Here is a 111,801-nt window from a genome sequence, read left to right on the forward strand (position 1 = left end):
GGGGGGGGGGGGGGGGCGGGGGGGGGGGGGGGGGGGGGGGGGGGGGGGGGGGGGGCGGGGGGGGGGGGGCCCGGGGGGGGGGGGGGGGGGGGGGGGGGGGGGGGGGGCCGGGGGGGGGGGGGGGGGGGGGGGGGGGGGCCCCCCCCCCCCCCCCGCCACCGTCGGCGGGAACAGCCGGTTCCCGCACGGCCCGGGGAGGCCTCCCGCTCACCCCTCGGCCGGCGCGACCGCCCCCGGCCGCCGTCCACCGGCCCGGAAGGTCCGCCGGTACGCGGTCGGCGTCACCCCCAGCGCCGCCTGGAGGTGCTGCCGCATCGACTGGGCCGTGCCGAAACCGGCGTCGCGGGCCACCTGGTCCACGGACAGGTCGGTGGACTCCAGCAGCTGCCGGGCCCGCTCCACCCGCTGCCGGGTCAGCCACTGCCCCGGACTGACCCCGGACTCCTCCCGGAAGCGGCGCGTGAAGGTGCGGACCGACATCGCCTCCCGCGCGGCCATGTCGCGCAACTGGATCGGCTCGTGCAGCCGGCCCAGCGCCCACGCGCGGGCACCGCTCGTGGAGGACTGCCGCGGATCGGGCACCGGCCGCTCGATGTACTGCGCCTGCCCGCCGTCCCGGTGCGGCGGTACGACCGTACGGCGGGCCACCTCGTTGGCCACGGCGGCGCCGTGGTCGCGCCGCACCATGTGCAGGCACAGGTCGATCCCGGCCGCGACGCCCGCCGAGGTCAGGACGGAGCCGTCGTCGACGAACAGCACGTCCGGGTCGACGTCGATCCGCGGGAACAGCCGCTGGAAGCGCTCGGCGTCGGCCCAGTGGGTGGTGGCGGGCCGTCCGTCCAGGTACCCGGCGGCGGCGAGGACGTACACGCCGGTGCAGATGGAGGCGAGCCGGGTGCCGGGGCGGATGCGGGCGAGGGCGGCGGCCAGCTCGTCGGTCAGCTCGCCCCGCTCGAACACCGGGCCGAGCTCATAGGACGCCGGGACGATCACCGTGTCGGCGGTGGCGAGGGCCTCGGGGCCGTGGGCGACGTGGACGGCGAAGTCGGCGTCGGTCTCCACCGGCCCGGGCGGCCGCACCGAGCAGGTGACCACCTCGTACAAGTGGCGGCCCTGCCCGTCCTTCGGGCGGCCGAAGATGCGGTGCGGGATGCCCAGCTCGAAGGGGAGCAGCCCGTCGAGGGCGAGGACGACGACGCGGTGCGGCCGGAAGCCGGCGGACGCGTGCGGGGGCTCGACCGGATCCATGGCCCGATCCTAGCGAAGGCTGTCCTCCGGGCCACTCGCTGCGGCGGAACCGAACACGGAAGCTCTATGGCGTGACCTGGACAAGCGAGACAGCCGCCGTCGTGGAGCCGCCCGCGAGCGGCCCGAAGCCGACCCGCGCCCGTGTGCACCGCGCGTGGTTCGTCGCCGCCGTCACCTTCGTGACGATCATCGGTGCCGCCGCCTTCCGCTCCGTACCGGGCCTGTTCATCGACCCGCTGCACGACGAGTTCGGCTGGTCGCGCGGCACCATCGGCGCGGCGGTCTCCGTGAACCTCGCGCTGTACGGCCTCACCGCGCCGTTCGCGGCGGCGCTGATGGACCGCTACGGCATCCGCAAGGTGGTCGCGGCCGCCCTCGGCGTGATCGCGCTCGGCTCGGGCCTGACGGTGTGGATGACGGCACCCTGGCAACTGCTGCTGTGCTGGGGCCTGCTGGTGGGGCTCGGCTCCGGTTCCATGGCGCTGGCCTTCGCCGCGACCGTCACCAACCGCTGGTTCACCGAGCGCCGGGGCCTGGTCAGCGGCATCCTCACCGCCGCGTCCGCCTCCGGGCAGCTGATCTTCCTGCCCCTGCTGTCCTGGATCGTCACCCGGCACGAATGGCGCCCGGCGGCCGTCACCGTGGCGCTCGCCGCGCTCGCGGTGGTCCCGTTCGTCTGGCTGCTGCTGCACGACCATCCGGCCGACGTGGGCCAGAGGCCGTACGGCGCCAAGGAGTTCGTCCCCAAGCCGGCACCCGTTCCCGGCGCCGCCCGGCGTGCGCTGACCGTGCTCTCCTCGGCGGTGCGGACGGGGCCGTTCTGGCTGCTCGCCGGATCCTTCGCGATCTGCGGCGCCTCGACCAACGGACTGATCCAGACCCACTTCGTGCCCGCCTCCCACGACCACGGCATGCCGGTCACGACCGCGGCGTCCCTGCTGGCCGTCATCGGCGTCTTCGACGTCGTCGGGACGGTGGCCTCCGGATGGTTCACGGACCGCTTCGACGCGCGGCGGCTGCTCGCGGTGTACTACGCGCTGCGGGGGATCTCGCTGCTGTTCCTTCCGATCCTGCTGGCACCGGACGTGCACCCGCCGATGCTGTTCTTCATCGTCTTCTACGGGCTGGACTGGGTGGCCACCGTGCCGCCGACGCTCGCCCTGTGCCGGGAGCACTACGGCGAGGACAGCCCGATCGTGTTCGGCTGGGTGCTCGCCTCGCACCAGGTGGGCGCGGCGGTCGTCGCCTTCCTCGGGGGTGCCGCGCGGGACAGGTTCGGGTCGTACGACGTGGTCTGGATCGCGTCGGGGGCGCTGTGCGCGGCGGCGGCGCTGATGGCGCTGGTGATCCGGCGGCGGGCGGGGGCTCCTCCTGCGACGGCGGCCGCCTGAGGGGTCGGGGTCGAGGCCGGGCGGGGGTGGTCGCGCGGCCCGGCGTCGGAGGGGTGCCTCCCCCTTCTCCGTTTCTCCCCCGTGAGGGAGACCCCCGTCGCCATCGAGGCACTGGGGAGGCACGGCCGCCCGCGGCTATGAGGGGAGCCGGGAAACCCCTCCCGCGCGGGAGACGGCCTTCGCTATGCGCTGCGCGTCCAGCGCCAGTTCGCGGAGGTTGCCGCTGATCGGATTGGTGAACCCCGTGAAGTAGAGGCCGGGCGCGCCGGACGGGGTGCGGGCGCCGTGGACGACCGGTCTGCCGCGGTCGTCGAGAACGCCGAGCCCGCCGACCAGACCCTCCAGGCCGCGCACGTATCCGGTGGCCGCCACGACCGCGTCCGGGCCGATGCGGCCGCCGTCCGCCAGGACGACCTCGCCCCCCTCGAACCCCTCCACCGCGGCCACGACCTCCACCGCCCCCGTGCGCACGGCGTCGACGAGGCCGGCGTCCTGCACGGGGATGGCCCCCTCCAGCACCCTGCTGTACAGACCGGAGCCGGGACGCGGGAGTCCCCGGGCCGACAGGTCCGGCAGCGCCACCCTCGCCTGGACCCGGCACAGCCGGTCGACGAGGCCGACCGGCAGCCGGCGCACCAGGACGCCCGAGTACTGCGCGGGCCAGCCCGCGGTCGAGCGGCGCACGATGTGCGGAGGGGTGCGCACGGCCAGCCGCACCCGGGAGGCGCCCCCCTCCACCAGGTCCACGGCGATCTCGGCCCCCGTGTTGCCGACGCCCACGACGAGCACGTCCCGGCCGGCGAAGGGCTTCGCGTCCCGGTACTCGCAGGCGTGCAGGAACTCGCCGGTGTACGTGTCCCGGCCGGGCCAGTCGGGGACGCGGGGCGTGTGGTTGAAGCCCGTGGCGACGACGACCGCCGCGCCGGTCAGCTCGCGGCCCCCGGTGGCGTGCAGCAGCCAGCCGGTGCCGTCGGGGGTGCGCTCGACCCGGGAGACCTCGACCCCGGTGACGATCTCCAGCCGGTGGTGCTCGGCGTACTTCTCCAGGTACCGGACCACGTCGTCCCGGGCCGGCCACCGCCCGAACCGGCGCGGCATCGGCAGCCCGGGCAGCGCGGAGAGGCGGCGGGTGGTGTGCAGGCGCAGCCGGTCGTAGTGGCGCCGCCAGGAGTCCCCCACGCGGCCGGACCGCTCCAGGACGACGGCCCGTATCCCCCGGGTGCGCAGGGCGTACGCGACGGCGAGTCCGCCCGGGCCGCCGCCGATGACGTAGACGGGGCGGTCCCCCCGGTTCGGCGCGGTGGGCCGCGCGGAGATGGAGGGGCGGGAGTCGGGGGAGTCGGCCATGAGCGCGAGCGTAATCACACCCCTGGTTGATGGGTATCGGTCAAGACCGGAATTGGTTGCGGATTGATCACGTCTGCGGGGATCGCGGGCTTGAATGTCCCCATGCCTTCCTCATCCGGTCCCATCCAGCCCCTTCCCGAGCTTCACGGCCACGGCCTGTGCCTCCGTCCCTGGGACCCCGAGTCCCCGGCGGACGTGGACGCCTGGTTACGCGGCCTCACGGACCCGGAGTTCCAGCGCTGGAACACCCCGCTCCGGCCGGTCACGGACGCGGACGGCGCCCGGGAGTCACTGCGCCGGGGCGCGCTGCGCGACGCGGACGGCACGGGGGCGTCCTTCCGGATCACCGACGCCCGCAGCGGTACGGTCCTGGGGCACATCGGCGTCAACGAGATCCACCCCGTCATGCGGCGCGGCCTGGTCGGCTACTGGGTGCTCCCCGAGGCGCGCGGCCGGGGCGTCGCCACCCGGGCGCTGCTGCTCGCCTCGCGCTGGGCGTTCACCGGACTCGGCCTGCACCGGCTGGAGCTGGACCACGCCGTCGGGCACGAGGCGTCCTGCCGGGTCGCCGGGCGCTGCGGGTTCCGCCACGAGGGCACCATGCGCGGCGCGCTCTTCGAAGCCGGCCGCCACGACGCGTTCCGCGACGCCCACCTGCACGCCCGCCTCGCCACGGACCCGGAGCCCGTCCTCACGGCCGCGGTGGTTCCGTGATCCGGCTGTGGGTTCGTCGTCGGTGCGGGAGTGGTGGTACGTGCCGTTGTCGGGGCCGGGGGGCGTGGTGCGTTCCGTGACGTTCCTCCGCGCACGCCCGCCTCGCCACGGACCCGGAGCCCGTCCTCACGGCCACAGGGACTCCCTGACCCAGCCCTTCGTCCCGCGCCGGTAGCGGAGCCGTACGTGCCGTCGTCGGGCCTCGCCCTGGAAGAACTCCACCTCGTCCGCCCGCAGCCGGTACAGGGTCCAGGACGGGACCGGGGTGTCCGGTGCGTGCCGTGCCTGCTCCCACGCCGCCTCCGAGGCCCGTGCCAGGTCCTCCGGCGACCCGAGGGCCTCGCTCTGCCTGCCGGTCAGCGCGGCGGCCAGCGCCCCGGTGGAGCGGGCGCGCAGGTCTGCCCGCGCCTCCTCGGCCGGGGCCGCCGCGACGGGCCCGCGCACCCGCACCTGGCGGCCCAGCACCGGCCAGTAGAAGGCCAGCGCGGCGTACGGGCGCGCGGCGAGGTGGCCGCCCTTGCGGCTGTGCGCGTGGGTGGCGAAGGACCAGCCGTCGTCGTCCGCGCCGTGCAGCATCACGATCCGTACGTCCGGCAGTCCGTGCGCGTCCGCCGTGGCCAGGGACATGGTGTGCGGCTCGGCCTGACCGGCCGCCACAACCTCGGCGAACCACCGCGTGAACAGCGGCAGCGGCTCGGCGGGCGCGGCGGCCGGGTCGAAGGCCGGCAGGTCGGTGACCTGCGGATCCCACACCCGCAGTGACCTCAGCAGCTCGTGGAGATCGGGTTCCATGGGCCGATTGTCGGGTGTCCGGCGGGCTCACACCGATCCGAGGTCCGACGACACCCACCGCTCGGGCCGCATCCGCACGACGACCTGCTCGCCGTGGTTCTTCCAGGCGAAGTCGACGTACCCCTCGACCTTGTCGGCCGGCAGGTAGCGTGCGGAGAGCTCCCGCAGCTGCTCGACCGTGGCCGGGGTGGTGTCGAGCACCGGCCCCTCGACCGAGACGTAACGGATGGTGGGTTCGACGCGGTCGACCATGAGCGAGAACCGTCCCGCCGCGCCGATCAGCCGGTTCTTGCGCGAGTCCGGGCCGGTCATGATCCACACGTCGCCGCCGGGCGCGTACTGGTACCAGATCGGCACGGTGAGCGGGGCGCGGCCGCCTCCCGCGTCGACCGCCAGCGCCGCGATGTGCGGCTCGGCCAGGAACTGTTCGCGCTCTTCACGGGTCAGGGCCATCGCGGGTTCCTCCTGCGGCGTGCGCGTCGGACGTCCACTCGGTCACTCGGGGTCGTTCGGGGTCGCTCGGGCCTGCGGTCGGCTCACCGGTGCACAACACCGGGCGGAGGGAGCCTTGTTCCCTGTTGTCCCTCCCCCGTTCCTCCGTACCGCGCGAAAAGCGACGGCGGCGGTCCACCGGAGTGAACCGCCGCCCGTCTGACAGGACTTGGGGGGCCGTGCACCGGTGCGGACCGCCGGGTGCCTGCTTCGCCTACTTCGCCGGCTTCTTGCCGGTGACCCCCAGGTGCACCAGCAGGGCGAGGTTCGGTTTGAGTTCCGCCTGCTTCACCCCCCAGGAGGAGAAACCTTTCTGGTGGGAGGCGACGGCCGCGAGCATGGCCACCAGGGAGCCGGCGACCGCCGCGGGGTTCACGTCCTTGTCGATCCGCCCCTTGGCCTGCAGCTCGGCGACGGAGTCCGCCAGCGAGGCGTTCACGGAGTTCAGGATCTTCATGCGGATTTTGTAGAAACGTTTATCCCCCTCGGCCGCGCCGAGGTCCACGACCCGCAGGATCGCCTCGTTCTCCCGCCAGAACTCCAGGAAACCGTCGACGAGTTCCTGCGCCGTCCGCCAGCCGGCCTTCCCCGTCCAGGAGCGCCCCTCCAGCAGCTCGCCCAGCCCGGCGCTCTCGGCGGCCATGCGCTCGGCGATCTCCAGGACGGCGCCCTCGACGTCAGGGAAGTACTGGTAGAAGGTCGCGGGCGAGGTGCCCGCCTTCCGTGCGACATCGATGACCTTGACGTCCCGGTAGGGGGAGGAGCTGAGCATCTCGCTGAGGCAGTCGAGCAGTTTCTGCCGGGTCGCCTGCCCGCGCCGGCCGGCCACGCGGCCGTCGACGGTACGCACTTGTCCTGTCATGCCGTCAGCTTACCGACGGGTGATCCGAGCGCGATTCGGCCGACTGCAAATGGGGTGTGCGGGTCCGTGAGGGCTGGTGCGCCTGGTCTGCGGCCTGCGGGCGACGCGGTTACTTTGGCGGCATGGCCGAAAACAGGGCGTCGCGGTACGCGCGGTACACGGAGGGCACCCCCTGCTGGGCGGACGCGCAGCTGCCCGACGTGGAGGCGGGCAAACGGTTCTACGGCGAGCTCTTCGGGTGGACCTTCGAGGACCAGCCGCAGGGAACCGTACGGGCGTTGAAGGACGGCGACCCCGTCGCCTCCCTCGCGCACAAGGCGGACGGCCGGCTGCCCACCGTGTGGACGGTCTCCTTCGCCACCCCGGACGCCGGGGCGCTGTGCCGGCGGATCCACGCGGCCGGCGGGCGGGTCGTCTCCCCGCCGGGGCCCTTCGGCGGCCTGGGCGTCACCGCGCTCGTCACCGACCCCGAGGGGGCGGTCTTCTCCCTCTGGCAGGGCGCGGAGACCCCCGGCTTCGGGCGTCGGTACGAGCCGGGCACCTTCGCCTGGGTGCAGCTGTACACGCGGGACACACGGGCGGCCGACGCCTTCTACGGCGGCCTCTTCCACGACGCCCTGTTCGGCCCGGACGCCGACCCCGGATTCGGCCGCGCGCCGGTCTCCGACGTCTTCCCCGCCGAGATGCCGCCGCACTTCCTCGTCCACTTCGCCGTCGAGGACCCCGGGGCCGCCCTGCAGGAGGTGGTCCGGCTCGGCGGCCGGGTCCAGGTTCCGCCCTTCGGGACGTCCTACGGCACGGTGGCCGTGGTCACCGACGACCAGGGGGCGTCCTTCGCGCTGCTGCGCCGCTGAGTCGTTTCCACCACCTGTGTCGTATGAAAACCTGGACACCCTATTTGTCGGCCGGTTCGCAACCGGGCGCGCGGACAGGAAGAATCGGGGGGCGTGCCGCCACGGCGGTGCGGTGGTGAGACGCTGCACTACGGTCGCGGGCACAGGTGGTGGCGCGACTCGTACGGGGAGGTGGCAGGCAAGTGGTGGATCAGCTGACGCAGCACGATCCGCGGCGTATCGGGCCGTTCGAGGTGCTGGGACGGCTGGGAGCCGGCGGCATGGGGCTGGTCTATCTCGCGCGCTCGGCGTCCGGCCGGCGGGTGGCGATCAAGACGGTCCGGACCGAACTGGCCGAGGACCAGCTGTTCCGGGTCCGCTTCACGCGCGAGGTCGAGGCGGCCCGCGCGGTCTCCGGTTTCTACACGGCGGCCGTCGTGGACGCCGATCCGCGCGCCGCCGTGCCCTGGCTGGCCACCGCGTACGTGCCCGCGCCCTCCCTCGAGGAGATAGTGAACGAGTGCGGGCCGCTCCCGGCCCAGGCGGTGCGCTGGCTCGCGGCGGGCGTCGCGGAGGCGCTCCAGTCGATCCACGGCGCCGGGCTGGTCCACCGCGACCTGAAGCCCTCCAACGTCCTCGTCGTCGAGGACGGACCCCGGGTGATCGACTTCGGCATCGCCTCCGGCGTCTCGAACACCCGCCTGACGATGACGAACGTCGCCGTCGGCACGCCCGCCTACATGTCCCCGGAGCAGGCCAAGGACTCCCGCAGCGTCACCGGCGCGAGCGACGTGTTCTCGCTGGGCTCGATGCTGGTCTTCGCCGCCACGGGACATCCTCCGTTCCACGGCGCCAACCCCGTCGAGACCGTCTTCATGCTGCTGCGCGAGGGCCCGGACCTCGAAGGGCTCCCGGACGAGCTGCGCCCGCTCATCGAGGCCTGCATGCAGATGGACGCGACGGCCCGGCCCAACCCGGCCGACCTCCAGGCCCAGCTCGCCCCGCACCTGTTCGGCTCCGGCTCCGACGACAGCGGTACGGCGTCGGCGTGGCTGCCCGAGCGGGCGGTCAGCCTGATCGAGACGCGGCGGGGCGGCCGGACGGTGGTCCGGCCCGCGCACGGAACCGGCCGCAGCGGCGGCGGGGCCCGCCCCCACGTCCCTCCGCCGCCCCCGCACGACCCGGTCGTCCCGCCGCCGCCCCCCTCCGTGCCCGCGCCGGTGGGCGCCCCCGCGGGCGCCCCCGACACCGGCCCCGTACGGCTGGTGGGCGCGGCGGTGCCCATCGGGCCCGGCCCGCGCGTCGCCGACACGCGCGCGGCCGCCGCCAAGGTGCCCCCGCCGGCCGCCGCCCTGGCCGCCACCTGGTCCAAGCCCCGCCCCGGCGTCAACGGCGCCGACCCGGCCGTACCGGCGCCCGCGGCGCCCGCCGCGCCGCCGGAGCACCCCGGCGGCTGGCGCCCGTGGCGCTTCCGCATGTCCAACGACGTCTGGGGCACCCCGGCCGTCGACGGCGACCTCGTCTACGTCACCTCCTTCGAGGTGCACGCCCTCGACGTCGCCACCGGCCGGCGCCGCTTCAAGACCCGCGACGTGGCCTGGTCGATGACGGTCGCCGACGGCCGTATCCACGCCTCCGACGGGCCCACCCTCTACGCCCTGGAGGCCCGCGAGGGCGGCGACCTGTGGCGGCTGTCCACCGACGCCTGGGTGTACTCCCTCAAGGCCGACCGCGGCACCGTCGTCACCGGCACGCGCGGCGGCGGCGTCCAGGCGTGGGAGGCGTCCACCGGCCAGAAGCTGTGGGAGGTCACCGGCTGCCAGACCGACTTCGAGTCCCCCGAGGCCGGCCCCGCCCTCCACGAGGGCACGGTCTATGTCTGGCAGGACGCCCGCCTGCGCGCCCTCGACGCCCGCACCGGCGACGAGCGCTGGTCGTACCCCATCGGCGACGCGGCCTCCTGCGGCGGCGTGCCGGTCCGTGTGACGCACGCCCCCGACGGCTACGTCTACGTCTGCGCCGGCACCCGCGTCCTCGCCCTGGAGATCACCACCGGCCACGTCCGCTGGCACTTCGAGGCCCCGGCGGTCTTCCTCGCCCCGCCCGCCTTCGTCCCCGGCCCGGCGGTCACCGGCGGCGGCCTCTACCTCGCCGACTACCTCGGCACGGTCTACGCCCTCGACGCCACCGACGGCCGCGACCGCTGGCGCATCGCCACCGAGTCCCGCGCCTCCGTCGAACCGGTCCTGGTCGCCGCCGGCCACGTCCACGTGGGCAGCGGCAAGGGCCTGTACACCCTGGACGCGGTCACCGGCACGCCCAAGTGGCGCTTCCAGTCCGGCGGCGAGATCGTGGGCGCCCCCGCGGTCGCCGAGGGCCGGATCCACTTCGGCTCCAGCGACCACCTGCTCTACACCCTGAAGGCCGACGACGGCCGCCTGAGGTGGAAGCTGGCGACCGGCGGCGAGATCACCGGCTCCCCGGTGGTCCGGGACGGCGTGGTGTACGCGTGCAGCAAGGACCGCTGCGTGTACGCGCTGGACGCGGAGAAGGGGACGGGCACGGCGCGGACGGCGTAGGCCGCGGGCGCCCGCCCGGGGGTGGCGTGCCGCGGACGGCCGTCGTACCGGGTCGTACGGAAGGGGTGTCGGACGGCGGCCGTCGCTGCGGGGAGCGGCTGCCGTCGCTCCCACCGCAGACGCTACGCCGGGTACGCGACGGTCGCCAGACGGTGACATGCCCGTGACATGGGAGTCGATAGCCTGACGGCCATGAATTCCCGGGGGAACACACTCAGGCTCACAGCGGTCTCGGCGCTCGTCGTCCTCGCCCTCACCGGTTTCTCGACCGGCCGGGGCCACGGCGGAAGCAGCGGCGACGGGGACGGCGGCGGATGCAGTAGCTCCGACCAGAACCACGACTCGTCGTCGAGCTCGGGGGGCGGCTCGCACCGCGATCACTACGACGACGATGACGACGACTACGACACCTCGGGCGGCGGAAGCGCGGACGCGTCCGCGTCCGTGCGGGACGCCACGGTGGAACTGGTGACCTGCGCCTCGGAGACGTCCCCGTACGCCACGGTCGAGGTCACCAACCCGAACGCCACGGACGGCGTCTTCACCGTCACCGTGGTCTTCGAGGACACGACCGGCACGGAGGTCACCACCCGCTCCCAGGACGTCACCGTGCCGGCCGGCGAGACGGTGTCGGCCAAGGTGGACGTGGGCACCGACGCGGACGTGGCCCAGGTCGCCGAGTGCGCACCGGAGACGTACGCCCCGGCGGCCGCCTGACCTGGCGGGGCGCATCGGTGGCCGTCGGGCCACTCGCCCCTTCGGCGGTGTCGTGCTTCCGCGGCCGATCGGGGAACCGTGCGGACACACGTCGGCCGCGGCGGCTCCCCCTCCGCGCCGCCGCGGCCGATCCCCCGTGTGCGAATGACGGCTACTTGCCGTCGAGGTCCAGGGCCGGCGGGGCCGGCATGTGGCTGTCGAGCGTGGTGATCGGCTCGTCCTTCGGGGGAGACGGCATGTGGCTGTCCTGAGTCGTGGCCGTGCCGTCCTTCGGCGGGGCCGGCATGTGGCTGTCGAGCGTCGTGATCGCGTCGTTCTGCACTTCTTCGTTGCTGTCGGCGGTGTTGCTCATAGCGATTGACCCCCATGAGATCGGCGGAGCGGCGGACGGAGACGCCTGTTCGGCGGCTCCCCCGCGGGCCGCCGAACAGGCGTGTGGGGTGGCTCACCCTGGAGGTGGAGTCCCCGGCGACCCGTCTGCCCCCCGACGCGACGGATCGATGCATTGAGAATCGCAGTCACTCATAAACGTTCGATGAACGCCGCCGGCTCAGGCCGCTTCGACAGGCCGGAGGAGGCTTCGCAGTTCGGTCGCCTCGGGCGCCTCGGACTTCTCGTAGATGGTCAGGGCGTCCTGCCAGCAGGCTCGCGCGCGATCGATCTGATCGAGGGCGCTCAGCGAGCGTCCGAGCAGCGTCAGGATATTGGCGCGCATCCAGTCCCCGCCCATGCTCCCCGTCTTCAAGGCCTGTTCGGCGTGCTGCGCCGCCTGAGCCGGACGGTGGGCCGAGAGATGGACCTGGGCGATGCGGAAGTGCGTCGCCCCTTCCCACAGGCGCTGGCGGTTCTCCACGAAGGTCTCGAGCGCCGTGGAGAGCTCGCTCAGCGCCTCGGCCTCACGGGCCGCGTGGCTCAGTGCGATGCCGAGCGCGTAGCGGGCGTTGGCCAGCCGGAAGGTCAGGCCCAGCTCGTCGTAGATCGTGATTCCCTGGCGGACCAGGTCGATCCCCGAGGCGGTGCGCCCCACGGACACGAGGACACGCGAGAGGTTGCAGAGCGCGCTCGCCTCGCCGGGCCGGTTCCCGTCGGACCGGAACGCCCTGATGGCCTCGAGGAGGTGGGCCTCACTGACGGCGCGCTCGTTGCGGCAATTGGCGATGATGCCCTGCTCGTTGTGGGCGTTGCCTCGCGTCCAGGGGTCTCCGGTCCGGTTTCCGAGTTCGATGGCGCACGCGGCCTCCACCCCCGCTTCGTCGAAGCGCCCGGCCCGGCTGAGGACTTGGGCCAGTGTCGTGCGCGCGCGCCCTTCCGCATGAGCGTCACCCGCTCCCGCCGTGGCGTCCCGCGCGGCGAACGCGGCCGCCTCGTAGCTCAGTGAACTCGCCCCCGACTCCGCCAGGTCCTTCGCGGCCAGCAGGAGGTCGACCGCACGGCGCAAGGTGTTCGGCCTCAGGGACTGCCGGACGCACGCCAGGATGCAGGCGGACTCGGAGTGGAGCCAGTCCAGCGCGTTCATGTCGTTGCTGAACTCCATCCCCGGGAACCGGGTGGGTTCAAGGTGATCCACCGTCCGGTCCCCCGGCCGCTCGATCGCGTACACCCCCGCCGCCGTGGCCAGGTAGAAGTCCAGCAGGCGGGACATCGCCGCCTCCCGCTCGCTCGGCGGCTGCTCGTCCCTCTCCGCGCAGGCACGCGCGTAGAGTCGTACCAGATCGTGGAACCGGTACCGTCCGGGCGCCGCCGATTCCAGCAGGGACGTGTCCACCAGGGACTCCAGCAGGTCCTCCGTGTCCTCCGCCGACAGGTCCAGGACCGCCGCCGCCGCCGCGAGGGAGATGTCGGGGCCGTCCGCCAGGCCCAGCAGGCGGAACGCGCGGGCCTGGGCGGGCTCCAGTTGCCCGTAGCCCAGCTCGAACGTCGCCTTCACCGCCAGGTCGCCCGCCTGGAGTTCGTCGAGGCGGCGGCGTTCGTCGGCGAGCTTCGCCGCCAGGGCCGAGACCGTCCACGTCCTCCTCGCCGCCAGCCGCGACGCCGCGATGCGGATCGCCAGCGGCAGGAAGCCGCACGCCGCCACCACGTCCAGGGCTGCCTCGCGCTCCGAGGCGACCCGCTCCTCGCCCACGATCCTCGTGAAGAGCGCCAGTGCCTCCTCCGGGGACATCACGTCCAGGTCGATCAGGTGCGCCCCGGCCAGGTCCACCATCCGCACCCGCGACGTCACCAGCGCCGCACAGCCCGCCGTCCCCGGCAGCAGGGGTCTGACCTGTGCCGCGTCCCGCGCGTTGTCCAGCAGGACCAGCACCTTGCGGCCGTCCAGGACGGAGCGGTACAGCGCCGCCCTCTCCTCCAGCGAGTCCGGGATCGCCGAGTCCGCCGTGCCGAGGGCACGCAGGAAGGCGCCGAGGACCGTCTCCGGTTCCGCGGACCGGGAGCCCGCGCCCTGGAGGTCGACGTACAGCTGCCCGTCCGGGAAGGAGGCACGCGCGGCGTGGGCGACGTGGACCGCCAGTGTCGTCTTGCCGACGCCCCCGATGCCGGCCAGCGCCGACACCGCCATCACCCGGGCCTCGTCGCCGGACGCCGACGCCAGTACGTCGCTCAGCTCCCGTACGAAGGACGCGCGGCCCGTGAAGTCCGGGACCGTCGCCGGGAGCTGGGCTGGGCGGACGGAGACCGCGACCGGTTCCGCCATGGGGGCGGAGGGTTCCGCGAGGCCCGGGTCGGCCCGGAGGATGCGCTGCTGGAGGCCCTGGAGGCCGGGGCGCGGGTCGACGCCCAGCTCGTCGGCGAGGAGGCGGCGGGTGTCCGCGTACACCGCGAGGGCCTCGGCCTGGCGGCCGCTGCGGTAGAGCGCCAGCATCAGCAGTTCGCGCAGCCGCTCCCGCAGGGGGTGGGCCGCCGTGAGGGCCGTCAGTTCCGAGACGGCCTCCGCGTGGCAGCCCTGCTCCAGGTCCATGTCCAGGCGGGATTCCAGGAGCTGGAGCCGCCATTCCTCCAGGCGGACCCGCTGGGCCTCGGCGTAGGGGCCCGGCACTCCGGCCAGGGTCTCGCCGTCCCACAGGGACAGGGCCCGGTTCAGCACGTCCCGCGCGTGGCACAGGTCCCCGGTGTTGCGGGCCTTCTCCGCCTCCGCCGCCAGTTCCTGGGCCGCCGCGAGGTCCAGCGCGCCCTCGCCGAGTCCGCGCACCGCGTAGCCGCCGGACTCGCTGACCAGCACCCCGGGGTCGAGCACCTTCCGCAGCCGGGAGGCGTAGGTGCGCACCGCGGCCAGCGCCTGGGACGGGGGTTCCTCGCCCCACAGGGCGTCGATGAGTTCGGCCGCCGTGGCCGTACGGCCCTCGCGCAGCAACAGGGCGGCGAGCAGGGCTCGTTGCTGCGGGCTGCCGGTGGTGACGGGCTCGTCGTCGCGCCAGGCGCGCACCGGGCCGAGCACGCCGAAGCGCAGCGCCGCGGGCTCCGTCGAGGAGCCGGAACGCCGCTGCTCCGGTCCCCGCGGCACACCGTCCATACAGTCCCCCTCTGCATCCTGAGCAACTACGCCAGTTTGCCTTGTTCATGGCGGATGCGGCAGCCGTGGGAGACGGCGATCACACGGGGAACGGCGGGCCGTCACGGTGCCCACACAGTTCGTCCTCAACCGGCCGGATCCACCCGCACCGTCAGCGGCCCCGCACCGAAGGCCCGTACGGCGGCGCCGCCGAGGCGGGGCGGTGAACTGCTGAGCGGAGGGGAGGGAGTCACAAGGGGGTTCCGACTGGTCGGTATGGACAGACGGGGCGTGCACGGGTATGGATGGGGGCGTCGTCCGCGTACGAAAGGCCGCTCATGCGCATCGCCGTCACGATCTTCCTCACCGACGAGACGATCACCCCGGTCCGGCTCGCCCGTGAGCTGGAGCAGCGCGGGTTCGCCGGGCTGTACCTGCCGGAGCACACGCACATCCCCGTCGAGCGGACCAGCCCGTACCCGGCGGGCGGGGAACTGCCCCGCGAGTACGGCCGCACCCTCGACCCCTTCGTCGCGCTCGGGCAGGCCGCCGCCGTCACCGGGCGGCTGGGGCTCGGCACCGGCATCACGCTCGCCGCGCAGCACGACCCGATCGACCTGGCGAAACAGGTCGCGACCCTGGACCACCTCTCCGGCGGCCGGTTCACGCTGGGGCTCGGCTTCGGCTGGAACGTCGAGGAGGCCGCCGACCACGGGGTGCGGTGGCGGACCCGGCGCGAGCTGGTGCGGGACCGGATGGGGTTGATGCGGGCCCTGTGGGCGGAGGAACCGACGGCGTACGAGGGGGAGTTCGGGAGCGTACGGGCGAGCCTCGCGTACCCCAAGCCGGTGCGGAAGCCGCGCGGGCCGGTGATCGGGCCGCGCACCCTGGTCGGCGGGGCGGCGGGACCGAAGCTGTTCGCGCACATCTGCGAGTACGCCGACGGCTGGCTGCCGATCGGCGGGCGGGGCCTGACGGAGTCGCTGCCCGCACTGCGCACCGCCTGGGCCGCCGCGGGCCGCGACCCCGGCGCCCTCCAGGTCGTGCCGTACGCCGTGCGCCCCAGCGAGGGCAAGCTGGCCCACTTCGCGGAGCTGGGCATCGGGGAGGTCGTGGTGCAGCTGCCCCCGGCGGGGGAGGCGGAGGTGCTGCGGGCGCTGGACGCGTTCCAGCCGTTCGTGGACGGGGAGAGGTGAGCGGCCCGGTGAGGACGGACAGGGGACCTGAACAGTCCGAACGTATGCTCAGAGAATGACGACTTCCGCGACCACCGGAACCGGCGGCCCCACCGAGAACTCCCTGCGGCGCGCCCTCAGACGCGCCCGGGACGGTGTCTCCCTGGACGTCTCCGAGGCGGCGGTCCTGCTCCAGGCGCGCGGAGAGCACCTTCAGGACCTGTCCGCGTCGGCCGCCCGGGTGCGGGACGCGGGGCTCCGGGCGGCGGGGCGGCCCGGTGTCATCACGTACTCGAAGAGCGTCTTCGTTCCGCTGACCCGGCTGTGCCGGGACAAGTGCCACTACTGCACGTTCGTCACCGTGCCCGGCAAGCTGCGCCGGGCCGGGCACGGGATGTTCATGTCACCGGACGAGGTGCTGGACATCGCCCGCAAGGGCGCCGCGCTCGGCTGTAAGGAAGCCCTCATCACCCTCGGCGACAAGCCCGAGGACCGCTGGCCCGAGGCGCGCGAGTGGCTCGACGCGCACGGCTACGACGACACGATCGCGTACGTCCGAGCGATCTCCATCCGGATCCTGGAGGAGACGGGACTCCTCCCGCACCTCAACCCGGGCGTCATGACCTGGACGGACTTCCAGCGCCTCAAGCCGGTCGCGCCGTCGATGGGCATGATGCTGGAGACGACGGCGACCCGCCTGTGGTCCGAGCCCGGCGGCCCCCACCACGGCTCCCCGGACAAGGAGCCGGCCGTGCGGCTGCGGGTCCTCGAGGACGCGGGCCGCTCCTCGGTCCCCTTCACCTCCGGCATCCTCATCGGCATCGGCGAGACCCACGAGGAGCGCGCCGAGTCCCTCTTCGCCCTCCGGAAGATCTCCCGCGCCCACCACGGCATCCAGGAACTGATCATCCAGAACTTCCGCGCCAAGCCGGACACCGCGATGCGCGGCATGCCGGACGCGGAACTCGACGAGCTGGTCGCCACGGTCGCCGTCGCCCGGCTGCTCCTCGGCCCGTCCGCCTGCCTCCAGGCCCCGCCGAACCTGGTCGACGCCGAGTACGGGCGGCTGATCGCGGCCGGGATCGACGACTGGGGCGGGGTCTCCCCGCTCACCATCGACCACGTCAACCCCGAGCGCCCCTGGCCGAAGATCGAGGAACTGGCCGAGCACTCCCGGGCGGCCGGTTTCGAGCTGCGCGAACGGCTCTGCGTCTACCCGGAGTTCGTGCGGCGCGGCGAGCCCTGGCTGGACCCGCGGCTGCGCCCGCACGTGGCCGCGCTCGCCGACCCGGAGACGGGACTCGCCCGCCCGGACGCGCTCCCCGAGGGGCTGCCCTGGCAGGAACCGGACGAGGCGTTCACCGCGACCGGCCGCACCGACCTGCACCGCACCATCGACACCGAGGGCCGTACGGGCGACCGCCGCGAGGACTTCGACGAGGTCTACGGAGACTGGGACGCCCTGCGCGAGGCCGCCGCCCCCGGCATGGTCCCCGAGCGCATCGACACCGACGTGCGCGAGGCCCTGCGCACGGCGGCCGACGACCCGACGCGGCTCACGGACGCGGAGGCGCTGGCGCTGCTGCACGCGGACGGTCCGGCGCTGGACGCGCTGTGCCGGGTGGCGGACGACGTCCGCAAGTCGGCGGTCGGCGACGAGGTGACGTACATCGTCACCCGCAACATCAACTTCACCAACGTCTGCTACACCGGCTGCCGCTTCTGCGCCTTCGCGCAGCGCCGCACCGACGCGGACGCCTACACGCTCTCGCTGGAGCAGGTCGCCGACCGCGCCCAGCAGGCGTGGGACGTGGGCGCGGTGGAGGTCTGCATGCAGGGCGGCATCCACCCGGACCTGCCGGGCACGGCCTACTTCGACATCGCGCGGGCCGTGAAGGAGCGCGTCCCCGGCATGCACGTGCACGCCTTCTCCCCGATGGAGGTCGTCAACGGCGCGACCCGCACCGGCCTGTCGATCCGGGAGTGGCTCACGGCGGCGAAGGAGGCCGGTCTGGACACCATCCCCGGCACGGCGGCGGAGATCCTCGACGACGAGGTCCGCTGGATCCTGACCAAGGGCAAACTGCCGGCGGCCACCTGGACCGAGGTGGTGACGACCGCCCACGAGCTGGGCATCCGCTCCTCCTCGACGATGATGTACGGCCACGTCGACCAGCCCCGCCACTGGCTGGGCCACCTGCGGACCCTGGCGGACATCCAGCGGCGGACCGGCGGCTTCACGGAGTTCGTGACGCTTCCCTTCGTGCACACCAACGCCCCCGTCTACCTGGCGGGCATCGCCCGCCCGGGGCCGACGGTCCGGGACAACCGCGCGGTCACGGCGATGGCCCGCCTCCTCCTCCACCCGCACATCCCGAACATCCAGACGAGCTGGGTGAAACTGGGCGCGGAGGGCGCGGCGGAGATGCTCCGCTCCGGCGCGAACGACCTGGGCGGCACGCTGATGGAGGAGACGATCTCGCGGATGGCGGGCTCGTCGTACGGCTCCTACAAGTCGGTCAAGGACCTGATCGCGGTCGCGGAGGCGGCGGGCCGCCCGGCGAAGCCCCGCACCACCCTGTACGGCGAGGTGCCGGAGGAGCGCCGTCGTGCGGCGGAGGCGTCGGACGGTCACCTGCCGGAGCTGCTGCCGGTGCTGGACTGAGGGCGCCGGGACAGCGCCGGCGCTGGCAGTAGGATGATCCGAACCGCGTTCGACCGGGTGCCGTGGTCTTCGATCGGGACCCGTAGCTGAGGAGATGCGTACCGGTGCCTGCCCGTCTTCCTTCGTGGGCCTGGGTGACCGGGCTGACCACGGGGGCCATTGCCGCGGTGGTGGTCCTGGCCGTCCAGGCCGACCAGGGGACGAAGCCCGTCGCCGCCACGACCCGGCCGAGCGCGTCGGCGACGGCGGACGCGAAACCGTCCGCCGAGCCGGAGAAGGAGAAGGAGAAGCCGGCGGCGGTACCGGACGATTCGGGCACCGGCCGCCGGATCGTCTACTCCCTCGACCAGAAGCGGGTCTGGCTGGTCGACGCCAGCGACACCCCCCGCCGCTCCTTCGCGGTCTGGCCGGGCACGGTCACCCCGGACCCCGGCACGTACACGATCGGCAAGCGCACCGAGGCCACCACCGGCAGCGACGGCGTCCCGGTCGAGCACATCATGTACTTCGCCCAGAAGTCCGGTGTCTTCGTCGCCTTCTCCAACGCGGTCGACGGCTCCTCGCCTCCGCCCGCGGACCCGGGCGCGCAGACGGGCGGCATCCGCGTCGGCAAGTCCGACGGCAGGGCCCTGTGGACCTTCGGCGCGGCGGGCACGACGGTCCGGGTCGTCGAGTAGCCGGGCGGACTCAGACCTTCTCGGCCACCACGCGCGGATGCGCGGCGGTGAGCAGGCCGATGTCCTCCACGTCGGACGTCAGGACGGTCACCCTGCCCGGGTGGTGCAGGGCGGTCGCGCAGAGCATGGCGTCGACGGCGTACTTGTGGCCGTGCAGTCCGGCGGCACGCAGCAGGGCGGCGGCGGACTGCGCGAGTGCCTGGGTGACCGGCTCCACGCGCAGCCGCGAGAGCGTCCGGCGCAGCGCGGCATGGTCGATCCTCGGATGGATCACCTCGACCAGGACCGCCGCGGAGGTGATCACCGGCAGATCCGCCTCCCGGGCGGCCGTCAGCCACTCGTGCACCTCACGGTCCCGCTGCACGGCCTTGGCCAGCCCTTCACTGTCCAGGACGAGCGCACCGCTCACGCGGCGGCCCCCGCCCCGGAACCCTCCCCGGTGAGCCGGGCGCGCTTGGCCGCCACGGCGCCCGGGTCCGCGGGCCCGTGGACCTCCTCGAAGGAGGCGATCAACTCGTCCAGCCGATCCCGCTCGATCTGCCGTTGGGCCGCCCGCTCCAGGTACGCCGAGACACCCCGCTTGCCGACCCGTTCACGGATCGCCTGCAGGGTGCCGGCGGTGAGGGTGATGGAGACGCCGTTGCTGGGGCCGTCGCCGGGAGGGAACGCGGTGTCGTCGTCAGCCATGACCCCATTATGGCATCGTGAATGCCATAAGCGGGGTGGCCGGTCATTCCCCGAGCTCGGCGAGGACGCGTGCGGTCGCGCGCCACTCGACGACGGTCCGATGGACATCGGCGTGGGGATCCCGGCCGGGCGCATCGTCCATGGCCCCGAGGAGTTCGGCCGCGAACTCCTCCCGCTCGGCTGCCGAGAGATGCCGGACCCACGGGAAGACCGAGGGGATCACGCGCAGGAGGGCCGCGCGAGCCGCCTCCACGGAGGAGGCGCTCATGGGAAGGGACATGGGGTGAAGGTACTGCGGCCCCTCAGTGGGCGTCGCGCTTTTCGGTGGGGGCCACCGGCAGGTGGTCGACCAGCAGGACCACCCCGCTGAGGACGAACACCCGCAGCGCCGCGTCCAGGCCGTTCCAGTCCTCCGACTGCCACATCGCGAACCACTCGCCGCCGATCGCCATGAAACCGGCGCCGAACAGGAGCATCACCATCAGCAGGCCGTAGGTGGAGACACGGCGGGCGCGCGGGTGGTCGTGGCGGGCCCAGAGCCAGGTGCCGTACACCAGGACCAGCGCGGCGGCCGTCTCCCAGACGATGATCGCGACGTACGCGGCGTCCTGCACGCCCTCGTTCGTGATCGCGCGCCACATCAGGTCCTCGTCCTCGAACGTGGTGTCCATCGCGAGGACGTGCCGGACGAACTCCTGGTTCGTCCCGAAGTCCGTGATGTTGCCGAAGGCGACCAGCGCCATGTAGAGGGCGACGGAGGCGGTGAGGAGCGTGGCGGCGAGGGGCGGCGCGCCGCGTGGGGTCGTGGTGGGCATGTCCTCTTCCTTCCCCGCAACCACCGTTGTCTCCCCTGCCGGTTGAGCGAGAATGGGGTGCGTCGGGTTCCGGGGTGAGGAGACGTTCGCGTGGCGCAGGCACGGTCGTCGATGCAGCAGATCGTCCAGCGGCGCAGACGCGCCGGACTCGTGGCACGCGACGCCGAACGCGAGCTGTTCCGGGCGAACTTCGACACCTCGCCCGAGGAGGAACGGCACCGCTTCCTGTTCCACGTGCACGGCGACTCCGGAGTGGGGAAAACCTTCCTGCTCCGGGAGTTCGAGCAGATCGCCCGGGAACGGGGGGCGCTGACCGCGTACGTCGACGAGAGCGCGGGCAGCGTGCCCGAGGTGCTGGCCGCGGTGTGCCGTCAGGCCGGCGACCAGGGGCACCGTTTCAAGGAGTTGGACAGGCTCCTGACCGCCCACCGCGAACGGCGCCACGAGGCGGAACTCGCCGCCCTCGCCGCACTGGACCCGCGGCCGGACGCCGGCGGCCCGTCGGCGGGCAGCATGGCGCTGGCCCGGGCGGGACTGGCCGGGCTCGGACTGATCCCGGGCGTCGGCGCCTTCGCCGGCGCCGTCGATCCGGGGCAACTCGCCCAGGGCGCCGACCGGTTGCGCTCCGGGCTCGGCGCGCGCTTCCGCAGCCACGAGGACGTGCGGCTGGTCCTCTCCCCGGAGAGCGTCCTCACCCCGGTGCTGACGAGGGAACTCGCCGACGCCGCCGCCTCGGTGCCGTGGATCGTGCTGTTCTTCGACACCTACGAGCGGACCGGCCCCTTCCTCGACGGCTGGCTGCACGACCTGATGACGACCGACCGCCACGGCGTCCTGCCCGCCACCGTGATCGTCGTGACCGCCGGCCAGCACCCCCTCGACACCGCCCGCTGGGGCGGCTTCGCGGATTTCATGACCGCGGTGCCGCTCCAGCCGTTCACCGAGGCGGAGACGCGTGACCTGCTCGCCGGCCGGGGCGTCACGGCGGAACCGGTCGTCGCCGAGGTCCTGCGGCTCACCGGCGGCCTCCCGGTCCTGGTCTCCACCCTCGCCGGGACCCGGCCCGCCGGACCCGACGACGTGCACGACCCGAGCGCGCCGGCGGTCGAACGGTTCCTGAAGTGGGAGCGGGAACCCGCGCGCAGGGCCGCCGCGGTCTGGGGCGCGCTGCCGCGCTGGCTGGACGCGGACGTCTTCCGGGTGGCGGCCGCCTGCCCGGAGGAGCGGTGCGACGAGCTCTACGACTGGCTGGGCGGACTGGCGTTCACCGACGAGCGCGCCGCGCGGCTCCGCTACCACGACGTCGTACGCGCCCCGATGCTGCGGTGGCAGCGCACCCGCTCCCCGCGCGGGTGGGCGGAACGCCACCGGCACCTGGCCGGCACGTTCCGCCGGTGGCGTGAGGAGGGCGAGGTCGGGCGGGACGCCGGTGCGCTCTGGGCGGACGAGGAGTGGCGGGAACTGCGGCTGGCGGAGTCGTACCACCTGCTGTGCGCCCGGGACCCGAGCGCGCCGCGGCTGGTGGTCCGGGACCTGGTCGAGGCCTGCGAGCAGGGTGAGGCCGTGGCCGAGCGGTGGGTGCGGCTGCTGGGCGACGCGGGCCGGGACGCGGACCTGGCGCTGGTGACCGTCTGGTGGCGGGAACTGTCCGAGGCGCTCGGGGAGGGCGGCCCGGGGGCCGTACTGGACCGGATGCTGAGCCATGTGCCCGTACCGCCCGCCGAGGATCCGGTGGGCGGTGCCTCCAGGTTCCGGCAGCGGACGTTGGACGACGCCGACCTGCTGGGCGGCCCGTGGCCGGCCCCCGGGGCCGCCCTGCCCGGGGGGCCGGCCGGAGCCGTCCCGCCCGGAGGGCCGGCCGGGGCCGCGGACGAGGAGGTCCGCGCGGACGACGCCGCGTACGTACGCATCTACGGAGGCGTCAACAACGTAGGCATCTCGCGCGCCGAGCCGCCCGTGCCGGGGACGGGCGAGGTGGACCTCGGTGCCGCGCTCTCCTCCTCCCTGGCGGCCCGGCTGCACCGGGGCAGGGCCGTTTTGGCCGCCGCCCGCGGCAGCTACCCGGCCGCCGTCTCCCACCTGGCGCACGCGGTCCGTCTGGCGCCCCGGGACGCCGGCCTCCTCGCCCTGAGGGGCGAGTACCACCGCGTCCTGCGCCACCACTCGGCGGCGGTGCGGGACCTGCGCGCGGCCCTCGTCCTGGACCCGGGGCACGCCTACGCCTGGGCCTCCCTCGGCGCCACCCGTCTCGCCCTCGGCGCCCCGGCCGCCGCGCTCATCGCACTGGACCGGGCCCTGGAACTCGACCGCGACTACCCCTGGGCGCTGATCCGCCGGGCCCGCGTGTGGCGGGAACTCGGCGAACCCGGACGCCGGCTCGCCGACCTCGACCGGGCCGTCGCCCTGCGGCCCGACTCCCCGTGGGCCCACTGCGAACGCGGCGACGCGCTCCGCGCCGCCGGCCGCGACGAGGAGGCCCTCACCGCCTACGACCACGCGCTCGCCCTCGACCCCGCGTACGCGTCGGCGTACGCGAGCCGGGGCGTGAGCCGCTTCAACCTCGGCCGCCACGCGGAGGCCCTGGCCGACCTGGACCGCGCCCTGGAACTCGACCCCTCCTACGCCTGGGCGCGCACCCAGCGGGAGGTGGTCGTCCGCCACCGCGAGGGCTGAATTCCCCTGTCCGCCCCCTTCCGATCACTCGCTTCACAGGCCTCACACTCCGCATCCCGATTCACCCCCTGAACCGACCGTCCCCGTTCGATTACAGTGCTGGGCGTCGTACGAACGGACGGTGCCTGGGAGGTCGTGGTGGCCGGTACTGCCGGGCCCGTGTGGGGGCGCCGGGAGCAACAGGACTTCCGCAGCCGGGTGCGCGGGACGCTGCTCGGGGTCGCCCTCGGGGACGCGCTGGGCGCGCCCGTGGACGGGGTGACGGCCGAGGGGATACGGCAGGCGCACGGCGCGGAGGGCCTCGCCGACCTCGCCCCCGCCCACGGCCGCCGCGGTGCCGTCACCCACCACACCCAGCTCACCCTCTTCTCCGTGGACGGACTGATCCGCGCCCAGGTGCGGCGCGACACCGGCGCCTGGCACCCGCCGACCGATCTGCACCGGGCGTATCTGCGCTGGGCCACCACCCAGCGGGACTGGGGCCCGGACGAGCGGCGCGAGGAGGACGGGTGGCTGGCGCGCGAGGAGTGGCTGTACGCCCGCCGGGGCCCCGCCCGCGCGCTGCTGCTGGGGCTCGGGGACGAGGTGATGGGGACGCTCGAGGCGCCCAAGAACCCCGCTGCGGCGGGTTCCGAGGCCGCCGCCCGGTCCGCGCCGTTCGGGCTGCTCGTCGGCTGGGAGCCGCAGCTCGTCGCCCAGCTCGCCGTGGAGTGCGCGGCGCAGACCCACGGCCACCCGGTCGCCCGCCTCGCGGCGGGCGCGTACGCCGTGATCGTGCACGCGCTGGTCCGGGGCGAGAGCCTGGACACGGCGGTGCGGCGGGCGCTCGCGCTGCTGGCCGCCCTGCCCGGCCACCAGCCGGTGTCGGAAGCGCTCCAGCACGCGCTGGGTGCCGTACGGCAGGGAATCCCCACCGCGCGGCGGGTCACGGAGCTGGTCGGGAACGCCACCGCCGAGGGGGTGCTCGCCGCCGCCGTGTACTGCGCGCTGGTGGGGGAGGACGTACGGCAGGGGCTGTGCCTGGCCGTGAACCACGACGGTCCCAGCGCCGCCGCCGGGGCGCTGGCCGGCGGGCTGCTCGGGGCGCTGCACGGCGAGACGGCCCTCCCGCCGGCCTGGCTGGCCGAACTGGAGGGCCGTCCCACGATCCTGGAACTCGCCGACGACTTCGCGATGGAGATGACCCAGGGGCCCGCGCTGCACGGGCCCGCGGGGTCTTCACCGGCGTGGCTGGCGCGGTATCCGCGGGGGGCTTGAGCCCGAGCTTTTCCGCCCCCGCCGCCCCTTCCCGTCCCGAACCCGGGGCTCCGCCCCAGACCCCGCTCCTCAAACGCCGGAGGGGCTAAGTTTCAGCCCCTCCGGCGCTTGAGGAGCGGGGGTCCGGGGGCAGCGCCCCCGGGATGGGACGGGTAAGGGCGGCGGGGGCGGAAAACTACGCCTGATCCCGCACCGGCGCAGGAGACGGCACCGCTGCCGCGGCAGCCGAGTCGCCGTCGTCGTCCGTGTTGACGCGCTCGATGATCGCCATCCGCTCCGGAGTGTCCTCCGGCTTCACGTAGCCGATCAGGACGTACAGGACCAGCGAGACCGCCAGCGGGATCGACACCTGGTACTCCAGCGGCACCCCGCCGTCGATCGCCCAGTGGATCGGGTAGTTCACCAGCCAGAACGCCAGCAGGCCCAGCGCCCAGCTGGTGAGCGCAGCCGTCGGGCCGGAGCGGCGGAACGGCCGCAGCAGACCGAGCATCATCGGGATGGCGATCGGGCCCATCAGCCCGGCCACCCACTTGATGACGACCGTGATGATGTCCTTGAAGGTCGGCGAGTTGACCTGCGTCGCCACCGCCATGGACAGGCCGAGGAAGACCACCGTCGTCACGCGGGCCGCGATCAGCCCCGACCGCTCGCCCCACAGCCGCGCCTTCTCCGACAGCACCGGCGCCACGTCACGGGTGAAGACGGCCGCGATGGCGTTGGCGTCGGAGGAGCACATGGCCATCGTGTGGGAGAAGAAGCCGACGATGACCAGGCCCAGCAGGCCGTGCGGCAGCAGCTGTTCGGTCATCAGGGCGTAGGAGTCGGAGCCGTCGGGCTTCTGGGACTCCACCAGCAGCGGTGACATCCACATCGGGAAGAACAGGATCACCGGCCAGACCAGCCACAGCACCGCCGACAGCCGCGCCGAGCGCTCCGCCTCGCGGGCGTTGGGGGTGGCCATGTAGCGCTGGGCCTGGTTGAGCATGCCGCCGTTGTACTCGAACAGCTTGATGAAGAGGAACGCCAGCAGGAAGATCGTGCCGTACGGTCCGACCAGCGGCTCCCCGTGGCCTTGGAGCTCGGGCTCGTCCCACGCCCCGAAGAAGCCGCCGTGATCTCCGAGTTCGATCACCACGGCGACGAACATGGCGATACCGGCCAGGAGTTGGATGATGAACTGGCCGAGTTCGGTCAGCGCGTCCGCCCACAGGCCGCCGATGGTGCAGTAGATCGCCGTGACGACACCGGTGATGAGGATGCCCTGGTTGAGCGAGACGCCGGTGAACACCGACAACAGGGTGGCGATGGCCGCCCACTTCGCGCCCACGTCCACGATCTTCAGCAGCATGCCGGACCAGGCCAGCGCCTGCTGCGTCTTCAGGTCGTAGCGGTTCTTCAGGTACTCCAGCGGGGACGCCACGTGGAGCCGGGAGCGCAGCCGGTTGATCCGCGGGGCGAACAGCTTCGACCCGATGGCGATGCCGAAGGCGATGGGGAACGACCAGGTGACGAAGGACGTGACGCCGTAGGTGTAGGCGATGCCGGCGTAGCCGGTGAACATCACCGCGCTGTACCCCGACATGTGGTGGGAGATGCCGGAGAGCCACCACGGCATCTTGCCGCCGGCCGTGAAGAAGTCGCTGACGTTGTCCACCCGCTTGTGCGACCAGACACCGATGGCGACCATCACGGCGAAGTAGCCGATGAGAACCGCCCAGTCGAGACCGTTCATGTCCCCCCTTCCAGGGTCTTCCTTGTGAACGCCACCCAGCTGGTTGGCACTTCGCCTGGGTGGGGTAGGGACGAGGAAGGCCGCGAAGTGCCCGCTCATCGTGGGCGCGATGGCGCGATCATGACAAGAAAGCGTAAGGTCAAGAGCAGGTAAAAATGTTCGGCTAGCTGACTTGCGTTCATCATCATGAACGAATGGGGAGGGGGCGGAGCCGCCCCCGGGTCAGCGCAGCTCGTCCGGGCAGGGAGTGCCCCGCTCCCCCCACTGGTACGGAGCCGCCAGGCGGTACGTCCCCGGCCGGGGCGCGAGCAGCGTCGTCCACGTGTCACCGTTCGCGTCCTCCTCCGTCTCCCTCAGGCAGCCGTGGACGTTCTCGTACGTCTTCGGCTCGCCCTCCGGACGGTTCTCGGACTCCTCCGTCTCCCGCGGGGGCTCCAGCGCCTCGCCCTCGGCGTCGACGAGGCCCAGCCACGGCGAGTACGGGACCCGGATCAGGATCCGGCCCGCCTTCTCCACCCGCAGCGTCCACTCGCCCTGCTCGGCCCGCTCCACCACCGTGTTCGGCTCCGCCAGCGGGGTCGGCGCCTCCACCGCGAACAGCTGCCAGTTGGCGTCGCCCCAGATCTGCTCCAGATACGGCAGCCCGCGCTGCACCAGCTCCCGCTCCCGCTGGCCGCCGTCACCGTCCGGCTCGTCCTTCGGCAGCACCACGAAGTGCACGCCCCAGCGCTTCAACCACTCGTGGTAGTTCGCCGAGTTGAGGGTGTCGTCGTAGAAGAGCGGGTTGCGCTCCATGTCGGCCTGCCGGTTCCAGCCCCGGGCCAGGTTGACGTACGGGGCGAGGGCGGACGCCTCGCGGTGCGAGCGGGCCGGCACGACCTCCACGCGGCCCCGTCCGGCACCGACCTCCTGGAGTTCGTTCACCAGCGGCGCCAGCTCGCGCGCCCAGGACGCGCGCGGCGTGGTGTGCACGACGTCGTCGACCGTCTTGAAGCCGATCCAGCCGTGGAAGCCGACGCAGGCGACGACGACCGCGTACCAGGTGAGGGACTTCGGCACCGCGAACGGCAGCGCCGCCACCAGCACCACCCCGGCGAACAGCATCGACAGCCGGGTCATGTTCGACCCGATCTGCGAACTGATCAGCCACACCAGCACGATCCCCAGCCCGTACACCGCGGCCGTGATCCGCACGGTCCTCCACTCCGCGGGGACCAGGACGTACACCAGGACCGAGTACACCAGCGGCAGGATCACCGAGCCGATGCCCATCGGCTGGGTCCCCGAGAACGGGAACAGCCACGCCGACACCGCCACCACCGCGCTCGGCGCGAGACCCAGCGCCCACGCCCCCGGCCGGCGCTTCTGCAGGAACAGCGCCACCGCCACCAGACCCACGAACAGGCCCGCGACCGGCGAGGCCATGGTGGCCAGCGCCGCCAGCGGGGCCGCGCACAGGGCCTTCGCCCACCGCTTGTAGCGCCAGCGGTACGGCCAGCAGAAGACGACGGCGACCGCGCCGAGCGCGAACATCGTGCCGAGCCCGTACGTCACCCGCCCCGAGGCCGCGTTGCACAGCAGCGCGAACACGCCCGCGAGCGCGGCCCACAGGGGATTGCGCACGACCCGGCTGCGCATCAGCACCAGCGTCAGCAGCCCCGCCGACACCGTGCCCGCGACCATCATCGTGGTCCGCACACCGAGGACCGACATCAGGTACGGCGACACCACGCTGTACGACACCGGGTGCATGCCGCCGTACCAGGCGAGGTTGTACGCCGAGTCCGGGTGCCGGCCGACGAACTCGGCCCACGCGTCCTGCGCGGCGAGGTCCCCGCCACTGTTGGCGAACGTGAAGAACCAGACGATGTGCAGCAGGCCGGCGAGAGCGGTGACGGACAGCACCGGGTGCCGCAGCATGCGGGCGCGCACGGCGAGGACGGCGGCCACGAGGGCGCCGGGCGGTTGTCCGGGCGGCTGCTCAGGAGACCGCTGCCGCTGATCCCCGGGTACGGGTATTCGCGGGCCGGATCCCGGATCCGGATCGGCGTCGTCGGCGCGTGTCGGCTCCGCTGTGGCCACCTGAAGGCACTCCCCGTATCCCGTCTGCTTGCCCGTTTCGTGACGCTAGCACGCAGTCCGGCGGCCGTCGCCCGGGTGGGCGGCGGCCGCCGGCTCCGTATGGTCCCGGATCAGCCGAGACGCGTCAGCTTGTCCGTGAAGCCGGGCTCCACGAGGTCTTCCTGCAGGGCGACCGGCACCTTGACGGCACCGTTCGTGCCGTCGCCCACGGTGAGCGTGCCCACCTTCGTGCCGGCCCCGGCCGTGTGCGGCAGCTCCTCCGCGGCGAACGTCAGCTTCACCTCGAGGCCCGCCCAGCCGACCGCCTTGACGTCCTCGGTGACGGCGACGGGCGTACGGCCGCCGAGACCGTCGTCCACGTACCCGACGACGGTGCCCTTCTTCAGGATCTCCGTCGAGGTCAGCGCATCCTGGGCGGCGCGCAGCGCGGGCTTGCTGACGTCGTTGACCGTGTCCAGGATCGACGGGCCCTTGTGCTGGCCGAGGATCGCGCCGACGACGGTGATCTCCCGGCCGCCCACCTTCTTGCGGGCGGCGAAGAGCAGGTTGCCGCCGGCCTTGGTGGTGGAGCCGGTCTTGATGCCGATCGCGCCCATCGTGTACGGCAGCTCGTTGTAGTTGCTCCAGTACTGCCCACTCGGGTCCGTCCAGCTGGCCGCGCTGGTGATGGCCACCATGGCGGGGTTCCTCATGGCCGCGATGCCGAGCTTCGTCTGGTCCTCGGCGGTGGAGACGGTGGTCTCCTTCAGCCCCGAGGGGTCGGTGTACGTCGTGTCGGTCATCCCGAGTTCCTTGGCGGTGTCGTTCATCTTCTTGACGAACGCCTCCTCGGAGCCCGCGTCCCAACGCGCCAGCAGACGCGCGATGTTGTTCGCGGAGGGGATCATGACGGCCGACAGCGCCTGCTTCTCGGTGAGGGAGTCACCGGCCTTGACGGTGTTGAGCGTGGACTCGCCGGCCTTGTCGTAGCCGCCCTCCTTCTCCGCCTTCGCGTCGACCTCGATCTTCGGGCCTTCCTCGCCGGGCTTCAGCGGGTGCTCGCGCAGGATGATGTACGCCGTCATGGTCTTGGCGACCGAGCCGATGGCGACCGGCTCCTGCTCACCGAAGTGGTCCATCGTGCCGATGCCGTCGCCGCTCATCCACCCCTGGCCCTCGCCCGGCCAGGGCAGCTTCACCTGGTCGCCGTCGAAGGTGTGGGTGTCCTCCGCGGTGAGCACCAGGGTGGGAGTCGGCAGCGGGCGTACGGCCTGCACGATCGCAAAGACGATCACGAGGAGCACGACCAGCGGCGCCCAGATCTTGACCCGCCGCACGGCCGTCCGCAGCGGGGTCTGCGGCGGCGGCGGGGTGTTGGTCAGCTCGGCCAGCAGGTCCAGCGGCGGCCTGGGCGGCAGCGGCTGCTGGGTGGTCCGCTCGGGGCCGACCTGCGGGAGCGCGGCGGTGGGCGCGGCGGGGGCGGCGGAAGGCTTGCGGCCGCCGAGGTCCTCGTCCCGCTTGAGCGCGACGAACTTGCTGGTCCGCTCGGACTCGGCCTCGGCCTCGGCCGCGGCCCCGCGGCCCGCGCCGCCCAGCTTCAGCATGGTGGTGGGCTGGTCCACGGCCGGCGCGGAGGGCCGCCCGGTGCGGAACACGGCGGTGGGCTGGTCGACGGGGCCCTCGGCCTTCGGCCCGCCGCCCGCGGTGTCGGCCTCGGGGGCGTCATCCGCCGCCGGTCCGTCCCCGGGCTCGTCCTCGTCATCGTCCTCGTCGGTGGAGGCGTCGTCGGCCGGCTTCCCGCCGTCGCCTTCGGACGAGCCCGTCCCGCGGCCCTCCCCGCCCGGGGCGACGTCCTTCGCCGCACCGGCGGCCGGCACGCCCTGCGCGGCGTCCTTGTCGCGGGGCGCGTCTCCCGCGGAGGCGTCGGCCGTGGGTGCGTCCGTGTCCGTCCCGGCGCTCTCGGGCCCCTCCTCGGGGCGGTGCGTGTCGCTGCCCGTGGAGGCGCCGGCCTTGGGCGTGTTCGTGTCCGCCCCGGCGTCAGCGGCGTCCTCAGCCCCGTCCTTGGCGCGGGGCGTGTCGCCTGCGGAGGCGTCGGTCGTGGGTGCGTCCGTGTCCGTTCCGGCCTTCTCGGGCTCCTCCTCGTCGCGGGGCGCCTCGGCCGTGACGGCGGGCGTCCCGCTCCCGGCGCCCTCGGGGCCGCCCTGGCCGTGGGAGGCGTCCGTCGCGTCCTCGGGAGCCTCCGCGGCCTCGTCCTCCGGCTCCGCGGCGGCAGTCGTCCGCCCGGCGATGTCCTCGTCCGAGGCGTCCGCCCGGCCGGGCTCCGGTTCCGTCCCGGACCCGTCCCGGGCACCGGAGCCGCCCGACTCCGGCTCGTTCGTGCCCGACTCCGGCACATCCACGCCCGTACTGACCCCGGAAGTGCCCGTACCGGTCCCGGAGGTGCCCGTACCGGCTCCGGAGGTGCTACCGGCCTCAGAGGCGCCCGTACCGGACCCAGAGGCGTCCTCCGGCCCGCCGGTGGCGTCCTCCGCCCCGTCCTCGTCCGGGTCCGCCGGGCGGACCCATGTGGCCACCGCCTCGCGCAGGCGGCCGGACTCGCCGTCCCCGTCGGCGGGTGCGCCGTCGCGGGTGGACAGCACACGGGTGGCCGTGTCGACGGCCCCGCTGCCCTCGGCGGGCTCGGCCCCGCGGCTCACCGCCAACCGGGGGTCCCGCTTCCCGGGAACCGGGCCCCCGCTCCCCGACGTCGTACCTTCCGACGACTCGCGCTGCTTCGACCTGTCGGGGGACTCGCCCGCCACCGATGCCTCCTCCATGTGCCGCACGCCCCGCGTGCGCCAACCGAACCGTGAACCGCCCGCCCGCGACAGTGCTCCACGACCCTGTCCGAACCGTGTACCAGTGTCCTGTGTGCGGGCTTCCCCCCACGCGGTAGACGAGAACGACATACCTACTGGTTCCACTACGAACCGGTCACGCACCCTCGACAGACCAATGTGAGAGGGGTCACCCTGTCATTCATCCACGCGGGGAGGCATGGATGGGCAGGAGCCGCAGAACACTTCCGGAGGAGCTTCTGTTGCTGGCACTGGACCCGGCCACGGGTACCACTGCACAGCCGCAGTCGCTCGACCTGGGTCTGGCCGGAGCACAGCTAGTGGAGCTGGCGCTGGCCGGACGGATAGCCCCAGACGGGGATCGTATCGCCGTGGTGGTGCCACGGCCGACTGGAGACCCAACACTGGACTGCGCGTTGGAGTTGCTGCGAAGGCGCGGCGCTCCGGTACGGGCGGTCCACTGGATCGGCGGGCCGCGTCTCGGGCTGCGCCAGACCTACCTCTCGCATCTGGAACGGTGCGGCATGGTGCACGCCGTGGCCGGACAGATGTGCGGGGTGCTGCCGACGACTCGCTACCAGGCGACGGACACCGAGATCAGCCGGGAGATCAGAACCCGGCTGGACTCCGCGATCCGCACCGGCGTCCCGCCGGACCCGCGGACCGCGGCGCTCGCCGCGCTGGCGCACGCGGTCGGCCTCGGCAAGCACCTGTACCCGGGGAACGAGGGACGCTCCTCGCGTTCCCGGTTGCGGGACCTGATCCGGCACGACCCGATGGGCGGACTCGTCGCGCACGCCGTGATGGACGTCCAGAACGGCGTGGCGGCCCAGCCGCGCCGCAGCCCCGCTCCGGCAGGCCGGCAGGCCCCCGCCGGCGGCCGGGGCGCACCGGAACCCGCCCGAGGCGTTCCGGCGCAACCGCACCGCGGATCCATGGCACGCGCCGCGGCCCACTGAGCCGTAGGTCCCCCAGGGCCGACGACACGCGACGGCCCGTGGATCCGCGGCCGACGGACCCGGTCACGGGAGCCGCGATCCGAGCGGGGTGGAGAGAACGCACGGGTTCTCCCCACCCCGCTCGGCGCACCCGCGTCCGGTGCCGTCGCGCACCGGCACCCGCCATCGCACCGTGCGGTGGCGGGCACCCGCCGTATATCCACCGTTTCCCAGCGGTGGGAAGCACCTTGGTGGCAGTCTGCTCCCCAGCAGACACGCAAAGTGGCAAGTAATGAGGCACGCAGCCGGAGGTGCACGTCCCGTGGCGTCCAATGTCAATCCCACCGTCAGGCGGCGCCGGCTGGGCCAGGAGCTGCGCCGGCTCCGCGAGGTCAAGGGCATGACCGCCGAGGAGGTGGCGGAACGGCTGCTGGTGTCGCAGTCGAAGATCAGCCGCCTGGAGAACGGCAGGCGCAGCATCAGCCAGCGTGACGTCCGCGATCTGTGCGGGGTCTACGAGGTGGAGGACCAGCGGATCGTCGAGTCGCTGATGCAGATGGCCAAGGACTCGCGCCAGCAGGGCTGGTGGCACGCCTTCGGCGACATCCCGTACAGCGTCTACATCGGCCTGGAGACGGACGCGGAGTCGCTCCGCGTCTACGAACCCCAGATCGTCACCGGTCTGCTGCAGACCCGTGCGTACGCCGAGGCGATCGTCCAGGGCGGTTCGCCGGAGTCGTCCGAGCAGGACAACGACAAGCGGGTCGAGGTCCGGCTGCGCAGGCAGGGCCGGATCACCGCCGAGAAGGACCCGCTGCGGCTGTGGGTGGTGCTGGACGAGGCGGCGCTGCACCGGGTCGTCGGGAGCCGGCAGGTGATGCGGGAACAGCTCGAGCACGTCATGGAGCTGTCCCAGCTGCCGCACATCACCGTGCAGGTGCTGCCGTTCGAGGTCGGCGCGCACGCCGGCATCAACGGCCAGTACTCGATCCTGGAGTTCGCCGACACGGCCGACTCCAGCGTCGTCTACATCGAGGGCGTCACCAGCGACCTGTACCTGGAGAAGCCGCACGACGTGCAGAAGTACACGGTGATGTACGAGCACCTGCGGGCACAGTCGCTGAACGTGGACCAGTCCCGGCAGCTCGTCGAGCGCCTCGCGAAGGACTACGCGCGCTGAACACCGGCCGGGAGGCGGCGGGATGGTACACCGCTGGCATACCAGGTTGGAAGTCTCGGCTGGTATATGCCACCCGGTCGAGTGAACGAATGCTCCGAGGGAAGATGCAGGCGAGTAGCGTCGATCACGCCAACCACCCGTGAGGGTTGGCAAAATCCGTTCTGCGGGTCCACGCCGGAACGCGCAGGCCGGTGACAGCAACTCAGCATCTGGCTACGGAGCGAACATGGCAATTCGTCTGGGCGCCACGGAAACGTGGACGACGTCCTCCTACACCAACAACAACGGCGCGTGCGTGATGGTCCGGTCGACCACCGGGGTGGCGCTGGAACTCGGGGACACCAAGGTTCCCGAGGGTCCGAAGCTGGCCTTCCCCGCGGACGCGTGGAGCGCCTTCGTGGCCTCGGTCAAGGGCTGACCGGTCCGGCGACCGCCCACCGGGCGACGCCGGACCGGTACGAGCACCACCGACAGGGCCCTCTCGACAGCTCGCCGTCCTGGCCGAGAGGGCTCGGCCCACACCCTCTCGGTCAGGCGGCAGCGGCCCGTCGACGTCAGCCCCTCGGCCTTCGGCTCCGCCCGTCGTTCTCCGCGGAGCGGTCAGCCGATCGCCTTCTCCACCGCCGCCACGACCTCCTCCGACTCCGGCTCGGTCTGCGGCGAGAACCGGGCGACGACCTCGCCGTCCCGCCCGATCAGGAACTTCTCGAAGTTCCAGCGGATGTCCCCGCTGTGCCCCTCCGCGTCGGCGAACCCGGTCAGCCGCTCGTACAGGGCGTGCCGCCCCTCCCCGTTGACCTCGACCTTCTCGGTCATCGGGAAGGTCACGCCGTACGTCGCCGAGCAGAACTCGGCGATCTCCTCCGCGCTGCCCGGCTCCTGACCGAGGAACTGGTTGCAGGGCACGCCGAGCACGGTGAAGCCCCGCTCCGCGTACCGCTCGTGCAGCCGCTCCAGACCGGCGTACTGCGGGGTCAGCCCACACTTGGAGGCCACGTTCACCACGAGCACGGCCCGCCCCGCGTACTGGGCGAGCGAGGCGGAGCCGCCGTTCAGCGCGCCGATCTCGACGTCGAGGGGAGAGGTGCCGTTGTTCTCTGCAGTCGTCATGAGCGCGAGCCTAGCCCCACGGCGTGCGGCGCACCGGCCGTCGCGCCGGCCGGCGGTCAGGGCTTGCGGCCCACGGCGCCGTAGGCGTCCACGGGTGCCGCGCCGTCGCCGTCGCCGTCCCCGTCCGGCCGCCACTGGGGCACCCGTACGACACCCGGCTCCACCAGCTCCAGCCCGTCGAAGAACCCGGCGACCTCCTCGACGCTCCGCACGTGGTACGGCACGGCACCGCTGGAGTTGTACGCCTCGGACGCGGCGATCATGCCCTCGCTGGTGGCCGTACTGTCGCTGATCACCAGGTGACTGCCCGGGGGGAGCCCCGCCATGAGCCGGCGCACCAGGTCACGGGCCTGCTCGTAGTCGGCCACGTGGCCGAGCGTGTTGAGGATCACCAGGGCGACCGGCCGGGACAGGTCGAGCGTGTCGGAGGCGGCCCGCAGCACGGCCTCGGGATCGTACAGATCGGCGTCGAGGTACGCGGTCCTCCCCTCGGGCGCGCTGGTGAGCAGGGCGTTCGCGTGGGCGAGGACGATCGGGTCGTTGTCGACGTATACGATCCGGGAGTCCGGGGCGACGCGCTGGGCCACCTCGTGCGTGTTGTCGGCGGTCGGCAGCCCCGTGCCCACGTCCAGGAACTGCCGTACGCCCTGCTCACCGGCGAGGTACCGGACGGCACGCCCCAGAAACCGCCGGCTGGTGTGCGCCACGTCGACCAGCCCGGGGAAGATCCCCTTGATCTGGTCCCCTATCTCCCGGTCGACCTTGTAGTGGTCCTTCCCGCCGACGAAGTAGTTCCAGAACCGCGCCGAGTGCGGCGTGGTCGTGTCGATCCGGGCACGTGCCGCGAAACCGGAACTGTCCTGGGCGATGTCCTCGGACACGGGCGATCCTCCTGGGAACGGTCGATGGCCAGTCGCCCTCAACCTAGGCCAACCGGCCATCACACGCCGGGAGTTGAGGAACCCGACGGCACCGCGCCGCCACGGCCTCCCGTTCCTCCTCCAGGGTGGCCCAGGACGGCCCAGGATGAACCGCGCACCCTCGTCCACGGGACCGAACTCGCACCGGGCCCGACCCGCACCGAGAAGCAGCAGGTCACCCTCACCGTCGGGTGCCCATGCTCTCCGCGGGGACGACGACCTCCGTGCCCCTGCGCACCCACCGCCCGCGCCTGGTCCTCCTCCGGGAACCGGCCCGCGAGTCGGCCCGGCCGGCCCCGTTCGACGTCGCCTTCCGGCGCCCGGGCCGACACGCGCGGTGCGGGTGGGCACCCGGTGCCCACCCGCACGTACGGACTCCTCCCGCGGGGGCCGTCAGCCGCCCACGTACCAGCTGAACCCGCCGCTGTTCGCGGCGACGATCAGGAGCACGAGCCACAGGACCACGTCGACGATGCCGAGGACGATGCCGGCCTTCGCCATCCCGGCACCGTTCCCGCCCGCCGGCCGGCGGCGGGCGACGGCGCCGAAGACGATGGCCAGTGGGCCCAGGACGATGTTCAGGAGGAACAGTCCGATGATGCCGCAGCACAGGCTCGCGACCGCCAGGCCGTTGGTGCGCGAGCCGGAGGACGCGGCGGAAGAGCTGCCGTAACTCGTCATGGGATTCTCCCGGTTGTCGGTTGCACGGACCGAACGGGCCGTATTTTCCTCACATTTGACTTGCCCGTTCCGAATGCCCCCTCGCCGCGCTCCCATGCGGACCGGCCGGCCGGACGGCGCGCGCCCCGTCAGACCTTCGCCGAGTCCTTGGCCGAGTCCTTCGGGTACGGCGACTCCGCCACCGCCACCGGGGCGGCCGCGGGTCCGCTCTCGCTGATCCCGAACCGGTCGTGGAACCCGCGGAGGAAGGACGGCGCGTACCAGGCCGAGCGGCCGAGCAGGCGCATCGCCGCGGGGACGAGGACGCCGCGTACGGCGATGGCGTCGATGAGGATGGCCAGCCCGCTGCCCAGGCCGAACATCTGCATGAAGCTGATCTGCGAGGTGCCGAAGGCGAAGAAGCTGACCGCGAGCAGGCAGGCCGCCGCGCTGACGATGCGTCCGGTGTGCCCGAGTCCGCCCGCGACGGCGGACTCGTTGTCCTCGCCCGCGTCGTGGAGTTCCTTGATGCGGCTGGTGACGAACACCTCGTAGTCCATCGACAGGCCGAAGGCGATGCAGAACATCAGCACCGTCATCGCCAGCTCCATCGGCTGCGCGGTGAAGCCGAGCAGGGAGGAGAGGTGGCCGTCCTGGAAGATCCAGGTCATGACGCCGAGGGTGGCGCCCAGGCTGATCAGGTTCAGGGCCAGCGCGCGCAGCGGCTGCACCACGCTCCCGGTGAACAGGAAGAGCAGGAGGAAGGTGGTGAGGACGATCAGCGCGACGGCGACCGGGAGCCGGTCGCCGATGGAGTCCTTGGAGTCCACCAGCCGGGCGTCGACGCCGCCCACCAGGGGGTGCGCCCCCGCGGGCGGGGCGACCGCCCTGACGTCCCTCACCAGGTCCTGGGCCTCGTCCGACTTCGGCGTCAGGTCGCTCACCACGGTGATCCGCTGCGCGTCGTCGCGGCCGAGCGCGGGGTCGCCGGGACCGGCCGCCGTGGACCGTCCCCCGGTGTAGCCGCCCGCGCTGGTCTCGACGCGGACGACCCCCTCGATCCCGGACAGCGCGACGGCGTACGCCTCCAGCGGCGCCCCGCCCACCGGTTCGTCGATGACGACGTTCAGGGCCGAGTCCTCGCTGCCGCCGAAGTCCTCCCGCAGGACGGTGGAGACCCGGCGGCTCTCGGCGTCCTCGGGCAGCACGCGTTCGTCCGACGTGCCGAAGGTGATGCCCAGCAGCGGGCTCGCCGCCAGCAGCAGGACCGCGAGCACGGGAAGCGTGGTGAGCGCGGGCCGCCGCATGACGGTGCGGGCCAGCCGCCCCCACAGCGGCGCCCGGCTGCCGGTACGCCCCGGCCTCGCCCACGGCAGCCGCCCGCTGTTGACCCGGTGCCCCAGGACGGCCAGCAGGGCCGGCATGACGAACAGGGTGCCGACGGCGGCGATGGCGACGACCCCGACCCCGGCGAAGCCGAACGAGCGCAGGAAGTACTGCGGGAACACCAGGAGCGCCCCGAGCGCCGCCGCCACGGTCGCGGCGGAGAACGCGACGGTCCGGCCCGCGGTGCTCACCGTGCGCCGGACGGCGTCGTCCACGCTCGCCCCCGTCGCGAGCTGCTCCCGGAAGCGGCTGACCATCAGCAGGGCGTAGTCGATGCCGAGGCCGAGGCCGAGGGCGGTGGTGAGGTTGGTCGCGGTGTCGGCGACGTCGGTGACGCTCGCGAGCAGGGAGAGCTGGGCGAACGAGCCGATGATGGCGATCAGGGCGATGGCCAGCGGCAGCAGGGCGGCGACCACGCTGCCGAAGACGAACAGCAGCAGGACGAGGGTGAGCGGTATGGCGATGGCCTCGGCCAGCACCAGATCGTCGACCACCTGCTTCGACAGTTCGCCGCCCACGGCGGCTCCGCCCCCGGCCCGGACCGTGAGGGCGTTCCCGTACTCCCCGGTGTAGGCGTCGATGATCTCCCGGGCGCTCTCCCGCTGCCGCGTCTCGTCGCCCGTCACATGGGCGAGCACCATGGCCTCGCGGCCGTCCCGGGAGAGGAGGCCGTCGCTGCCCGACTCCCAGTACGAGACGACGTTGGTGAGCCGCTCGTCCTTTTCCAGGTCGGCGGTCAGGGCCTGCCCGCCGCGTCGGGCGTCGGGGGCGTCGACCCGGCCGTCGGAGGCCCGGACCAGCAGGACCAGGTTCGTCTCACCGCCGAACTTCTCGTCGATGACCTTCGCCGCCCGGGTGGAATCCGAGGCGGGGTCGTCGAAGCCGCCACCGAGCAGTTTGCTGAACGCGCCGGCGCCGAGCACGCCCATGAGGGCCACCGCCAGGACGGCGACGACGAGGACCAGCCGGGATCGTCGAATCGTAAATTCGGCCAAACGTTCGAACACGTGCGCTCTCCTCGGTATCGGAAGGAAGGTGAAGACGACGCGTGTCGGCCGGATGCGCGGGGAGCCGGCGCGGTGCCCCGCAGAGGCACCCGCCCCGTGCGGACGGGTGTGTGTCGCACTCCTCGTCGCCGTGAACGACGTTAACGAGAGGACGACTTGTTGAGCAGAAGGAATTTTTTCTGACAGTGTCAGATTTTCCGAACAGGCCACGGACCTCCGTCGTAGAGTCCCCCCATGCCCACAGCCGAACGCCTGACGGCCCCGCTCACACTGCGCCAGCGCCGCCGGGCCGTCGCCACCCGGGAGATCGTGGACGCCGCCGAGCACCACATCGCCGAACACGGCCCCGCGGCCCTGTCCCTGAGAGCGGTCGCCCGGAGCCTCGGCATGAGCGTCCAGGCGCTCTACCACTACTTCCCGAACCGGGACGCCCTCGTCACGGTGCTCATCACCAAGGCGTACGACGACCTGGCCGACGCCGTACGGGCCGCGGTCGACACCGCGCCGGACGACCCGGCGGTACCGCGGTTCGTGACCGCGGCCGAGGGCTACCGCCGCTGGGCCATCGACCACCCCGAACTGTTCCAGCTCCTGTACGGGACACCGCTGCGCGACTACGCGGCACCCGCCGAGGGCCCGACCACCCGCGCGATGCGCCGGATGAGCGAGGTCTTCCAGCGCGTGCTGTTCGACGGGTTCACCGAGGAGCAGCTCGCCGCCGCCGACATCCACACGCTCTCACCCCCGCTCCGGGCGCATCTGGACGCCCTGCCACCGGACGGCGCGCAGGCGCTGCCGGCCCCCGCGAGCGTGCTCATGCTGAGCGGATGGGGCCACATGCACGGCCTCGTCGTCCTGGAGGTGTTCGGCCACACCTCCTTCATGGACGGCCACCAGGCCGAGATCTTCCGCATGGCGATGCGCGACCTCCACGCGGACATCCACCGCCGCATCCCCACGGAGGAGTCCCGCTCCGCGGCCCTCGCCCAGGACCTCGTCCGGGACCGATCCGATCGGGCACAGGATGTCGGGTCGGGGAAGGGGGCCGCTCCCTAACGTGGTGAGCGCGGAAGAGGAAGGAGACCGGGAGTGCTGGAGCGTCTCAACCAGACCCTGGAGCACATCGAGGGCCGTCTCGACCAGCGGATCGACGTGACCGAGCTGGCCCGCACCGCGGCCACCTCGGAGTACCACCTGCGCCGGATGTTCTCCGCGCTCGCGGGCATGCCGCTGTCGGAGTACGTACGACGCCGTCGGCTCACGGTCGCGGGCGCCGAGGTGCTCGCCGGGCGGGAGTCCCTGCTGGAGGTCGCCGTGCGCTACGGCTACGGCTCGGGCGAGGCGTTCGCCCGGGCGTTCCGCGCCATGCACGGCATCGGGCCGGGCGAGGCCCGGCGCACCGGCGCCGCACTCGTCTCCCAGCCCCGGTTGTCCTTCCGCCTCACTGTCGAAGGGAACAGCAGCATGCGCTATCGCGTAGTGGACAAGCCCGGCTTCACCGTCGTCGGACCCAGGGCCCGGGTGCCACTGGTGCACACGGGACCGAACCGGGCGATCATCGACTTCGTCCGCGGGATCGACCCGCGGACCCTGGAACGCCTGGAGAAGCTGTCGGACCAGGAGCCGCAGGGCATCGTCGCGGTCTGCGACGACCTGGACCCGAGCCGCGCCGAGGGCACCGAACTCGACTACTACCACGGGGTGATCACGACGGCGGCCGCCCCGGAGGGCACCACGGCGCTCTCCGTCCCGGCCGGCACCTGGGCGGTCTTCACCACCTCCGGACCGGCCCCGCAGGCCATCCAGGAGCTGTGGCGGGACGTGTTCACCCAGTGGTTCCCGTCCAACCCGTACCGCGGCCGCCCCGGCCCCGAGATCCTGCGCACCACCCTCTCCCCGGACGGGACCGAGGCCGACGCCGAACTGTGGCTCCCGGTGGAACGGGAGCGCGCCTGAAGCCACGGGGACACCGCGGTCGTGCCTCCACGTGCCCTCGACCCGACGGGAATTCCGGCGGCCGGCCGCCGTCACAGGTCCGATGTCAGTGCCTCTTGCCAGCTTGCTCGTCGAGACCGGTCGGAGACCTCCTTGAGGTCCGCGGTGAAGGGGGGTGGGCACAAAGGTCCCCGGGTCCGCCTCGGGACTGTGAGTCCAAGGCCGTGGCACCCACCCTCCTCTTCCTCCCTTTTCAGCCTCGCCCCCGCGTGCGCCGGACGGTTTCCGCGGCCCCGGTCGCGCACGGACGGACGAAGGCGCGAGGCGCGAGGCGCGAGGCACAGGAAAGTGCCGTAGTTCTCGTGGAGTTGAGGAAATGGCCATGTGAGTCACGGGTGGCGGATGGACAGTGCGTACTCGGTCCATGCCCGTCACACGAGGAGTCACCCCCCGATGCCGAGCACCACGCTCACCGAGGCCCGTACCGTCCCGGCGAGCGGCAGATCCGCACCGCGCGCAAGTCACCCCCCGGACCGTCGTGCTCTTCGGCGACTCCCACGCGGCCCAGTGGTTCCCGGCCCTGCGGCGGCTCGCGACGGTGCGCGGATGGAAGCTGGTCTCCCTGACGAAGGCCTCCTGCAAAGTCGCCGACGTGACCATCCTCAACGACCACGGGCCGTACACGGTCTGCGACACCTGGCGTTCCCGCGCCGTCGCGAAGATCGACGCCCTGCGTCCGGAACTGGTCGTCGTCTCCTCCTCGGACGCGGGCGACCCCGCCCGGCCCGCCGCCGACCCCCTCCAGCAGTGGACCACCGGCTTCGAGGACACCTTCCGGGACCTCGGCACCTCCGGCGCCCACGTCGCCGTCCTGCTCGACACCCCGTGGCCCAAGGGCGACCCGGTCGACTGCGCCGCCAAGAACTCCCTGCACCTGCGCGCCTGCGCGAACCACCTGCCGGACGCGACCTACGACGCGACCCGCCACACCGCCGTCCGCGGCGCCGCCGCCGCGACCGGCGCCTCGGTCATCGACCCCGGCTCCTGGGTCTGCGCCCCCCGCACCGGCATCTGCCCCGTCGTCGTCGGCGACACCGCCGTCCACCGCGACGAGAGCCACCTCTCCGAGGCCTACGCCGAGGCCCTCACCCCGGTCCTCGCCCCCGCACTGGACCGCCTCCTCGGCACGGACTGAACACACCGGACGCCCACCCCACCGCCGGACGCGAACGGCACGCGCACCCCGCCCCCGGGACTGGGCGACACCCGAACCCCTGCCACACACGAACGGCCCACGGCATGGAGAGCGGAACCCACCCGAACCTCCCCGCACACCGATGAACGAGACGGAAACCGGGACCTCACGTCGAGAGACGGCCCCACGGCAGCCCGACCCCTCACGACGACGGGTTGCTCACCCGTCGCGCCATCGGTCGGTGAGTTCGTGCCGACCGAGTCCGTGCCCGGCGGTCAGGGCCGCGACGTCGACTCCTCGCCCGGTGAGAGCCTCGTCGACGTACAGGCAGAGCCGCTCGCGCTCGTCGGTCCCTCAACCATGAGCCGGACCGTACGGCACGAGTCCGACAGCGCGCCGAACCGGGCGAACGGTGCCCTCGCCGTCTCCTCAGGCCGGTCCCTCTTCGCGATGGTTCCCCGCTGTCTCCCGCTCGATCCGGTGCGCTCGCGGTGAGGCTTCCACGGTGCGGGAGAGCACGCCATCGGCTGCCGGCTCGGACGCGTGCAGGGCGACGAGCTCCTGCAGGTCGTTCGCGACCATGACCTGTGCGAGGCGTCCGGCGATCGCCACGACCTCGGGCCACGCTCTCGAGGCGAGGTGTTCTTCGTCGGTGTCATGGGGCGCTTCGTCCGTGGCCGCGTTGAGTGCGGCGCCGAGCTGCCGCATGAGGACGACCTCTTCCCGGGTCCTCAGGCTGGTGCCCAGGTAGCTCTCGGGGTTGTCGGCGTCGCAGAAGTCGTCGAAGAGCGTGTGGAAGACATGGTCCAGGTTCTCGAACGCCGACGGGTCCAGCCATACGTCCCGCTGCCACGGAGGGTTGGCCAGGGCCAGGACGGCCGGGACGAGGTGGACCCGGAAGTTCGCCAGGCGTCGGTCGTCTTCCTTCACGCGTCGGAGGGTAACAGCGGCTTGCGGGACGAGACCGTCACCGGGACGCCGCCCATTTCCCCGGCACCAGGATCCGCAAGGACGGGATGGGCGGCCCCGGCCGGGAAATACGGCTCCCGCGCGGACGCCGGTGACACGCCCGGGGCACGGCATCCGGAACGACAAGAGCCGGCCCAGGAGGAAACCCCTCCTCAGCCGGCCCTTCTCTCCATACCCCCGGCAGGATCCGAACCCGCGACACCCGCTTCAGGAGTTCGATCACCGACCGCCTGCGAGGGCCGCGTCCGCGCTCGCGCACGTCACCGGTGGGCGTCCGGGTGCGCTGGGGCATGCCCTCGTCGATGTCAGGCGGGGATGCCGGCTCCTGCGCTGAGCCTGCGGCTAGTCGCCCGAGTGGCCCCAGAAGTAGATCTCTTGGGGGTGGCCTTCGTCGTCGTGCAGCACCGCGCATCGTCCGATCCACCGTGACCGGGGGAAGACGTCGAAGTCCTTGACGTGCGCACGGGTCAGCTTGTCGGTACCCAGCAACGTACGCGCTTCCTCAGCCGTCACAGGTTCCACGGTGCTGTAGTCCGGGGTCTCGTCAGGCTCCACGACGTGGAAGACGTCCAGGATCGAGTGTGTGCCGGTCTCTTGGACCAACTCGTCCTCCCACAGTTCCTCCAGCGACTGCGGTCGCGGCTCCCGCTCCGCCTCCGGCCGCCAGTCGCCGCCATTGACCCAGTAGTAGTCCCCAGCTTCGAACACCTCGCGCCGCAACTGCTGAAGCGCAGCGTTCAGGTCCTCCTGGTACGGCACGTAGTACTCCCACCCCGAAGCCCCCATCAGCCCTCATCTCCCGTCCGTTTCTTGATAGGGCGGAAGTTAGCAACCGGGTCCGACATCCAAGCCCTCAGCTGGGGAAGCTCGGGTCTCGTTGGTGGTGGTCGCTGTGCTGAGCTGCGACGAAGCGACAAGGGGCATGCCTGACTGCCGCCCCGATTCCCGCCCCTTCCGCCGACCCACGGACCTGACGAAGCCCACGGCTCCGACCAGTTCAGATGCCGTGGGCTCCGGACCATGGACCATTGGCGACAGACCGGTGAATGCCTCGGTGGCAGGTACTTCTACGCCTGGGATGAGCTGATCGTCCGCGACCGGGGCATCCCCGGGATGGTGGACGTCGTCGACGACCTTGTTCGGAGCGGTGACCACAGAAGTGTCTTCCTCGACGTTGATCCGGAAGACACGGGTCTTCGCCGTCGCCGGCTCCATCGCGCCGCGCTACCGGCTACTCGTGCTCCTGGCGGCCTTCACCACCCTGCGGTTCGGGGAACTGGCGGCCCTGCGGCGCCGGGACATCGACCCGGAGGGGCTGACCGTCACCGTGCGCCGTGCTCAGGCCGAACTGCAGGACGGCCGGCTCTTCGACAAGGCACCGAAATCCGCGGCCGGCGTGCGCTCCGTCTCCTTCCCGGCCGAGCTCCTCAACGCGGTAACGCACCACCTGGAGCGCTTCTCCATTCCCGGCCGCGACGGACACGTCTTCGTCGGGCCACAGGGCGGGCAGCTCCGGCGGAGCAACTTCCGGGACGACTGGGTCAAGGCCCGGAAGGCCGCCGGCGTCACGGCCGAGCTGCACTTCCACGATCTGCGGCACACGGGCGACACGCTGGCCTCGACAGCTGGCGCCAGCACTTGTGAGCTGATGACGCGCATGGGGCACAGCAGCTCGCGCGCGGCGCTGATCTACCAGCACATGACCAGCAACCGTGACCGGGCCATCGCTGATCGGCTCGGGGCCATGATCCGCGAGGGTGGGGGAGAGGCCGCTGGCTAGGCGCCGTCCGGAGTGAAGCGCCCCGTTCAGAGTTCCTCGGCGCCCAGGTAGTGGTGGCGAAGTTCGCTGAGTATGCGCTCGTCGACAGCCCTGACATCCCACAAGGAGCTGTCGAATTCGGTCAGGACGAGCACCAGCTTGTCCTTAGCGAACCCACGTGCTTCGGCGTTGACCAACTGAAGGAAGGGGGTCGTCAACGACAACAGTGTCAACGTGTCCATACCTGCGTCGGCGGACCTTCTCTCCATCTCGACACAGCGGGGATCGACGATCTCGTCGAATTCGACACGCCACGTCAGGTCCAGACCGAAGCTGCCGAGGCGAACCAGTAGCTCAGCCAGGGTCACATAGTGCTTTCCGTGCCAGGCAGGAAACGTGATCCCCTTCATCCCTGCCTCTGCTTCGGCTGCATCGCGTGACATGAGACCCCCTTCGTTCAGCGAACACCAGGCCACGGCCCTGATCAGCTCATACGACCCATCGGACGACCCTCAGGGGATGTGGACTCCGCGTGGACTCTAGTGGCACGCGTGTGGCACGACCCCGAACACGACGAAGGGCCAGCCTGGGAGGGAAACCCTCCTGAGCTGGCCCTTCTCTCTGTGCCCCCGGCAGGATTCGAACCTGCGACACCCGCTTGGGGAGTTCGATCCGTTCCTCTCCCTGCCGCCATTGCTCACTGGCACGGCGATCGGAAAGGAGTGCTGAGGTACGACTCCGTCCGGCGTCGTTGATGTCAGTCGTGGATGTCAAAGACCTTTTGGTCCGTCGCTCCAGCGGATCGATCAGCGAAGGCCATACCCGGCCGCTACGGCCGAAGGTCTGTCGGCGCAAGCCTTCGACCGCCATGTGTCACCTGGTAGCACCCGGTGCTACCTTGGTTGATATGAGCGTTCAGCCCGAAATCACCCAACGGGATCTACGCAGCCGGTCCCGAGAGATCATGGATGCCGTACAGGGCGGTCAGTCGTTCACCGTCACCCGCGACGGACATCCGATCGGCCAGCTCGTCCCGCTGCGTCGACGCCGTCGGTTCGTCTCCCGCCAGGAGTTCGCCGCGATGTCCAAGAGTGCTCCCGGTATCGACCTCGACAGGTTCCGCGCCGACCAGGACGCCACGGCCGACACCTACTCGGACGATCCCTATGACCGCTGACCGCCCGACGCATCAGCAGGGCCTCCTCGACACCAACATCATGATTCTGCGCCGCTGGGTGGCCCCCGAGGAGCTACCGGACGAAATGGCGATCACCGCCATCACCCTGGCCGAGTTGTCCGCCGGTCCGCACGAGGTCCGTCGCAACGACGAACAGAGCAGTTACGACGAACACGCCGAACGCGCCCGCAGGCTCGACGTCCTGCAACGCGCCGAGAACGAGTTCGACCCCATCCCCTTCGACGCCGAAGCGGCCCGCATCTACGGCCGTATCTGTGCCGCAGTGATCGGCGCCGGCCGCAAGCCGCGCCGCCGGGTGGCCGATCTGATGATCGCTGCCATCGCCGTGGCGGAGAACCTCCCCCTCTTCACCACCAACCCCGACGACTTCAAAGGGCTGGACGACCTCCTCACCGTCGTGCCGGTTACCCGCCCGAGGGTGCCCCACGAAGGCTGACGGCAGGGCACTGGTGCGGTGGGAGCACGCTGGGGTACGGACGTGATCACGGCGCAGGGCCGGTTCGAAGGATCAAGCCCTTCGAACCGGCCCTGCGCCGTGTGCCCCGGCAGGATTCGAACCTGCGACACCCGCTTCAGGAGTTCGATCACTTCATGGCACTGCCCGGGAGCCGCCTGGCCACGCCGGCCGTGCCAGACCGCCTGAGAGTGCTGGCGTCCGGCGCCGTTGATGTCACTCGTGGATGTCAGAACGGGACCACCGCGTGCGCTCGCTGACACGATGGTCCCGTGGTTGACCTGGAGCGCATCAAGGCAGAGACCGTGGTGTACTTCCGAGCACTCGATGAAGCCGCCACCCATCGGCATCACTTCCGCCACGCTGACGAGGAGGGGGGCTTGTGGTACATCGAGGCGGTACGCGACCGCGGCGAGTTGATCGTGATCAAGCAAGCCGAGCTGACTTCGGCCGGCCAACTCCACCGGTACGGCTGGGAGCACCTGGAGGACGAGCACGGCTTCCTGACAGACCAGGCGATCAATCCTGAAGAGGACCCGCTGGAGGCCATCCCGGCCGAAGAGTTCCTGCGGGTGTGGACGCAGTGAACAGCGTCTGATCCCGCACCGTGGTGCAGTCCTGCGAAGCCGACTCGGGGAGGCACGCACGTGGTGAATGCGTGCCGGTGGGTGCCGTCCGGTGAAGGCGCGGGTTGCCCGGCGGAAGCCGGCGAGCAACCCGAGCGAGGTGCACGTGTCCCGTCAGACCTTCTCGACCCGTACGGGGCGGCCTGCGAGAAGCTGGTTCAGATCGTCGGTGTCCGAGGTGAAGACGGTCGCCTGGGCTGCCCGCTCGGCTTCCCGTGCGGCCACGGCTGCCAGAACGGCATCGATGGCGTACTTGTGCCCGTGCAGACCGGCGGTCTTCAACATGTCCCGTGCCGTGGCGATCACCCGGTCGTCCGTATGCACGATGCGGATCCGGGACAGCGTCCAGTTCCACAGTGCCTGCCTCGACGTTTCGCGAGGATCCCATGCCTCCAAGGTGGTGAGGGCCGAGGTGACGATGGGGATGTCGAGCCGCGGAGCCGCCTTGATCAGCGCGACCATCTCCCGATCTCCTTGAATCGCCTTGGAAAGGGCCTCGGAGTCGAACACGAAGACGCGTTGTCGTGGCTGGTGCAGCTTCGCTCGGACGGCGCGGCTCATGCGGCCGCACCGGGGCGCGATCGCCGCTCGTCATGCCAACCGTCGATGGCGGCGATGCGGTCCAGCGCTGCCTGCTGCTCGTCGTCCGTCACCGGCCCGTGCTCCTCCTCAAAGCGTTCGGCCAGCTCGCGCAACCGGTCCATGGCGTCCTGATGGGCGGCGGCGGCCGCGATGTAGCCGGACACCCCTCGTGCGTCGACACGCTCCTTGATCGATTCGACAAGCTCTTCCGGCACGGTGATGGTGATCTTCCGAGTTGCCATACTTGAAGTATGCCACGGTCTGTGTCAGGAGACCTGACTTTCTCCGCGGCCCAGCCCAGAAGTCCCTGTCGTCATCCTCGTTCAGGGCACCGCCTCTCCAGGTCACCGCCAGGCGATCAGAGGTATCAGGTCCTCCGGGTGATCGACGAAGGGCGATCTCTGGCGTTCCTCCCGATGGCTCGGGCGCGTACCCGCGGACGACGTGGCGACAGCCGTCCTGCGCGGTCCTCGAAACGACGAAGGGCCGGCCCCGGAGAAAAACTCTCTCGAACCGGCCCTTCTCGCTGTGCCCCCGGCAGGATTCGAACCTGCGACACCCGCTTTAGGAGAGAGGCGGGGTAACCTCGCGCCTGAGCTGTGGCTTTGCTGGGCGAGGAAGCAAGCGGCTACTCGACCACAGGACACCGGTGTTGACCGTGGCTGACCCCTGCATCTGGCACGGTTGTGGCACGAACCTCAGCCGACGGTAGCCAGCCACGACGGCGAGTGCGCCGACCGATCAGGCGCGTGTGCCTCGCTGTACCCCCACTGGCCTCCACCACGCTGCCAGTAAGCCGACACTGGCCAACTGATTCCGTGCCTCTTCGCTCCGGCCGTACATCGCCCACCTTCTGCGTTCGTGGTCCAGGTGCCCGTGTCACCACCGGTCGTTGATCTCCCACCAACCGGGGGACGTCGTCGGCAGTGGCCCCGGGGGTTTCAATGCCAGGCCCTGCCGAGCTCGGCGTGCCGCAGCCTGCTCGGCGAGCCGTTTGGCTAACCGGCGTCTGGCCGCGCTTGCTTCTTTACGTGCCTGTTCGAGGTAAGCGTCAGACTCGCGGGGTTCTCGCAGCGCGCGAACGCATGGCCGACAGTAGACACCTTCTACGTAGGGTGTCCGGCGCGCTTCATTTGTGCATCCTCGGCCTGTGCACTTTGGCATGTGCCCCCCTGTCCGTGTGGCTTGCACAGCACGGGAGTTACCCCCGCTGCTCCAGCCCGGGCTGGTTCCGGAATTGATGCTCGTCGGCCAGTCGATTGCGTAGCCGGCACGAAGTAGCTGCAATTCGATCTTGTAGTGCCTCGCTGTACGATCTGCTGCAGCTTTTGCCTCTCCTGCTCAGTCAGCCCGCAGATCTTAACCGGTGGTGCCACCTCAGCCACCTGGATGGAGCTCTCTGCCCAACCAGCACAACGAGTAAACCCCGTGAACCTTCCCGGCCCACAGCACTGGTGGAGCGGCTGTGCTTGCACATGGCTCCGTGGGGCCCTTCGGTCTCCGGCAACGCCGCTGGTCGGCGCCACGTATGCGACCGGGTGAGTCGGCCCTGTCCACGGCAGATTGAACGCACGTCCCCGGCCTCCCACGTGTACCTCTCGAGAGCGATAGAACTGCGCCCCAAGCGCCAACTACTCCAACTGGGATACCAGGGCTCCGGCGTAGATCGAGAAGCTTGCCGCCGCCATCAGTAGTTCAACCTCCGCGTCGTAGACGTTTCCCGGGACGTATGCGCTGATCTCTTCGAGATCAATCCCGGCGCCGCGCGCTTGCGTGTGAAGAAGTCCTGCATCTGCGCTTCTGCCGTCAGGACTGGCCACAGCACCACAGAGCGCGAGAGTGGATGCCGTTACGTTGATGGCCTCCTCCTGAACCCCCCGGATGAGCTGCTTGGCGCCGTCGATGACCCAGTTGTCGAGTACCGTCTCGTAGCCGACTCCGCGGGCCTCCGCCACCACGTGGGCCCATAGCAGCGTTAGGGAGTGGAAGAGGTAGATCATCGCCTCATGCATCAGCAGCGGGGACTTGCCGTCCCGCCGATGTTCCCAATGCCTATGCCGTTTACGGTCGCTGAGGTGAACACTCATGCGCCGGTAGTGCTCAACGGCAGTCCAGGCCATCGGTCGATTGCAGTCGGTAGACCCATCACCAGCTGCGGCCAAGATGCGTAGAACCATCCCCCAGGCATGAGGGTCCTCATCCAGATCATGAAGTCGAGGGATCAGGTTCTCCGAGGGCCAGACAGGGTGGACCTGCCGGCACACAATGCAGGTGGCATCGCCGGGGATCGAGAACCCTCTGACGGTCATCGTGATGGGCATGTTGCTTCGTACCACGACTGGACCGGTGACGGGCAGCCGCTGGCAGGGAAGGACTCAACCTATGCCGAGCGCTTAGAAGATGTGGGCACACCCCAGCAGGCTGGACCAGCGGGTCCGCAGGGACAGGCTGCTGAGTGTTGTCGGCGTCCGCGCTCGTTGCCGTCAGCGTTGCCGTCACTGCCGTCTGACCCTCGATACGTGACCACCGCCTTACAAGTTCGCTCTCCGCCTGATCCGGCGAGGGCTCGCCTCGTGCACCGGTGCTGCACGCGGTTGCTGGTTGTCGCTGCCGTCCGCGGTCGTTGATGTCAGCGGTGGATGTCAGCGGAACAGCTCCGGCAGCGGCAGGCCTCCAAGGTTCACCCGGCCGGTCGGCCCAGCCCGACCAGGCGTGACGAGCACGGGGGTGTGACCCGGCGCTTAGAAGATGCGGGCGCGCCTTGGTGGGTCGGTCAGATCGTCTCGTGCCGCCACCATGTCGGGCCGCCGAGTGCCGCTGCCGTTCGCCGTCGTTGCCGTCAGCACTGCCGTCACTGCCATTGCTGCGTCGGCAGAGCCGGCGTCTCGGCCGTCGCCACGCTCGCCCGCTGCAACTGGGCCCGCGACACGGGCAAGTGCACCTATCATTTCAGCGCGGGGTGATGGGGATGGGGGACAGGGGAAGCCGTGGAAGATCTGTCAGCACGGCTTGACACTGCGCTTAAGGCGCTGGTCGATGATCAAGAATTCTCAGAGATACCCGACGTAGCTCTGTACGCTGACGTCCAAGACCAGTGGCATAAGGGGTATCGCGAAGCGTTAGAGCGCTCGATCCTGGAGGGCGACTACGGCCCTCGCCACACAGAGATCGTCGACTACCCCAAGAACGCGATATCTGTGAGGCCTCTCGCGAGATTTTCGGCTAGGGATAGGTTGATCTACGACTCCCTCGTATTTGATCTTGCGGAAGAAGTGGATCGGCACAGGCACCAGTCTGTATACAGCTATCGCTGGAACCACAAGACGGGCGCACTAATATTCTGGAGCTACTCATGGAAACTCATGAGGCGCAATGCACTACGAACATTGAAACGCAATCACAGATTTCACATGGCGACTCTTGACGTTTCCTCGTTCTATGAGCATATCGACGTGGAGTTGCTGTCGGAAGACCTCGGCATCATGGTCTCCAACGAACTAGCAGTGAGTAGGGTTTCCGTCTTTCTCCGCAAGTTCCAGAACATCAACCACGCCTGGGGGCTACCTCAGGGGTCAGACGCCTCTGGGATACTGGCTAACGCCTACTTGGCTTCGGTAGATCAGTTTCTGTCTCGCAACCGAATTCCCTTCTTCCGTTACTCGGATGACATTTCAGTCTTCGATGAAAGCTGGAACTCTCTACGAGATGTCCTCGTGGACGTCAACAAGATATTTCGTGCCAGAAAGCTGTCTATGGCGGGACATAAGACTGGCATCGTAGACTACGATACGGCTTACGACCGTCTGAAAAATGCTCGCGAGTCGTCCATCGATCACGCGGTATTTGTAGGTGATCCCGAAGTAGTCCACGAAATTCGGGATTACTTTGATGAGATCTGCGAAGAACCCGAGATCGACATCCGTCGTCTGAAGTACGCGTTGAACAAGTTGCGAAGACAGGGCGACGATTACGCGGTCAGTTGGTGCCTCAATAACCTTCGCTACATCGCACACGTATCTAAGGAGATCTTCGCCTACTTCGCAGTTTGCGGGCACCGCCTGCCGGAGATCCGGAGAAAACTAACTGACTTCATGCATTCGTCCGCGAGTCCAAGCTATCCATACATTGAGCAGCGGATCCTTCGCTACTTCATTCGCATGAACGAAGAAAGTGAATACATGAAGGAGGCCGCCTGGAACATCCTCTATGACAGGAACCGTGAGGAGTTCCCTCGCGAATTCGCTGCCCGCTATCTCGGTCGGTGTGCTTCGGTAGCTGAATCTCAATTACTTCGGCATGAATTCGAACGAGAGCCTAGCGAAGCCATGCGTAGAGCTCTCCTCCTAGCGTTGTACGAATCCGCGTACCTTTCCGAGCGATATCGCCGTGATGTTCACCATTCTTTTCCAGGCCTAAAATGGCTTTGTGCATACTTGGAACAGAACCCTAAGGTGCCAACATCACGAGAAGAGATGAGATGAACCCGGACCAGTTCACTGCGGTTAAGCGAGAGCTTGAGCGGCTTGAGGAAAACTGCCTCTACAGCGCTCAAGCATACTTCGAGGCGGCAAAGCAGGCAGAACTATGGGGACGCTTTATGGTGTTCATTCCTGCATGCGTTGCTGCCGTGTCGGGATTCATGTCGGCGACTACCAAGCAAGATTTCTGGGGTGCGGTATCAGCAGTGGCAGGAGCAGTTGCTGCCACCGCTTCATTCCTGGGGACAACCAAGAAGGCTGCCGACTATCAAATTTCCGCTCGCTCGTACACCGCACTGCGGCATCGCCTCCGATTGGAGATAGGTCTTCTTTCTGAGGGCGGTGAATTCAACGCGGCGGAAGAAATGCTCCGAAGGCATAGCGCTACCTACACACAGATCGTCGAGAACGACGTTCCCGTGCCGAACCGTTCGTTCAATATAGCTCGTGAACGAATTAGGCAAGGTCTGGCTTCTTAGGGTCTAGAGAGACTGAAAGATTAAACGCCGGCCTGCGATTGTGCCCACCTACATTTACATGGCCCATTGGAGCGCTGGCCGAGATCCCGCACGTGCGTAAGGCTGGCGACTATTCGCCAGTTGCATCTTCTTGTGCTTTTGGTGAGATAGTCCTCGCCGATTCGAGCATAGTCATCATTTTGCTATCGAATAGCAACGGGTAGAACACATAGCAAAGCTCTTTAACTAGTGCGAGGGGTGCTCCATTTCCGGCGCAATTATTATGGATCATCTCAAAGACGCCCAAAATCATGGCGTTTTTGGTGGCTGACTCCAGATCGTCAGGGGCTTGATTCTTCAAGTGTTCGAAAACGACTTTCGGAAAATCTTCTGTGAAGCCACCAGATGGTTTAACGGCATTGATTGCGACGCCAAAATCAAAATCTAGAGACGCTAGCACCCCCTTGTGGAATTGTTTAGTCGTTTCCAGCTCCATCTCGACCGCCTCTTCTAGGCATGCCCTTGCGTAGACCACTGAGCGGTTGGCGTGCTCGATGCGGGCAGCCCATGCGAGTCGCTTCACGGCTGTTTGATCAAATGGAAAATCATGCGAGAAGCTGAGTCGAACGGATCTGTCGGCGCGACCAGACAGCTCTACGTGATCGAACTGATCTTGGGGGAGAGTGAACCAACCACGATCATTGGTCGTGTCCCAGAGCACTGCAACCACAAGGTCAGCGGTTCGTGCCCAACGCAGGACCTGCTTAGCTTTCACGTTAACCTGCGGCAGTCGCCCAGTTGAACAGTCCTTCTCTGTTCCCTTTACTTGCACCCAAATTCTTGCCGGGTCCAAGCGCCCCTCGAAGCAAATTTGCACCATGAGGTCTTCCCCGTAGTCTTCTTGGATCTCGTCTACTGCATGTCCTTGCAGGTTCCATTCTCGTCGCACCCCTGCAACCGCTAGCGAGGCAATTCTGTGTTGTATGGGCCTGTTCGTCATTTCACTTCCGGAGACTCATGACTTCACGATACGAACCGGGTGGAAGTTGCTCAGGAGGATTGTTCGTGACGCAACAGCCTAGGGTGTCCACTAGGTGTGGGGTAGAGCGCAAGGTCGGCGTAGCGACTTTGGCCGGGAGCTGCTTTGGCGCGAGTGATCATGGCCCCGTAAGCTTCCGGCGCGTCGGGCAGTCTGTGGACCTGCCCGGTAAAGCACGACGTTGGGGCCATGATCTTCGAGGCTCGCGCCAAAGTGGCTGGCTAAAGTCGCGGAGCCGACCGCCCCAGCTACGACGTGTTCTGACCTCATGCACTGTGTGCCTGCCTCTTGGGGCGGGAGCGGGCGGCCGGCGGTGCCGAGCGGGGCGGAGACATGAGCGCGGGCGCCGCCGGCCGCCCGCGCCCGCCCGGAGGAGCGAAGCGACGACGGGTGCTTGAACCAGTAGAGAAAGTTTGAATCACGCTCCGATGCCGTGGCGGGCACGGTGGAGCGTCTGCCGGTGCATGGGTCAGTTGAACAGGGCGATCAGTCCGTTCACCCAGATTCCCAGCATCATCAAAACCACGGCCAGGCAGCCGGCTCCTGCCAGGAATCCGCTGAACTTCCCAGTGTCGGCGTCTGGTTCGTCGTCCGGGGTGGAAGGTATCGAGTCCCAGTTCACCGGGCGTCCCAAGGCTTCGGAGCAGGCGGTTCGTACTGCTGTCAGCTGCTCCACGGCGAACTTGGACGGGGCGAGGGACTCGGGACCACGCCACGCGAGTGCCCTCATGCGTTCTTGGGGTGTCCGGTGCCTCGCTTCGAAGGCGGAGGTCTCGTCCGCGTTCCGGTCCTCCTCGAGGTACATCCAGCGCCCCGCTTCCGCGGGCTCTCCGTACAGCCGGTACACCTCTGCCAGGCGACGGCGGAGGGTCAGGTCGTTGGGGTAGGAGGAGACCAGTCCGCGTAGACGTTGACGTGCCATGGGCACACGACCGGCTGCCAGATCCGCGTCGACTCGGGCGAGGGTGGCTGTCAGTGGCATAGCTGCATGATCGGTTAGGAGTGTGGGACGTCTCGACTACTTTTCGTCGGGTGACTGGTCGACCCCAATTCAGTGAGGTGGGAGGACCCGGTTGTAGCCCTCTGGTGGTGTAGAACCCTGGGTATGGGGAGTGAGCGGCGGGAGCGGATGAAGGCGCTCGGGGTGCGTCTTCGGGGGCTGCGTACTGAGGCTGGCCTGACGGGTGCCGTGCTGGCACAGCGGGCCGGTGTAGGGCAACCGACCGTCTCCAAGGTCGAGACCGGGCGCATGGTTCCGAGTCCTGACGTGCTGGATCGGCTCTCGCGTGCCCTCGGCCTCGACGACTCGACCGCGCGTGAAGTGCGTGACCTCCTGGTCGCCGTGGAGGCTGCCGCAGACTCTGGACCGGCATCCAATGGTGAAGCTTCCGCTGGGGCTGCCCTCAATGAAGCGGTGCGGTCTGCTCGGCTGGTGCGGTCGTTCCAGTGCATCGTTCTGCCGGCCATGCTGCAGAGTGCGGAGTACGCCCGGCACGTCTTCGAGAGTGCGCCGAACTCGACTCCTGAGGCGGTCGGTCGTGCTGTCGCTGCCCGTGTGGAGCGGCAGAGCGTGCTGTACGAACCGGGGCGTGAGTCGGTGTTCGTGTTGACGGAGGCCGTGTTGCGGACCTGGCCGGGAACGCCGGCGCTGATGCTCGCCCAGCTCGACCGGTTGTTGGCGGTCGAGAGTCTGAGCACGGTACGGCTCGGGGTCATCCCGTGGCGTCGGCCGGTGCCGCTTCTGCCTCGTCATGGGTTCACGCTGTGCGACCAACAGGCCGTCGTGGTCGAGGCGTTCGCCGGTGAGCGGGTGTCGGTCGACTCCGCCGAGCTGGCCGCGTACGAGGAGACGTTCGGTCGTTTCGAGCAGGCTGCCGTCTTCGGTGATGAGGTGCGGGAGCTGTTGTTGCGGGTGATGAAGGAGTTCCGAGAGCTGGGGGACATCGTCACCCCTTAGAGGAATAATTCCTCTGCATGCCTGGTGTGCTGGTCATGTACGGGAATACTCTGCCGCTGCGTCGTCTAGACCCCTAGACGCAGACAAGGAGCTTGCCATGCGTACCAAGTGGTGCCGTGCCTTCCCCGGCTTGGCCGAGCAGGTGGTCCAGGCCCGTAACTTCGTCGCCGCGATGATCGCCGAAGGGGGCCCGGTCGATGACGCCGTCCTGGTCGTCAGTGAGCTGGCGACCAACGCCGTGCGGCACTCGCGGAGCGGTTCGGCCGACGGCTGGTTCCTGGTGATCGTCGGATTCGGTGACGGTCTCGTGCGCATCGAGGTGGTCGACCAGGGCGGCGAGCGTGTGCCGCATCTGTGCAACGTGACCAGCCATGAAGAGGGCGGGCGCGGACTGCTGTTGATCGCGTCCTGCGCCAAGGACTGGGGTGTGAAGAACTGGCCAGACGGGCGTTCCGTATGGGCCGAGCTGGCATGGGAGGGCGCGTGACCGCGCTCCTGTCGGCGATAGCCGGCGGTTGCCTCGTGGGTGGTGGCTGGTGAGTCCTCGGGGTGTGCCTCGGCGGCGGTTCCGGTTCTTCGTGGTCGGCGGCCGTACGGGACGGCGCCTGCCGCCCATTCCGTCTAGGGCCCTAGACTCCTGGGTACTTCTGGGAGGTGTGGTCATGTCGGACGAGTTGCAGCGGATCATGGCGATCGATGATCCGTACCTGCTCCTGCGTGAGGTCACCACGAGGTTGGCCGACGCGCAGCAGGAGGTGACCGAGCTCGCCCGGCTCCGCCGCCGTGTGGTCCAGGACCTCCACGCTCAGGGACTGTCCTATGCGCAGATCGCCGAGAAGGCCGGCCTGAGCCGCGGGCGGATCCATCAGATCCGGCACACCGGCCCGGCACCCGAGGGGGCCTTCCTCGGCACGGGTGCTGTCACGGTCGTGACTCCGCTGCGGTGGGACGACGCGAAGAAGCGCCCGGTCGTCGCCATGGCCGACGTGAACTCCGGGAAGCGCCTGGAGGAGCTGGCCAAGACGTACGGGCTCAGCGTCAGCTCCGGCCACGTACTCGTGAGCGGTGAAGTCGACCTCAACCGTGACGGCCTGGTCGTCGTCTGCGGGCCGGGCATGTCCCAGGTCATGAGCGACCTGTACGCCCAGGACCCGGTACTCGGCTGGGAGCATCCGGAGGGCGAGCCATGGGCGCTGGTGGACCGGCGCACCGGCACGGCGTACCACGCGGGAGCGGACATCGAACCGCGCCGCCCACACGACGTGGGATACCTCGGCAGGCTGCCGCGCCCGGACGGCAACGGCTCGGTGCTCGCCATCGCCGGCATCCACACGGCGGGCTCCCTCGGCGTCGTCCACCTCCTCGCTTCGGACCTCGGCACGCTCTGGGGGCAGGTGGGGGAGCGGCACTTCTCCACGCTGGTGAGCGTCGAGTACGACCCCGAGACCGACGAACCGCAGTCCGTCGAACTGCTCTGTCCCCTCTACCTGCACGACGAGGAGACGACGGCGTGAACGTCGCCCTCGGCTCCCTGCCCGCCGAACCGGGCCAGCAGAACGAGGACTTCGCAGCCGTCGCTCCCGGCGCGGCCGTCCTCCTCGACGGTGCCAGTGTGGCCGGCGCTGAGACCGGATGCGTGCACGGCGTCGCCTGGTTCTCCTCGACGCTGGGCGGGCTGCTGCTGAGCAGCATCACGGCACACCCCGCCCGGCCGCTCACCGACTGCCTCGCCGACGCGATCCGGGACGTCCGCTCGCTGCACGAGGACACCTGCGACCTGACCTATCGGGCCAGCCCGACCAGTACGGTCGTCGCAGTCCGGGCCGGTGGGGGAGCTCTGGAATACCTCGTCCTCGGTGACTCGACCCTCCTCCTCGCCGACAGGGATGGGAGGACGACTGCCGTCACCGACCAGCGCCTGGACGAGGTCGGTGAACGACTGCGCGCGCCGGTCGACGAACTGCCCACCGGCTCACCCGAACACGCTGCCGCCCTGGCCGAGTACCGCGACGCCCTGACCGGGCTCCGTAACCAGCCAGGCGGCTTCTGGATCGCCGGCCCCGACCCGCGGGCGGCCGAACACTCCCTTACAGGAACGGTGCTGCTGGAGTCGCTGGCATCCGTGACGCTGTTGAGTGACGGCGCCACGCGCCTCGTCGACCAGTTCGCCCTCGTCGACTGGCGAGAGGTGCTGGCCGTCCTCGGCTCCGCCGGCCCGGACGAACTGATCCGCCGCGTGCGGGAGGCAGAGAACGGCGACCTCGACGGGCGGCGCTGGCCGCGCGGCAAGGCAAGCGACGACGCGACGGCCCTTCACTGGGCGCTGCCGTAGCGCATTCGGATGGCCTTCGAAGCCCGCTCGTATACCCCCCTAGACAGTTGACGGAGCGTCGGGTTACGGTAGCCGTCAACCCCCCTAGACAGTTGGGGCGGACTCCTCCCTGCACTGTCTAGGGGGGTATTCAACGGCTCGGTGTCCGTGACGGACGCCCGATCAAGTGAGGTTCACACAATGCGTGTCATCCCCGTGGACACCTCGTCCGCCACTCTGCTGGTCACGAAGCTGCCCGAGGTCAAGGTGAGGGACCGGCAGACCGGCGAGGTGGTCGTGGACCTGGTCACCAACGACCGGCTCATGGTCCTGGAGCTGGTGTTCATCGCCCAGGGCGGCTCGGACATGATCAAGGTCACCGTGCCTGAGAAGGGCATCGGTGAGGGCCTGGCCATGGGCGCGCCGGTCTTCCTGTCCGGCCTGGTGGCCCGGCCCTGGGAGAGCGAGTTCGGCGGCCGTGCCCGGCACGGCATCGCCTACCGGGCGGACGCCGTCATGGTCGGCACTCCGGCCGCGGTGCAGGGCTGAGCGTCATGACCGATGCCCTGTGGGTTCTGGTGCCGGCACTGCTGGCGGTGGCCGCGCTGGTCGCGATGCGCCGTCGGCTGCCGGTCCTGTTCTGGTGGCTGGTCGGGTATCCGGCCGTGACGCTGCGGGTGCTCGCCACGTACCGGGCCACCATGGACGCCTGCGGCCTGACGGTGCCCGCCTCGGCCATGCGCCGGGCCACTGCCCGGATGGTGGGGCGGCAGGCTGCTCCCGTGCCACCTCGCCATTCGCTGCCGCTGCCGACCGGGTCCGGGCTCGTGATGCGGCTGCGCATGGCGGCCGGTCAGGCCCCCGAGGACTTCACCGCCTCGGCCGACCGGCTGCGGCACGCCTGGGGCGCGCACGCCGTGCACGTCCGTCCCACCAAACCGGGACGGCTGGAGCTGCGGTTGATCGGCTGGGACGTCCTCGCCGACGTCCGGCCCCCTCGGCGGTGGCTGCGGACCGAACCGCTGTCCCTGCCGCTGGCGTTGCGCGAAGACGGGCACTGGCACGTCCGGGACTTCCGCACCGTGCCGCACGAACTGATCCTCGGCGCCACGCAGTCGGGCAAGTCCGTGTACCTGCGGAACCTGCTGTGCGGGCTGGCCCGGCAACCCGTCGCGCTCGTCGGCATCGACTGCAAGTGGGGCGTCGAACTGGCTCCGTTCGCGCCCCGGTTGTCGGCGCTCGCCGACACGTCGGACCGTGCGAACGAACTCCTCGACGTCATGGTGGAGGAGATGGAGGCACGGTTCCGCCTGATCGGCATGACGGGCGGGGCCGGTCCGGACGCCGTGCTCACCTCGGACGTCTGGGGCCTGCCCGAGAAGGCGCGGCCGGTGCCGGTCGTGGTCGTCGTCGACGAGGTCGCCGAACTCTTCCTCGCCGCGAGCAAGGACGACGAGAAGCGGCGGGACGCCATGGTCACCAAGCTCATCCGCATCGCCCAGCTCGGCCGCGCGGCCGGCATCTACCTGGAGGTGTGCGGGCAGCGCTTCGGCGCCGAACTCGGCAAGGGTGCCACCATGCTCCGCGCCCAGCTCACCGGACGGGTCTGCCACCGCGTCAACGACGAGACGTCCGCCAACATGGCGCTCGGCGACATCGCACCGGAAGCGGCGCTGGCCGCAACTTCCATCCCGGCCGAACGGCCCGGCGTCGCGGTCGTCGGCGACTCCTCCGGCGGCTGGTCCCGCGTCCGCTCACCCCACCTCACCCTCGACGACGCGGCGGCCGTCTGCCGCGACACCTCCGGCCTGGTCCCGGAACTGCCCCGCCTCGACGCCTTCCGGCCCGTCGTCGCCGAACCGGCCGGGCCGCCCTCACTCCCCGCCGCGGTGCCCACCGCTCGCCCGGCCACCGAGTAACCGCACTCCCTCTCCCACGGCCGGCGTGACCGCCTCACGCCATGTCCCTACCCCTCCCATGCCCGAAACCGGAAGGAAGCCCCGTGCCACGTCCCTCCATCGCCGAGGTCAGCGCGCTCATCGCGGACCTGGCCGCGCTCCGGCAGAACCGGACCTCTGCCGAGTACGCCGCGCTCATGGACCGTAAGGCGGATCTGCTGGAGCGCATCGCCGACCACGCGCCCGGCGACACCGAGGCCGCCGAGGTGGCCCGCCTCGCCCGCGAGCGCGCCGACTCGCTCAAGCCCACCGACTGACCACGCCGGAAGGAGACCGAGCCGATGCGTGCCCATCTGGCCCGCGTGGACGCCGTGATCGTTCAGGCCGTCATCGCCGGTGCCCTGTCCTTCTCCCACCTGCACGACCTGGCCGCTGCGGCCGGGCAGGACGGCTGGAAGGCGTGGGCCTACCCCGTGAGCGTCGACCTGCTCCTGGTCGCCGCCTGGCGCCGGATGCGCCAGCAGCAGCGAGCGAGACAGGCGGCCGGTGGCCCGCGGCTGTGGTTCCTGGTGGCCCTGGCCGCTTCCCTCGGCGCCAACGTCGCCACGGCCGGACTCCTCGATCTGGACGACGTGCCGGCCTGGCTCCGCGTGACGGTCGCCGGCTGGCCCGCCATCGCCTTCTTCGGCGGCACGCTGCTGACCCACGCCCCGCACACCCCGGAAACACCGGAGGCCCCGGCCTCCCCGGCGGCAGACGCCGAAACGGAGCCGCACGCCGCTCCGTCCGCCGTCGACCGGCCCGACCGTGAGGCGCTGCCGGCGTCCTCCGCCGACCCCGGGCCGGCTCCGGAGCCCGCTGCCGAACCGGTCCCTACTCCGGCCCCCGCGCCTGCTCCCGCCGTCGCCCTGCCGCCCGCCCTCGTCGACCGCGTCCGGGCGCTGGCCGACGAGTATCGCTCGACCACTGGCCGCCCCGCCGACCCGGACGCCCTGCGCGCCCGGCTCGGCCTGCCCCCGTCCATGACCGCATCCGTCGCCGCTCACCTCTGAGAGAGGAGCACCACCATGCACCGCCGCTTCCGCAACGTTCGCCGTATCGGACCCGTGAACGTCGCCTCGTACGTCGACCGCGGCCGGAACCGTCACCTGGCCGCCTGCACCGCGCCCCGCTGCGACTTCTCCGCCGAGTACGACAGCCGCGCCGCCGCCGAACTCGCCGCCCGTACCCACCGCTGCTCGGCCTGACAGGAGATCACCGCCATGGACGTTCCGCTCTGGCTCGCCCTGCTCGTCGTCGGGGTTCTCGGCGTCAAGCTCATCCGCCCGCCCTGGTGGCTCATCGCCGTCCTGCTCCTCGGCGGCTACCTCCTCGCCGACAGCCTGTTGGCCCCCGTCATCGACACCGCCGTCAAGTAACCGTGAAGGGAGACCCGCTCATGTTCCGACCGAAGCTCCCCGCCATGCCCCAGCCGACCGGCCTGGTCACCCCGCCCGCTGTCGTCGAGCCGACCGCCGCCACCTCGGTCGTCCCGGCCCCGGCGTCGTCCCGCCTGGCCGTCCGGCTCACGCCCGGTACCGCGCTCGCCCTCGTCGGCGGCGGCACCGCCGTGGTCCTGGTCGTCGGCGCCGTCCTGGTCTCCATGCTCCTCGCCGTCGCCATCACTGCCGCGTCCGTGGCTGTGTGCGCCGTCGTCGTCCGCTCCCTTCTCAGCCGCCGCTGACCTCACCGCCTTCCGCCCGCCCGGCTTGCTCGTACTGTCTAGCCCCCTCGACAAGTCGGGCGGGGGCTTGCCGCGCCGAACTCCCGACCTCTCTGCAAGGAGGAATCCGCACATGCACACCGCGGCTCCGACCGGAGCCATCCGCCGCTTGGTGGCCCTCGCCCAGCACGGCGACCTCAGCACCTACGCACGCCAGATCCAACGTCTCGGCGGCTGCGAGCGGCCCGTCCGGATGGAGGGCCACCGGCTCGACGTCCACGCCGCCACGGGCGAGATCCTCCGGGAGGTCGTCGACCGTGACCTTCCGGCCGGGCAACTCCTCATCCGCTGCAACAACCGCCGGGCCACCCGGTGCGCCGCCTGCGCCGAGGTGTACCGCAAGGACACCTTCCACCTCGTCACGGCCGGCCTGAGCGGCGGCAAGGGCATCAGCCCGTCCGTCGCCCAGCACCCGCGCGTCTTCGCCACCTTCACCGCCCCGTCATTCGGCCCTGTCCACAACCGTCCGGGCGGCGGTCGGTGCCGCTGCGGACGCCTCCACCCGGACGACGACCCCGCCCTGGGCACGCCCCTGGACCCGGACCGCTACGACTACCGCGCGGCCGTCCTGTGGAACGCGCACGCCGGGGCACTGTGGGGCCGCTTCACCACCTACCTGCGCCAGCAGCTCGCCTCCCGCGCGGGCATTAACCGCTCGGCGCTGCGCCACTGCCTCAAGGTCTCCTACGCCAAGGTTGCCGAGTACCAGCGGCGCGGCGCCGTCCACTTCCACGCCGTCATCCGCCTCGACGGCCCGGAGGGCGCTGAGGACGCCCCGCCGGCCTGGGCCACGACCGAACTGCTCACCGACGCGATCCGCTCGGCGGTCCGGCTCGCGGAGACGCCTGGCCCGGTCCTCGACGGCCACGCGTACGCCTTCCGCTTCGGCGAACAGCTCGACATCCGCCCCATCCGCTCGGCCGACTTCGCCGGCACCTCGGAACTGTCCAGCCGCGCCGTGGCCGCCTACATCGCCAAGTACGCCACCAAGGGCGCCGAGACCGCGGGCACCCTTGACCGCCCCATCCGCAACCCGATCACGGACCTGATCGGCTCCGGCGTCACCGACCACGCCCGGCGCATGATCCTCACCTGCTGGCACCTCGGCGCCCTGCCCGAACTCGAAGATCTGCGCCTGCGCAAGTGGGCCCACATGCTCGGCTTCCGCGGCCACTTCTCCACCAAGTCCCGCACCTACTCCGTCACCCTCGGCGCCCTCCGCCAGGAACGCGCCGACCACAACGAAGCCCTGACCCGCGAACGCGCGGCCGAGGCCGGCCACCCGCTGCCCGACCCGGACACCGTCCTCGTCCTCTCCCACTGGCGCTTCGCCGGCACCGGACTGACCGCCGCAGAGACGTGGCTCGCCGCCTCTCGCAACTCCGCTACTTCACCGGAAGGAGAACCCACACATGGCTGACCGCTACCTGACCGTGGCGCAGGTGGCCGAACTCCTCGGCACCACGGAACGCTTCCCGCGCCGCCTGATCGCCGAGCGACGCATCGTGTTCGTCAAGGTCGGTCGGCACGTCCGCATCCCGGAGAGCGCGCTGAACGCCTTCATCGACGCCAACACGGTGCAGCCGATCGGCGACCGGCGCAGCTCCCTGCGGAGGGCTGCCTGATGGCCAACAAGAAGGGGAGGCGCCGGGACTTCGGATCGGTCCGGCAGCTTCCGTCCGGCCGTTGGCAGGTCCGCTACCGGGACCCGGCGACGGGACAACTGCGCCCGGCGGAGAAGACGTACACGACCAAGACCGATGCCCAAGTCGCCCTGACGCACATCGAGTCGGACATTGCGCGCGGGCAGTGGTCGGACCCGGACGCCGGGGCGGTGAACTTCGAGGAGTACGCCACCGCGTGGCTGCGGGACCGGAAGCTCGCCGACCGCACCCGTGAGCGGAACGAGTCGGTGATGCGGCTGCACATCCTGCCCACCTTCGGGGGCGGAAGCGTGGCCGATGTGACGACGGCCCGAGTGCGAAGCTGGCGCGGAAAACTCCTCGCGGCCGGCGTCGGTGAGCCGTCGGTGGTCAAGGCGTACCAACTGCTGCGCGCCCTGATGAACACGGCCGTGGACGACGAGCTGATCCGGCGCAACCCGTGCCGCATCAAGGGCGCGGACCGCTACGACGTGCCTGAGCGGCCGGTCCTCACAGTGGCGGAGGTCTTCGCCGTCGCCGACTCCATCGTGCCGCGCTACCGGCTGCTCGTGCTCCTGGCGGCCTTCACCACCCTGCGGTTCGGGGAGCTGGCGGCCCTGCGGCGCCGGGACGTCGACTTGGAGGCGCTGACCGTCACCGTGCGCCGCGCTCAGGCCGAGCTGCAGGACGGCCAGCTCTTCGACAAGGCGCCGAAATCCGCGGCCGGGGTGCGCTCCGTCTCCTTCCCGGCCGAACTCCTCGACGCGGTTACGCACCACCTGGAGCACTTCGCCGCTCCCGCCCGCGACGGGCACGTCTTCGTCGGCCCGCAGGGCGGGCAACTGCGGCGCAGTAACTTCCGGGACGACTGGGTAAAGGCCCGGAAAGCTGCGGGCGTTACGGCAGAGCTGCACTTCCACGATCTTCGCCACACGGGCAACACGCTTGCCTCGACAGCCGGGGCCAGCACGCGGGAGCTGATGACGCGCATGGGGCACAGCAGCTCTCGGGCCGCGTTGATCTACCAACACATGACCAGCGACCGGGATCGGGCTATCGCAGACCGTCTTGGAGCCATGATCCGCGGGAATGGGGGCGGCGTCCCCGGCTAGGAGACGGGTGAGGGTTCGTGATGGTTGTGCGGTACATGTGAACGCCCTGCCGTGGGGAGCGGCGGGGCGTTCGGTATGCATGCGTGTGGACACGTCGGAGACGCGCCTAACTGTGAATCACGAATAAGTAACGATGTGGCCAGTCATTCGGTGGCGGTATTGCGCCCCGCATACTTGACTAGACCAGTGGTACTCACAGCCTAAAGGATCAAACGCCATTGTCAAACGGCGCCTGGGTGGCGACTGCCGTCGCTGCTCTGAGTGCGTGTGGCTTCATAGCGCATGCTGTCCTCGACGCAATCCCCCCTCTGTCCAAGAAGGCTCAACGAGCAGTCCATTCACTGCGCAGCCTTCGCGACACATGGAAGGGGGATGATCGAAAGTCGCGCGACTAACTGAACATCCAGAAGGCTCGCGGGCTCCTCACTGACCGAGACGAGACCAAGAGCGAGTCGTAGAGCCGGCCCGATCGCTGATCGCGCAAAGGGCCGAGCGCCCCACCGGCACCTCGGTGGGATGTGGCATTAGTGGCACGCATGTGGCACGGCGCCTAGGACGATGAAGGGCCAGCCTAAGGGGAAACCCCTCCTGGGCTGGCCCTTCTCTCTGTGCCCCCGGCAGGATTCGAACCTGCGACACCCGCTTTAGGAGAGCGGTGCTCTATCCCCTGAGCTACGAAGGCGGGGGCTTGGAGGAAGCCTTGGAGGAGATCCAGTGAGTGGATCTTCGGCAAGGCGGCCAAGCCCGTCGGCCGGACGTGGTGTGGACCCTGTTGAGCGGCATTGTTGCCCGACGAGAGCCACGCCAGCGGCTGACCATGGAACAGGGTAGCGGATGGGCGTCCGCGGGGGGACTCGGACGGTGCGTGCTGGGCGGAGCGGGCAGGTGGAGGACTTTCTGACCTGCGGATTCTTCGAACTGCTCCTTTGAGAAGTACGTATGGGACGACGCACTGGCGACGATCGTTCCGTTCCGGGAGCGTGCCGAGGGACGTGATCGAGGACGGCGCTCCGGCGACGACTTCGGGGACGTACTGCGCCAGCATGGTTCCCGGGCGTGGTGCTGCTACGTCTTGCCGAGGGCCTGCGTGGGAACCCCGGTGCCGGGGAGCCGGTGAGCGGCCGGGTGCCGAGGATCCGCGCCTTCTCCGCGGCATGTGGCGGCGCCGCCCTGTGGCCCTGTCCACGGGGCGGCGCGAGAGTCCGCGCCGTGCGTGTCCGATCGCGGTGGGTCAGCCGCCGTCGACGTAAGCGCGTGCGGCGACCATGACGTCCCTGAAGCGTCCCTCGGCGATCACGGTGAGGGGGGCTTCGTCCTCGAGGTGGGGGTTCATTCCGATCATCCAGGCGCGTGCCGTGTAGAGGCTTTCGGCGTCCTGGATGAGCTGGAACACCTGCAGGGCGGCGCGGAGGCGGTCCTCGGCGTCCTGGCGGGGTGCCGAGTCGCCCGAAGCCCACTTGCCGACCTGTCGGGGGTCGTTGATGTTGGTGATGCGGGCGGTCAGGCGCTGGCCGAGGTTGTCTTGCAGGAAACGGGCGATGTCCGCGATGGACATGCGTACCGTGGTGGCGTGGGCCCGCTCGGCGCTCGCCGCGCTCTTGGCGGCCGCGGGGCTGTTGGTTTTGGTGGCCATGACATTTCCTCCCTCGTGTGCCGACTGCACGCCTGGCGGGTGGCCGACCGGTCGCGTGTCAGGCAACGGGTGCAGGACTCGATTGCGGACGACTCGGCCTGTCGCACGTCCCGTGGGGTGCGGATGCGGGCCTGGCGCCGCTGACTGATGTGACGCTTCTGGAAGGCGGATCCGCGGGGAAGCGTGACCTCTGCGGATCGTGACGGCGCTAGACGCCTGTGGTCAGCATCGCTGCATGCCGGTCACGGAGACGGATCCGGTGCTGGGCTGACTGAGGGGGTGCAGGCTGTGCAGGAGCTTGTCGCGACGCCAGTTGCTCGGCTGGCCGGCCTGCGGGGTGCCGGCAGGAGGTATCGGCGCGATCGCGGGTATGGCGATGGCGGCCGGTCGTAACTGGTGCTTGACGGTGTTCATGGTCCCTCCCCAATAGTCGAATGAGTTAAGGCTACCCAGAATCCACCACTAACTCCACCGTTTTTGCGCTGACTCCTGCCATCTGAAGATCGGTCAAGAAGCTTCCCTGAGAGCTGAGTTGGGGTGTTGACCTGCGGCTTCGTGTCATCCTGTTGCCTGGTGGTGTCAGGTGGCGGCTGGGGTTTTCCTTCGTTCGGGCTACGCGGTCGGCTGAGGTTTCACGGTGGATGCGAGTGGGGAATGACAGGGGTGACCCCGTGGCGTCAGCGGATGGTGAGCCCGTACTCGTCGGTGACTCTTCGCAGCCCCTCGGTCTCCGGCCAGATCGGCTGTCTCTCCACCTCCACCAGATCGACATCGCTGAAGACGGCCCAGCACTGGCGCATCCCGAAGCGGGAGCGGTAGGCGATCCCCTGGACCAGCCGGCCCTGTCGCGGGTCGCGCTGCGCGATCGCCCAGGCGGCGATCTGGCGGGTCACTCTGCGGTTCGTGCCTTGGATGTGCTCGGCGGTCAGATCGGTGATGCCGAACGGCGCCAGCTCCTCCTTGAGCTCTCTCGACAGCGTGCGCAGCGTCTGCTCGTCGTCGACGTCCAGGAACCGCGCTTCCTTGGCCGGCTGCAACCGCACCAGCGTGTGCCGGGTGCGCCAGTCCTGGGGAAGGTGGCCCGGCCTCATGAAGTAGGGCTCGTTCCAGTCGTCACCGATGAATTCACGCAGTTCGGGATCCACGCGGAAAGGAGCCAGCGCCTCGGCGAAGCACCCGTCGAGATCGGAGGCGCAGTACAGGGTGCCGTAGCTCACCAGGCTCCACCTGTTGCCCCCCGAGCGGCTGTCGTCCTCCCGGCTGATCCTGTTGTACTTGCAGGGGTCCTCCGCCTTCCCCAGGCGCCACACCCCGCGTTCCGGTGCCGGTATGAGACTTGCCTCTAACGGTGTGCCCTCACTCATGGGCCGCTCCTTGCTTGAGGTACGGACGTGCACGGTTCTCGGGTGTGGTGCGTCGTCTGCCGTGTGCGCGGCGGGGACGGGCGTCGGCATGTACTGCCGGATGTCCGGGGCCGGATGTCCGGGTGCCTGGGGGCCGGGTGTCCGGGGTCCGAGCACAGCCGAACGATCATTTTCTGCTGCCGGACGGACAGGAGCGACTGGTCCCGCCGATCCCATGAGGGGCGCACGAAGGATTTGAGGGGGCGCACGGCCTAATGCGTGGGCGACGGTTCCTCCAGGTCCAACTCGAGAACGGCGACTCCGGCCTCTCCCGCCATGGCGAGGACGACCGTGTCGGCGGATTCGCCGGAGGGGCGCACGGACAGGGTGTGCACGGGATTTCCCGTGGCCAGCTGCAGGACACACCGCGACGTCGTCGCGTCCCAGACCCGGATCGTGCCGTCCCGGGAGGAACTGGCGACGTAGGAGCGGGGGACGTCGGCGGACGTCGTCCAGGTGGCGACGGCTTCGACGGCGGCCGTGTGCCCGCGGAGCCCCTCGCCGATGGGTGCGAGGGTACGCAGGTCCCACAGGCGCACCGTGTGGTCGTCCCCACCGCTGGCGAGGAAGGGCGGCAACGGGGAGGTGCCCGCGTTGACGGCCACGGCGTTGATGATTCCCTGCCGGCAGTAGAGGACGTGTCCGGGCGCGTCGTCCGTGGCGTCCCCCAGGCGTACCGTCCCGTCGGCGCTGCCGAAAGCGAACCAGTCCGCCGTGACTCCGTCGGACGCCGCCGCCACGGTCCGGACCGTGTAGGGGTGCCGCCACAGCCGTAGCGGTCGTTCTTCGTCCAGGTCCCAGAGCCGGACGGTGAAACCGTCGCTGCTGATGGCCAGCCGCCGTCCCCCGCGGGCCGCGGTCGAGGCGAGGGCGCGTACGGGCCGGGAGTGCCCGTCGAGGAGGATGTCCGCGGCGGTACCGCGTACGGGGTCCCAGGCCCTGATGCTGTGGTCGGGCGCCGCCCAGAGGAGCAGGCGCCGGTTCTCCTTCTCGGGCGCCCAGCCGAGGGCGGACGAGGCGTGGTTCGAGCCCCTGTCGAAGGAACCGGTGACCGTCCCGGTGCGGGTGTCCCAGACCTGGGTCCGCGCGGTGCTGTAGTGGACGGCCAGCTGTGGCGGGGCGACGGGGTCCGGAGTGATCGCCGCGGCCACGGCGGCGGGGGCCGTGGCGGTGCCCCGGATCGTGTGGCGGACGGCGTCCGCGTTCCAGAGCCGGACGGTGTTGTCCCGAGCGGTGGAGGCGAGTCGGTCACCGTCGTCGGCCGGGATCGCGCGCAGGGCGGTCACGGCGTCCGTGTGTCCGGTGAGCCGGCCGGTCCTGCGCCCGGTGTCCGTGTCCCACAGGTCGATCGTCGGTCCCGAGCCGGCCGCGGCGAGCAGGTCCGTGCCGTCGACGCGCAGTGCCGCCAGGGCGGTGACGGGCTCCCCCTCCCCCCGGAAGGTGGTGAGGGGGCCCGAGGCCGTGTCCCACAGGGTGATGGAGCCGTCGCCGTGGCCGGTCGCGATCCGGCCCGGCACGGTCGTGTCGGTCAGGCACCTGACGGGAGCGTCGACCGGGTGTTCACCCAGTGGTCGGTGGTCCGCGGTGTCCCAGATCCGCAGCGTGCGGCCGGCACCGAGCAACAGCCGCCGGCCGTCGTGGCCGACGGCGGAGGCCAGCGCGAACGCGGCCCGTTCCCCCGGATGAGCGCTCATGTCGGCCAGGTGGAGTTCCTCCGAGTGCTCGCGCCAGAGTTTCACCGCGCCGTCACCGTCGACCGCCGCCACGGTCAACGTCCCCGTCTCGTCGCGGTATCCGGTGACAGCGGCGGTCCAGGTGCGCCCCTCGAACGTCATGTGGTCGAGCAGCGTTCCCCGGATCGTGTCCCAGACGCGTACCGTGCCGTCGGTGCTGCCGGAGACGAGGGTTCCCCCGCCGGTGGGGCGCGCCACGAAGAACAGGCACCGCACCTCGCCGTCGTGCGCGGGAATCCGGTCCCCGACGGCCGTGCCGGTGGCCGTGTCGATGAGCTCGATGCCGCCCGACTCACCGCCCACGGCGAGCAGTCCGGCGCCGCCGGGGCCTTCGGCCGCGGCCAGCGACGTACTGCGACGGCTGAGTGTCGCGAGCACGTTGGAGGGCGGTGCCCATCGTGACCAGAGGACCCGCAGACGGGAGCCCGCGAAGTCCGCGGCCTCCTGGGGCAGGTCCTGACGGGGAACGCCGGGGAACCGCAGGGCCGTGTAGGCCAGGTGCAGACTGGAGCAGCGGGAGGGGAGGTCCGCGTCCTGGACGTAGGGCTCGATGGCGGCCCACGCGGTGAGCCATGCCCGGTCCGTCCGGTGGGTGTGCGGGAGGCCGAGGAGGCCCCGGACGCCGCCGCCGGAGACCCACGGCAGCAGGCCGGGCGGCACGTGGTCGTCGTCCAGTGCCTCGCCGAGCGCGGCATGGTGGGCCAGGTGCCGGGTCAGATAGGGGTGCGGCACGGTCGCCGCGTCGGGCTTGACCAGACGCGCCAGCGCTGCCGCGATGCGCGCATGGGCCTGCCGCTCGTCGGCGTGGGCGTTCCCCTGCCGCTCATCCGGATCCATCCGGGGCCCTCCTCGTCCCGTGCGGCGGCTGGGGCCACCGGCGCAGCATCGCCCCGAGTCGCTCGTGGGCGGGCCGGTACACGACGTGCTCGTCCTCGATGTCGTGCGTGAGGTATCCGGCGAGCCGGCCTTCGAGGAGCCGTCGGATCTTCTCGTCGGTGTGATCGATGCGGGCCCGCAGCAGCGCTGAAGCCACGGCCGGCCACACCTGGGCCCACGGCATTCCCCGCCCCAGCCCGAAGGCGGTGGCGCGCAGCAGCGCGAGCGCCTCCTCCCTTTCCAGGCCGTCGTCGCCGACCCGGTGGAGGTCCTGCTCGAACAGGCCCATGGTGCCCCGGTCGAGCCGTGAGAGCCACAGCGGGTCGCGGAGCAGGGTGATTCCGTCGTCGCGGCGCAGTTGTTCGGCGGCCAGGCGGGCGTCCAGGAAGGACCGGCCCACATGACCTGCCACCCGCTGTGCCGCCGAGGCGATCGCCTTCGGGTCGGTGCCCCACGGCGCCCCGGCCAGCAGGGCGCTCACGTAGGCGGCGATGTCCGCCCGTACCCCCTCTCCGTCCGTGCGCACCACCTGCGCCGCGGGGAAGACGAGCAGGAGTTCCTGCAACAGCCCCCGCAGGCCGGTGGCGGCGGCCGCCCCCGGGGTGCCCGGGCTGGTGCTGCGGACCCCGATGAGGAGACGCAGGCCGCCGTGGCCTGAGGGCGGTCCGGCCGGTGCGGGGCCGGTGGCCTGCGCGGGGAGGGGGACCCTGTCCGCGGCACCGGCCCCGCCGGCATAGCCGACGAGGGGCACGAGAACGTCCCGGACGCAGGCACCGGCGGCCGGGGACTCGTCGAGACCGTCGACGACCACCGTGACCGTGCCCTTCCGGCGGTCCGAGAAGAAGGCGCGCAGTCCTTCCTGCCATTGCCGCAGCGCGTCCGCCGCGGGTCGCGTACGGTCCGGCTCACCGCCCAGCCGGGTGCCGATGGCCTCGATCAGGCTCAGCGGGCCACGGTTGCGGGCCGACACCGCCACGTGGATCGATCCCTCGTCCGGGACGGTGTCCGCGGGCGCCTTGGCCACCGCCTCCGCGTAGCGGGGCGACGCCCGGAAGGCGGAATCGCTCAGCGTCACGGCCCGGGCCAGCACCGCGGATTTCCCGCTGGCGGCGGTGCCGGTCACGATGAGGACGCCCGCGGGACCTTTGACGAAGCTCGTCAGCCGGCGGTTGATCTCCTGGCGGCCGGAGAAGTACCAGCCGGGGTCGTCGGGGCCGGCGCGGCCGCTGGCGCGGTCCAGCCAGTACTCCAGTTCCTCGGGCGTGGCCGCGACTTCCTCCCTGGCTTCTGTGACCACCTGCGGTCTGGGCCGGTAGCCGGGGTTGGGCAGGGTGGGGACCGGGACGCCGAGCTTGCCCTGGAGGACCGTCCGAGGGCCCGCGAGGGAGAGGTCCCGTTCTTCGTTGAGCCGCTCGGTGGCCTGCTCGAGGGCCTGCATGAACTCGGAGATCGACAGGTACGGACGGGTGATTCCGGCCGCGTCCTGGAACCACGCGAAGGCCGTGCGCAGGACGACGGCGAACTCGCGGCCCAGCACCGGGGAGCGGGCCCCCGTCGTCGCCACGACGTTCAGCGCCCTGTCCGGGGTGCCCGGACGGACGAGGTCGCGGACCAGGGCCCTGAGCTCCACGTCGATGCCCTCCGCCTCACAGGCGTTGACGATGACGAGTACGTGGCGGGCCAGTGAGTCGAGGGCCGCGATGACGACCTCGTTCGTCGGCATGCCCGTCGCCGGCAGCCGGTCGGTGTCGGTGCCGGGCAGCAGCAGGAAGTGCCGGGCGGAGGCGCCGACAGCGCCGTGTGACGTGACGTAGAGGACCAGCGCCTCGTCCTCCGCCGCCTCCCGGATGCCGGAGCCGTGCAGGAAACGCTCCACGTCGTGACGCTCCTCCGGCGCACGCAGAACGGTCTGTACGAACCCTTCGCCCGGTTCCGGCCCCGCCTTCCACCACGCGGTCACGACCGACAGCTGTTCCTCGATCGCCTTGGTGAACTCCGGGTCCCCGTCCTCCACGGTCACGATGACCAGTGAGCCGGCGGCCGCCCCCGCGTCCTCTTCGCCTTCGCCCTTCGACGGATCGGTCCGCCCGGCCAAGCCGATCCCCCCATGCTCCCCCCGCATGTTCTCTATTGTTCACAGCCATGAATCGCCATGGGGCAGAACACACGAACTCCTCCGCCGCACCCACGGTGACCGACGACGTCACCCAGGACGCCGTCGTCATCGTCCCCGGCATCATGGGCAGCGAGCTCTACGACACCGTCGCCCGGAAGACCGTATGGGGCTTATCCGGCGTGTCGTGGCTGCTGAAGGCATGGACACGGCCCAAGGGCCTCGAGCCGCTGCGCCTGACCCCGGAGGAACTGGAAGGCAGAACCACCCGGATCAAGGCCACCCAGCTGATGCGCCACTCGTCCTGGACCCCCTACCTCCAGGGGCTCGAGCCCTACACCGACCTGATCGCCGCCGTCCGGGGCTGCGTCGCCGATCCGGCCGCCGTCCTGGAGTTCCCCTACGACTGGCGCCTGCCCGTCGCGGTCAACGGCCACCTGCTGGCCCGGGCCGCCCGCCGCCACCTGACCGCCTGGCGACGGCATCCCGCCCACGACACCGCCCGGCGCAACCGTGTCGACGAGCGTCCCGCACGCCTCGTCTTCGTCGCCCATTCCATGGGAGGCCTCGTCACCCGGGCCGCCCTCGACGCCACGTACGACGGCGCGCTGGCCGACGACACCCGCGCCGTCCTCACCCTCGGTACGCCCTTCCACGGCGCGGTGAAGGCGGCGGCGATCCTCAGCACCGGGCGCGGTACCCCCGTCCCGCTCCCGCACCGGCAACTGCAGTCCGTCTCAGCCACCATGCCGGGCCTTCACGACCTCCTTCCGCACTACGCCTGCCTCATCGACGGGAGGAACGCCCGTCGCCTCACCCCCGGTGACGTGGCGGGAATCGGCGGTGACGCCGATCTCGCCCAGGCGGCGGTCGAGTTCCAGGAGAAGCAGGCCAACGTGAGGCTGCCCGGACACTGGGCGGTGGCCGGCACCAACCAGGCCACCATGCAGAGCCTCACCATCCGCGACGGCGTGGTTCACCCGCATCACCACGGAGTCCGGCAGCACACCAACGGTGACTTCATCCGCGACCCGCGCGGCGGCCTGAGGTTCTACGACGTCAAGGGCGACGGCACCGTCTACAAGGACTCCGCGGCCGTCGGACCCGCGGTCACCCCCCTTCCCCTCCAGCACGGAGCCGTGGCTTCGGATCGCGTCGCGCTCAAGGCCGTGGCGGAAGTACTGCGGGACGACGAACACCTGGGCCCGCCCCAGGGCGCTCCCGGCTGCGGACTGGACGTCCCTGACCTGGTGGACGTCGGAGCCGCTTGGGACATCACGCTCAGCGGCGTGAACTCCCTGGCCGGTCTCCGGTGCGAGATAGCCGACGTCACGGGCCGGAACCCGCGGGTCCTCAGAGCGGGCTGGGGCGACGGACACATCAGGGCCAGGACCACCGTGGATGCTCCGGGCCTGTACCGCGTCACGGTGCGCACCCCTGACGGCCACGCCGTCACCCAACTGGTACTGGCCGGCGAACCCGGCGCCGTGCGGGAAGTGGAATAGGAGCCTGGCCTCGGGAATCTCCTGCGAGCCGCCAGGAAGGCGGGGTGTGATCGCGGCACGCGGTCCCGGGCGGGTGTCTCCGTCGGGCCCCGAGCGTCCCGGTCGGCACCGGGCTGAGGGGCCCGGCCCGGTGATCGTCGTCGATCGTGCCGCGGCACACCCGCTCCGCCGTCGCGGCCCCGTCCGACGAGGGTGCCGGCCCGCTGCCCGGCCGGGCGCGCCGGGGATCAGTCCGGTGCCCTACGGGTCACCCGTACCCGGTACTCCTCCGCCTCCGCCGCCGTCACCGTCACCCGGACGCCCGCCCGGCGGTCCACGAAGGTCTCGCCCGGGGCGAACGTCGCGTCCGAGAGTTCCGCGTGGACGTTGGGGGAGCGGGTGCAGCCGCCGCTGTCGCGGTGGGAGTCGTGGACGGTGACCGGGCCCATGCCGGTGTCCACGTTCGCGTCGACGCGGTAGACGAGGACGCCGGGGCGGCACACCGCCTCGTCGTTGCCGGCCCGGGTGCGCAGTTCGACGGCGTAGCCGGAGTGGCCGTTCAGGGGGATGAAGACGAGTTTCGGGCCGCCCGGCAGCGCGAGGGGGGTGAGGGCGTACTCCCGTGTGCCGGGAGCGGACGCGCAGCCGACCTGGGACGCGTCCAGCCAGCCCAGCTTCCACTTGTGCCAGGCGAGGAAGTCGTTGTTGGCGCCCCAGTCCTCGCTCATGATGTCCCAGTGGCCGACCGCGCCGCCGCCCTCGGCGGTGTAGAGGTCGGGCAGGCCGAAGACGTGGCCGTTCTCGTGCGGCAGCACGCGGTAGCCGGTGCGGTCGTAGGAGCCGGAGCCGTCGTCCTGGCGGGAGTAGACGAAGGACGCGTTGGCGACGGGGACGCCGTCCGCGCTCGGGGCCTCCTTGTTGCCGGCGAAGGTCACGGACAGGACCGTGTCGAGGGCGGCGGGGCCCGCGTTGGGGCTCACCAGCACGTTCAGCAGGTCGTACGACCGGAAGTCCACCTCGGGATCGGCCTCGGCCACGATGTCGCGGACCAGTTCGCGGTAGCCGGGGTCGAAGGGGGCGCCGCGCTCTATGCCGTAGGCGCGGAACGACCTGGGCATCCGGATCCAGTCGGGGACGGGGAGTTCGGGACGGTAGTCGAGACGGCCGTAGGAGCTGGTGGTGAACCACTGGCGGGTCCGGGGGAAGAACTCGCGGTAGCGGTCGAGGGCGTCGCCCTCGCCGGGCGCGTCGGAGAAGTCGATCATCAGGGTGAGGGCGCGGACGGTGCCGGTGGAGCGGGTGTAGCCGGGAGCCGTGGGGATGCCCTCGGACATCTGGGTCTCCCGGTCCGCGGTGATCGTGCAGGGGCCGTGCGTGGAGACGGGCGACAGGGCGCTGGGGCCGGCGCCGGCGGGGGAGGTGGCGGGGGAGAGGCGGCCGTTGCCGGCCGAGGTGCTGACCGCGAGGGTCAGGGCGGTCACCGATGCCAGGGCGGCCAGCCGGCGCGGGGATATCCGGCGTCGGCTCGGCTGCGGCTGCATGCGGGGACCTCCGCTCCACACTGCAGCCGCCGGTCTCCGACTGCACCCTTGCGATCACCCTGTGTCACCGGGTGGGCGGGCGCCTGCTGGGAGGTCCGATCGTGGGGCCGCACCACCCGTGCGGTGTGATGCGGGTCACATGAAAAGGGTCCGGGGCGGGAAATAACCGGGGATCGTTTCCCCGTTTGAACCTGTGTCCGTGCGAAACGGGGATTCGCTCCCCGGATTGCCGGGAGATGACGACAAGGCAAAGCCACGACGACCCAGGAGTGCACCGTGCAGACCGCCACCCCCGTACCGCGCAAGGCGCCCAGGCCCCGTGCCGACGCCCTGCGCAACCGGGAGCGGATCGTCGCCGCCGCCCGGGAGATGTTCGTCGAGTTCGGGCCCGAGGTGCCCCTCGACGACGTCGCCCGCCGGGCCGGCGTCGGCAACGCCACGGTGTACCGCAACTTCCCCGACCGCGACGCGCTGGCGCGCGAGGTCGTCTGCTCCGTGATGGACCGTACGGTGCGGGCGGCCGAGCAGGCGCTCAGCGAGAGCGGGGACGCCTTCGAGGCACTGGAGCGCTTCGTGCACACGGCCGCCGACGAGCGGATCGGCGCGCTGTGCCCGATGGTCTCCAGCACCTTCGACCAGCACCACCCCGACCTGGAGGACGCACGCCGACGCGCCGAGAGCCTCGTCGCGCAGCTGATGGACCGCGCCAAGGCGGCCGGTCAGCTCCGCGCCGACGTGGAGTACGGCGATCTGATGGTGGGCGTCGCCCAGCTGGGCCGGCCCCCGGCCGGCACCGGCTGCGTCAGCGCCGACCGTTTCGTCCACCGCCATCTGCAGCTGTTCCTGGACGGGATGCGGGCCCCGGCCCCGACCGTCCTGCCGGGCGCGGCGGTGACCGTGGAGGATCTGCGCCGCTGAGCGATCTCTGACGCGAGCAGGATTTCCGTACAGCGGCCGTCCCCAGGGCGAGCCGTTCCCTGACGACACCGATTTTTCGTTACATCTTTCTGAATTTCGTACGTTCTTCTGAATTTCCGTCACAAGCTTCCGAAGTGGGTACCCCCATGTCTCAGACAGCCTCAGCGGCCGGAAAGGCCCTGAGCGTCCCCGACGCCAACCGCTGGAAAGCGCTCGTCTTCATCGCGCTCGCCCAGCTGATGGTGGTCCTCGACGCCACCATCGTGAACATCGCCCTGCCCTCCGCCCAGCAGGACCTGGGCATCTCGGACGGCAACCGCCAGTGGGTGGTCACCGCCTACGCCCTCGCCTTCGGCGGACTGCTGCTGTTCGGCGGCCGGATAGCCGACCTGTGGGGGCGCAAGCGGGCCTTCGTGCTCGGCCTGGCCGGGTTCGCGCTGGCCTCCGCGCTCGGCGGCGCGGCCACCAACGAGGCCATGATGTTCGGCGCCCGCGCCCTCCAGGGCGTCTTCGGCGCGCTGCTCGCGCCCGCCGCGCTGTCCCTGCTCGCGGTGATGTTCACCGACGGCAAGGAGCGCGCCAAGGCGTTCGGCATCTACGGCGCGATCGCCGGTGGCGGCGGCGCCGTGGGCCTGATCCTCGGCGGCTTCCTCACCGAGTACCTGGACTGGCGCTGGACGTTCTTCGTGAACATCCCGTTCGCCGTGGTCGCCGCGGCCGGCGCCTACTTCGTCATCCGTGAGCCTGCCGGCGGCCGCAACCGCTCGTCGCTCGACGTCCCCGGCGTGGTGCTGTCCACCGTGGGTCTGGTCGCGCTGGTCTACGGCTTCACCCGCGCGGAGTCCGAGGGCTGGAGCGACTCACTGACCATCGGCATGTTCGTCGCCTCCGCCGTGCTGCTCGCCGCCTTCGTGGCCGTCGAGGCCAAGGTCAAGGCGCCGCTGCTGCCGCTGCGCGTGGTCACCGAGCGCAACCGCGGCGGGGTGTACCTGTCCCTGGGCCTGGCGATCATCGCGATGTTCGGCCTGTTCCTCTTCCTCACCTACTACCTGCAGGTCGTGAAGGGGTACTCGCCGGTGAAGACCGGCTTCGCCTTCCTGCCGATGATCGCGGGCATGATCACGGGCTCCACCCAGATCGGCACCCGGCTGATGACCCGGGTCGCGCCCCGGCTGCTGATGGGCCCCGGCTTCCTGGTCGCCGCGCTCGGCATGCTCTTCCTGACCCGGCTGGAGATCGACACCTCGTACGCGGGCGTCCTGCTGCCCGGCATGCTGCTGCTCGGCCTCGGCATGGGTACGGCGTTCATGCCGGCCATGTCTCTGGCCACGCTGGGCGTCGAGCCGCGTGACTCCGGTGTCGCCTCCGCGATGGTCAACACCTCGCAGCAGGTGGGCGGCGCCATCGGCACGGCCCTGCTGAACACGATCGCCGCCTCGGCCACCACGTCCTACGTCGCCGACCACATCGGCGGCGCCACGAGCCGGTCCCAGCAGCAGCTGGTCCAGCTCCAGGGGCAGGTGCAGGGCTACACCAGCGCGATCTGGTTCGCCGTCGGGATCCTGGTGGCGGCCGCGGCCATCGCCCTGACCCTGATCAACGCCGGCAAGCCGGGCGGCACCGCGGTCGCCGGGTCCGCCGACGAGGCCGCCGGGGACGAGATGGCGGTGCCGGTGGCCATGCACTGACGGCCACCCGCCGATCCCTCACACCGTACGGAGGAGACCTTCACCCCGTACGGGAGAAACCCTCACCGCCCGTACGGAAGAGGAGGGGACGCCCCTTCCGTACGGTTCCCCGGACCTGCCCCGGCTCCCGCCCGTCAGCGGAGCCAGGGCAGGTCCGCGCCCGTTCCGCTGGGCTGGAGTCCCTCGGCGATGATCCGCATGATCTCGCCGAGGGACTCCTGCTGCTCGGGGGTGAGCCGGTCGAAGACCGCCTGGCGTACGGCGTCCACGTGACCGGGGGCGTGCCGGCGCAGCACCTCCAGGCCCTCGTCGGTCAGTACGGCGAACTGGCCCCGCTTGTCGGAGGGGCAGTCCTCGCGGCGCACCCAGCCGCTCTTCTCCAGGCGCGCGACGGCGTGCGAGAGGCGGGAGCGGGTGATCTTCGCGGACATCGCCAGTTCCGTCATCCGCAGCCGGCGGAGCGGGGACTCGGCGAGCTTGACCAGCAGGCCGTAGTAGACGTGCGGCATTCCCGCGTCACGCTGGAGCTGGCGGTCGAGGTGGTCTTCCAGGAGGGTGGCGGCCTCGATGTACGAGCGCCAGACGCGCTGCTCCTCGTCGGTGAGCCAGCGGGGTTCGTCGGCGGGCGCCGATGATGCTGCGGGTGCCGTGTTCATGTACTCCACTGTACGGCCGCTCTCCTTGAAGGTTAAACAAAACCGGCGTACAGTCGGCACAAGAAATTGAGAGTTCAAGCAAGACTGGAAGCCCGTCGGAGGGAGCCGCCGCCATGACCGCCGCCGCCCATGAACGCATGCCCGCGCTCTACCTCAGCCACGGCGCCCCGCCCCTGGCCGACGACCCCGTCTGGCCCGGCGAACTGGCCGCCTGGTCGGCCGGACTGCCCCGCCCGAAGGCGATCCTGGTCGTCTCCGCCCACTGGGAGGAGGCCCCGCTCGCCCTCGGCGCCACCGAGCCCGTCCCCCTGGTCTACGACTTCTGGGGCTTCCCCGAGCACTACTACCGGGTCACCTACGGCGCCCCCGGCGCCCCCGCGCTCGCCGAGTCCGTACGCAAGCTGCTGCGCGCCCCCGGCACCCCCGTCCAGGACGTCCCCGACCGGGGCCTGGACCACGGCGCCTACGTCCCGCTGATCGAGATGTACCCCGAGGCCGACATCCCGGTGCTCCAGGTCTCCATGCCCACCCTGGACCCGGTGCGGCTGATGGAGATCGGGCGCCGGCTCGCGCCGCTGCGCGACGAGGGCGTGCTGATCGTCGGCTCCGGGTTCTTCACCCACAACCTCGCCGCACTGCGCCAGGGCGGCATCCCCGCCTGGTCGGCGGAGTTCGACGCCTGGGGCCGGGAGGCCCTGGAGGCGGGCGACGTGGACGCGCTGCTCGACTTCACCCGCAAGTCCCCGGCCGGCCTGCTCGCCCACCCGCGCACCGAGCACTTCGCCCCGCTCTTCGTGACCATGGGCGCCGCGGACGCCGCCGGGGAGCTCGGGGAACAGAAGTCCGTGATCGACGGGTTCTGGCTGGGGCTGGCCAAGCGGTCGGTGCAGTTCGGCTGAGGCCGAGGCGGGCGCGGCGGGGCTCCAGGGGTTTCTCGTACCAGGCCACGTCCCGCCAGCGGCCGAACTCGCGTCCCACCTCCCGGTACGTGCCGACGTACCGGAAGCCGACACGCCCGTGCGGCCGCCTCGAGGCGTACGCGGACCGCCGTCTCCACCGAGGCCGCGCGGGCGGGCTCGGGACGGAAGGGGCCGGCGGTGGCGTACCCGGGATCCCCTGTGAACCGGAACCCGTGGCAACCATCGGGCGGTGCGGGCCGTCTAGCGGGGTGGGAGGGCGACCGGGGGAGGTACTCCTCCGGGGTGAAGGGGGCCGTGTCGAACGTGATCGCCGTCTCACGTACGTAGCGGTCGTACGGGTCGGTGAGAGCCGTCGGACCGCCCTCCGTGACCGGCCTGACCTGGAGCTCTTCACACTCCGGCGGCATCGCGCCTGACGCGTGGGCCGACAGGGTACTGCATGATCAGAAAATTCGGGGGACGGGTTGGGAATTCTGTCCGGATTCCAGTCGTTGTATCCATCGGATGCAGGGCACTCGACCAGAGTCCGGAGGGACCTGAGAGACGTGCCGAGCGTCCGCAGGACCACCCGCTGACCTCATCATCGCAAGGGAGCACGCATGGCAACCCGCGCCGTCGCCCGTCGTCAGTCCGCCACCGGCGAGACGGCCGACCCGGCACGCAGTGTCCGCGCCCATGGCGGCGAGATCGCCGATCGCGACCTGGTCGGCATGTACCTGGACGAGATCGCGCGCACGCCGCTGCTCGACGCCGCCAAGGAGGTCGAGCTGTCCCAGATCATCGAAGCGGGTGTGTTCGCGCAGCAGATCCTCGACGGCCTCGAGGAGAACAAGGCCGGGGCCACCCCCGAGGAGCTCCGGGCCCTGGTCGACGCGAGCGAGCGGGCGAAGGACGTCTTCATCCGTTCCAACCTCCGCCTGGTCGTCGCCGTGGCCCGCCGCTACCCCCGCAGCGGTCTGCCGCTGCTCGACCTGATCCAGGAAGGCAACGCCGGCCTGGTCCGCGCGGTCGAGAAGTTCGACTACCGCAAGGGCTTCAAGTTCTCCACGTACGCGACCTGGTGGATCCGCCAGGCCATCACCCGCTCGATAGCCGACCAGTCGCGCACCATCCGCCTGCCCGTCCACCTGGTGGAGGAGCTGGGCCGGATACGGCGCGTGCAGCGCGAGTTCAACCGTGAGCACGGCCGTGAACCGGAGCCCGCGGAGATCGCCGCCGAGCTCGGCTCCACGCCGGAGCGCGTCGTCGACGTGCTCGACTGGGCCCGTGACCCGGTCTCGCTGAACATGTCGGTGGACGACGAGGGCGAGACCCAGTTCGGCGACCTCCTGGAGGACACCTCGGCGGTGTCGCCGGAGCAGTCGGTGCTGACGCTGCTGCGCAGCGAGGAGCTGGACGACCTGATCGGCCGCCTCGACCAGCGCACGGCCTCCATCATCAAGATGCGGTACGGCATCGAGGACGGCCGCGAGCGCACGCTGACCGAGGTCGGCAAGGAACACGGTCTGACCCGCGAACGCATCCGCCAGATCGAGAAGCACGCACTGCTGGAGCTGAAGAAGCTGGCCCGCGACACCGGGTTCGACGCCGCGGCGTGACACCCGGCCGGAGCACGGGGGCGCGACGGTCCGCCCCTTCGGCCCCCGGTGCGGCGGCGCGCCGGCCGTACCGGACGCCGCGGTGTGAGGATCCGGGCGCCGCGGTGGTGTGACGGCCGGGCCGCCGGAGGCGGACGCGGGGTGCGGCCGCCGGGCCCGGCGCGGGGGCGCCGGCACCGCCGTGCGGAGTCCGGGGGAGCGACGGGGCCCGCACGGGCCCCTGCCGCGTACGCCGGGTGGCGAAAGACCGCGCAAAACATGGCCGTTCCCCGCCGCTTCAACCCACCGGGCCCTGGGAACAAGAATTCCAGGCCGGGAGTTCGAACTCCGGGCCCTGAGATCCTGGATCCACCGAGGATCCCGGACCCACCGAGCCACGTCCCGACGCACACCCCCCCCGGCGCCGGGACTTCCCCGAGCCGGGTTCGGCGCCCTCCCCCCGGGCGCCGGGCCCGGCTTCCTCGTGCGCGCCGCCGGCCGACGGGTCACCCCGGACCTGAACCCCGGGGTGGCCCGCCAGATGGCAGATTGTGTCACATGGGCATAGCCTGCCGGACGTGAGCAGCACCACCCCTACGCCGCCCCCACCGCCTCCCGCGGCCTCGCTGACCGAACGGCGCAAGGCCGAGACCCGTATGGAGATCGCCCGCGCGGCGGCCGGTCTCTTCGTCCGGCAGGGCCTGCGGGCCACCCGCGCCGAGGACATCGCCCAGGCGGCCGGCGTCGCCCCGCGCACCTTCTACCGGTACTTCGCCAGCAAGGAGGAGGCCGTCGGCCCGCTCTACGCCGCCGGCGCCCAGCGCTGGGTGGCGGCGGTGCGCGCCGCCCCCGCGGGGGTGCCCCTGCCGCGGGTCCTGGAGGACGCCGTGCGCCACACGCTCACCCCCGGCCTCGGGGTCTCGGCGGCCTCCTGGGACCGGGTGCGCACCCTGATCCGGCTGGCCGAGGCGGCCCCCGCCCTGCGCCGGGTGTGGGCGGAGACGTGCCGGGAGTCGGAGCGGAGCCTGGCGGAGGCGCTGGCGGAGCGGCTGACGGCCGCTCACGTCCCGTACGAGGCCGACGACGTCGCCGCCCGCACCCGGCTGTGCTTCACCGCCGCCGTCGCGAGCGCGGCCGTGCGCACGGCGATGGAGAACTGGGCGGCCGGCGACGGCCCCTCCGAGGGCCCCGGGGGCCCGGCCGAACTGGCTGTCGCCAACCTCGCGGCACTCCGGGACTTCGCGTGGGCGGCCTGACCCGGGCCCGCGGCCGTTCCCGGAGGGCACCGGCGCCGCCTCACCGCGCACCGTCCGCCGCCCGGCTCATCCGCGCCCCCAGCTCCCGCACCGCCTCCACCAGCTCCGCGGGCTCCTGCACCGTGAACTCGTGCCCGAGCATCGCCAGCCGTACCGCCAGCCAGTCCTTGGCGCCGCTCACCGTCGCCCGCAGCCGGCAGGTTCCCCCGTCCAGCGGTTCGGGCGCGCCCAGCCAGCCCGGGATGCGGGCGGCGACCGCCTCGGCCGGCGCGGCGAAGGTGACGACCAGTTCGTAGGACTCCCGCGTGCGGTACATCGACCGGCGCAGGAACTCCGCCGCGCTCCCGGTCGGCAGCTCGCGCGGGGTGAACCGCGCCCCGGTCGTGAAGGGGTCGCTCACCCGGTCGACGCGGAACGTCCGCCAGTCCGCGCGGTCGAGGTCGTACGCCACCAGGTACCAGCGCCGCCCGGTCGACACCAGCCGGTACGGCTCGGTCACCCGCCGGGACTCCGTGCCGTCGGCGGCCCGGTAGGCGAACCGCAGCCGCTCGTGCCCGGCCACCGTGGAGGCCATGACGGTGAGCGTCTCCGGCGCGATCGTCGCCCCGTCGCCGCTGGTCAGCGGGGTGGTAGCGGCCTGGAGCGTGCTGACGCGGTGGCGCAGCCTGGCGGGCAGCACCTGCTCCAGCTTGGCCAGCGCCCGCACGGAGGCCTCGTCCACGCCCTCCAGCGCGTGCCCGGCGCCGGCCCGCAGCCCGACCGCGATGGCCACCGCCTCCTCGTCGTCGAGCACCAGCGGCGGCATCGCCTTGCCGGCGACGAGCCGGTAGCCGCCCTCCGCGCCCATCGTCGCCTGCACGGGATAGCCGAGCTCGCGCAGCCGGTCGATGTCCCGCCGGATCGTGCGCCGGGAGACCCCGAGCCGGTCGGCGAGCTCGCCGCCGGGCCATTCGCGGGGCGTCTGGAGGAGGGAGAGGAGGGTCAGGAGCCGGGCCGGGGTGTCCGTCGTCATGAGAACGAGGATGCCGCGGAACTAGGACCCGAACTGACCTACTGGGGGCCTAGCTTCCGGGACATGAACTCCACCGACACCCCGTACGTACCGCGGCCCGCCGCGGGCGACCAGGGCGACCGCCGCCGCTGGTTCGCGCTGGCGATCGTGATGACCGCCGCCTTCATGGATCTCGTCGACGTCACGATCGTCAACATCGCGATCCCGTCGATCCAGCGCGACGAGGGCGCCACCTTCAGCCAGATCCAGTGGATCACCGCAGGCTACGCGCTGGCCTTCGCCGCCGGGCTCGTCACCGGCGGCCGGCTCGGCGACATCCACGGCCGCAAGCGGATCTTCCTCGTCGGCATCGGCGGCTTCACCCTCGCCTCCGCGCTGTGCGGGTTCGCCGTGAACCCGGAGATGCTGGTCGCCTCCCGCATCCTGCAGGGCGCCATGGCGGCGCTGATGGTGCCGCAGGTGCTGTCGATCGTGCACGCGACCTTCCCGGCGCACGAACGCGGCAAGGTGTTCGGGCTGTTCGGCGCGATCGTCGGCCTGGGCGCGGTGTCCGGACCGCTGCTGGGCGCGCTGCTGACCGAATGGAACCTGTTCGGCCTGGAATGGCGGCCGATCTTCCTGATCAACCTGCCGGTCGGCATCGCGGGCCTGGTCCTCGGCGGCCGCTTCATCACCGAGTCGAGGGCGCCGCGCGCCCTGAAGCTGGACCTGGTGGGCGTCGCACTCGTCACGCTGGCCCTGCTGATGCTGCTCTACCCGCTGACCCGGGGCCGTGAGCTGGGCTGGCCGCTGTGGGGGTACGCGTCGATGGCCGGCGCGCTGGTGGTCTTCGCGGCGCTGGTGGCGTACGAGCGGGCCAAGGGCGCGCGGGACGGCTCCCCGCTGATCGAGCTGTCGCTGTTCAGGGTGAAGAGCTTCGCGGCGGGCATCGCGGTGCAGACGGTGTTCGGGGTCGGCCTCGGCGTCTTCTTCCTGGTCTGGACGCTGTACATGCAGATAGGCCTGGGCTGGAGCGCGCTGCGGGCCGGACTGACCGGGGTGCCGTTCTCCGTCGCCGTGTCCGCGGCGGCCGGGATGTCGGTGCAGTTGCTGGTCCCGCGCTACGGGCGCAAGGTGCTCCAGGCGGGCGCGCTGGTGATGGCGGTGGGTGTCCTGCTCTACATCTGGGAGTCCGAGCGCTACGGCATGGACATCGCCTCCTGGCAGATGGCGCTCCCGCTGGCGGTCATGGGCGTCGGCATGGGGCTGATCGTGGCGCCGCTGACGGACGCGGTGCTGTCCGAGGTGCCGAGTGAGCACGCCGGGTCGGCGTCGGGGCTGATCAACACCGTGCAGCAGATGGGGAACGCGCTGGGGCTCGGCCTGGTGTCGGTGGCGTTCTTCGGGGTGATCGACGAGCGGCTCGCCCCGGCCGAGGTGGGCCCGGCCTACGCGGACGGCTTCCGGCACGCGCTGGGCTGGGTGGCCGCGGTGCTGGGCGTGATCTTCCTGCTGATGTTCGCCCTGCCCAAGCGTCCCGCCCAGCACGTGGAGGGCGCGGGGGAGGCTCCCGCGGTGGTGGAGAGGGAGCGGGAACCCGTGGCGTGAGCGGGTCATGGGGAGGGCCCGGCGCCGCAGAGGTGCCGGGCCCTCCCCATGGGCACGTACGGACATGAACGGAAGCCCGTTCGTGCCCGTACGTGCCCATGTCTGTTTACTTTCCGGACATCCGGGCGTACTCTGCGGGCTAAACCACAGGTTCGGGCATGAACGGACTCGGAGGCAGACCACCATGTACGCACCGGAACGCCAGCGGGAGATCCTGCGACTCGCCCGCGACGGCGGCCGGGTGGACGTGGTCTCGCTGGCCGAGGAGTTCCAGGTGACCGCCGAGACCATCCGCCGGGACCTCAAGGCCCTCGACCGCGCCGGCCTGGTCCGCAGGGTGCACGGCGGGGCCATCCCGGCCGGACGCCTCGACTTCGAGCCGGACCTCGCCGAGCGGGAGACGACCGCGGCCGACGAGAAGGACCGCATCGCCAGGGCCGCCCTCGCCGAACTCCCCGCCGACGGCGCCGTGATCGTCGACGCCGGCTCGACGGCCGCACTGCTCGCCGGCCTCCTGCCGGTGGAGCTCTCCCTCACCGTCGTCACCCACAGCCTGCCCATCGCGGCCCGCCTCGCCGACCACCCCGGCATCCAGCTCCATCTCGTCGGAGGGCGCGTACGGCACCGTACGCGCGCCGCCGTGGACGCCTGGGCGCTGCGCGCGTACGCCGAGATCCGCGCGGACGTGCTCTTCGTGGCCGCCAACGGGTTCTCCGTCGAACACGGGCTGACCACGCCCGACCTCGCCGAGGCCGCCGTGAAGCGCGCGGCGGTGGCCGCCGCCCGCCGCGTGGTGCTGCTCGCCGACTCCTCCAAGTACGGCCAGGAGCACTTCGCCCGCTTCGGCGACCTGAGCGACGTGGACCTGCTGATCACCGACAGCGGGCTCGGCCCGGACGACGCCGCCGCGATCGAGCGCGGCGGCACGGAAGTAGTGCGCGCATGATCCTCACCGTCACCCCCAACCCGTCCCTGGACCGCACCTACGAGGTCCCCTCACTGGACCGCGGCGAGGTCGTCCGGGCCACCGGCGAACGCGTCGACCCCGGCGGCAAGGGCGTCAACGTCTCCCGCGCCGTCACCGCGGCCGGCCGGCGCACGGTCGCCGTGCTGCCCCTGGGCGGCGCACCGGGCGCCCTGGTCGCCGACCTGCTCGACGCGCAGGGCATCGAGGTCGCTCCGGTCCCGGTCGCCGGTGCCACCCGCTCCAACATCGCGCTCGCCGAGGCCGACGGCGTGCTCACGAAGATCAACGCGCCGGGCCCGGAACTGACGCCGGCCGAGCGGGAACTGCTCCTCGACACCGTGCGCCGGCAGTCCCCGGGCGCCGACTGGATCGCCTGCTGCGGCAGCCTGCCGCGCGGACTCGCCCCCTCCTGGTACGCCGAACTGGTCGCCCGGGTGCACGCCGAGGGCGTACGCGTCGCACTGGACACCTCCGGGCCCGCGCTGCTCGCGGCCCTGCGCGAACGGCCCGACGTGGTGAAGCCGAACGCCGGGGAGCTCGCCGAGGCCGTGGGGCGGCCCCTGGTCACCGTGGGCGACGCGCTGAAGGCGGCCGAGGAGCTGCGGGGGAGGGGCGCCCGGGCCGTCCTCGCGAGCCTCGGCGCCGACGGGCAGCTGCTCGTGGAGGACGACGGCGCCTGGTTCGGCACCGCCGCGGTGGACGCCGTCCGCAGCAACGTGGGCGCCGGCGACTCCTCGCTCGCCGGGTTCCTCGTCGCCGGCGGGCGCGGCCCCGAGGCGCTCGCCTCCGCCGTCGCCCACGGCGCGGCGGCCGTCAGGCTCCCCGGCAGCGTGATGCCGGCCCCGGCCGACCTGGACCCGGCCGCGGTGACCGTCACGGCCGACGTACCCGCCGACCGCCCGCTGCGGGAGCCGGTGTCATGAACCACCCCCTCCTCACCCCCGTCCCCCCTTCCGCCCACCCCGCTGCACGGGCGATACGCGTGCGAAGGAGCCCGCGATGAGCGACATGATCACTGCGGAACTGGTCGATCTCGACCTGTCCGCCGACACCAAGGAGGCGGCGGCGCGCGCCCTCGCCGAGCGCATGGTGGCCCTGGGCCGGGTGACCGACCTGGACGGCTTCCTCGCCGACGTCGCCGCCCGTGAGGCGCAGATGCCGACCGGCCTCGACGGCGGCATCGGCATCCCGCACTGCCGCAGTGAGCACGTCACCGAGCCCACGCTCGCCTTCGGGCGCAGCGCCGCCGGGATCGACTTCGGCGCGGCGGACGGGCCCGCCGACCTGGTCTTCCTGATCGCCGCCCCGGCCGGCGCCGACGACGCCCACCTGACGATCCTGTCGTCGCTGGCCCGGCAGCTGATGAACGCCGAGTTCACCGACGCGCTGCGGTCGGTGGGCGACGCGGGGGCGGCCGCGGCGCTCATCCGGGGCGAAGAGGCCGGCTCCTCGGGCTCCTCGGAGCCGGCCTCTTCGGGCTCCTCGGACTCCGAGGGATCCGAGGACTCCGTGGCGGCACCGGCGGCGGCCTCCGCCGGTGCCGCCACGGGCACCACCGCCTCCGCGGGGGACCGCCCGTTCCGGGTCGTCGCCGTCACCTCCTGCCCCACCGGCATCGCCCACACCTACATGGCCGCCGAGTCGCTGGAGAACGCCGGCCGGGACGCCGGCGTCGAGGTCGTCGTGGAGACCCAGGGCTCCGCCGGCTTCACCCGGCTCGACCCGGCCGTGATCGCGGCGGCCGACGGCGTGATCTTCGCCCACGACGTGCCCGTACGGGAGAAGGACCGCTTCGCGGGCAAGCCGACCGTCGACACCGGCGTCAAGGCGGCCATCAACCGCCCCGCCGACCTGATCGCCGAGGTGAGGGACAAGGCGGAACGCGGCGAGGTCACCGCCGCCGTGTCCGGTGACACGCCCGTCGAGCGGGCCGGCGGCAGCGGCGACGGTTACGGCACCAAGCTGCGCACGTGGCTGATGTCCGGCGTCAGCTACATGGTGCCGTTCGTCGCGGCGGGCGGTCTGCTCATCGCCCTCGGCTTCGCGATCGGCGGCTACGAGATCAACGAGGCGCCGTCGGTGATGGACCACTTCGTGTGGACCCAGGCCGACAGCTGGGGCGCGCTGCTCTTCCAGATCGGCGGCGTCGCCTTCGGCTTCCTCGTCCCCGTCCTGGCCGGCTACATCGCCTACGGCATGGCCGACCGGCCCGGCCTGGTGCCCGGCTTCGTCGGCGGCGCGATCTCGCTCACCGTCAACGCCGGGTTCCTCGGCGGTCTTGCGGCCGGTCTGATCGCCGGTGGCGTGGTGATCGCGATCCAGAAGGTGCGGATACCGGCCGCGCTGCGCGGCATCATGCCGGTGGTGGTGATCCCGCTGATCTCCGCGGCGGTCGTCGGCTTCCTGATGTTCGTCGTCATCGGCAAGCCCATCGCCGAGGCCCAGCAGGGCATGACCGACTGGCTGAACGGCCTCACCGGCACCAACGCCGTCCTGCTCGGCGCCCTCCTCGGCCTGATGATGACGTTCGACCTGGGCGGTCCGGTCAACAAGGTCGCCTACACCTTCGCCACCGCCGGGATCGCCGTCGCGAGCCCCAGCGACTCCGCGATGAAGATCATGGCCGCGGTGATGGCCGCCGGCATGGTGCCGCCGCTGGCGATGGCCCTGGCCACCACGGTCCGCGGCAAGCTCTTCGACCGCACCGAACGCGAGAACGGCAAGGCCGCCTGGGTCCTGGGCGCCTCCTTCATCTCCGAGGGCGCGATCCCGTTCGCCGCCGCCGACCCGCTGCGGGTGATCCCCGCCTCCATGGCGGGCGGCGCGGTCACCGGCGCCCTGTCGATGGCCTTCGGCGCCACCCTGCGCGCCCCGCACGGCGGCGTCTTCGTCGTCCCGCTGATCGGCAACCCGTTCCTCTACCTGGTCGCCATCGCCGCGGGCGTCTGTGTCACGGCGGCCCTGGTGATCGCCCTCAAGGGCCTGCGCGGACCGGCCCCGGCCGCCACGGGCGCGGGCGGGGACGCATCGGTGCCGTCGGCGGGGACCAAGCAGCCGGTGGCCGCGTAGAGTTACGACGATGCGTCCGTTTGGGTAGGTGTGGGCGGTTCATGCCTACTGCGATATAGATCACGATCATCACGATCCGGGGTCGAAGCCCCGGATCGTGGTGTGTACTGGGCCGCATGCCTGAGTACACGACACTCTCGCGGACGACGGGCGCCACCGTCCTCACCCTGGTGGCCATGGCCTGCGCGGCGGGCCTGGCCGACGCCCTGCGGCGGCGCCGCGGACGGATGCGCGAGCACACCCGGGAGCACCCGGAGGCCGCCCCGCGGCACACACCCCACGGCACCCCGGTGATCCCGCGCCAGCGGCGGACCGGCCCCCCTGCGGAAACCGTACGGCTCACGCCGGCGGAACGCGACGCGTTCGCCGTGCTGGTACGACGCCTCAGCGAAGGGAACTGAACCGCGGCGCCGCCCGCCGCCTCAGGGAACCTGCGCGGCCCTGCGCTCCATCGCCTCCCGCGCCGCGTCCTCGCTGACGTACACCTCGCACATGTGCCGTCCGTCCGGCGTGACCGTGTGCTCGACCTCCCACACGGACAGTTCCGCACCGTCGTCCAGTAGGAACCCGTGCTCGTAGAGCGAGAAGGACAGCCCCGGCCGTCCCGCGCGGGACGGCCGGCCGAAGGCCTGCGTGATCCGGTGCGCGCGCGCCGTGGCCAGCAGCGCGGCCGTCTCCGCGCCCGGCCGGTCCGTGTTCTCCGCGCGGCGCAGTAAGCGCCGCGCGTGATCCGCGGAACCGTCCGGGACGTACAGCTTCCGCGGCGAGGGAGGCAACGGCAGCCGCACCGCCACCGGCAGTTCGAAGTCGGGCGCGTCCGGCGGCAACGGCAGCCGGGCCGTGGCCGTCCGCAGCTCCTCCTCGTCCACGTACACCTCGTGCTGCGGCTCGTCCCCCGGCGCGGTGTTGTGCACGAGCTCCCAGAGCGTCAGCGCCGAACCGTCGGCGAGCAGCCAGGTGTGACGGTACGTCTCCCGGTGCAGGCCCGCGCTGTGGTGCGCGGAGTGCAGCGAACCGTCGTGCGCCAGCGCGCAGTCCAGCCGCCGGATCACCTCGTCCGGCAGCTCGAAGGAGTTCAGGGCGCGGCCGAGGAGGCGCGCGAGGTGCTCCTCCGGAGACTCGGGCGAGTCGGGTGGTTCGTACGCTGCCGTCTCGTACGGAACGCTCAAGGTTTCTCCCGGCGTTGCTGCATGTCACCTTGTGGGTGCATACCGTAGCCCCTCGGGCGGAATGGTGTCCGGGAACCGAGGAAACATATGGCGAAAAACGAACGGAGCGCGCGAGAAATTCCCGGCACCGCCCGGACGTGCGTCAACTGCTTCCGGATCGACGATACTTCGGCGGCCGACGGCCGGCCCTTCCTTTTCACTGCCCGCCGTACAGCTCCCCGTACGACGGCCACGAACCACCCGGACCGTCCACCGGGCCGGCGGCGCGGACGGCCCGTACGATCGCGCGGGTCACCAGGTCCGCGCCCGCCGCGAGGACCTCGTTCAGGGCCAGGGGGTCCGCCGCGTCGAGCGGGCGGGCGCCCGTAGCCAGGGCGAAGACGGTGTCGCCGTCGTTGAGCAGATGCACCGGCCGTACGGCCCGCGCGATGCCGTCGTGCGCGGTGCCGGCCAGTTTCTGCGCCTGCGCCTTGGACAGGCCGGCGTCGGTGGCGACCACCGCGAGCGTGGTGTTCAGCGGCGGGGCCGGGTTCCGTTCGGCCACCTCCGCGAGCCGCCGCAGCGCGGCCCCGTGCACCTCCGGCTCCGGCCGGCGCACCCGGCCCTGGAACAACTCCCCGTACAGCACCCCCGTCTCCGGATCCACCACCGACCCCGCCGCGTTGGCCACCACCAGCGCGGCCACCGTGACGCCCGAGTCCAGCACCGCGCTCGCCGTGCCGATCCCGCCCTTCAGCTGCCCGACCACCGCGCCCGTACCGGCGCCCACGCACCCCTGCGGCACCGGCGCTCCCGGACCGGTCGCCGCCGCCGCCTCGACCGCGGCCCGGCCGGTGACCGCGTCCGGCCGGGCCCGGAAGTCGCCGCCCCGCCCCAGGTCGAAGACGCAGGCAGCCGGCACCACCGGCACCACGTGCGCGGGATCCGGCCCGACACGCACCCCGCGCCCCCGCTCCTCCAGCCAGGCCATCACCCCGGACGCCGCGTCCAGCCCGTACGCGCTGCCCCCGGTCAGCACGACCGCCTCGACCGTCCGCACCAGGTTGCGCGGATCGAGCGCGTCGGTCTCCTTCGTGCCGGGGCCTCCGCCGCGCACGTCCACCGCGGCCACGGCCCCGCCCTCGGGCGCGAGCACGACCGTGGTGCCCGTGAGCCACCCGTTGCCGGTACGCGTCGCGTGCCCCACGCGCAGGCCGGCCACATCCGTCAGAGCGTCAGCTGCCATGGGACCAGTACTGCCCGGTCAGGGGCGGCCGTACCCTGGGCACATGAGCACCGACCCCGATCCCCGTCCGACTGGGCCCACGCCGGCGCTGGTCTTCGACGACCCGATGGACCAGCGGTCCTCGGACGACACGGACCGCGGCTGGGGCGAGCGCCCGTCCGGCGACAGCGCGGCCGATCTGAAGCGCTTCCTCGACGAGAAGCCGCCCCACCACCTCTGAACCGGCGGAACGCCTAGCGCTCGTCCCGGCCCGTGCCGCGCTGCGCGACGAGGGTGTCGCGGATCTCCTTGAGCACCTCCAGCTCGGTGATCTCGACGACCTCGTGCGTGCCCTCCTTCGCCTTCCGGCGGGCCTCCACCCGGGCCAGGTACTTCGCCATGGGCAGCACCATCAGGAAGTAGACGACCGCCGCGGTGATCACGAACTGCAGCGTCGCCCCGAGGACCGAACCCCACAGGATCCGCACACCGGTCGCGGCGTCCCCGGCGCCCTCGCAGGGGCCCTTCAGGCACGAGCTGTAGCTGTCCAGGTTCTTCGTGCCGAACGCACCCACCAGCGGGTTGATGACACCCTTCACGACCGAGTTGACGATGTTCGTGAAAGCGGCGCCGATGACCACCGCCACGGCCAGATCGACGACGTTGCCCCGCATCAAGAAGGCCTTGAAGCCCTGCAGAATGCCCGTCTTGCCCTGGTCGCTCACTTCGAGGCCTCGTTTCTCGTGCGTACGGTGCGGAGGAAAACGCTCCGCAACCTACGTCACCCGTGTGCCGGCCTGTCCAGCCGGGCCGCCGGGCGAAAGGGCCCCGCACGCGGACGGGGACCGGAGGAGCACCGGTCACCACACCGTCACCGCCAGCCGTGCCGTGGCGCTCGCGCCTGCCAGGCCGGCCGCGGTGGAACGCGGCACCGACAGCACGACCAGCGCCCCGCCGTCGCCCGTCCCGTCCGCTCCGTCCGCCGGTTTTGGCACCTCGGTCACCCGTGCCCCGCGCGCGACCACCCGGGCCCCGCCCCCGGACACCGTCTCCTCGGCGGCGATCACGTCCACCCGGTCGCCCGGCCGCAGCAGCCGCACCGTGGCCGCGTCGGCGATCCGCACCGCCGCCGTGACCGCCGCGCCCGCGCCCCGCGCCCGTACGGCACGGTCTCCGGGGGACACCGAGGCGGCACGGGTCACCGCGGATCCGTCGGGACGGCCACGGGACCGGTCCGCGTCCCGCGGCCCCGCCGCCACCAGTGCCGCCGCCGTGACCGCGAGGCCGAGCGCCATGGCCCGCCTCCGGTGCCGTACGAGCCGGGCCGGGAGCGGCAGGGCACCGCGCACCCGCACCGGGGCGAAGTGCGGCACCTCGCACGGGGGAGGGACCTCGAGGCCGGACGGGTGAGGGAACGCGGCGCCCGGCGGGTGAGAGAACGCGGCGCCCGGCGGGTGAGAGAACGCGGCGCCCGGTGGGTGGGGGAACCGGGGGAACGCGGTGCCCGGCGGGCGCGGGACGGCGCGGGAGGGGGAGCGGAGCGGGGAGGGGGGACGGGACACGGGTACCACCACCTGCGACGAAGGGACCGGCTTGCGACTCCCACGATGAGGCCTCGCGCCACACCCCGCCGGACCCTGTGGACGCACCACCGCCCTGTGGAGAACTCCCCCACCCGAACAGGACGTTCCGCCCCGCGAGCGGTTACGGCAGCGCGAACCCCGGGTCCATCCCGCCCAGCGCCGACGTGCACGGACAGTTCCGCTCCTCCGTCGCCGGCAGCGCCGCCACCGCGTCGAAGAGCACGCCCCGCAGCCGGTCCACGTTGGCGGCGAACACCCGCAGCACCTCGTCGTGGGAGACGCCCTCACCGGTCTCGGCGCCGGCGTCCAGGTCGGTGACCAGGGTCAGGGAGGTGTAACAGAGCTCCATCTCACGGGCGAGCGCCGCCTCGGGGTGACCGGTCATGCCCACCACCGACCAGCCCTGCGCCCGGTGCCACAGCGACTCGGCGCGGGTGGAGAAGCGCGGCCCCTCCACCACGACCAGCGTGCCGCCGTCCACCGGCTCCCAGTCCCGGCCCCGGGCCGCCTTCAGCGCGGCGGCCCGCCCGGTGGGGCAGTAGGGGTCGGCCAGCGACACGTGGACCACGTTCGGCACCGTGCCGTCGGGCAGCGGCAGCCCGTCGAAGTAGGTGTTCGCCCGGGACTTCGTACGGTCCACGAGCTGGTCCGGTACCAGCAGCGTGCCCGGCCCGTGCTCGGGCCGCAGGCCGCCGACCGCGCACGGCCCGAGGACCTGGCGCACGCCGACCGACCTCAGCGCCCACAGGTTGGCCCGGTAGTTGATGCGGTGCGGCGGCAGATGGTGGCCCCGTCCGTGCCGGGGGAGGAAGGCGACCCGCCGGCCGGCCACCTCGCCGAGGAAGAGGGAGTCGCTGGGCGTCCCGTACGGGGTGTCCACCTGGACCTCGGTCACGTCGTCGAGGAAGGAGTAGAAACCGGAGCCGCCGATCACGCCGATCTCGGCCTTCGCCATGTTCGCCATGTTCCGCACCCTAACCGCACCCGGAAACGCCGAAGACCCCGTCGTCGGCGGACGACGGGGTTCCGTAAGGAAGCGGCCCTACGCGGCGGTGGTGCTGGTGGAGCTGCTCGAACCGGACGAGCCGGACGAGCCGGAACCCGAGTCCGAGGACGAGGAGGACGTCGAGGACGACGTGCTCGACGGCTTCGACGACGCCGGCGAGCTGCTCGACGAGGAGCCGCGGCTGTCGTTGCGGTAGAAGCCGGAGCCCTTGAAGACGATGCCCACCGCCGAGAACACCTTCTTCAGGCGGCCCTGGCAGTTGGGGCACTCGGTCAGCGCGTCGTCGGTGAACTTCTGCACCGCCTCGAGGCCCTCGCCGCACTCGGTGCACTGGTACTGGTAGGTCGGCACTTGTCTTCCTCCTGGCACTCTCACTCGATGAGTGCTAACGACGGTCCATCTTGACGTATTCCGCGGGTTCAGTCCACTGCGACGGACTCGCGGTGACCGACGCCACGTGCGACGGTGCGCTCGCGCGGAGCCGCGGCCAGCCGTGAGCGCAGTGCCAGCAGCGTCACGAGGGCCAGCACCGTGCCGGCCATCGGCACCAGGAAGCCGGCGCCGCCCCACAGGCGGTCCTCCAGCTGTCCGGCGACCGTGACGGCCGCCGCCTGGCCGAGCGCGACGGCGCCGGTCAGCCAGGTGAAGGCCTCGGTGCGGGCGCCCGCCGGGACCAGGTTCTCCACCAGCGTGTAGCCGGTGATCAGGGCCGGTGCGATGCACATGCCGACCAGCAGGCCGAGCCCGGCCAGCAGCAGGGCCGAGTGGGCGGTCCACAGGGCGGACGCGGTCAGCGCGAGCGCCGTGTAGCCGATCACCAGGCGCCGCTGCGGGGCGGCCTTCCAGGCGATGGCGCCGCAGACGATGCCGGAGAGCATGTTGCCCGCGGCGAAGACGCCGTAGAGGACGCCGTTCAGTGCGGGCTCGCCGATCGACTCGGTGAACGCGGCCAGCGAGACCTGCATGCCGCCGAAGACGGAACCGATGCCCAGGAACGTCACGATCAGTACGCGCACACCGGGGACGCGCAGTGCGGAGACGTGCTCCACGCGCGCGTGCCCGTCGCGACCCGTCTCGGGCTGTGTGCCCTTCTGCGCGGCGAACAGCAGACCGCCGACCAGCGTCAGCGCGGCCTCGGTGAGCAGGCCCGCCGCCGGGTCGACGGCCGTGCACAGGGCCGTGGCCAGCAGCGGTCCGACGACGAAGGTGAACTCGTCGGTGACGGACTCGAAGGCCGCCGCGGTGGTCAGCAGCGGGGAGCCCTTGAGCCGCACGCCCCAGCGGGCCCGCACCATGGGCCCGATCTGCGGCACCGAGGCGCCCGTGGGCACGGCGGCGGCGAACAGCGCCCACAGGGGCGCGTCGCTCAGCGCCAGCGCGGTGAGGGCCAGTCCGGCCGCCGCGTGGACGAGGACGCCGGGCACGAGGACGGCGCGCTGCCCGTGGCGGTCGGCGAGACGGCCGCTGTAGGGGGCGAACAGCGCCATGGAGACGCCGGTGACGGCCGCCACGGCGCCGGCCGCGCCGTACGAGCCGGTGGTGTGCTGCACCAGCAGCACGATGGAGAGGGTGAGCATCGCGAACGGCTGGCGGGCCGCGAAGCCGGGGAGCAGGAACGTCCACGCGCCGCGCGTGCGCAGCAGCCGGCCGTAGCCCGGTCGGGAGGTGGCCGCCGAGTCCTTCGAGGTGGTGACCGTGGATGCCACGGCCCGTGCCTTTCCGCCACCTGGTAGCGGCCCGCGCGGGTCGTGCGGGGGCGCCGAGAGCTGTCCTCTTGCGCTGACTGCGGTAGATACCGGCGCCACAGCTCAGGGCGTTCCGGCCGCCATACGGTCGCGCCAGCTCTGCGTCAGGCAGAGTTGGTTCGATCTAGGGTCGCCTGCATCGTACAGGGATCACCCGCGGCCCGCTGTGAAGCCGGGCACGCCGTCAGTGCTCCACCGACGGCCCGCCCGCGGTCCGTCGGCGCGCTCTGTCTCCAGCCCGTCCCCGGTCCGCCCACGGTCCGTCTCCGGTCCGCCCGCGGTCCGTCGGCGCGGTCCGTCAGCGGTTCGTCTCCGGTCCGTCCGCGTTCCGCCCGTGGTTCGTCCGCGTCGTCCCGTCCGTGGTTCGTCCGCGTCCCGCCTGTGGGCCGTCGGCGCCCAGCCAGCCGGCCAGCTTGCCGCCCCGGCCGACCGCGCGCAGGCGCCGTTCGGCGGCGTCCCGTACCGGGTCCGTGGCGACGACGAGCAGTTCGTCCCCGCGGCGCAGCACCGTCGACGGCAGCGGCACGAACGAGTTCCCCTCGCGCACGACGAGGGTGACGGCGGCCCCGGCCGGCAGCCGCAGCTCGGCGACCTCCACACCGTGCATCCTCGACCCGGCCGGAATGGCGACCGACAGCAGGTGTCCGCGCAGCCGCTCCAGGGGTGCCGACTCGATGCCGAGGTCGGCGGCGGAGTCCGCGCCCAGGCGCAGTTTTCGGGCCAGCCAGGGCAGGGTCGGCCCCTGGACGAGGGTGTAGACGACGACCAGGACGAAGACGATGTTGAAGATCCGTTCGCTCCCGGCGACGCCCTGCACCATCGGGATCGTCGCCAGGATGATGGGCACGGCGCCGCGCAGTCCCGCCCAGGACATCAGCGTCTGCTCCTGCCAGGGCACCCGGAACGGCAGCAGGCAGAGGACGACACTCAGCGGGCGGGCCACCATGGTGAGCGCCAGTCCGATGAGCAGCGCGGGCACGATGTCGTCGCCCAGCTCGTGCGGGGTGACGAGCAGGCCGAGCAGGACGAACATGCCGATCTGGGCTATCCAGCCGAGCCCCTCGGCGAAGCCGCGCGTGGCGGGCCAGTGCGGCAGCTTGGCGTTGCCCAGCACCATCGAGGCGAGGTAGACGGCGAGGAAGCCGCTGCCGTGGGCGATCGCACCGAACGCATAGGCGGCGACCGCGATGGCCATGACGGCGATCGGGTAGAGGCCGGAGGCGGGCAGCGCCACGTGCCGCAGTCCCCAGGCGCCCAGCCAGCCCACCGTGAACCCGATGGCGGCGCCGATGGCCAGTTCCAGCACTATCTCGCCGACCAGGACGTACCAGTGCTCGACCGGTCCGGCCGCGGAGAAGGCGACGACCAGGATGACGACGGGCGCGTCGTTGAAGCCGGACTCCGCCTCCAGTGTGCCCGTCACCCGCGCGGGGAGCGGTATTTTCCGCAGCACCGAGAAGACGGCCGCCGCGTCGGTCGAGGACACCACCGCGCCGATGATCAGCGCCTGCCGCCACTCCAGCCCGACCAGGAAGTGCGCGGCCGACGCCGTGACGCCGACGCTCACCGCGACGCCGGTCAGCGCGAGCGCGGCGGCGGAGGGCAGGATCGGTCTCACCTCGGCCCACTTCGTGCCCAGACCGCCCTCGGCCAGGATCACGACCAGGGCCGCGTATCCGATGACCTGGGTCAGTTCGGCGTTGTCGAAGTGGATGTCGCCGATGCCGTCCTGGCCCATGGCGATGCCGATGCCCAGGTAGACGAGCAGGCTGGGGAGCCCGCTGCGCGAGGAGATCCGGACCGCTGCGACGGCGACGAGCAGGACGATCGAGCAGACGAGCAGGAGCTGGTTGAGGTGGTGGACAGTCAGCGGCCGTTCCCTTCCCTGACTCAGGCGCACTCGCGCGTGAGCTCACGTACATCGCATGCGATCCACCGCTTCCGCGGCAAACTACTTCGTTACCTTACCTAACTCTTGACGCGTTCTTGACGCTCAACAGGGCAAGATCGAACGTCCGTCCGGGCTGGTTCCCCACTCCGCGTCAAGTGCCGCGGGGCCCTGCGCCTATCGTTGCTCCAGCGCTCAGTTAAAAGCACAGCCCGACCTGCCGCTCGCGTTAGGACAGCAAGGACAGCGATGCCCACCGACACCACCGCCTCCACGGGCCAGCAACCCGGCAAGCCCGGCAGGAAGAAGGGGCGCAGAGCCCGACTGATCGTGCTCGTCCTGGTGCTGGCCCTGATCGGCGGTGTCGCCTACGGGGGGTACTGGTCGGTCAGCACCGTGCGCGCCTCCTTCCCGCAGACCCAGGGCTCGATCACGCTCAAGGGCCTGACGGGGACCGTCGACGTCAAGCGGGACGGCTACGGCATCCCGCAGATCTACGCCTCCTCCGAAGAGGACCTGTTCATGGCGCAGGGCTACGTCCAGGCGCAGGACCGGTTCTACGAGATGGACGTGCGCCGGCACATGACCTCCGGGCGCCTGTCGGAGATGTTCGGCAAGAGCCAGATCGACAACGACGAGTTCCTGCGCACCCTGGGCTGGGACCGGGTCGCCGAGGAGGAGTACGACAAGAAGCTCTCCCCCGCCACGAAGAAGTACCTCCAGGCGTATGCCAAGGGGGTCAACGCCTATCTGGAGGGCAAGGAGGGCAAGGAGATCTCCCTGGAGTACGCCGCCCTCGGCTTCGAGAACGACTACAAGCCGGGGGAGTGGACCCCGGTCGACTCCGTGGCCTGGCTGAAGGCGATGGCCTGGGACCTGCGCGGCAACATGCAGGACGAGATCGACCGCGCGCTGATGACCAGCCGCCTCGGCCCGAAGCAGATCGCCGACCTGTACCCGGCGTACCCGTACAGCCGGAACAAGCCGGTGGTCCAGGAGGGCCAGTACGACCAGCTCACCGGGGCGTACGAGCAGGGCGAGAGCACGGACGGCACGGGGACCGGCACTGGCATCGGCACCGGCACCGGCACCGGCACAGGAACCGGGACCGGCACAGGCACTGGTACCGGCACTGGCACAGGAACCGGGACCGGCACAGGCACTGGTACCGGCACAGGAACCGGGACTGAGACCGGCACAGGCACCGGCACCGGCGCTTCCTCCCTGGAGAGCCAGCTCACCGGCCTCCAGGAGGTCCTGCAGGACCTCCCCACCGCCGTAGGCGTCAACGGCGACGGCATCGGCTCCAACTCCTGGGTGGTCTCCGGCAAGCACACCATCACCGGCAAGCCCCTGCTCGCCAACGACCCGCACCTGTCGGCCTCGCTGCCGTCCGTCTGGTACCAGATGGGCCTGCACTGCCGCAGCGTCTCCGCCGAGTGCCGGTACGACGTCACCGGCTACACCTTCGCGGGCATGCCGGGCGTGATAATCGGCCACAACCAGGACATCGCCTGGGGCCTGACCAACTCCGGCGTCGACGTCACCGACCTCTACCTGGAGAAGATCACCGGCGACGGCTACCAGTACGACGGCAAGGTGGTGCCGTTCAAGACCCGCGAGGAGACCATCAAGGTCGCCGGCGGCAAGGCACAGAAGATCGTCGTCCGTGAGACCAACAACGGCCCCCTGCTCTCCGACCGTTCCGACGACCTGGTGAAGACCGGCAAGAAGGCCACCGTCGACAGCGCCGCCCCCGACCGGGGCGACGGCTACGGCGTCGCGCTGCGCTGGACCGCCCTGGACGCCGGCCGCACCATGGACTCGATCTTCGCGATGAACCGCGCGAAGGACTGGGACGACTTCCGCGAGGCGGCCACCCTGTTCGAGGTGCCCTCGCAGAACCTGATCTACGCGGACACCGAGGACAACATCGGCTACACCCTCCCCGGGAAGATCCCCACCCGCGCGGAGAAGCACGACGGCTCCCTCCCCGCCCCCGGCTGGGACCCCGCCTACGAGTGGACCGGCTGGATCGAGCAGGACGCGCTGCCCTACGAGTACAACCCGAAGCGCGGCTACATCGTCACCGCCAACCAGGCCGTCGTCGGCGAGGACTACCCGTACACGCTGACCACCGACTGGGGGTACGGCGCCCGCAGCCGGCGGATCACCGAGCTGATCGAGTCGAAGATCAAGGACGGCGGCAAGATCTCCACCGACGACATGCGGCAGATGCAGCTCGACAACTCCAGCACCATCGCCAAGCAGCTGGTGCCGACCCTGCTCAAGATCGACACCGAGGACGAGGACGTCCGCGAGGCGCAGAAGCTGCTGGAGGGCTGGGACTACACCCAGGACGCCGACTCGGCGGCCGCCGCGTACTTCAACTCCGTGTGGCGCAACATCCTCAAGCTCGCCTTCGGCCACAAGCTGCCCAAGGAGCTGCGGGTCAAGGGCCAGTGCGTGTGGGTCGATCCGGTCAACACCACCGGGCCCGCCGACGAGGCGGACAAGGTCCGCGAGTGCGGTCAGCGCGACGCCGACCAGGCACAGCCCGACGGCGGCGACCGCTGGTTCGAGGTGGTCCGCAAGCTGATGGACAAGGAGGACAGCGACTGGTGGAAGACCCCCAAGTCGGGCACCCGCCCCGCCGCGGACAACCGTGACGAGCTGTTCAAGCGCGCCCTGATCGACGCCCGCTGGGAGCTGACCGCCAAGCTCGGCAAGGACATCGACAGCTGGAGCTGGGGCCGGCTGCACCGCCTGTTCCTGGACAACCAGACCCTCGGCACCGAGGGCCCGGACTTCCTGCAGTACATGCTCAACCGAGGCCCGTGGAAGCTCGGCGGCGGCGAGGCCACCGTCAACGCGACCGGCTGGAACGCCGCCGGCGGCTACGACGTCGTGTGGGTGCCGTCCATGCGGATGGTGGTCAACCTCGGCGACCTCGACAAGTCCCGGTGGATCAACCTCACCGGCGCCTCCGGGCACGCCTACAACGCCCACTACGTCGACCAGACGGACAAGTGGGCCGAGGGTGAACTGCTGGAGTGGTCGTACTCGGAGAAGGCGGTCGACGGCAGCACCAGTGACACCCTGCTGCTGAAGCCCTGACCCCTCGGGTCCCCGCCGTCGGAAGCGGCCGCCGCGCACACGCGTGGCGGCCGCTTCCGCGTGTGCGGGGCCTCAGCCGAACCGGCGCACCCCGGACGGCGTCACCACCGCGTGCACCGGCCGGTCGTGCGGCTCGGCGGGGACGCGGTCGACGACCTCCGCGTCGTACAGCAGCACCACCAGGGCCGGACGGGCGCCCGCGCGGTCCAGCCGGGCGAGGACCCGGTCGTAGGAGCCGCCGCCGCGTCCCAGCCGCATCCCGCGCGCGTCGACGGCCAGGCCCGGCAGCAGGACGACGTCCGCCTCCGTGACGGCGTCCGGTCCCAGGCGCGGCCCCGCGGGCTCGTAGAGCGCCATGCGCGTGCCGTGCCGCACGCGGGCGAGTGAACTCTCGCCCTCGTACGTTCCCCAGTCCAGGTCGTTGTCGGGCAGCAGCGCGGGCAGCAGTACGCGTGCGCCCCGCGCGCGCAGCGCGTCGAGCAGCGCGAGCGTGCCGGGTTCGCTCCCCACGGAGACGTACGCCGCCACCGTGCGCGCGTGCGCCAGTTCGGGCAGTCCGAGCGCCCGCCCGGCCAGCGCGGCCGCGGATTCCCGCACGTCATCCGCCGTCAACCCGTTCCTCACCGTGAGGATTTCCCGGCGCCGCGCCCGCTTGTCAAGATCGCCCGAACCTGCTGCGTGTCTCAAATCCGTACCCGTACCGTTCCAATATGCTCATATGAGCAATAATTAGTCGGAGCCCCGGATTCTCTGTAAAGGGGCCCGATATGGTGGCGGACATGTCTCAGTCACACCCGCGGATCAGCAAGGCTGTCATCCCCGCAGCCGGCCTCGGTACCCGGTTCCTGCCGGCCACCAAGGCCACTCCCAAGGAGATGCTGCCGGTCGTCGACAAGCCGGCGATCCAGTACGTGGTCGAAGAGGCCGTCTCCGCCGGCCTCGACGACGTCCTCATGGTGACGGGCCGCAACAAGCGCCCCTTGGAGGACCACTTCGACCGCAACTACGAGCTGGAGTCCGCCCTCCAGAAGAAGGGCGACGCCGACCGCCTCTCCAAGGTCCAGGAGTCCAGCGACCTGGCCACCATGCACTACGTCCGCCAGGGCGACCCCAAGGGCCTCGGCCACGCCGTGCTGTGCGCCGCCCCGCACGTCGGCGACGAGCCCTTCGCCGTCCTCCTCGGCGACGACCTGATCGACCCGCGCGACCCCCTGCTCCAGCGCATGATCGACGTCCAGCAGCAGCACGGCGGCAGCGTCGTCGCGCTCATGGAGGTGGCCCCCGAGCAGATCCACCTCTACGGCTCCGCCGCCGTCGAGATCACCGAGGACGCCGACGTCGTCAAGGTCACCGGCCTGGTCGAGAAGCCCGCCGCCGAGGAGGCGCCGTCCAACTACGCCATCATCGGCCGCTACGTCCTCGACCCCGCCGTCTTCGGCATACTGCGCAAGACCGAGCCCGGACGCGGCGGCGAGATCCAGCTCACCGACGCCCTCCAGCAGCTCGCCACGGACGAGCGGATCGGCGGCCCGGTGCACGGCGTCGTCTTCAAGGGCCGCCGCTATGACACCGGCGACCGCGGCGACTACCTGCGTGCCATCGTCCGGCTCGCGTGCGAACGTGAGGACCTGGGCCCGGACTTCCGGACCTGGCTCCAGCGATACGTCACCGAGGAGATGCAGCAACGTTGAGCACCGCCGCGCCCCGCACCGCAGGACCGGACCACCTCTGGTCGGTGGACGAGCACCTGGACGACATCCTCGCGACCGTCCGGCCCCTCGAACCCATCGAGCTGCACCTCCTCGACGCCCAGGGCTGCGTCCTGGTCGAGGACGTCACGGTGCCCGTCTCCCTGCCCCCGTTCGACAACAGCTCCATGGACGGGTACGCGGTGCGGGTCGCGGACGTCGCCGGCGCGAGCGAACAGTACCCGGCGGCCCTCGAGGTCGTCGGGGACGTCGCCGCCGGCGCGGCCGGCCTCCTCCACGTCGGCCCCGGCCAGGCCGCCCGCATCATGACCGGCGCCCCGCTCCCGCCCGGCGCCGAGACCGTCGTCCCCGTCGAGTGGACCGACGGCGGACTCGGCGAGGGCCCGGCCACCGGGATGCGCGCCCGCAGCCTCGCCCCCGAGGGCGCCACCGGGCAGGTGCACGTGTACCGCCCGGCCGAGGCACGCGCGCACGTGCGCGCCGAGGGCAGCGACGTCAAGGCTGGCGACCGCGCCCTGGCGGCCGGCACCGTCCTCGGCCCGCCGCAGATCTCCCTGCTGGCCGCCATCGGCCGCGGCACGGTCCGGGTGCGCCCGCGCCCGCGCGTGGTGGTGCTCTCCACCGGCAGCGAACTCGTCCAGCCCGACGGGGAACTGGGCCCGGGCCAGATCTACGACTCCAACAGCTTCGCCCTCACCGCCGCCGCGCGGGACGCCGGCGCGATCGCCTACCGCGTGGGCGCCGTCACCGACGACGCCACGACCCTGCGGGACACCATCGAGGACCAGTTGGTCCGCGCCGACCTGATGGTCACCACCGGGGGCGTGAGCGTCGGGGCGTACGACGTCGTCAAGGAGGCGCTGTCGTCCACGGCGGACGAGGACGAGCCCGGCAGCGGCGTCGAGTTCCGCAAGCTCGCCATGCAGCCGGGCAAACCCCAGGGCTTCGGCTCCATCGGCCCCGACCACACCCCGCTGCTCGCCCTGCCCGGCAACCCGGTCTCCAGTTACGTCTCCTTCGAGCTGTTCGTCCGGCCCGCCATCCGCACCCTGATGGGCCTGACGGACGTCCACCGGCCGAGGACGCGCGCGAAGCTCACCGCGGAGCGGGCACTGACCTCTCCCAAGGACCGCCGCCAGTTCCTGCGCGGCCGGTACGCCGACGGCACGGTGACCCCGGTCGGCGGCGCCGGCTCCCACCTCGTGGCGGCCCTCGCGCAGGCGAACGCGCTGATCGTCGTCCCCGAGGACGCCGAGTCCGTCGCACCCGGCACCGAGGTCGAGGTGGTCCTGCTCGGCTGAGCACGACCGGTTGGCGGTACCGTGTCGCGCACAGCAGGCCCGTGCGCCGCACCGCCACGGGCCAGGACCGGGAGCGCCACACGATCATGACCGTGCCTTCCCGGGGGGAGACCCCCGGACCCTCCGACCCGTCCCGCCTGACCCACATCGACGAGGCGGGCGCCGCCCGCATGGTCGACGTGTCCGGCAAGGACGTCACCGCGCGCACCGCGCGGGCCACCGGCCGCGTCCTCGTCTCACCGCGCGTGATCGAGCTGCTGCGCGGCGAGGGCGTCCCCAAGGGCGACGCGCTGGCCACCGCGCGCATCGCGGGCATCATGGGCGCCAAACGCACCCCCGATCTGATCCCTCTCTGTCACCCGCTGTCGGTGTCCGGTGTGAAACTGGACCTGTCGGTCGCGGACGACGCCGTGGAGATCGCGGCGACCGTGAGGACGACGGACCGCACGGGCGTCGAGATGGAGGCGCTCACCGCGGTCTCCGTCGCCGCGCTCACCGTGATCGACATGGTCAAGGCGGTCGACAAGGAGGCGGTCATCACGGACGTGCGGGTCGAGGAGAAGACGGGCGGAAAGTCGGGCGACTGGAGCCGGGCATGACTCTCGACGCCCCGGCCGGCGGCGCGCTGCCCGCTCCGTACAGCGCGCTCGTGGTCACGGCCTCCAACCGGGCCGCCGCCGGCGTCTACGAGGACAGGGGCGGCCCGCTGGTCGCGGAGGGGCTGCGGCGCTTCGGTTTCACGGTCGACGGCCCGCGGGTCGTCCCCGACGGCGACCCCGTGGAGGAGGTCCTCCGCGCGGGCGTCGACGCCGCCTACGACGTCATCGTCACCACCGGCGGCACCGGCGTCTCACCCACCGACCGCACCCCCGAGGCGACCCGCCGGGTCATCGACCACGAGGTCCCCGGCATCGCGGAGGCCATCCGGGCGCAGGGCCGGGACAAGGTGCCCACGGCGGCCCTCTCCCGGGGCCTCGCGGGAGTCGCGGGCGGCCGGACGCTGATCGTCAACCTGCCGGGATCCAGCGGCGGGGTGAAGGACGGTCTCGCCGTCCTGGAGCCGCTGCTGAGGCACGCCGTGGACCAGCTGCGCGGCGGGGACCACCCGAGGCCGGACACCACCGGCGGGGGTGCGAGCTGAACAGCCCACACTGGCCGGTCGAGCTGGTGGACGGCGACATCGTCCTCCGGCCGATAAGGCTGCGCGACCAGAAGGCCTGGCGCGAGGTCAACCGGCGCAACCGCGACTGGCTGCGGCCCTGGGAGGCGACGATCCCGCCGCCCACGCCCAGCGGCCCGGTCACCCACCGGCCGACGTACCGTCAGATGGTCCGCCACCTGAGGTCGGAGGCGAACGCGGGCCGGATGCTGCCGTTCGTCATCGAGTACCAGGGCCGTCTCGTCGGCCAGTTGACGGTCGCCGGGATCACCTGGGGCTCGATGTGCTCGGGTCACGTCGGCTACTGGGTGGACGAGGCGGTGGCCGGCCGCGGAGTGGTGCCGACGGCCGTGGCGATGGCCGTGGACCACTGTTTCCGTACCGTCGGACTGCACCGCATCGAGGTCTGCATTCGCCCCGAGAACGGGCCGAGCCGCAGGGTCGTGGAGAAACTCGGATTCCGCGAGGAGGGGCTGCGGCCCCGATATCTCCACATCGACGGGGCCTGGCGCGACCATCTCGTCTTCGCGCTCACGGCGGAGGAAGTGCCCGACGGTTTGCTCGACCGGTGGCGCCGGGCACGCTCCGGGGGGTGGTCCGGCCACGAGCGGCGTGATCCGGGAATCCCGCACGGTCCCGGAAATTGAATAAACGTTCGAATTCGAGTGAGGGGTGACCGTCTTCCGGCGCGGAATTCCCGGTTCGGGTCGTCCCCGATCGCATCGGTCACAAGAAAAGTTCGAAATATCAGCCAGATCGTGCGACACACCGGCCCAATTGGCGGATGGCCCCGTGCAAACCCCTCTACCGTGTGAGACGTGAGCAGCAGCGGCCTCATCTACGCAGTCATCGTCGGGGCCTGGGCCGCCTACTTGGTGCCGATGTGGCTCCGTAGGCAGGACGAGCTGAACGAGGCCCGTCCGACGGAGCGCTTCAGCACCGCCATCCGATTGCTGTCCGGACGGGCGGGCATGGAGCGCCGGTACGCCAAGGACCTGCGGGCGCGCTCCTCCGAGGAGGGGGAGCGGAGCGTCCACGACCCGGATGCGATCACCGACTCGGTGGACGTCCGGGCCTTCGCCGTGTCCCAGACCCGTCCGCAGACCCAGGCGCCCGTACCGTCCCTTCCCGCGGAACAGCCGGAACCGGCACCCGGCCGGCCCCCGCGTGAACGCGCGGAACGGCAGGCGCCCGAACCGGCCGCCGCGCGCAGGCGCGTCCCGGCCGCCCGTCGCGGACCGGACGCCCAGCGGGCCCGGGCGGCGCAGGCCGCCGCCGCGCGCGCCCAGCGCTCGAAGGCGCTCGCCCGCCGCCGGCGCACCACCACGATGCTCTTCGCCGCCTTCACGCTCGGCGCGATCGTCGCGGCGGTCGGCGGGCTCGCGTTCCTGTGGGCGCCCGGTGTGCCGGCCGTGCTGCTGAGCGCGTACATCGCGTATCTGCGCTCCCAGGAGCGCCGCCGCTTCGCCTACCAGATGGACCGCCGCCAGGCCGAGGTCGCGGCGCAGCGGCTGCGCGAGCGGGAGCGCCAGCCGCGCCGTCGCCCGTCCGCCGAGGACACCGACCCCGACGAACCGGAGGGACCGGAAGCGGGGGACGACGTCGACCCGGGGCTCACCGCGCTCGCCGCGGACCGGCGCGCGCTCGTCGAGCAGACCGACCACGCCGAGTGGGTCGACCAGCAGCGTGAGCGGCAGCGCCGGCCCGGCCAGGGCGGCGACAGCTGGGACCCGGTCCCGGTACCGCTCCCGACGTACGTGACCGCCCCGGTCGCCCCCCGTGCCACGGGCGACGTGGACCTCGGCGCCCCGGACACCTGGAGCTCGGCCCGCTCCAGCGCCGTGCCGGCGGACGAGACGCAGGACCCGTCCGACGAAGCGGACCCGGACCCGGCCGCCCCCGCCGACGACCGCAGCGACGCCCGCCGGGCGGCCTCGGCCCGCCGCTCCCGCGAACGCGGCCGCACCCCCCTCTTCGACCAGTACGAGGACGGGGAGCGCCCGAAGGCCGCCAACGAGTAGCGCCGGACCGACGGATTTCCGAGCACCCCGATCGGGATGCTAAAGTTTCACTCGTTGCAAGGGCCTGTGGCGCAGTCCGGTAGCGCACCTCGTTCGCATCGAGGGGGCCAGGGGTTCAAATCCCCTCAGGTCCACGCAGCTCGAAGCCCCGGTCGGTATCACCGACCGGGGCTTCGGCATGTGATGCCAACGCTCTGCTCGTACCGAGCACTTCGACAGAACGCCCCCGGTCCGGGATCGGGCCGGGGGCGTGGTCTCGGTGGGCCGTCGGGTCAGGCGGCCGTCCACTTCTGGTTGGCGGTGCCGGTGCACGTCCAGATCTGCAGGGGCGTGCCGTCGGCGGAGGAGCCGCCCTTGGCGTCCAGGCACTTGTCCGCGCCGATGTTGGTCAGGTCGCGGGCGGAGGTGTAGGTCCACTGCTGGGCCTTGGTGCCGTTGCAGGTGTAGAGCTGCACGGGTGCCCCGTCCGCGGTGGAGCCGCCGCGTACGTCGAGGCACTTGCCGAGGGCGCGTACGGTGCCGTCGCTGCCCAGAGTCCACTTCTGCGCGTCGACGCCGGTGCAGTCGTGCAGCTGGATCGGGGTCCCGTCCGCGGTCGAGGCGCCGGCGACGTCGACGCACATGTCGCCGATGCCCTTGATGGCGCCGGTCCTGGTGGTGCCGCCGTTGCCGGAGGAGCCGCCGGAGGCGGAGACGCGTACGTAGTCGATGGTCATCGTCTGCGGGAACGCGGTGCCGGCGTTCGGGCTGCCGGGCCAGTCGCCGCCGACGGCGAGGTTGAGGATGAGGAAGAACGGGTGGTCGTAGACCCACTTCTTGCCGCCGAGGTCGGCGGGGGTGCGGGTCTGGTAGGTGGTGCCGTCGACGGACCAGGTGATCTTCTCGGGGCTCCAGTCGACCGCGAAGACGTGGAAACCGTCGGCGAAGGCCGCGCCGCCCGGGAGCGTGTACGCGGCGCCGATGCCGCCGCCACCGGAGTAGCCGGGGCCGTGGACGGTGCCGTGGACGACGCCGGGTTCGTAACCGACGTTCTCCATGATGTCGATCTCACCGCTGTTCGGCCATCCGGCCGTGCCCAGGTCGTCGCCGAGCATCCAGAACGCGGGCCACATGCCCTGACCGCGGGGCACCTTGATGCGGGCCTCGAAGTGGCCGTAGGCCTGGGTGAAGGTCTTGGCGGTGTTGAGGCGGGCGGAGGTGTACTGGCAGGCGCCGTACCAGCACTGGAGCCCGGGGTCGGTGTTCTTGCGGGCGGTGATGACGAGGTTGCCGTTGCCGTCGAGGGCGGCGTTGTCCCTGCTGTTCCGGTAGTACTGCAGCTCGTGGTTTCCGTTGCCGCTGCCGCCGGTCTCCAGCGTCCACTTGCCGGGGTCCGGGGCGCTGCCGGCCGGGCCGTCGAACTCGTCGGACCAGGTCAGCGCGGTGGTGGCGGCGTCGGCCCGGTCGGCGGACGGGCCTGTGGTGAGGAGGGCGAAGGCGGCGACGACCGCGGTGGAGACCAGCAGGACGAGCCCGCCGATCGACCACCGGCGTGCGCGGTGAGCGGCCATGACTGAACACACCTTGTCTGTGGGGAAGTTGCGTGGGGGAGTGGGGGTAGGTAGTGGGGAGCCCCGATGCTACGGACGGTTGACGGTGCAACCAACTGTCCGGTTTGTGTTCTAACTGGCTCTGACCTGCGATTATTTGACGCTCTAAAGCCTGTGGCTGATCGCTTAATGAGCGTTTAAGGACGACTTAAGCAGGCGGGGGCGGAACGGACCGACGCGGCCAGCGGTTCAGGATCACCGTGGGCCTCCGCGATATGCCGCCGAGCGCAGAGCGGTTGGGTGAGACGGAGATGTGAAGGTCGAGCCTCGGCAGGAGACGGGCCTGGGGGCGTCCGGCGGCGCGTCGGCTCTCAGCCGACGGTCCCGTCCTCGCTTCCGGGTGCCTCGGAGGACGCTTCGGGACGTACGAACGTGCCCTTGATGGGGACGGTGATGACCAGCCCTCGGTCACGCAGGTCACGGACGGCTCGGCGGACGGTGTTGACGGCCACGCCGTACTGCTCCGCAAGGTCACGCTCGGCGGGAAGGCGCGCACCCGCTCGTAGCCGCCCCGACCGGATCTGTTCCGCGATGTGGTGTACGACCTGCAGATACACGTAGACGTGACTCGTCGGGTCGGGTCTCCACTCACGCTCATCGGCCATGCCTGCACGCTAAAGCGAGGAAAAGCACCCCACCACGTACGGGTGCAACCGTATGCTTCCTATTGCTACCTAACGCGTCCTGATGCAAAGGTGTTGAGGTGAAACCCCGGCGGCCTGGCAGGGCCCCGGGGTGTGGTCAACGCTGAATCGGAGCGTCAACATGCATGACCTTATCCGCCGTATCGTCCGGTGGCTGGGCCTTCTCATCGGCCCCGGTACCGGAACCCACCGCGTGGGCGACTTCCGCCCCACGTACGCCACCGTCCGCCCCACCGACTTCGCCCGTCTCCCGCTCCACCGCTCCCCGTATTGCCTGCACCCCCCGCTCGACGGAGCGGAGTCCCGGCTCGTTCGCCCGTACCTCGTTGCCCAGGAGGCAGAACGGGCACGGCAGTGGCGTCGCCGGGGCACGCTTGTGCCGACCGTCGGCTTCGGGAGCGACTTCGATCAGTATGTCCCCGGCGCGGAGAGGGCGGCCGCGTGATGGAGTCGCCCCCCTCGCTGAGGCTGCTTCCCTGGTCATCGCCGGACGGCAAACCTTGTTTCCTCGCAGGCGGTGTCGAGGGCGGCCACGTCTCGCGGCTGGCCGACGAGACGGAGGCACGGCAGTTGGCCGACGGCCTGGAGATGCTCGGCCGTGCCCGACGGGTGCTGGACGACCCCCTGTCCCCGAACGTCGAGGTGCGCTATACCGCCGTCCGGCTCGCCGAGTGTCTGGCTGACGCACTACGCGTCGCGAAGTCCCGGGGCCGGCGCCTGCCCTCGCCGGACGCGCATGACACGGGAAGCGCCGCCAGCAGCGGAACCGGCGACCGCACCTCGGGGGCGTGCTCATGAGTCCCCGGGCTGTGCAGTGGGTCGGTATCGAACGGCTCACCCGGGTCGTCGAGGCGGGCTATCGTCGTAGGCACGGTGCACCGAAAGAGCACGAAGGAGTACCCCCGGTCATGACCGCACACGCAGCAGAGTCCACGCCGGCCGTTCCCCCCATGCCCGAGCGGAACCCGAAGGCGCTGCGTGCTGCCATTGCTCAGCACGCTCCCCAGCTTCTTCCGGACTTCGACGAGCACTGGAAGTGGGCCGTCGCGGACGCGTATGACATCAGCACGGTGCCCGCGTTCATGGCCCGCTGGTGGGGTGAGTACGCGGTCGCACGAGATCCGGAACTCGACGCCCATATGGCTGATCTTCACCACCGTGCGGCAGAGGCCACCGACATCGCCGAGGCCAAGGCACTCCTGGAAGAAGCCTCCCACATCCGGCACGAGGTACAGCGGCTGGAGCCTGGTCAGTGACCGACAACGGGTTCATGGGGCCGCCGTGGCAGATGGACTGGACGCTCAAGGCCCAGGCCGTTCGCGACACCCTGCCCGAGCATGTGCGGAAGACGGTCGACGCCGTGCGCGCTGAACTTGTCACGGCGAAGGACCCGTACTTCCGGGGCATCGGTACGGATGCGGACCTTCCCGACGGCATGAGGGTCCGGCCGGTCCGGTCCAGCGTTCCGAAGGGCCCTCGCATCCTCTTCTTCGGTCATGGGCACGGCTGGCTGCGCTACACCTTCATTCGGCGTACGGAGGATCCCCAGATCATCGTGGAAGAGATCTTCTGGCAATGACCCGGCGCCGGTCTCAGAGCGCCTTCGCGTAGCAGAGGCTCTCCTCGTGGAAGCGGTAGTAGCCGAACTTCTCGCAGGGTTCGTAGCCGCTGGAGGTGTACAGGGCGATGGCCTCCGGCTGCTTGGTGCCGGTCTCCAGGACCATGCGGACGCGGCCGGCCGCGCGGGCGTCCTCCTCCAGGGCGGCCAGGATGCGGCGGGCCAGGCCCCGGCCGCGCATCTGCTCGGTCACGTACATGCGCTTCAGCTCGGCGTCGCCGTCCCGGTTGCCCTCGTCGTTGGTGTCCTGGGCGCGCCAGCCGCCGGAGGCCACGGGGACGCCCGCCTCGTCGTAGGCGATCAGGTAGGTGCCGTTCGGGGGACGGAAGTCCGCCGGGTCCATGGGGGTGGCGTCGCCGCCGTCGCCGTAGCGGACGTGGTACTCGGCCTGGACCTCTGCGTCCAGTTTCACGGCGTCGGGGTGGTCGTAGGGGACCGGGCGGATTTCCATGCCGAACACCGTAAAACACGCCCGGACCTGGAGTGTCGTATCGTGCCCTGATGCTCACTGTGACCTCCGTCAACGTCAATGGACTGCGGGCCGCCGCCAAGAAGGGCTTCGTGGAGTGGCTGGCCGGGACCTCCGCCGATGTGCTGTGCCTGCAGGAGGTGCGGGCGGAGGCGAAGCAACTGCCGGAGCAGGTGCGGGAGCCCGAGGGGTGGCACGTCGTGCACGTGCCCGCCGCCGCCAAGGGGCGTGCGGGGGTGTCCCTGTACACCCGGCGTGAGCCCGAGCGCGTTCGGGTGGGGTTCGGGTCGGACGAGTTCGACGACAGCGGGCGGTACGTGGAGGTCGATCTGCCCGGGGTGACCGTCGCCTCGCTCTATCTGCCGTCCGGGGAGGTCGGGACCGAGCGGCAGGAGGAGAAGGTCCGGTTCATGGACCAGTTCCTCGTCCATCTCAAAGGGCTGCGGGAGCGGGCCGCCGCAGGCGGGCGGGAGGTCGTCGTGTGCGGGGACTGGAACATCGCCCATGAGAAGACCGACCTGAAGAACTGGCGTGGGAACAGCAAGAGTTCCGGGTTCCTGCCGGAGGAGCGGGAGTGGCTGTCCCGGGTGCTCGATCCGGCGGACGGCGGGTACGTCGACGTCGTACGGGCGCTGCATCCGGACGTGGACGGGCCGTACTCCTGGTGGTCCTACCGGGGGCGCGCCTTCGACAACGACACCGGGTGGAGGATCGACTACCAGATGGCGACCCCAGGACTCGCGGGACGGGCGGTCGATGCCCGTGTCGAGCGCGCGGCCACGTACGCCGAGCGGTGGTCGGACCACGCGCCCGTGACGGTGGTCTACGAGCAGGGCGTGAGCTGATGCGGACGCCCAGGCAGGCCGCCCGGGTCGCCGTGCTGGATCCGGACGGGGCCGTCTTCATGTTCCGGTACGACAATGACGAGGTCGGTGTCCACTGGGCGATGCCCGGTGGCGGCATGGAGCCAGGGGAGACGCCCGAGCAGGCCGCGCGGCGGGAGCTGCGCGAGGAAACCGGGTGGGACGACATAGCGCTCGACGGCACCGTGCTGTGTCTGTGGGAACACGACTTCACCCGGGCCGGTGTTCCGGTGCGGCAGAGCGAGCACATCTTCCTCGCCCACGGTCCCCGGCGCGACCTCACGGGAGACCTCGCCGCCGCGCACGCCGAGGACCGGATCCTGCGGTGGCGCTGGTGGTCGCCGGAGGAGCTGGCGGGGGACACGGAGCCGTTGTGGCCGCCGCAGTTGCCGGAGCTGCTGGCGCGTGTGCGGCGGGACGGGCCGCCGGTGGCGCCCGTCGACCTCGGATATGTGAAGAACCCCTAGTCCCGTTTGCGCAGGCGCCGGTCCAGGGCTAGGGACAGTTCCGCGTCCACCACACCGCGGGCCAGCGGGCGCAGGCGGTGGAGGGACTCCTCGGGGGCGTGGCGGAGGATCAGGCCGGCGAAGAGGTCGGCCAGGGCGTCGGCGTGGGTGCGGACCTCCGCGCCGGCACGGAGCACCTCCCCGAGCGGGATGCCCTCG

General features: G+C 71.3%; 107 protein-coding genes, 2 tRNA genes and 1 pseudogene (1 of these 110 only partly in view). 61 read left to right on the forward strand and 49 right to left on the reverse strand.

All coding sequences use genetic code 11. The features are described from left to right. Window positions 1-207: 207 nt before the first annotated feature. Window positions 208-1,248 (reverse strand): GlxA family transcriptional regulator, encoded by a 1,041-nt coding sequence (locus ACH5AO_RS28400; RefSeq protein ID WP_398929506.1) that lies wholly within the window; start codon window positions 1,246-1,248, stop codon window positions 208-210. Between the two features lie 71 nt (window positions 1,249-1,319). Here ACH5AO_RS28400 and ACH5AO_RS28405 point away from each other — a divergent pair, with 71 nt between their 5' ends. Then, window positions 1,320-2,639 carry an MFS transporter gene (locus ACH5AO_RS28405; protein ID WP_398929508.1) on the forward strand — a complete coding sequence of 440 codons (1,320 nt, stop codon included), beginning with the start codon at window positions 1,320-1,322 and terminating at the stop codon, window positions 2,637-2,639. 135 nt (window positions 2,640-2,774) lie between these two features. On the opposite strand, the gene ACH5AO_RS28410 is transcribed toward ACH5AO_RS28405, so the two are convergent. After that, the gene (locus ACH5AO_RS28410; protein WP_398929510.1) at window positions 2,775-3,986 is read right to left on the reverse strand and encodes a flavin-containing monooxygenase; all 1,212 of its coding nucleotides are present in this window, start codon (window positions 3,984-3,986) and stop codon (window positions 2,775-2,777) included. 102 nt (window positions 3,987-4,088) lie between these two features. Here ACH5AO_RS28410 and ACH5AO_RS28415 point away from each other — a divergent pair, with 102 nt between their 5' ends. Then, window positions 4,089-4,700 (forward strand): GNAT family N-acetyltransferase, encoded by a 612-nt coding sequence (locus ACH5AO_RS28415; protein ID WP_398929512.1) that lies wholly within the window; start codon window positions 4,089-4,091, stop codon window positions 4,698-4,700. Window positions 4,701-4,826: 126 nt separating this feature from the next. Here the strand turns inward: ACH5AO_RS28415 and ACH5AO_RS28420 are convergent, their stop codons facing one another. From ACH5AO_RS28420 to ACH5AO_RS28430, 3 genes are all read right to left on the reverse strand, one after another. Beyond that, complete coding sequence (locus ACH5AO_RS28420; protein WP_398929514.1) at window positions 4,827-5,492, reverse strand: pyridoxal 5'-phosphate synthase; 666 nt, start codon at window positions 5,490-5,492, stop codon at window positions 4,827-4,829. A gap of 27 nt (window positions 5,493-5,519) precedes the next feature. After that, on the reverse strand, window positions 5,520-5,945 hold the full coding sequence (locus ACH5AO_RS28425; protein ID WP_398929516.1) for a pyridoxamine 5'-phosphate oxidase family protein: 426 nt from the start codon (window positions 5,943-5,945) through the stop codon (window positions 5,520-5,522). Window positions 5,946-6,198: 253 nt separating this feature from the next. After that, window positions 6,199-6,834, reverse strand: a complete 636-nt coding sequence (locus ACH5AO_RS28430; RefSeq protein ID WP_398929746.1) for a TetR family transcriptional regulator — start codon at window positions 6,832-6,834, stop codon at window positions 6,199-6,201. A 134-nt stretch (window positions 6,835-6,968) separates the two neighbouring features. On the opposite strand from ACH5AO_RS28430, the gene ACH5AO_RS28435 reads away from it, so the two are divergent. The 3 genes from ACH5AO_RS28435 to ACH5AO_RS28445 all read left to right on the forward strand — a co-directional run bounded on the left by ACH5AO_RS28435 (window position 6,969) and on the right by ACH5AO_RS28445 (window position 10,975). Beyond that, window positions 6,969-7,700 (forward strand): VOC family protein, encoded by a 732-nt coding sequence (locus ACH5AO_RS28435; RefSeq protein WP_398929517.1) that lies wholly within the window; start codon window positions 6,969-6,971, stop codon window positions 7,698-7,700. 182 nt (window positions 7,701-7,882) lie between these two features. Next, complete coding sequence (locus ACH5AO_RS28440; protein ID WP_398929519.1) at window positions 7,883-10,258, forward strand: PQQ-binding-like beta-propeller repeat protein; 2,376 nt, start codon at window positions 7,883-7,885, stop codon at window positions 10,256-10,258. Window positions 10,259-10,450: 192 nt separating this feature from the next. Further along, window positions 10,451-10,975, forward strand: a complete 525-nt coding sequence (locus ACH5AO_RS28445; RefSeq protein WP_398929521.1) for a hypothetical protein — start codon at window positions 10,451-10,453, stop codon at window positions 10,973-10,975. A gap of 151 nt (window positions 10,976-11,126) precedes the next feature. Here the strand turns inward: ACH5AO_RS28445 and ACH5AO_RS28450 are convergent, their stop codons facing one another. Both ACH5AO_RS28450 and ACH5AO_RS28455 read right to left on the reverse strand, forming a co-directional pair. Continuing rightward, window positions 11,127-11,327, reverse strand: a complete 201-nt coding sequence (locus ACH5AO_RS28450) for a sigma-like protein (RefSeq protein WP_398929523.1) — start codon at window positions 11,325-11,327, stop codon at window positions 11,127-11,129. Between the two features lie 198 nt (window positions 11,328-11,525). Continuing rightward, the gene (locus ACH5AO_RS28455) at window positions 11,526-14,483 is read right to left on the reverse strand and encodes an AfsR/SARP family transcriptional regulator (protein ID WP_398929525.1); all 2,958 of its coding nucleotides are present in this window, start codon (window positions 14,481-14,483) and stop codon (window positions 11,526-11,528) included. A 317-nt stretch (window positions 14,484-14,800) separates the two neighbouring features. Between ACH5AO_RS28455 and ACH5AO_RS28460 the strand changes: the two genes are divergently transcribed. The 3 genes from ACH5AO_RS28460 (at window position 14,801) to ACH5AO_RS28470 (ending at window position 18,979) form a co-directional block, all read left to right on the forward strand. After that, a complete protein-coding gene (locus ACH5AO_RS28460; protein WP_398929527.1) occupies window positions 14,801-15,658 on the forward strand; it encodes a TIGR03619 family F420-dependent LLM class oxidoreductase in 858 nt (285 codons plus the stop codon). A gap of 55 nt (window positions 15,659-15,713) precedes the next feature. Beyond that, window positions 15,714-18,302, forward strand: a complete 2,589-nt coding sequence (locus ACH5AO_RS28465) for a bifunctional FO biosynthesis protein CofGH (protein WP_398929529.1) — start codon at window positions 15,714-15,716, stop codon at window positions 18,300-18,302. A gap of 104 nt (window positions 18,303-18,406) precedes the next feature. Further along, entirely contained in the window at window positions 18,407-18,979 is a 573-nt protein-coding gene (locus tag ACH5AO_RS28470) for a L,D-transpeptidase (RefSeq protein ID WP_398929531.1), read from the forward strand. A gap of 10 nt (window positions 18,980-18,989) precedes the next feature. On the opposite strand, the gene ACH5AO_RS28475 is transcribed toward ACH5AO_RS28470, so the two are convergent. Genes ACH5AO_RS28475 through ACH5AO_RS28490 form a run of 4 tightly spaced genes read right to left on the reverse strand, consistent with a single transcriptional unit; the run spans window position 18,990 to window position 20,481 of the window. Continuing rightward, window positions 18,990-19,388, reverse strand: a complete 399-nt coding sequence (locus ACH5AO_RS28475) for a PIN domain-containing protein (protein WP_398929533.1) — start codon at window positions 19,386-19,388, stop codon at window positions 18,990-18,992. Next, complete coding sequence (locus tag ACH5AO_RS28480; RefSeq protein WP_398929535.1) at window positions 19,385-19,666, reverse strand: hypothetical protein; 282 nt, start codon at window positions 19,664-19,666, stop codon at window positions 19,385-19,387. Before ACH5AO_RS28480 ends, ACH5AO_RS28475 begins: the two co-directional genes overlap by 4 nt. A gap of 43 nt (window positions 19,667-19,709) precedes the next feature. Beyond that, complete coding sequence (locus tag ACH5AO_RS28485; protein ID WP_398929537.1) at window positions 19,710-19,946, reverse strand: hypothetical protein; 237 nt, start codon at window positions 19,944-19,946, stop codon at window positions 19,710-19,712. Window positions 19,947-19,968: 22 nt separating this feature from the next. Continuing rightward, a complete protein-coding gene (locus ACH5AO_RS28490) occupies window positions 19,969-20,481 on the reverse strand; it encodes a DUF2165 domain-containing protein (protein WP_398929539.1) in 513 nt (170 codons plus the stop codon). Window positions 20,482-20,571: 90 nt separating this feature from the next. Here ACH5AO_RS28490 and ACH5AO_RS28495 point away from each other — a divergent pair, with 90 nt between their 5' ends. Both ACH5AO_RS28495 and ACH5AO_RS28500 read left to right on the forward strand, forming a co-directional pair. Continuing rightward, a complete protein-coding gene (locus ACH5AO_RS28495; RefSeq protein ID WP_398929541.1) occupies window positions 20,572-23,154 on the forward strand; it encodes a tetratricopeptide repeat protein in 2,583 nt (860 codons plus the stop codon). 138 nt (window positions 23,155-23,292) lie between these two features. Further along, entirely contained in the window at window positions 23,293-24,411 is a 1,119-nt protein-coding gene (locus tag ACH5AO_RS28500; RefSeq protein WP_398929543.1) for an ADP-ribosylglycohydrolase family protein, read from the forward strand. A 175-nt stretch (window positions 24,412-24,586) separates the two neighbouring features. On the opposite strand, the gene ACH5AO_RS28505 is transcribed toward ACH5AO_RS28500, so the two are convergent. The 3 genes from ACH5AO_RS28505 to ACH5AO_RS28515 form a co-directional block, all read right to left on the reverse strand. Continuing rightward, window positions 24,587-26,143, reverse strand: a complete 1,557-nt coding sequence (locus tag ACH5AO_RS28505) for a sodium:solute symporter family protein (RefSeq protein ID WP_398929545.1) — start codon at window positions 26,141-26,143, stop codon at window positions 24,587-24,589. A 222-nt stretch (window positions 26,144-26,365) separates the two neighbouring features. After that, window positions 26,366-28,225: an MFS transporter gene (locus tag ACH5AO_RS28510; protein ID WP_398929547.1), complete on the reverse strand. Its 1,860-nt coding sequence runs from the start codon at window positions 28,223-28,225 to the stop codon at window positions 26,366-26,368. Between the two features lie 110 nt (window positions 28,226-28,335). Next, window positions 28,336-31,020, reverse strand: coding sequence for a D-alanyl-D-alanine carboxypeptidase (locus tag ACH5AO_RS28515; protein WP_398929549.1), 2,685 nt, complete (start codon window positions 31,018-31,020; stop codon window positions 28,336-28,338). A gap of 224 nt (window positions 31,021-31,244) precedes the next feature. Here ACH5AO_RS28515 and ACH5AO_RS28520 point away from each other — a divergent pair, with 224 nt between their 5' ends. The 3 genes from ACH5AO_RS28520 (at window position 31,245) to ACH5AO_RS28530 (ending at window position 33,577) form a co-directional block, all read left to right on the forward strand. After that, complete coding sequence (locus ACH5AO_RS28520; protein WP_398929551.1) at window positions 31,245-32,000, forward strand: GPP34 family phosphoprotein; 756 nt, start codon at window positions 31,245-31,247, stop codon at window positions 31,998-32,000. Window positions 32,001-32,301: 301 nt separating this feature from the next. Then, the gene (locus ACH5AO_RS28525; RefSeq protein ID WP_398929553.1) at window positions 32,302-33,159 is read left to right on the forward strand and encodes a helix-turn-helix domain-containing protein; all 858 of its coding nucleotides are present in this window, start codon (window positions 32,302-32,304) and stop codon (window positions 33,157-33,159) included. Between the two features lie 226 nt (window positions 33,160-33,385). Beyond that, window positions 33,386-33,577 (forward strand): DUF397 domain-containing protein, encoded by a 192-nt coding sequence (locus tag ACH5AO_RS28530; RefSeq protein WP_398929555.1) that lies wholly within the window; start codon window positions 33,386-33,388, stop codon window positions 33,575-33,577. Window positions 33,578-33,759: 182 nt separating this feature from the next. On the opposite strand, the gene ACH5AO_RS28535 is transcribed toward ACH5AO_RS28530, so the two are convergent. The 4 genes from ACH5AO_RS28535 to ACH5AO_RS28550 all read right to left on the reverse strand — a co-directional run bounded on the left by ACH5AO_RS28535 (window position 33,760) and on the right by ACH5AO_RS28550 (window position 38,242). Beyond that, complete coding sequence (locus ACH5AO_RS28535; RefSeq protein WP_398929557.1) at window positions 33,760-34,269, reverse strand: glutathione peroxidase; 510 nt, start codon at window positions 34,267-34,269, stop codon at window positions 33,760-33,762. Between the two features lie 56 nt (window positions 34,270-34,325). Then, entirely contained in the window at window positions 34,326-35,150 is an 825-nt protein-coding gene (locus tag ACH5AO_RS28540; RefSeq protein WP_398929559.1) for an SAM-dependent methyltransferase, read from the reverse strand. A 432-nt stretch (window positions 35,151-35,582) separates the two neighbouring features. Beyond that, on the reverse strand, window positions 35,583-35,870 hold the full coding sequence (locus tag ACH5AO_RS28545; RefSeq protein WP_398929561.1) for a DUF4190 domain-containing protein: 288 nt from the start codon (window positions 35,868-35,870) through the stop codon (window positions 35,583-35,585). Between the two features lie 128 nt (window positions 35,871-35,998). Then, window positions 35,999-38,242 (reverse strand): MMPL family transporter, encoded by a 2,244-nt coding sequence (locus tag ACH5AO_RS28550; protein ID WP_398929563.1) that lies wholly within the window; start codon window positions 38,240-38,242, stop codon window positions 35,999-36,001. Between the two features lie 234 nt (window positions 38,243-38,476). Between ACH5AO_RS28550 and ACH5AO_RS28555 the strand changes: the two genes are divergently transcribed. The 3 genes from ACH5AO_RS28555 to ACH5AO_RS28565 all read left to right on the forward strand — a co-directional run bounded on the left by ACH5AO_RS28555 (window position 38,477) and on the right by ACH5AO_RS28565 (window position 41,372). Continuing rightward, window positions 38,477-39,298, forward strand: a complete 822-nt coding sequence (locus ACH5AO_RS28555) for a TetR/AcrR family transcriptional regulator (protein WP_398929565.1) — start codon at window positions 38,477-38,479, stop codon at window positions 39,296-39,298. A 33-nt stretch (window positions 39,299-39,331) separates the two neighbouring features. Continuing rightward, window positions 39,332-40,198, forward strand: a complete 867-nt coding sequence (locus ACH5AO_RS28560) for a GyrI-like domain-containing protein (RefSeq protein ID WP_398929567.1) — start codon at window positions 39,332-39,334, stop codon at window positions 40,196-40,198. Between the two features lie 403 nt (window positions 40,199-40,601). After that, window positions 40,602-41,372 carry an SGNH hydrolase domain-containing protein gene (locus tag ACH5AO_RS28565; protein ID WP_398929569.1) on the forward strand — a complete coding sequence of 257 codons (771 nt, stop codon included), beginning with the start codon at window positions 40,602-40,604 and terminating at the stop codon, window positions 41,370-41,372. Window positions 41,373-41,801: 429 nt separating this feature from the next. Here the strand turns inward: ACH5AO_RS28565 and ACH5AO_RS28570 are convergent, their stop codons facing one another. Further along, complete coding sequence (locus ACH5AO_RS28570; RefSeq protein WP_398929571.1) at window positions 41,802-42,302, reverse strand: hypothetical protein; 501 nt, start codon at window positions 42,300-42,302, stop codon at window positions 41,802-41,804. 381 nt (window positions 42,303-42,683) lie between these two features. After that, window positions 42,684-43,127 (reverse strand): hypothetical protein, encoded by a 444-nt coding sequence (locus ACH5AO_RS28575; RefSeq protein ID WP_398929573.1) that lies wholly within the window; start codon window positions 43,125-43,127, stop codon window positions 42,684-42,686. A 388-nt stretch (window positions 43,128-43,515) separates the two neighbouring features. Here ACH5AO_RS28575 and ACH5AO_RS28580 point away from each other — a divergent pair, with 388 nt between their 5' ends. Further along, complete coding sequence (locus ACH5AO_RS28580; protein WP_398929575.1) at window positions 43,516-44,121, forward strand: tyrosine-type recombinase/integrase; 606 nt, start codon at window positions 43,516-43,518, stop codon at window positions 44,119-44,121. A gap of 26 nt (window positions 44,122-44,147) precedes the next feature. On the opposite strand, the gene ACH5AO_RS28585 is transcribed toward ACH5AO_RS28580, so the two are convergent. Next, complete coding sequence (locus tag ACH5AO_RS28585) at window positions 44,148-44,543, reverse strand: hypothetical protein (RefSeq protein WP_398929577.1); 396 nt, start codon at window positions 44,541-44,543, stop codon at window positions 44,148-44,150. A 464-nt stretch (window positions 44,544-45,007) separates the two neighbouring features. On the opposite strand from ACH5AO_RS28585, the gene ACH5AO_RS28590 reads away from it, so the two are divergent. From ACH5AO_RS28590 to ACH5AO_RS28600, 3 genes are all read left to right on the forward strand, one after another. Continuing rightward, window positions 45,008-45,277 carry a type II toxin-antitoxin system Phd/YefM family antitoxin gene (locus tag ACH5AO_RS28590; RefSeq protein WP_398929578.1) on the forward strand — a complete coding sequence of 90 codons (270 nt, stop codon included), beginning with the start codon at window positions 45,008-45,010 and terminating at the stop codon, window positions 45,275-45,277. Further along, window positions 45,267-45,734: a type II toxin-antitoxin system VapC family toxin gene (locus tag ACH5AO_RS28595; RefSeq protein WP_398929580.1), complete on the forward strand. Its 468-nt coding sequence runs from the start codon at window positions 45,267-45,269 to the stop codon at window positions 45,732-45,734. Before ACH5AO_RS28590 ends, ACH5AO_RS28595 begins: the two co-directional genes overlap by 11 nt. 290 nt (window positions 45,735-46,024) lie before the next feature. After that, a complete protein-coding gene (locus tag ACH5AO_RS28600; protein WP_398929582.1) occupies window positions 46,025-46,339 on the forward strand; it encodes a hypothetical protein in 315 nt (104 codons plus the stop codon). A gap of 153 nt (window positions 46,340-46,492) precedes the next feature. On the opposite strand, the gene ACH5AO_RS28605 is transcribed toward ACH5AO_RS28600, so the two are convergent. The 3 genes from ACH5AO_RS28605 to ACH5AO_RS28615 all read right to left on the reverse strand — a co-directional run bounded on the left by ACH5AO_RS28605 (window position 46,493) and on the right by ACH5AO_RS28615 (window position 49,281). After that, a complete protein-coding gene (locus tag ACH5AO_RS28605) occupies window positions 46,493-46,939 on the reverse strand; it encodes a hypothetical protein (protein WP_398929584.1) in 447 nt (148 codons plus the stop codon). Continuing rightward, on the reverse strand, window positions 46,936-47,202 hold the full coding sequence (locus ACH5AO_RS28610) for a hypothetical protein (RefSeq protein WP_193474364.1): 267 nt from the start codon (window positions 47,200-47,202) through the stop codon (window positions 46,936-46,938). The genes ACH5AO_RS28605 and ACH5AO_RS28610 overlap by 4 nt, the downstream gene beginning before the upstream one ends. A gap of 1,389 nt (window positions 47,203-48,591) precedes the next feature. Then, complete coding sequence (locus ACH5AO_RS28615; RefSeq protein ID WP_398929587.1) at window positions 48,592-49,281, reverse strand: hypothetical protein; 690 nt, start codon at window positions 49,279-49,281, stop codon at window positions 48,592-48,594. A gap of 666 nt (window positions 49,282-49,947) precedes the next feature. Here ACH5AO_RS28615 and ACH5AO_RS28620 point away from each other — a divergent pair. Together ACH5AO_RS28620 and ACH5AO_RS28625 are read left to right on the forward strand one after the other, a co-directional pair. After that, window positions 49,948-51,441, forward strand: coding sequence for a reverse transcriptase domain-containing protein (locus ACH5AO_RS28620; protein WP_398929588.1), 1,494 nt, complete (start codon window positions 49,948-49,950; stop codon window positions 51,439-51,441). Further along, on the forward strand, window positions 51,438-51,917 hold the full coding sequence (locus tag ACH5AO_RS28625) for a hypothetical protein (protein WP_398929590.1): 480 nt from the start codon (window positions 51,438-51,440) through the stop codon (window positions 51,915-51,917). Before ACH5AO_RS28620 ends, ACH5AO_RS28625 begins: the two co-directional genes overlap by 4 nt. Before the next feature lie 109 nt (window positions 51,918-52,026). Here ACH5AO_RS28625 and ACH5AO_RS28630 read toward each other — a convergent pair whose 3' ends face one another. Further along, window positions 52,027-52,896 carry a DUF4365 domain-containing protein gene (locus ACH5AO_RS28630; protein ID WP_398929592.1) on the reverse strand — a complete coding sequence of 290 codons (870 nt, stop codon included), beginning with the start codon at window positions 52,894-52,896 and terminating at the stop codon, window positions 52,027-52,029. A 508-nt stretch (window positions 52,897-53,404) separates the two neighbouring features. Continuing rightward, entirely contained in the window at window positions 53,405-53,917 is a 513-nt protein-coding gene (locus ACH5AO_RS28635) for a DUF6584 family protein (protein ID WP_398929594.1), read from the reverse strand. 123 nt (window positions 53,918-54,040) lie between these two features. Between ACH5AO_RS28635 and ACH5AO_RS28640 the strand changes: the two genes are divergently transcribed. From ACH5AO_RS28640 to ACH5AO_RS28705, 14 genes are all read left to right on the forward strand, one after another. After that, window positions 54,041-54,892, forward strand: a complete 852-nt coding sequence (locus tag ACH5AO_RS28640) for a helix-turn-helix domain-containing protein (RefSeq protein WP_398929596.1) — start codon at window positions 54,041-54,043, stop codon at window positions 54,890-54,892. Window positions 54,893-54,989: 97 nt separating this feature from the next. Next, window positions 54,990-55,379 carry an ATP-binding protein gene (locus ACH5AO_RS28645; protein ID WP_398929598.1) on the forward strand — a complete coding sequence of 130 codons (390 nt, stop codon included), beginning with the start codon at window positions 54,990-54,992 and terminating at the stop codon, window positions 55,377-55,379. A 175-nt stretch (window positions 55,380-55,554) separates the two neighbouring features. Continuing rightward, on the forward strand, window positions 55,555-56,406 hold the full coding sequence (locus tag ACH5AO_RS28650; RefSeq protein WP_398929600.1) for a sigma factor-like helix-turn-helix DNA-binding protein: 852 nt from the start codon (window positions 55,555-55,557) through the stop codon (window positions 56,404-56,406). Beyond that, window positions 56,403-57,224: an integrase gene (locus ACH5AO_RS28655; protein WP_398929601.1), complete on the forward strand. Its 822-nt coding sequence runs from the start codon at window positions 56,403-56,405 to the stop codon at window positions 57,222-57,224. Before ACH5AO_RS28650 ends, ACH5AO_RS28655 begins: the two co-directional genes overlap by 4 nt. A gap of 180 nt (window positions 57,225-57,404) precedes the next feature. Then, window positions 57,405-57,752: a hypothetical protein gene (locus ACH5AO_RS28660; protein ID WP_398929603.1), complete on the forward strand. Its 348-nt coding sequence runs from the start codon at window positions 57,405-57,407 to the stop codon at window positions 57,750-57,752. Between the two features lie 5 nt (window positions 57,753-57,757). After that, the gene (locus ACH5AO_RS28665) at window positions 57,758-59,122 is read left to right on the forward strand and encodes an FtsK/SpoIIIE domain-containing protein (protein WP_398929605.1); all 1,365 of its coding nucleotides are present in this window, start codon (window positions 57,758-57,760) and stop codon (window positions 59,120-59,122) included. Window positions 59,123-59,205: 83 nt separating this feature from the next. Continuing rightward, window positions 59,206-59,418 (forward strand): hypothetical protein, encoded by a 213-nt coding sequence (locus tag ACH5AO_RS28670; RefSeq protein ID WP_398929607.1) that lies wholly within the window; start codon window positions 59,206-59,208, stop codon window positions 59,416-59,418. A 24-nt stretch (window positions 59,419-59,442) separates the two neighbouring features. Then, the gene (locus ACH5AO_RS28675; protein WP_398929609.1) at window positions 59,443-60,153 is read left to right on the forward strand and encodes a DUF2637 domain-containing protein; all 711 of its coding nucleotides are present in this window, start codon (window positions 59,443-59,445) and stop codon (window positions 60,151-60,153) included. Window positions 60,154-60,168: 15 nt separating this feature from the next. Further along, window positions 60,169-60,348, forward strand: a complete 180-nt coding sequence (locus ACH5AO_RS28680; protein ID WP_030339219.1) for a mobile element transfer protein — start codon at window positions 60,169-60,171, stop codon at window positions 60,346-60,348. Window positions 60,349-60,363: 15 nt separating this feature from the next. Then, window positions 60,364-60,519 (forward strand): hypothetical protein, encoded by a 156-nt coding sequence (locus ACH5AO_RS28685; RefSeq protein ID WP_107486109.1) that lies wholly within the window; start codon window positions 60,364-60,366, stop codon window positions 60,517-60,519. 20 nt (window positions 60,520-60,539) lie between these two features. After that, window positions 60,540-60,824, forward strand: a complete 285-nt coding sequence (locus tag ACH5AO_RS28690; protein ID WP_398929612.1) for a SpdD-like protein — start codon at window positions 60,540-60,542, stop codon at window positions 60,822-60,824. A 112-nt stretch (window positions 60,825-60,936) separates the two neighbouring features. Next, complete coding sequence (locus ACH5AO_RS28695; protein ID WP_398929614.1) at window positions 60,937-62,283, forward strand: replication initiator; 1,347 nt, start codon at window positions 60,937-60,939, stop codon at window positions 62,281-62,283. After that, window positions 62,276-62,488, forward strand: a complete 213-nt coding sequence (locus ACH5AO_RS28700) for a helix-turn-helix domain-containing protein (protein ID WP_037640101.1) — start codon at window positions 62,276-62,278, stop codon at window positions 62,486-62,488. The genes ACH5AO_RS28695 and ACH5AO_RS28700 overlap by 8 nt, the downstream gene beginning before the upstream one ends. Then, complete coding sequence (locus tag ACH5AO_RS28705; RefSeq protein WP_398929616.1) at window positions 62,488-63,618, forward strand: tyrosine-type recombinase/integrase; 1,131 nt, start codon at window positions 62,488-62,490, stop codon at window positions 63,616-63,618. Before ACH5AO_RS28700 ends, ACH5AO_RS28705 begins: the two co-directional genes overlap by 1 nt. A 609-nt stretch (window positions 63,619-64,227) precedes the next feature. Here ACH5AO_RS28705 and ACH5AO_RS28710 read toward each other — a convergent pair. The 6 genes from ACH5AO_RS28710 to ACH5AO_RS28735 form a co-directional block, all read right to left on the reverse strand. Next, window positions 64,228-64,300, reverse strand: a tRNA-Arg gene (locus ACH5AO_RS28710). A gap of 549 nt (window positions 64,301-64,849) precedes the next feature. Beyond that, on the reverse strand, window positions 64,850-65,251 hold the full coding sequence (locus ACH5AO_RS28715; protein ID WP_398929618.1) for an XRE family transcriptional regulator: 402 nt from the start codon (window positions 65,249-65,251) through the stop codon (window positions 64,850-64,852). A gap of 222 nt (window positions 65,252-65,473) precedes the next feature. Further along, complete coding sequence (locus ACH5AO_RS28720; RefSeq protein WP_398929620.1) at window positions 65,474-65,665, reverse strand: hypothetical protein; 192 nt, start codon at window positions 65,663-65,665, stop codon at window positions 65,474-65,476. 263 nt (window positions 65,666-65,928) lie between these two features. Then, window positions 65,929-66,615: an RES family NAD+ phosphorylase gene (locus tag ACH5AO_RS28725; RefSeq protein WP_398929622.1), complete on the reverse strand. Its 687-nt coding sequence runs from the start codon at window positions 66,613-66,615 to the stop codon at window positions 65,929-65,931. Between the two features lie 251 nt (window positions 66,616-66,866). Next, window positions 66,867-69,224 carry a WD40 repeat domain-containing protein gene (locus ACH5AO_RS28730; RefSeq protein WP_398929624.1) on the reverse strand — a complete coding sequence of 786 codons (2,358 nt, stop codon included), beginning with the start codon at window positions 69,222-69,224 and terminating at the stop codon, window positions 66,867-66,869. Next, window positions 69,211-71,385: a hypothetical protein gene (locus ACH5AO_RS28735; protein WP_398929626.1), complete on the reverse strand. Its 2,175-nt coding sequence runs from the start codon at window positions 71,383-71,385 to the stop codon at window positions 69,211-69,213. Before ACH5AO_RS28735 ends, ACH5AO_RS28730 begins: the two co-directional genes overlap by 14 nt. A 20-nt stretch (window positions 71,386-71,405) precedes the next feature. Here ACH5AO_RS28735 and ACH5AO_RS28740 point away from each other — a divergent pair, with 20 nt between their 5' ends. Beyond that, entirely contained in the window at window positions 71,406-72,881 is a 1,476-nt protein-coding gene (locus ACH5AO_RS28740; protein ID WP_398929628.1) for an esterase/lipase family protein, read from the forward strand. Window positions 72,882-73,108: 227 nt separating this feature from the next. Here ACH5AO_RS28740 and ACH5AO_RS28745 read toward each other — a convergent pair whose 3' ends face one another. Continuing rightward, complete coding sequence (locus tag ACH5AO_RS28745; RefSeq protein ID WP_398929630.1) at window positions 73,109-74,401, reverse strand: M6 family metalloprotease domain-containing protein; 1,293 nt, start codon at window positions 74,399-74,401, stop codon at window positions 73,109-73,111. 276 nt (window positions 74,402-74,677) lie between these two features. Between ACH5AO_RS28745 and ACH5AO_RS28750 the strand changes: the two genes are divergently transcribed. Further along, window positions 74,678-75,319, forward strand: coding sequence for a TetR/AcrR family transcriptional regulator (locus tag ACH5AO_RS28750; RefSeq protein WP_398929632.1), 642 nt, complete (start codon window positions 74,678-74,680; stop codon window positions 75,317-75,319). A 146-nt stretch (window positions 75,320-75,465) separates the two neighbouring features. After that, window positions 75,466-77,007 (forward strand): MFS transporter, encoded by a 1,542-nt coding sequence (locus ACH5AO_RS28755; protein WP_398929634.1) that lies wholly within the window; start codon window positions 75,466-75,468, stop codon window positions 77,005-77,007. Window positions 77,008-77,141: 134 nt separating this feature from the next. Here the strand turns inward: ACH5AO_RS28755 and ACH5AO_RS28760 are convergent, their stop codons facing one another. After that, window positions 77,142-77,663 carry a MarR family winged helix-turn-helix transcriptional regulator gene (locus ACH5AO_RS28760; protein ID WP_398929636.1) on the reverse strand — a complete coding sequence of 174 codons (522 nt, stop codon included), beginning with the start codon at window positions 77,661-77,663 and terminating at the stop codon, window positions 77,142-77,144. A gap of 113 nt (window positions 77,664-77,776) precedes the next feature. Here ACH5AO_RS28760 and ACH5AO_RS28765 point away from each other — a divergent pair, with 113 nt between their 5' ends. Beyond that, window positions 77,777-78,562 carry a dioxygenase gene (locus tag ACH5AO_RS28765; RefSeq protein ID WP_398929638.1) on the forward strand — a complete coding sequence of 262 codons (786 nt, stop codon included), beginning with the start codon at window positions 77,777-77,779 and terminating at the stop codon, window positions 78,560-78,562. Between the two features lie 25 nt (window positions 78,563-78,587). Here ACH5AO_RS28765 and ACH5AO_RS28770 read toward each other — a convergent pair. After that, window positions 78,588-78,990 (reverse strand): annotated as a pseudogene (locus tag ACH5AO_RS28770) (GNAT family N-acetyltransferase); the annotation flags it as partial. A 192-nt stretch (window positions 78,991-79,182) separates the two neighbouring features. Here ACH5AO_RS28770 and ACH5AO_RS28775 point away from each other — a divergent pair. Then, window positions 79,183-80,181 carry an RNA polymerase sigma factor RpoD/SigA gene (locus tag ACH5AO_RS28775; protein ID WP_398929640.1) on the forward strand — a complete coding sequence of 333 codons (999 nt, stop codon included), beginning with the start codon at window positions 79,183-79,185 and terminating at the stop codon, window positions 80,179-80,181. Between the two features lie 557 nt (window positions 80,182-80,738). Beyond that, window positions 80,739-81,416: a TetR family transcriptional regulator gene (locus ACH5AO_RS28780; RefSeq protein WP_398929642.1), complete on the forward strand. Its 678-nt coding sequence runs from the start codon at window positions 80,739-80,741 to the stop codon at window positions 81,414-81,416. A gap of 40 nt (window positions 81,417-81,456) precedes the next feature. Here the strand turns inward: ACH5AO_RS28780 and ACH5AO_RS28785 are convergent, their stop codons facing one another. Continuing rightward, the gene (locus ACH5AO_RS28785; protein WP_398929644.1) at window positions 81,457-82,428 is read right to left on the reverse strand and encodes a helix-turn-helix transcriptional regulator; all 972 of its coding nucleotides are present in this window, start codon (window positions 82,426-82,428) and stop codon (window positions 81,457-81,459) included. 63 nt (window positions 82,429-82,491) lie between these two features. Between ACH5AO_RS28785 and ACH5AO_RS28790 the strand changes: the two genes are divergently transcribed. The 5 genes from ACH5AO_RS28790 to ACH5AO_RS28810 all read left to right on the forward strand — a co-directional run bounded on the left by ACH5AO_RS28790 (window position 82,492) and on the right by ACH5AO_RS28810 (window position 88,452). Then, window positions 82,492-84,015: an MFS transporter gene (locus tag ACH5AO_RS28790; protein ID WP_398929646.1), complete on the forward strand. Its 1,524-nt coding sequence runs from the start codon at window positions 82,492-82,494 to the stop codon at window positions 84,013-84,015. Window positions 84,016-84,199: 184 nt separating this feature from the next. After that, on the forward strand, window positions 84,200-84,961 hold the full coding sequence (locus ACH5AO_RS28795) for a DeoR/GlpR family DNA-binding transcription regulator (RefSeq protein WP_398929648.1): 762 nt from the start codon (window positions 84,200-84,202) through the stop codon (window positions 84,959-84,961). After that, window positions 84,958-85,905: a 1-phosphofructokinase gene (pfkB, locus tag ACH5AO_RS28800; RefSeq protein WP_398929650.1), complete on the forward strand. Its 948-nt coding sequence runs from the start codon at window positions 84,958-84,960 to the stop codon at window positions 85,903-85,905. The genes ACH5AO_RS28795 and pfkB overlap by 4 nt, the downstream gene beginning before the upstream one ends. 76 nt (window positions 85,906-85,981) lie before the next feature. After that, the gene (locus tag ACH5AO_RS28805; protein ID WP_398929652.1) at window positions 85,982-88,051 is read left to right on the forward strand and encodes a fructose-specific PTS transporter subunit EIIC; all 2,070 of its coding nucleotides are present in this window, start codon (window positions 85,982-85,984) and stop codon (window positions 88,049-88,051) included. A gap of 116 nt (window positions 88,052-88,167) precedes the next feature. Further along, the gene (locus ACH5AO_RS28810; RefSeq protein ID WP_398929654.1) at window positions 88,168-88,452 is read left to right on the forward strand and encodes a hypothetical protein; all 285 of its coding nucleotides are present in this window, start codon (window positions 88,168-88,170) and stop codon (window positions 88,450-88,452) included. Window positions 88,453-88,473: 21 nt separating this feature from the next. Here the strand turns inward: ACH5AO_RS28810 and ACH5AO_RS28815 are convergent, their stop codons facing one another. Then, window positions 88,474-89,220: a DUF6227 family protein gene (locus ACH5AO_RS28815; protein ID WP_398929656.1), complete on the reverse strand. Its 747-nt coding sequence runs from the start codon at window positions 89,218-89,220 to the stop codon at window positions 88,474-88,476. 196 nt (window positions 89,221-89,416) lie between these two features. Then, the gene (locus ACH5AO_RS28820) at window positions 89,417-90,445 is read right to left on the reverse strand and encodes a P1 family peptidase (protein ID WP_398929658.1); all 1,029 of its coding nucleotides are present in this window, start codon (window positions 90,443-90,445) and stop codon (window positions 89,417-89,419) included. Window positions 90,446-90,488: 43 nt separating this feature from the next. Here ACH5AO_RS28820 and ACH5AO_RS28825 point away from each other — a divergent pair, with 43 nt between their 5' ends. Then, a complete protein-coding gene (locus tag ACH5AO_RS28825; RefSeq protein WP_398929660.1) occupies window positions 90,489-90,665 on the forward strand; it encodes a hypothetical protein in 177 nt (58 codons plus the stop codon). Window positions 90,666-90,678: 13 nt separating this feature from the next. On the opposite strand, the gene mscL is transcribed toward ACH5AO_RS28825, so the two are convergent. The 6 genes from mscL to ACH5AO_RS28855 all read right to left on the reverse strand — a co-directional run bounded on the left by mscL (window position 90,679) and on the right by ACH5AO_RS28855 (window position 96,658). Continuing rightward, the gene (mscL, locus tag ACH5AO_RS28830) at window positions 90,679-91,149 is read right to left on the reverse strand and encodes a large conductance mechanosensitive channel protein MscL (protein ID WP_398929662.1); all 471 of its coding nucleotides are present in this window, start codon (window positions 91,147-91,149) and stop codon (window positions 90,679-90,681) included. A gap of 135 nt (window positions 91,150-91,284) precedes the next feature. Next, window positions 91,285-91,797: a hypothetical protein gene (locus tag ACH5AO_RS28835; protein ID WP_398929664.1), complete on the reverse strand. Its 513-nt coding sequence runs from the start codon at window positions 91,795-91,797 to the stop codon at window positions 91,285-91,287. A 331-nt stretch (window positions 91,798-92,128) separates the two neighbouring features. After that, window positions 92,129-92,971 carry an S-methyl-5'-thioadenosine phosphorylase gene (locus tag ACH5AO_RS28840; RefSeq protein ID WP_398929666.1) on the reverse strand — a complete coding sequence of 281 codons (843 nt, stop codon included), beginning with the start codon at window positions 92,969-92,971 and terminating at the stop codon, window positions 92,129-92,131. Window positions 92,972-93,049: 78 nt separating this feature from the next. Further along, on the reverse strand, window positions 93,050-93,364 hold the full coding sequence (locus tag ACH5AO_RS28845; RefSeq protein ID WP_398929668.1) for an FmdB family zinc ribbon protein: 315 nt from the start codon (window positions 93,362-93,364) through the stop codon (window positions 93,050-93,052). Window positions 93,365-93,432: 68 nt separating this feature from the next. After that, window positions 93,433-94,719 carry an MFS transporter gene (locus tag ACH5AO_RS28850; RefSeq protein ID WP_398929670.1) on the reverse strand — a complete coding sequence of 429 codons (1,287 nt, stop codon included), beginning with the start codon at window positions 94,717-94,719 and terminating at the stop codon, window positions 93,433-93,435. A gap of 337 nt (window positions 94,720-95,056) precedes the next feature. Next, window positions 95,057-96,658 carry a potassium/proton antiporter gene (locus ACH5AO_RS28855; protein WP_398929672.1) on the reverse strand — a complete coding sequence of 534 codons (1,602 nt, stop codon included), beginning with the start codon at window positions 96,656-96,658 and terminating at the stop codon, window positions 95,057-95,059. 237 nt (window positions 96,659-96,895) lie between these two features. Between ACH5AO_RS28855 and ACH5AO_RS28860 the strand changes: the two genes are divergently transcribed. After that, window positions 96,896-99,763: a penicillin acylase family protein gene (locus tag ACH5AO_RS28860; RefSeq protein ID WP_398929674.1), complete on the forward strand. Its 2,868-nt coding sequence runs from the start codon at window positions 96,896-96,898 to the stop codon at window positions 99,761-99,763. Between the two features lie 72 nt (window positions 99,764-99,835). Here ACH5AO_RS28860 and ACH5AO_RS28865 read toward each other — a convergent pair whose 3' ends face one another. Beyond that, window positions 99,836-100,375, reverse strand: a complete 540-nt coding sequence (locus ACH5AO_RS28865; RefSeq protein WP_398929676.1) for a 5-formyltetrahydrofolate cyclo-ligase — start codon at window positions 100,373-100,375, stop codon at window positions 99,836-99,838. A 167-nt stretch (window positions 100,376-100,542) separates the two neighbouring features. Here ACH5AO_RS28865 and galU point away from each other — a divergent pair, with 167 nt between their 5' ends. The 7 genes from galU to ACH5AO_RS28900 all read left to right on the forward strand — a co-directional run bounded on the left by galU (window position 100,543) and on the right by ACH5AO_RS28900 (window position 106,087). Beyond that, window positions 100,543-101,454, forward strand: coding sequence for a UTP--glucose-1-phosphate uridylyltransferase GalU (gene galU / locus ACH5AO_RS28870; RefSeq protein WP_398929678.1), 912 nt, complete (start codon window positions 100,543-100,545; stop codon window positions 101,452-101,454). After that, window positions 101,451-102,773, forward strand: coding sequence for a gephyrin-like molybdotransferase Glp (gene glp / locus ACH5AO_RS28875; protein ID WP_398929680.1), 1,323 nt, complete (start codon window positions 101,451-101,453; stop codon window positions 102,771-102,773). The genes galU and glp overlap by 4 nt, the downstream gene beginning before the upstream one ends. An 86-nt stretch (window positions 102,774-102,859) precedes the next feature. Further along, on the forward strand, window positions 102,860-103,372 hold the full coding sequence (gene moaC / locus ACH5AO_RS28880) for a cyclic pyranopterin monophosphate synthase MoaC (protein ID WP_398929682.1): 513 nt from the start codon (window positions 102,860-102,862) through the stop codon (window positions 103,370-103,372). Then, window positions 103,369-103,914 carry a molybdenum cofactor biosynthesis protein B gene (locus ACH5AO_RS28885; protein WP_398929684.1) on the forward strand — a complete coding sequence of 182 codons (546 nt, stop codon included), beginning with the start codon at window positions 103,369-103,371 and terminating at the stop codon, window positions 103,912-103,914. Before moaC ends, ACH5AO_RS28885 begins: the two co-directional genes overlap by 4 nt. A gap of 26 nt (window positions 103,915-103,940) precedes the next feature. Then, window positions 103,941-104,579: a GNAT family N-acetyltransferase gene (locus ACH5AO_RS28890; RefSeq protein ID WP_398929686.1), complete on the forward strand. Its 639-nt coding sequence runs from the start codon at window positions 103,941-103,943 to the stop codon at window positions 104,577-104,579. A 171-nt stretch (window positions 104,580-104,750) separates the two neighbouring features. Further along, window positions 104,751-105,953 carry a gephyrin-like molybdotransferase receptor GlpR gene (gene glpR, locus ACH5AO_RS28895; protein ID WP_398929688.1) on the forward strand — a complete coding sequence of 401 codons (1,203 nt, stop codon included), beginning with the start codon at window positions 104,751-104,753 and terminating at the stop codon, window positions 105,951-105,953. A 60-nt stretch (window positions 105,954-106,013) separates the two neighbouring features. Beyond that, window positions 106,014-106,087: transfer RNA gene (locus tag ACH5AO_RS28900), tRNA-Ala, on the forward strand. Between the two features lie 138 nt (window positions 106,088-106,225). Here the strand turns inward: ACH5AO_RS28900 and ACH5AO_RS28905 are convergent. Continuing rightward, window positions 106,226-107,503: a ricin-type beta-trefoil lectin domain protein gene (locus ACH5AO_RS28905; RefSeq protein WP_398929690.1), complete on the reverse strand. Its 1,278-nt coding sequence runs from the start codon at window positions 107,501-107,503 to the stop codon at window positions 106,226-106,228. 350 nt (window positions 107,504-107,853) lie between these two features. Next, window positions 107,854-108,147: a GntR family transcriptional regulator gene (locus ACH5AO_RS28910; protein ID WP_398929692.1), complete on the reverse strand. Its 294-nt coding sequence runs from the start codon at window positions 108,145-108,147 to the stop codon at window positions 107,854-107,856. 483 nt (window positions 108,148-108,630) lie between these two features. Between ACH5AO_RS28910 and ACH5AO_RS28915 the strand changes: the two genes are divergently transcribed. The 3 genes from ACH5AO_RS28915 (at window position 108,631) to ACH5AO_RS28925 (ending at window position 109,765) form a co-directional block, all read left to right on the forward strand. Beyond that, window positions 108,631-108,984 carry a hypothetical protein gene (locus ACH5AO_RS28915; protein ID WP_398929748.1) on the forward strand — a complete coding sequence of 118 codons (354 nt, stop codon included), beginning with the start codon at window positions 108,631-108,633 and terminating at the stop codon, window positions 108,982-108,984. Window positions 108,985-109,094: 110 nt separating this feature from the next. Beyond that, window positions 109,095-109,442, forward strand: a complete 348-nt coding sequence (locus ACH5AO_RS28920; protein ID WP_398929694.1) for a hypothetical protein — start codon at window positions 109,095-109,097, stop codon at window positions 109,440-109,442. Next, complete coding sequence (locus tag ACH5AO_RS28925) at window positions 109,439-109,765, forward strand: hypothetical protein (RefSeq protein WP_398929695.1); 327 nt, start codon at window positions 109,439-109,441, stop codon at window positions 109,763-109,765. The genes ACH5AO_RS28920 and ACH5AO_RS28925 overlap by 4 nt, the downstream gene beginning before the upstream one ends. A 13-nt stretch (window positions 109,766-109,778) precedes the next feature. Here ACH5AO_RS28925 and ACH5AO_RS28930 read toward each other — a convergent pair whose 3' ends face one another. Continuing rightward, window positions 109,779-110,255, reverse strand: a complete 477-nt coding sequence (locus tag ACH5AO_RS28930; protein WP_398929697.1) for a GNAT family N-acetyltransferase — start codon at window positions 110,253-110,255, stop codon at window positions 109,779-109,781. Window positions 110,256-110,305: 50 nt separating this feature from the next. On the opposite strand from ACH5AO_RS28930, the gene ACH5AO_RS28935 reads away from it, so the two are divergent. Then, complete coding sequence (locus ACH5AO_RS28935; protein ID WP_398929699.1) at window positions 110,306-111,118, forward strand: exodeoxyribonuclease III; 813 nt, start codon at window positions 110,306-110,308, stop codon at window positions 111,116-111,118. Then, complete coding sequence (locus ACH5AO_RS28940; RefSeq protein ID WP_398929701.1) at window positions 111,118-111,603, forward strand: NUDIX hydrolase; 486 nt, start codon at window positions 111,118-111,120, stop codon at window positions 111,601-111,603. The genes ACH5AO_RS28935 and ACH5AO_RS28940 overlap by 1 nt, the downstream gene beginning before the upstream one ends. Here ACH5AO_RS28940 and ACH5AO_RS28945 read toward each other — a convergent pair. Beyond that, on the reverse strand, window positions 111,600-111,801 hold the final stretch of the coding sequence (locus tag ACH5AO_RS28945) for a MerR family transcriptional regulator (protein WP_398929750.1). The gene runs 419 nt beyond the window's last position; only the last 202 of its 621 coding nucleotides appear in the window; the start codon falls outside the window, past its right edge; the stop codon is at window positions 111,600-111,602. The two genes, ACH5AO_RS28940 and ACH5AO_RS28945, sit on opposite strands and share 4 nt — an antisense overlap.

Source organism: Streptomyces sp. NPDC018964, from assembly GCF_044390325.1.
GTDB lineage: Bacteria > Actinomycetota > Actinomycetes > Streptomycetales > Streptomycetaceae > Streptomyces.

Bases quoted from the DNA above. Each gene is read 5' to 3' on its own strand.
- ACH5AO_RS28505 (WP_398929545.1), bottom strand. From the start codon at position 26,143: ATGAACGGTCTCGACTGGGCGGTTCTCATCGGCTACTTCGCCGTGATG.
- ACH5AO_RS28680 (WP_030339219.1), top strand. From the start codon at position 60,169: ATGCACCGCCGCTTCCGCAACGTTCGCCGTATCGGACCCGTGAACGTC.
- ACH5AO_RS28650 (WP_398929600.1), top strand. From the start codon at position 55,555: ATGTCGGACGAGTTGCAGCGGATCATGGCGATCGATGATCCGTACCTG.
- pfkB (WP_398929650.1), top strand. From the start codon at position 84,958: ATGATCCTCACCGTCACCCCCAACCCGTCCCTGGACCGCACCTACGAG.
- ACH5AO_RS28940 (WP_398929701.1), top strand. From the start codon at position 111,118: ATGCGGACGCCCAGGCAGGCCGCCCGGGTCGCCGTGCTGGATCCGGAC.
- ACH5AO_RS28615 (WP_398929587.1), bottom strand. From the start codon at position 49,281: ATGCCCATCACGATGACCGTCAGAGGGTTCTCGATCCCCGGCGATGCC.
- ACH5AO_RS28625 (WP_398929590.1), top strand. From the start codon at position 51,438: ATGAACCCGGACCAGTTCACTGCGGTTAAGCGAGAGCTTGAGCGGCTT.
- ACH5AO_RS28785 (WP_398929644.1), bottom strand. From the start codon at position 82,428: ATGACGACGGACACCCCGGCCCGGCTCCTGACCCTCCTCTCCCTCCTC.
- ACH5AO_RS28685 (WP_107486109.1), top strand. From the start codon at position 60,364: ATGGACGTTCCGCTCTGGCTCGCCCTGCTCGTCGTCGGGGTTCTCGGC.
- ACH5AO_RS28795 (WP_398929648.1), top strand. From the start codon at position 84,200: ATGTACGCACCGGAACGCCAGCGGGAGATCCTGCGACTCGCCCGCGAC.
- ACH5AO_RS28455 (WP_398929525.1), bottom strand. From the start codon at position 14,483: ATGGACGGTGTGCCGCGGGGACCGGAGCAGCGGCGTTCCGGCTCCTCG.
- ACH5AO_RS28765 (WP_398929638.1), top strand. From the start codon at position 77,777: ATGACCGCCGCCGCCCATGAACGCATGCCCGCGCTCTACCTCAGCCAC.
- ACH5AO_RS28790 (WP_398929646.1), top strand. From the start codon at position 82,492: ATGAACTCCACCGACACCCCGTACGTACCGCGGCCCGCCGCGGGCGAC.
- ACH5AO_RS28805 (WP_398929652.1), top strand. From the start codon at position 85,982: ATGAGCGACATGATCACTGCGGAACTGGTCGATCTCGACCTGTCCGCC.
- ACH5AO_RS28690 (WP_398929612.1), top strand. From the start codon at position 60,540: ATGTTCCGACCGAAGCTCCCCGCCATGCCCCAGCCGACCGGCCTGGTC.
- ACH5AO_RS28825 (WP_398929660.1), top strand. From the start codon at position 90,489: ATGAGCACCGACCCCGATCCCCGTCCGACTGGGCCCACGCCGGCGCTG.
- ACH5AO_RS28465 (WP_398929529.1), top strand. From the start codon at position 15,714: ATGACGACTTCCGCGACCACCGGAACCGGCGGCCCCACCGAGAACTCC.
- ACH5AO_RS28920 (WP_398929694.1), top strand. From the start codon at position 109,095: ATGACCGCACACGCAGCAGAGTCCACGCCGGCCGTTCCCCCCATGCCC.
- ACH5AO_RS28490 (WP_398929539.1), bottom strand. From the start codon at position 20,481: ATGCCCACCACGACCCCACGCGGCGCGCCGCCCCTCGCCGCCACGCTC.
- ACH5AO_RS28675 (WP_398929609.1), top strand. From the start codon at position 59,443: ATGCGTGCCCATCTGGCCCGCGTGGACGCCGTGATCGTTCAGGCCGTC.
- ACH5AO_RS28575 (WP_398929573.1), bottom strand. From the start codon at position 43,127: ATGGGGGCTTCGGGGTGGGAGTACTACGTGCCGTACCAGGAGGACCTG.
- ACH5AO_RS28545 (WP_398929561.1), bottom strand. From the start codon at position 35,870: ATGACGAGTTACGGCAGCTCTTCCGCCGCGTCCTCCGGCTCGCGCACC.
- ACH5AO_RS28700 (WP_037640101.1), top strand. From the start codon at position 62,276: ATGGCTGACCGCTACCTGACCGTGGCGCAGGTGGCCGAACTCCTCGGC.
- ACH5AO_RS28820 (WP_398929658.1), bottom strand. From the start codon at position 90,445: ATGGCAGCTGACGCTCTGACGGATGTGGCCGGCCTGCGCGTGGGGCAC.
- ACH5AO_RS28915 (WP_398929748.1), top strand. From the start codon at position 108,631: ATGGAGTCGCCCCCCTCGCTGAGGCTGCTTCCCTGGTCATCGCCGGAC.
- ACH5AO_RS28635 (WP_398929594.1), bottom strand. From the start codon at position 53,917: ATGCCACTGACAGCCACCCTCGCCCGAGTCGACGCGGATCTGGCAGCC.
- ACH5AO_RS28695 (WP_398929614.1), top strand. From the start codon at position 60,937: ATGCACACCGCGGCTCCGACCGGAGCCATCCGCCGCTTGGTGGCCCTC.
- ACH5AO_RS28905 (WP_398929690.1), bottom strand. From the start codon at position 107,503: ATGGCCGCTCACCGCGCACGCCGGTGGTCGATCGGCGGGCTCGTCCTG.
- ACH5AO_RS28810 (WP_398929654.1), top strand. From the start codon at position 88,168: ATGCCTGAGTACACGACACTCTCGCGGACGACGGGCGCCACCGTCCTC.
- ACH5AO_RS28585 (WP_398929577.1), bottom strand. From the start codon at position 44,543: ATGTCACGCGATGCAGCCGAAGCAGAGGCAGGGATGAAGGGGATCACG.
- ACH5AO_RS28480 (WP_398929535.1), bottom strand. From the start codon at position 19,666: ATGGCTGACGACGACACCGCGTTCCCTCCCGGCGACGGCCCCAGCAAC.
- ACH5AO_RS28425 (WP_398929516.1), bottom strand. From the start codon at position 5,945: ATGGCCCTGACCCGTGAAGAGCGCGAACAGTTCCTGGCCGAGCCGCAC.
- ACH5AO_RS28725 (WP_398929622.1), bottom strand. From the start codon at position 66,615: ATGAGTGAGGGCACACCGTTAGAGGCAAGTCTCATACCGGCACCGGAA.
- ACH5AO_RS28565 (WP_398929569.1), top strand. From the start codon at position 40,602: ATGCCCGTCACACGAGGAGTCACCCCCCGATGCCGAGCACCACGCTCA.
- ACH5AO_RS28445 (WP_398929521.1), top strand. From the start codon at position 10,451: ATGAATTCCCGGGGGAACACACTCAGGCTCACAGCGGTCTCGGCGCTC.
- ACH5AO_RS28720 (WP_398929620.1), bottom strand. From the start codon at position 65,665: ATGAACACCGTCAAGCACCAGTTACGACCGGCCGCCATCGCCATACCC.
- ACH5AO_RS28555 (WP_398929565.1), top strand. From the start codon at position 38,477: ATGCCCACAGCCGAACGCCTGACGGCCCCGCTCACACTGCGCCAGCGC.
- moaC (WP_398929682.1), top strand. From the start codon at position 102,860: ATGACCGTGCCTTCCCGGGGGGAGACCCCCGGACCCTCCGACCCGTCC.
- ACH5AO_RS28640 (WP_398929596.1), top strand. From the start codon at position 54,041: ATGGGGAGTGAGCGGCGGGAGCGGATGAAGGCGCTCGGGGTGCGTCTT.
- ACH5AO_RS28730 (WP_398929624.1), bottom strand. From the start codon at position 69,224: ATGGATCCGGATGAGCGGCAGGGGAACGCCCACGCCGACGAGCGGCAG.
- ACH5AO_RS28885 (WP_398929684.1), top strand. From the start codon at position 103,369: ATGACTCTCGACGCCCCGGCCGGCGGCGCGCTGCCCGCTCCGTACAGC.
- ACH5AO_RS28435 (WP_398929517.1), top strand. From the start codon at position 6,969: ATGGCCGAAAACAGGGCGTCGCGGTACGCGCGGTACACGGAGGGCACC.
- ACH5AO_RS28415 (WP_398929512.1), top strand. From the start codon at position 4,089: ATGCCTTCCTCATCCGGTCCCATCCAGCCCCTTCCCGAGCTTCACGGC.
- ACH5AO_RS28420 (WP_398929514.1), bottom strand. From the start codon at position 5,492: ATGGAACCCGATCTCCACGAGCTGCTGAGGTCACTGCGGGTGTGGGAT.
- ACH5AO_RS28660 (WP_398929603.1), top strand. From the start codon at position 57,405: ATGCGTGTCATCCCCGTGGACACCTCGTCCGCCACTCTGCTGGTCACG.
- ACH5AO_RS28610 (WP_193474364.1), bottom strand. From the start codon at position 47,202: ATGGCAACTCGGAAGATCACCATCACCGTGCCGGAAGAGCTTGTCGAA.
- ACH5AO_RS28645 (WP_398929598.1), top strand. From the start codon at position 54,990: ATGCGTACCAAGTGGTGCCGTGCCTTCCCCGGCTTGGCCGAGCAGGTG.
- ACH5AO_RS28450 (WP_398929523.1), bottom strand. From the start codon at position 11,327: ATGAGCAACACCGCCGACAGCAACGAAGAAGTGCAGAACGACGCGATC.
- ACH5AO_RS28460 (WP_398929527.1), top strand. From the start codon at position 14,801: ATGCGCATCGCCGTCACGATCTTCCTCACCGACGAGACGATCACCCCG.
- ACH5AO_RS28740 (WP_398929628.1), top strand. From the start codon at position 71,406: ATGAATCGCCATGGGGCAGAACACACGAACTCCTCCGCCGCACCCACG.
- ACH5AO_RS28605 (WP_398929584.1), bottom strand. From the start codon at position 46,939: ATGAGCCGCGCCGTCCGAGCGAAGCTGCACCAGCCACGACAACGCGTC.
- ACH5AO_RS28705 (WP_398929616.1), top strand. From the start codon at position 62,488: ATGGCCAACAAGAAGGGGAGGCGCCGGGACTTCGGATCGGTCCGGCAG.
- ACH5AO_RS28515 (WP_398929549.1), bottom strand. From the start codon at position 31,020: ATGGAGGAGGCATCGGTGGCGGGCGAGTCCCCCGACAGGTCGAAGCAG.
- ACH5AO_RS28520 (WP_398929551.1), top strand. From the start codon at position 31,245: ATGGGCAGGAGCCGCAGAACACTTCCGGAGGAGCTTCTGTTGCTGGCA.
- ACH5AO_RS28935 (WP_398929699.1), top strand. From the start codon at position 110,306: ATGCTCACTGTGACCTCCGTCAACGTCAATGGACTGCGGGCCGCCGCC.
- ACH5AO_RS28590 (WP_398929578.1), top strand. From the start codon at position 45,008: ATGAGCGTTCAGCCCGAAATCACCCAACGGGATCTACGCAGCCGGTCC.
- ACH5AO_RS28410 (WP_398929510.1), bottom strand. From the start codon at position 3,986: ATGGCCGACTCCCCCGACTCCCGCCCCTCCATCTCCGCGCGGCCCACC.
- ACH5AO_RS28760 (WP_398929636.1), bottom strand. From the start codon at position 77,663: ATGAACACGGCACCCGCAGCATCATCGGCGCCCGCCGACGAACCCCGC.
- ACH5AO_RS28755 (WP_398929634.1), top strand. From the start codon at position 75,466: ATGTCTCAGACAGCCTCAGCGGCCGGAAAGGCCCTGAGCGTCCCCGAC.
- ACH5AO_RS28535 (WP_398929557.1), bottom strand. From the start codon at position 34,269: ATGACGACTGCAGAGAACAACGGCACCTCTCCCCTCGACGTCGAGATC.
- ACH5AO_RS28840 (WP_398929666.1), bottom strand. From the start codon at position 92,971: ATGGCGAACATGGCGAAGGCCGAGATCGGCGTGATCGGCGGCTCCGGT.
- ACH5AO_RS28735 (WP_398929626.1), bottom strand. From the start codon at position 71,385: ATGCGGGGGGAGCATGGGGGGATCGGCTTGGCCGGGCGGACCGATCCG.
- ACH5AO_RS28775 (WP_398929640.1), top strand. From the start codon at position 79,183: ATGGCAACCCGCGCCGTCGCCCGTCGTCAGTCCGCCACCGGCGAGACG.
- ACH5AO_RS28665 (WP_398929605.1), top strand. From the start codon at position 57,758: ATGACCGATGCCCTGTGGGTTCTGGTGCCGGCACTGCTGGCGGTGGCC.
- ACH5AO_RS28530 (WP_398929555.1), top strand. From the start codon at position 33,386: ATGGCAATTCGTCTGGGCGCCACGGAAACGTGGACGACGTCCTCCTAC.
- galU (WP_398929678.1), top strand. From the start codon at position 100,543: ATGTCTCAGTCACACCCGCGGATCAGCAAGGCTGTCATCCCCGCAGCC.
- ACH5AO_RS28860 (WP_398929674.1), top strand. From the start codon at position 96,896: ATGCCCACCGACACCACCGCCTCCACGGGCCAGCAACCCGGCAAGCCC.
- ACH5AO_RS28595 (WP_398929580.1), top strand. From the start codon at position 45,267: ATGACCGCTGACCGCCCGACGCATCAGCAGGGCCTCCTCGACACCAAC.
- ACH5AO_RS28715 (WP_398929618.1), bottom strand. From the start codon at position 65,251: ATGGCCACCAAAACCAACAGCCCCGCGGCCGCCAAGAGCGCGGCGAGC.
- ACH5AO_RS28485 (WP_398929537.1), bottom strand. From the start codon at position 19,946: ATGTCCCTTCCCATGAGCGCCTCCTCCGTGGAGGCGGCTCGCGCGGCC.
- ACH5AO_RS28930 (WP_398929697.1), bottom strand. From the start codon at position 110,255: ATGGAAATCCGCCCGGTCCCCTACGACCACCCCGACGCCGTGAAACTG.
- ACH5AO_RS28910 (WP_398929692.1), bottom strand. From the start codon at position 108,147: ATGGCCGATGAGCGTGAGTGGAGACCCGACCCGACGAGTCACGTCTAC.
- ACH5AO_RS28630 (WP_398929592.1), bottom strand. From the start codon at position 52,896: ATGACGAACAGGCCCATACAACACAGAATTGCCTCGCTAGCGGTTGCA.
- ACH5AO_RS28745 (WP_398929630.1), bottom strand. From the start codon at position 74,401: ATGCAGCCGCAGCCGAGCCGACGCCGGATATCCCCGCGCCGGCTGGCC.
- ACH5AO_RS28400 (WP_398929506.1), bottom strand. From the start codon at position 1,248: ATGGATCCGGTCGAGCCCCCGCACGCGTCCGCCGGCTTCCGGCCGCAC.